116 protein-coding genes and 5 tRNA genes (1 of these 121 cut by a window edge) are annotated in these 115,343 nt (G+C 33.0%); 94 read left to right on the top strand and 27 right to left on the bottom strand.

The features are described 5' to 3' along the window. A protein-coding gene (locus IPJ91_02855) for a hypothetical protein (GenBank protein ID QQR93373.1) crosses the window boundary here: on the top strand, nt 1-878 show its 3' portion. 79 nt of this gene lie to the left of the window's left edge; the window shows 878 of its 957 coding nt (coding positions 80-957); its start codon lies off the left edge, out of view; the stop codon is at nt 876-878. 66 nt (nt 879-944) lie between these two features. On the opposite strand, the gene IPJ91_02850 is transcribed toward IPJ91_02855, so the two are convergent. Both IPJ91_02850 and smpB read right to left on the bottom strand, forming a co-directional pair. Further along, nucleotides 945-2,048, bottom strand: coding sequence for a hypothetical protein (locus IPJ91_02850; GenBank protein QQR93372.1), 1,104 nt, complete (start codon nt 2,046-2,048; stop codon nt 945-947). Nucleotides 2,049-2,057: 9 nt separating this feature from the next. Beyond that, on the bottom strand, nt 2,058-2,546 hold the full coding sequence (gene smpB, locus IPJ91_02845; protein ID QQR93371.1) for an SsrA-binding protein SmpB: 489 nt from the start codon (nt 2,544-2,546) through the stop codon (nt 2,058-2,060). A gap of 138 nt (nt 2,547-2,684) precedes the next feature. Between smpB and dnaG the strand changes: the two genes are divergently transcribed. The 8 genes from dnaG to IPJ91_02805 all read left to right on the top strand — a co-directional run bounded on the left by dnaG (nt 2,685) and on the right by IPJ91_02805 (nt 10,643). Then, nucleotides 2,685-4,397 (top strand): DNA primase, encoded by a 1,713-nt coding sequence (dnaG, locus tag IPJ91_02840; protein QQR93370.1) that lies wholly within the window; start codon nt 2,685-2,687, stop codon nt 4,395-4,397. A 102-nt stretch (nt 4,398-4,499) separates the two neighbouring features. Further along, nucleotides 4,500-5,315, top strand: a complete 816-nt coding sequence (locus IPJ91_02835) for a hypothetical protein (protein ID QQR93369.1) — start codon at nt 4,500-4,502, stop codon at nt 5,313-5,315. Nucleotides 5,316-5,396: 81 nt separating this feature from the next. After that, nucleotides 5,397-5,945, top strand: a complete 549-nt coding sequence (locus IPJ91_02830; GenBank protein QQR93368.1) for a hypothetical protein — start codon at nt 5,397-5,399, stop codon at nt 5,943-5,945. Then, the gene (locus tag IPJ91_02825) at nt 5,942-6,517 is read left to right on the top strand and encodes a hypothetical protein (GenBank protein QQR93367.1); all 576 of its coding nucleotides are present in this window, start codon (nt 5,942-5,944) and stop codon (nt 6,515-6,517) included. The genes IPJ91_02830 and IPJ91_02825 overlap by 4 nt, the downstream gene beginning before the upstream one ends. A gap of 1 nt (nt 6,518) precedes the next feature. Beyond that, on the top strand, nt 6,519-6,731 hold the full coding sequence (locus IPJ91_02820; GenBank protein ID QQR93366.1) for a hypothetical protein: 213 nt from the start codon (nt 6,519-6,521) through the stop codon (nt 6,729-6,731). 42 nt (nt 6,732-6,773) lie between these two features. Next, complete coding sequence (locus IPJ91_02815; GenBank protein QQR93365.1) at nt 6,774-7,559, top strand: ABC transporter ATP-binding protein; 786 nt, start codon at nt 6,774-6,776, stop codon at nt 7,557-7,559. A gap of 117 nt (nt 7,560-7,676) precedes the next feature. Further along, nucleotides 7,677-8,069: an FKBP-type peptidyl-prolyl cis-trans isomerase gene (locus IPJ91_02810; protein QQR93364.1), complete on the top strand. Its 393-nt coding sequence runs from the start codon at nt 7,677-7,679 to the stop codon at nt 8,067-8,069. A gap of 81 nt (nt 8,070-8,150) precedes the next feature. After that, nucleotides 8,151-10,643: a DNA translocase FtsK gene (locus IPJ91_02805; protein ID QQR93363.1), complete on the top strand. Its 2,493-nt coding sequence runs from the start codon at nt 8,151-8,153 to the stop codon at nt 10,641-10,643. A gap of 74 nt (nt 10,644-10,717) precedes the next feature. On the opposite strand, the gene IPJ91_02800 is transcribed toward IPJ91_02805, so the two are convergent. From IPJ91_02800 to IPJ91_02790, 3 genes are read right to left on the bottom strand one after another with little or no spacing between them, the layout of a single operon-like run. Next, complete coding sequence (locus IPJ91_02800; protein QQR93362.1) at nt 10,718-12,316, bottom strand: ATP-binding cassette domain-containing protein; 1,599 nt, start codon at nt 12,314-12,316, stop codon at nt 10,718-10,720. A 58-nt stretch (nt 12,317-12,374) separates the two neighbouring features. Continuing rightward, complete coding sequence (locus IPJ91_02795; protein QQR93361.1) at nt 12,375-12,779, bottom strand: hypothetical protein; 405 nt, start codon at nt 12,777-12,779, stop codon at nt 12,375-12,377. A 17-nt stretch (nt 12,780-12,796) separates the two neighbouring features. Beyond that, the gene (locus IPJ91_02790; GenBank protein ID QQR93360.1) at nt 12,797-13,957 is read right to left on the bottom strand and encodes a serine hydroxymethyltransferase; all 1,161 of its coding nucleotides are present in this window, start codon (nt 13,955-13,957) and stop codon (nt 12,797-12,799) included. Between the two features lie 73 nt (nt 13,958-14,030). Between IPJ91_02790 and IPJ91_02785 the strand changes: the two genes are divergently transcribed. Beyond that, nucleotides 14,031-14,312 (top strand): hypothetical protein, encoded by a 282-nt coding sequence (locus tag IPJ91_02785; GenBank protein ID QQR93359.1) that lies wholly within the window; start codon nt 14,031-14,033, stop codon nt 14,310-14,312. Between the two features lie 172 nt (nt 14,313-14,484). Here the strand turns inward: IPJ91_02785 and IPJ91_02780 are convergent, their stop codons facing one another. Continuing rightward, nucleotides 14,485-14,646: a hypothetical protein gene (locus IPJ91_02780; GenBank protein QQR93358.1), complete on the bottom strand. Its 162-nt coding sequence runs from the start codon at nt 14,644-14,646 to the stop codon at nt 14,485-14,487. A gap of 36 nt (nt 14,647-14,682) precedes the next feature. On the opposite strand from IPJ91_02780, the gene gatA reads away from it, so the two are divergent. The 37 genes from gatA to rpsI all read left to right on the top strand — a co-directional run bounded on the left by gatA (nt 14,683) and on the right by rpsI (nt 38,699). Further along, nucleotides 14,683-16,290 (top strand): Asp-tRNA(Asn)/Glu-tRNA(Gln) amidotransferase subunit GatA, encoded by a 1,608-nt coding sequence (gatA, locus tag IPJ91_02775; GenBank protein QQR93357.1) that lies wholly within the window; start codon nt 14,683-14,685, stop codon nt 16,288-16,290. A 43-nt stretch (nt 16,291-16,333) separates the two neighbouring features. Then, a complete protein-coding gene (locus IPJ91_02770; GenBank protein QQR93356.1) occupies nt 16,334-16,855 on the top strand; it encodes an aminoacyl-tRNA hydrolase in 522 nt (173 codons plus the stop codon). Between the two features lie 54 nt (nt 16,856-16,909). Then, entirely contained in the window at nt 16,910-19,117 is a 2,208-nt protein-coding gene (locus IPJ91_02765) for a PD40 domain-containing protein (GenBank protein QQR93355.1), read from the top strand. 162 nt (nt 19,118-19,279) lie between these two features. After that, nucleotides 19,280-21,409 carry an elongation factor G gene (gene fusA, locus IPJ91_02760; protein QQR93354.1) on the top strand — a complete coding sequence of 710 codons (2,130 nt, stop codon included), beginning with the start codon at nt 19,280-19,282 and terminating at the stop codon, nt 21,407-21,409. Between the two features lie 261 nt (nt 21,410-21,670). Further along, complete coding sequence (gene tuf / locus IPJ91_02755) at nt 21,671-22,876, top strand: elongation factor Tu (GenBank protein ID QQR93891.1); 1,206 nt, start codon at nt 21,671-21,673, stop codon at nt 22,874-22,876. Nucleotides 22,877-22,923: 47 nt separating this feature from the next. Next, nucleotides 22,924-23,223 (top strand): 30S ribosomal protein S10, encoded by a 300-nt coding sequence (gene rpsJ, locus IPJ91_02750; protein ID QQR93353.1) that lies wholly within the window; start codon nt 22,924-22,926, stop codon nt 23,221-23,223. 3 nt (nt 23,224-23,226) lie between these two features. Continuing rightward, nucleotides 23,227-23,838: a 50S ribosomal protein L3 gene (rplC, locus tag IPJ91_02745; GenBank protein QQR93352.1), complete on the top strand. Its 612-nt coding sequence runs from the start codon at nt 23,227-23,229 to the stop codon at nt 23,836-23,838. 3 nt (nt 23,839-23,841) lie between these two features. Further along, nucleotides 23,842-24,222 (top strand): hypothetical protein, encoded by a 381-nt coding sequence (locus IPJ91_02740; GenBank protein ID QQR93351.1) that lies wholly within the window; start codon nt 23,842-23,844, stop codon nt 24,220-24,222. Between the two features lie 2 nt (nt 24,223-24,224). Continuing rightward, nucleotides 24,225-24,839: a 50S ribosomal protein L4 gene (gene rplD, locus IPJ91_02735; protein QQR93350.1), complete on the top strand. Its 615-nt coding sequence runs from the start codon at nt 24,225-24,227 to the stop codon at nt 24,837-24,839. After that, entirely contained in the window at nt 24,839-25,186 is a 348-nt protein-coding gene (locus tag IPJ91_02730) for a 50S ribosomal protein L23 (GenBank protein ID QQR93349.1), read from the top strand. Before rplD ends, IPJ91_02730 begins: the two co-directional genes overlap by 1 nt. Further along, the gene (gene rplB / locus IPJ91_02725; GenBank protein QQR93348.1) at nt 25,186-26,028 is read left to right on the top strand and encodes a 50S ribosomal protein L2; all 843 of its coding nucleotides are present in this window, start codon (nt 25,186-25,188) and stop codon (nt 26,026-26,028) included. Before IPJ91_02730 ends, rplB begins: the two co-directional genes overlap by 1 nt. Nucleotides 26,029-26,040: 12 nt before the next feature. Further along, the gene (rpsS, locus tag IPJ91_02720) at nt 26,041-26,346 is read left to right on the top strand and encodes a 30S ribosomal protein S19 (protein ID QQR93347.1); all 306 of its coding nucleotides are present in this window, start codon (nt 26,041-26,043) and stop codon (nt 26,344-26,346) included. A gap of 15 nt (nt 26,347-26,361) precedes the next feature. Beyond that, nucleotides 26,362-26,715, top strand: a complete 354-nt coding sequence (gene rplV / locus IPJ91_02715; protein ID QQR93346.1) for a 50S ribosomal protein L22 — start codon at nt 26,362-26,364, stop codon at nt 26,713-26,715. Further along, the gene (gene rpsC / locus IPJ91_02710; GenBank protein QQR93345.1) at nt 26,699-27,340 is read left to right on the top strand and encodes a 30S ribosomal protein S3; all 642 of its coding nucleotides are present in this window, start codon (nt 26,699-26,701) and stop codon (nt 27,338-27,340) included. The genes rplV and rpsC overlap by 17 nt, the downstream gene beginning before the upstream one ends. 13 nt (nt 27,341-27,353) lie before the next feature. Then, nucleotides 27,354-27,773, top strand: coding sequence for a 50S ribosomal protein L16 (rplP, locus tag IPJ91_02705; GenBank protein QQR93344.1), 420 nt, complete (start codon nt 27,354-27,356; stop codon nt 27,771-27,773). A gap of 8 nt (nt 27,774-27,781) precedes the next feature. Further along, nucleotides 27,782-28,024, top strand: coding sequence for a mitochondrial small ribosomal subunit protein uS17m (locus IPJ91_02700; GenBank protein QQR93343.1), 243 nt, complete (start codon nt 27,782-27,784; stop codon nt 28,022-28,024). 5 nt (nt 28,025-28,029) lie between these two features. Then, nucleotides 28,030-28,413 (top strand): 50S ribosomal protein L14, encoded by a 384-nt coding sequence (gene rplN / locus IPJ91_02695; GenBank protein QQR93342.1) that lies wholly within the window; start codon nt 28,030-28,032, stop codon nt 28,411-28,413. A gap of 15 nt (nt 28,414-28,428) precedes the next feature. Then, complete coding sequence (gene rplX / locus IPJ91_02690) at nt 28,429-28,743, top strand: 50S ribosomal protein L24 (protein ID QQR93341.1); 315 nt, start codon at nt 28,429-28,431, stop codon at nt 28,741-28,743. Next, nucleotides 28,736-29,281, top strand: coding sequence for a 50S ribosomal protein L5 (gene rplE, locus IPJ91_02685; protein QQR93340.1), 546 nt, complete (start codon nt 28,736-28,738; stop codon nt 29,279-29,281). Before rplX ends, rplE begins: the two co-directional genes overlap by 8 nt. Nucleotides 29,282-29,283: 2 nt before the next feature. Continuing rightward, entirely contained in the window at nt 29,284-29,481 is a 198-nt protein-coding gene (locus IPJ91_02680; GenBank protein QQR93339.1) for a type Z 30S ribosomal protein S14, read from the top strand. A 4-nt stretch (nt 29,482-29,485) separates the two neighbouring features. Then, a complete protein-coding gene (locus IPJ91_02675; GenBank protein ID QQR93338.1) occupies nt 29,486-29,881 on the top strand; it encodes a 30S ribosomal protein S8 in 396 nt (131 codons plus the stop codon). A gap of 8 nt (nt 29,882-29,889) precedes the next feature. Beyond that, complete coding sequence (rplF, locus tag IPJ91_02670) at nt 29,890-30,450, top strand: 50S ribosomal protein L6 (protein ID QQR93337.1); 561 nt, start codon at nt 29,890-29,892, stop codon at nt 30,448-30,450. A 16-nt stretch (nt 30,451-30,466) separates the two neighbouring features. Continuing rightward, the gene (rplR, locus tag IPJ91_02665) at nt 30,467-30,802 is read left to right on the top strand and encodes a 50S ribosomal protein L18 (GenBank protein QQR93336.1); all 336 of its coding nucleotides are present in this window, start codon (nt 30,467-30,469) and stop codon (nt 30,800-30,802) included. A 16-nt stretch (nt 30,803-30,818) separates the two neighbouring features. Then, nucleotides 30,819-31,403, top strand: coding sequence for a 30S ribosomal protein S5 (rpsE, locus tag IPJ91_02660; protein ID QQR93335.1), 585 nt, complete (start codon nt 30,819-30,821; stop codon nt 31,401-31,403). 10 nt (nt 31,404-31,413) lie between these two features. Further along, nucleotides 31,414-31,842: a 50S ribosomal protein L15 gene (rplO, locus tag IPJ91_02655; protein QQR93334.1), complete on the top strand. Its 429-nt coding sequence runs from the start codon at nt 31,414-31,416 to the stop codon at nt 31,840-31,842. 30 nt (nt 31,843-31,872) lie between these two features. Continuing rightward, on the top strand, nt 31,873-33,207 hold the full coding sequence (gene secY / locus IPJ91_02650) for a preprotein translocase subunit SecY (GenBank protein QQR93333.1): 1,335 nt from the start codon (nt 31,873-31,875) through the stop codon (nt 33,205-33,207). Between the two features lie 9 nt (nt 33,208-33,216). Next, nucleotides 33,217-33,801 (top strand): nucleoside monophosphate kinase, encoded by a 585-nt coding sequence (locus tag IPJ91_02645; GenBank protein ID QQR93332.1) that lies wholly within the window; start codon nt 33,217-33,219, stop codon nt 33,799-33,801. Nucleotides 33,802-33,824: 23 nt separating this feature from the next. Next, complete coding sequence (gene map / locus IPJ91_02640) at nt 33,825-34,589, top strand: type I methionyl aminopeptidase (GenBank protein ID QQR93331.1); 765 nt, start codon at nt 33,825-33,827, stop codon at nt 34,587-34,589. Nucleotides 34,590-34,687: 98 nt separating this feature from the next. Continuing rightward, complete coding sequence (gene infA / locus IPJ91_02635) at nt 34,688-34,915, top strand: translation initiation factor IF-1 (protein ID QQR93330.1); 228 nt, start codon at nt 34,688-34,690, stop codon at nt 34,913-34,915. A gap of 4 nt (nt 34,916-34,919) precedes the next feature. Next, entirely contained in the window at nt 34,920-35,036 is a 117-nt protein-coding gene (gene rpmJ, locus IPJ91_02630; GenBank protein QQR93329.1) for a 50S ribosomal protein L36, read from the top strand. Then, on the top strand, nt 35,036-35,419 hold the full coding sequence (gene rpsM / locus IPJ91_02625; GenBank protein QQR93328.1) for a 30S ribosomal protein S13: 384 nt from the start codon (nt 35,036-35,038) through the stop codon (nt 35,417-35,419). Before rpmJ ends, rpsM begins: the two co-directional genes overlap by 1 nt. 7 nt (nt 35,420-35,426) lie before the next feature. Further along, nucleotides 35,427-35,825: a 30S ribosomal protein S11 gene (gene rpsK / locus IPJ91_02620; protein ID QQR93327.1), complete on the top strand. Its 399-nt coding sequence runs from the start codon at nt 35,427-35,429 to the stop codon at nt 35,823-35,825. 5 nt (nt 35,826-35,830) lie between these two features. Further along, nucleotides 35,831-36,427, top strand: coding sequence for a 30S ribosomal protein S4 (gene rpsD, locus IPJ91_02615; GenBank protein ID QQR93326.1), 597 nt, complete (start codon nt 35,831-35,833; stop codon nt 36,425-36,427). Nucleotides 36,428-36,458: 31 nt separating this feature from the next. Next, complete coding sequence (locus IPJ91_02610) at nt 36,459-37,379, top strand: DNA-directed RNA polymerase subunit alpha (protein QQR93325.1); 921 nt, start codon at nt 36,459-36,461, stop codon at nt 37,377-37,379. A gap of 1 nt (nt 37,380) precedes the next feature. After that, entirely contained in the window at nt 37,381-37,791 is a 411-nt protein-coding gene (locus IPJ91_02605; protein ID QQR93324.1) for a 50S ribosomal protein L17, read from the top strand. A 19-nt stretch (nt 37,792-37,810) separates the two neighbouring features. Then, nucleotides 37,811-38,245 carry a 50S ribosomal protein L13 gene (gene rplM, locus IPJ91_02600; protein ID QQR93323.1) on the top strand — a complete coding sequence of 145 codons (435 nt, stop codon included), beginning with the start codon at nt 37,811-37,813 and terminating at the stop codon, nt 38,243-38,245. 4 nt (nt 38,246-38,249) lie between these two features. After that, entirely contained in the window at nt 38,250-38,699 is a 450-nt protein-coding gene (gene rpsI, locus IPJ91_02595; protein ID QQR93322.1) for a 30S ribosomal protein S9, read from the top strand. On the opposite strand, the gene IPJ91_02590 is transcribed toward rpsI, so the two are convergent. Next, on the bottom strand, nt 38,696-39,400 hold the full coding sequence (locus IPJ91_02590; GenBank protein ID QQR93890.1) for an endonuclease III: 705 nt from the start codon (nt 39,398-39,400) through the stop codon (nt 38,696-38,698). The two genes, rpsI and IPJ91_02590, sit on opposite strands and share 4 nt — an antisense overlap. A gap of 86 nt (nt 39,401-39,486) precedes the next feature. Between IPJ91_02590 and IPJ91_02585 the strand changes: the two genes are divergently transcribed. After that, nucleotides 39,487-43,572, top strand: coding sequence for a hypothetical protein (locus IPJ91_02585; GenBank protein ID QQR93321.1), 4,086 nt, complete (start codon nt 39,487-39,489; stop codon nt 43,570-43,572). 496 nt (nt 43,573-44,068) lie between these two features. On the opposite strand, the gene IPJ91_02580 is transcribed toward IPJ91_02585, so the two are convergent. Beyond that, nucleotides 44,069-44,935 carry a hypothetical protein gene (locus tag IPJ91_02580; protein ID QQR93320.1) on the bottom strand — a complete coding sequence of 289 codons (867 nt, stop codon included), beginning with the start codon at nt 44,933-44,935 and terminating at the stop codon, nt 44,069-44,071. A 25-nt stretch (nt 44,936-44,960) separates the two neighbouring features. Here IPJ91_02580 and IPJ91_02575 point away from each other — a divergent pair, with 25 nt between their 5' ends. The 21 genes from IPJ91_02575 to IPJ91_02475 all read left to right on the top strand — a co-directional run bounded on the left by IPJ91_02575 (nt 44,961) and on the right by IPJ91_02475 (nt 64,233). Beyond that, nucleotides 44,961-45,785, top strand: coding sequence for an ATP-grasp domain-containing protein (locus IPJ91_02575; protein QQR93319.1), 825 nt, complete (start codon nt 44,961-44,963; stop codon nt 45,783-45,785). Between the two features lie 8 nt (nt 45,786-45,793). Beyond that, nucleotides 45,794-47,041: a DEAD/DEAH box helicase family protein gene (locus IPJ91_02570; GenBank protein QQR93318.1), complete on the top strand. Its 1,248-nt coding sequence runs from the start codon at nt 45,794-45,796 to the stop codon at nt 47,039-47,041. A gap of 93 nt (nt 47,042-47,134) precedes the next feature. Then, nucleotides 47,135-48,058, top strand: a complete 924-nt coding sequence (locus IPJ91_02565; GenBank protein ID QQR93317.1) for a hypothetical protein — start codon at nt 47,135-47,137, stop codon at nt 48,056-48,058. A gap of 22 nt (nt 48,059-48,080) precedes the next feature. Beyond that, on the top strand, nt 48,081-49,247 hold the full coding sequence (locus IPJ91_02560) for an SH3 domain-containing protein (protein ID QQR93316.1): 1,167 nt from the start codon (nt 48,081-48,083) through the stop codon (nt 49,245-49,247). A 64-nt stretch (nt 49,248-49,311) separates the two neighbouring features. After that, nucleotides 49,312-50,139: a thioredoxin domain-containing protein gene (locus tag IPJ91_02555; GenBank protein ID QQR93315.1), complete on the top strand. Its 828-nt coding sequence runs from the start codon at nt 49,312-49,314 to the stop codon at nt 50,137-50,139. A gap of 57 nt (nt 50,140-50,196) precedes the next feature. Beyond that, a tRNA-Met gene (locus IPJ91_02550) sits at nt 50,197-50,271 on the top strand. Nucleotides 50,272-50,356: 85 nt separating this feature from the next. Beyond that, nucleotides 50,357-50,430, top strand: a tRNA-Met gene (locus tag IPJ91_02545). Nucleotides 50,431-50,539: 109 nt separating this feature from the next. After that, complete coding sequence (gene ruvC / locus IPJ91_02540; GenBank protein QQR93314.1) at nt 50,540-51,103, top strand: crossover junction endodeoxyribonuclease RuvC; 564 nt, start codon at nt 50,540-50,542, stop codon at nt 51,101-51,103. Continuing rightward, nucleotides 51,093-51,677 carry a Holliday junction branch migration protein RuvA gene (gene ruvA, locus IPJ91_02535; protein ID QQR93313.1) on the top strand — a complete coding sequence of 195 codons (585 nt, stop codon included), beginning with the start codon at nt 51,093-51,095 and terminating at the stop codon, nt 51,675-51,677. The genes ruvC and ruvA overlap by 11 nt, the downstream gene beginning before the upstream one ends. A 9-nt stretch (nt 51,678-51,686) precedes the next feature. Then, nucleotides 51,687-52,709: a Holliday junction branch migration DNA helicase RuvB gene (gene ruvB, locus IPJ91_02530; protein QQR93312.1), complete on the top strand. Its 1,023-nt coding sequence runs from the start codon at nt 51,687-51,689 to the stop codon at nt 52,707-52,709. A 64-nt stretch (nt 52,710-52,773) separates the two neighbouring features. Next, complete coding sequence (locus tag IPJ91_02525; GenBank protein ID QQR93311.1) at nt 52,774-53,421, top strand: hypothetical protein; 648 nt, start codon at nt 52,774-52,776, stop codon at nt 53,419-53,421. A gap of 1 nt (nt 53,422) precedes the next feature. Next, a complete protein-coding gene (locus IPJ91_02520) occupies nt 53,423-55,243 on the top strand; it encodes a hypothetical protein (protein QQR93310.1) in 1,821 nt (606 codons plus the stop codon). A 98-nt stretch (nt 55,244-55,341) separates the two neighbouring features. Next, nucleotides 55,342-55,806, top strand: coding sequence for a transcription elongation factor GreA (gene greA, locus IPJ91_02515; GenBank protein ID QQR93309.1), 465 nt, complete (start codon nt 55,342-55,344; stop codon nt 55,804-55,806). 23 nt (nt 55,807-55,829) lie between these two features. Further along, nucleotides 55,830-56,639, top strand: coding sequence for a PrgI family protein (locus IPJ91_02510; protein ID QQR93308.1), 810 nt, complete (start codon nt 55,830-55,832; stop codon nt 56,637-56,639). 3 nt (nt 56,640-56,642) lie between these two features. After that, nucleotides 56,643-57,314, top strand: a complete 672-nt coding sequence (locus IPJ91_02505) for a hypothetical protein (protein ID QQR93307.1) — start codon at nt 56,643-56,645, stop codon at nt 57,312-57,314. Nucleotides 57,315-57,461: 147 nt separating this feature from the next. Next, nucleotides 57,462-59,621: an ATP-binding protein gene (locus IPJ91_02500; GenBank protein ID QQR93889.1), complete on the top strand. Its 2,160-nt coding sequence runs from the start codon at nt 57,462-57,464 to the stop codon at nt 59,619-59,621. Between the two features lie 25 nt (nt 59,622-59,646). After that, complete coding sequence (locus tag IPJ91_02495) at nt 59,647-60,348, top strand: FAD-dependent oxidoreductase (protein QQR93306.1); 702 nt, start codon at nt 59,647-59,649, stop codon at nt 60,346-60,348. A gap of 12 nt (nt 60,349-60,360) precedes the next feature. After that, entirely contained in the window at nt 60,361-62,283 is a 1,923-nt protein-coding gene (locus IPJ91_02490) for a hypothetical protein (GenBank protein ID QQR93305.1), read from the top strand. Between the two features lie 17 nt (nt 62,284-62,300). Next, nucleotides 62,301-62,585 carry an Asp-tRNA(Asn)/Glu-tRNA(Gln) amidotransferase subunit GatC gene (gene gatC / locus IPJ91_02485; protein QQR93304.1) on the top strand — a complete coding sequence of 95 codons (285 nt, stop codon included), beginning with the start codon at nt 62,301-62,303 and terminating at the stop codon, nt 62,583-62,585. Between the two features lie 16 nt (nt 62,586-62,601). Then, nucleotides 62,602-63,387 carry an aldolase gene (locus IPJ91_02480; GenBank protein ID QQR93303.1) on the top strand — a complete coding sequence of 262 codons (786 nt, stop codon included), beginning with the start codon at nt 62,602-62,604 and terminating at the stop codon, nt 63,385-63,387. Nucleotides 63,388-63,492: 105 nt separating this feature from the next. Next, nucleotides 63,493-64,233, top strand: coding sequence for a glucose 1-dehydrogenase (locus IPJ91_02475; GenBank protein QQR93302.1), 741 nt, complete (start codon nt 63,493-63,495; stop codon nt 64,231-64,233). Between the two features lie 268 nt (nt 64,234-64,501). Here the strand turns inward: IPJ91_02475 and IPJ91_02470 are convergent, their stop codons facing one another. Continuing rightward, nucleotides 64,502-66,751, bottom strand: coding sequence for an ATP-dependent Clp protease ATP-binding subunit (locus IPJ91_02470; protein ID QQR93301.1), 2,250 nt, complete (start codon nt 66,749-66,751; stop codon nt 64,502-64,504). A 104-nt stretch (nt 66,752-66,855) separates the two neighbouring features. Beyond that, on the bottom strand, nt 66,856-68,424 hold the full coding sequence (locus IPJ91_02465; GenBank protein QQR93300.1) for a 2,3-bisphosphoglycerate-independent phosphoglycerate mutase: 1,569 nt from the start codon (nt 68,422-68,424) through the stop codon (nt 66,856-66,858). 97 nt (nt 68,425-68,521) lie between these two features. Between IPJ91_02465 and IPJ91_02460 the strand changes: the two genes are divergently transcribed. Genes IPJ91_02460 through IPJ91_02450 form a run of 3 tightly spaced genes read left to right on the top strand, consistent with a single transcriptional unit; the run spans nt 68,522 to nt 74,630 of the window. Next, on the top strand, nt 68,522-72,709 hold the full coding sequence (locus tag IPJ91_02460) for a hypothetical protein (GenBank protein ID QQR93299.1): 4,188 nt from the start codon (nt 68,522-68,524) through the stop codon (nt 72,707-72,709). Further along, nucleotides 72,709-73,152 carry a hypothetical protein gene (locus IPJ91_02455; protein ID QQR93298.1) on the top strand — a complete coding sequence of 148 codons (444 nt, stop codon included), beginning with the start codon at nt 72,709-72,711 and terminating at the stop codon, nt 73,150-73,152. The genes IPJ91_02460 and IPJ91_02455 overlap by 1 nt, the downstream gene beginning before the upstream one ends. An 11-nt stretch (nt 73,153-73,163) precedes the next feature. Then, nucleotides 73,164-74,630: an aldehyde dehydrogenase family protein gene (locus IPJ91_02450; GenBank protein ID QQR93297.1), complete on the top strand. Its 1,467-nt coding sequence runs from the start codon at nt 73,164-73,166 to the stop codon at nt 74,628-74,630. Between the two features lie 37 nt (nt 74,631-74,667). Here the strand turns inward: IPJ91_02450 and IPJ91_02445 are convergent, their stop codons facing one another. Then, nucleotides 74,668-75,621 carry a D-alanyl-D-alanine carboxypeptidase gene (locus IPJ91_02445; protein QQR93296.1) on the bottom strand — a complete coding sequence of 318 codons (954 nt, stop codon included), beginning with the start codon at nt 75,619-75,621 and terminating at the stop codon, nt 74,668-74,670. A gap of 118 nt (nt 75,622-75,739) precedes the next feature. On the opposite strand from IPJ91_02445, the gene IPJ91_02440 reads away from it, so the two are divergent. The 7 genes from IPJ91_02440 (at nt 75,740) to IPJ91_02410 (ending at nt 85,539) form a co-directional block, all read left to right on the top strand. Further along, nucleotides 75,740-75,946: a hypothetical protein gene (locus tag IPJ91_02440; GenBank protein QQR93295.1), complete on the top strand. Its 207-nt coding sequence runs from the start codon at nt 75,740-75,742 to the stop codon at nt 75,944-75,946. A gap of 17 nt (nt 75,947-75,963) precedes the next feature. Then, on the top strand, nt 75,964-77,175 hold the full coding sequence (locus IPJ91_02435) for a hypothetical protein (GenBank protein ID QQR93294.1): 1,212 nt from the start codon (nt 75,964-75,966) through the stop codon (nt 77,173-77,175). A gap of 75 nt (nt 77,176-77,250) precedes the next feature. Further along, entirely contained in the window at nt 77,251-78,336 is a 1,086-nt protein-coding gene (locus IPJ91_02430; GenBank protein QQR93293.1) for an AAA family ATPase, read from the top strand. A 45-nt stretch (nt 78,337-78,381) separates the two neighbouring features. After that, nucleotides 78,382-78,987, top strand: a complete 606-nt coding sequence (locus tag IPJ91_02425) for a hypothetical protein (protein QQR93292.1) — start codon at nt 78,382-78,384, stop codon at nt 78,985-78,987. Between the two features lie 9 nt (nt 78,988-78,996). Next, complete coding sequence (locus tag IPJ91_02420; protein QQR93291.1) at nt 78,997-80,229, top strand: rod shape-determining protein; 1,233 nt, start codon at nt 78,997-78,999, stop codon at nt 80,227-80,229. A 25-nt stretch (nt 80,230-80,254) separates the two neighbouring features. Beyond that, a complete protein-coding gene (locus tag IPJ91_02415; protein ID QQR93290.1) occupies nt 80,255-82,759 on the top strand; it encodes a hypothetical protein in 2,505 nt (834 codons plus the stop codon). Between the two features lie 404 nt (nt 82,760-83,163). Beyond that, nucleotides 83,164-85,539, top strand: a complete 2,376-nt coding sequence (locus IPJ91_02410) for a type IV secretory system conjugative DNA transfer family protein (GenBank protein QQR93289.1) — start codon at nt 83,164-83,166, stop codon at nt 85,537-85,539. A gap of 155 nt (nt 85,540-85,694) precedes the next feature. Here IPJ91_02410 and IPJ91_02405 read toward each other — a convergent pair whose 3' ends face one another. The 4 genes from IPJ91_02405 to IPJ91_02390 are packed head-to-tail and all read right to left on the bottom strand — an operon-like array spanning nt 85,695 to nt 91,063. Continuing rightward, nucleotides 85,695-86,234, bottom strand: coding sequence for a hypothetical protein (locus tag IPJ91_02405; protein QQR93288.1), 540 nt, complete (start codon nt 86,232-86,234; stop codon nt 85,695-85,697). A 37-nt stretch (nt 86,235-86,271) separates the two neighbouring features. Further along, entirely contained in the window at nt 86,272-87,048 is a 777-nt protein-coding gene (locus IPJ91_02400) for a 2-oxoacid:ferredoxin oxidoreductase subunit beta (GenBank protein QQR93287.1), read from the bottom strand. Continuing rightward, the gene (locus IPJ91_02395; GenBank protein QQR93286.1) at nt 87,032-88,813 is read right to left on the bottom strand and encodes a 2-oxoacid:acceptor oxidoreductase subunit alpha; all 1,782 of its coding nucleotides are present in this window, start codon (nt 88,811-88,813) and stop codon (nt 87,032-87,034) included. Before IPJ91_02395 ends, IPJ91_02400 begins: the two co-directional genes overlap by 17 nt. A 6-nt stretch (nt 88,814-88,819) precedes the next feature. After that, the gene (locus tag IPJ91_02390; GenBank protein ID QQR93285.1) at nt 88,820-91,063 is read right to left on the bottom strand and encodes an acetate--CoA ligase family protein; all 2,244 of its coding nucleotides are present in this window, start codon (nt 91,061-91,063) and stop codon (nt 88,820-88,822) included. Nucleotides 91,064-91,171: 108 nt separating this feature from the next. On the opposite strand from IPJ91_02390, the gene IPJ91_02385 reads away from it, so the two are divergent. Next, a complete protein-coding gene (locus IPJ91_02385) occupies nt 91,172-91,555 on the top strand; it encodes a hypothetical protein (protein ID QQR93284.1) in 384 nt (127 codons plus the stop codon). A gap of 150 nt (nt 91,556-91,705) precedes the next feature. Then, a tRNA-Gly gene (locus IPJ91_02380) sits at nt 91,706-91,778 on the top strand. 106 nt (nt 91,779-91,884) lie between these two features. On the opposite strand, the gene ftsH is transcribed toward IPJ91_02380, so the two are convergent. Continuing rightward, nucleotides 91,885-93,789 carry an ATP-dependent zinc metalloprotease FtsH gene (gene ftsH / locus IPJ91_02375; GenBank protein QQR93283.1) on the bottom strand — a complete coding sequence of 635 codons (1,905 nt, stop codon included), beginning with the start codon at nt 93,787-93,789 and terminating at the stop codon, nt 91,885-91,887. Between the two features lie 30 nt (nt 93,790-93,819). Further along, entirely contained in the window at nt 93,820-94,401 is a 582-nt protein-coding gene (locus IPJ91_02370) for an inorganic diphosphatase (protein ID QQR93282.1), read from the bottom strand. A gap of 213 nt (nt 94,402-94,614) precedes the next feature. Here IPJ91_02370 and IPJ91_02365 point away from each other — a divergent pair, with 213 nt between their 5' ends. The 6 genes from IPJ91_02365 (at nt 94,615) to IPJ91_02340 (ending at nt 97,212) form a co-directional block, all read left to right on the top strand. Further along, nucleotides 94,615-95,634: a hypothetical protein gene (locus tag IPJ91_02365; protein ID QQR93281.1), complete on the top strand. Its 1,020-nt coding sequence runs from the start codon at nt 94,615-94,617 to the stop codon at nt 95,632-95,634. Nucleotides 95,635-95,762: 128 nt separating this feature from the next. Continuing rightward, the gene (locus IPJ91_02360) at nt 95,763-96,083 is read left to right on the top strand and encodes a hypothetical protein (GenBank protein ID QQR93280.1); all 321 of its coding nucleotides are present in this window, start codon (nt 95,763-95,765) and stop codon (nt 96,081-96,083) included. A 39-nt stretch (nt 96,084-96,122) separates the two neighbouring features. After that, a tRNA-Cys gene (locus IPJ91_02355) sits at nt 96,123-96,194 on the top strand. Nucleotides 96,195-96,204: 10 nt separating this feature from the next. Then, a tRNA-Leu gene (locus IPJ91_02350) sits at nt 96,205-96,285 on the top strand. Between the two features lie 73 nt (nt 96,286-96,358). Further along, nucleotides 96,359-96,685 (top strand): hypothetical protein, encoded by a 327-nt coding sequence (locus tag IPJ91_02345; protein QQR93279.1) that lies wholly within the window; start codon nt 96,359-96,361, stop codon nt 96,683-96,685. A gap of 53 nt (nt 96,686-96,738) precedes the next feature. After that, entirely contained in the window at nt 96,739-97,212 is a 474-nt protein-coding gene (locus tag IPJ91_02340; GenBank protein QQR93278.1) for a peroxiredoxin, read from the top strand. A gap of 173 nt (nt 97,213-97,385) precedes the next feature. Here the strand turns inward: IPJ91_02340 and IPJ91_02335 are convergent, their stop codons facing one another. From IPJ91_02335 to rny, 6 genes are all read right to left on the bottom strand, one after another. Then, the gene (locus tag IPJ91_02335) at nt 97,386-97,658 is read right to left on the bottom strand and encodes an HU family DNA-binding protein (protein ID QQR93277.1); all 273 of its coding nucleotides are present in this window, start codon (nt 97,656-97,658) and stop codon (nt 97,386-97,388) included. 146 nt (nt 97,659-97,804) lie between these two features. After that, nucleotides 97,805-98,287 carry a hypothetical protein gene (locus IPJ91_02330; GenBank protein QQR93276.1) on the bottom strand — a complete coding sequence of 161 codons (483 nt, stop codon included), beginning with the start codon at nt 98,285-98,287 and terminating at the stop codon, nt 97,805-97,807. A 1-nt stretch (nt 98,288) separates the two neighbouring features. Next, nucleotides 98,289-99,779, bottom strand: coding sequence for an ABC-F family ATP-binding cassette domain-containing protein (locus IPJ91_02325; protein QQR93275.1), 1,491 nt, complete (start codon nt 99,777-99,779; stop codon nt 98,289-98,291). Nucleotides 99,780-99,818: 39 nt separating this feature from the next. Beyond that, nucleotides 99,819-100,307, bottom strand: a complete 489-nt coding sequence (locus tag IPJ91_02320) for a hypothetical protein (protein ID QQR93274.1) — start codon at nt 100,305-100,307, stop codon at nt 99,819-99,821. A gap of 27 nt (nt 100,308-100,334) precedes the next feature. Next, entirely contained in the window at nt 100,335-100,547 is a 213-nt protein-coding gene (locus tag IPJ91_02315) for a hypothetical protein (protein QQR93273.1), read from the bottom strand. Between the two features lie 204 nt (nt 100,548-100,751). Continuing rightward, the gene (gene rny, locus IPJ91_02310; GenBank protein QQR93272.1) at nt 100,752-102,476 is read right to left on the bottom strand and encodes a ribonuclease Y; all 1,725 of its coding nucleotides are present in this window, start codon (nt 102,474-102,476) and stop codon (nt 100,752-100,754) included. A gap of 309 nt (nt 102,477-102,785) precedes the next feature. Here rny and argS point away from each other — a divergent pair, with 309 nt between their 5' ends. After that, a complete protein-coding gene (gene argS, locus IPJ91_02305; GenBank protein QQR93271.1) occupies nt 102,786-104,717 on the top strand; it encodes an arginine--tRNA ligase in 1,932 nt (643 codons plus the stop codon). A gap of 116 nt (nt 104,718-104,833) precedes the next feature. Here argS and IPJ91_02300 read toward each other — a convergent pair whose 3' ends face one another. The 4 genes from IPJ91_02300 to IPJ91_02285 form a co-directional block, all read right to left on the bottom strand. Next, nucleotides 104,834-105,568 (bottom strand): ribonuclease H-like domain-containing protein, encoded by a 735-nt coding sequence (locus IPJ91_02300; GenBank protein ID QQR93270.1) that lies wholly within the window; start codon nt 105,566-105,568, stop codon nt 104,834-104,836. Between the two features lie 126 nt (nt 105,569-105,694). Next, nucleotides 105,695-106,858 carry a pyridoxal phosphate-dependent aminotransferase gene (locus IPJ91_02295; GenBank protein ID QQR93269.1) on the bottom strand — a complete coding sequence of 388 codons (1,164 nt, stop codon included), beginning with the start codon at nt 106,856-106,858 and terminating at the stop codon, nt 105,695-105,697. After that, nucleotides 106,858-108,009, bottom strand: coding sequence for a hypothetical protein (locus IPJ91_02290; GenBank protein QQR93268.1), 1,152 nt, complete (start codon nt 108,007-108,009; stop codon nt 106,858-106,860). The genes IPJ91_02295 and IPJ91_02290 overlap by 1 nt, the downstream gene beginning before the upstream one ends. Nucleotides 108,010-108,165: 156 nt before the next feature. Next, the gene (locus IPJ91_02285) at nt 108,166-109,428 is read right to left on the bottom strand and encodes a DUF3048 domain-containing protein (protein ID QQR93267.1); all 1,263 of its coding nucleotides are present in this window, start codon (nt 109,426-109,428) and stop codon (nt 108,166-108,168) included. A 165-nt stretch (nt 109,429-109,593) separates the two neighbouring features. Between IPJ91_02285 and IPJ91_02280 the strand changes: the two genes are divergently transcribed. The 6 genes from IPJ91_02280 to serS all read left to right on the top strand — a co-directional run bounded on the left by IPJ91_02280 (nt 109,594) and on the right by serS (nt 115,172). Next, complete coding sequence (locus tag IPJ91_02280) at nt 109,594-111,246, top strand: extracellular solute-binding protein (protein QQR93266.1); 1,653 nt, start codon at nt 109,594-109,596, stop codon at nt 111,244-111,246. A gap of 10 nt (nt 111,247-111,256) precedes the next feature. Next, nucleotides 111,257-111,757 (top strand): hypothetical protein, encoded by a 501-nt coding sequence (locus IPJ91_02275; GenBank protein QQR93265.1) that lies wholly within the window; start codon nt 111,257-111,259, stop codon nt 111,755-111,757. Nucleotides 111,758-111,830: 73 nt separating this feature from the next. Continuing rightward, entirely contained in the window at nt 111,831-112,355 is a 525-nt protein-coding gene (locus tag IPJ91_02270; protein QQR93264.1) for a hypothetical protein, read from the top strand. An 18-nt stretch (nt 112,356-112,373) separates the two neighbouring features. Beyond that, nucleotides 112,374-113,279 (top strand): radical SAM protein, encoded by a 906-nt coding sequence (locus IPJ91_02265; protein ID QQR93263.1) that lies wholly within the window; start codon nt 112,374-112,376, stop codon nt 113,277-113,279. Nucleotides 113,280-113,312: 33 nt separating this feature from the next. Then, nucleotides 113,313-113,738, top strand: coding sequence for a hypothetical protein (locus IPJ91_02260; GenBank protein QQR93262.1), 426 nt, complete (start codon nt 113,313-113,315; stop codon nt 113,736-113,738). A gap of 51 nt (nt 113,739-113,789) precedes the next feature. Beyond that, on the top strand, nt 113,790-115,172 hold the full coding sequence (gene serS, locus IPJ91_02255; GenBank protein ID QQR93261.1) for a serine--tRNA ligase: 1,383 nt from the start codon (nt 113,790-113,792) through the stop codon (nt 115,170-115,172). Nucleotides 115,173-115,343 lie beyond the last annotated feature (171 nt).

Here is a 115,343-nt window from a genome sequence, read left to right as displayed (position 1 = left end):
AAAATGCAAAAGTTAGCGCTTTGGAGAAGAAGGCAAAACACTTGAAGTTAGACGGTTTTAGAGAAGGCAAGGTTCCTTTGTCAATTATTGAATCTCAGTACGGTAGGGAAATAGTTATGGAGGCACTACAAATAATCATAGATGAAGCTTATAGATATGTGCTTACCGAGGAAAAAATACTTCCAATAACTGAGCCTGAAATCAAATTTGATGATGACATTCAGAAAAGTATTCAAGACAAAAAACAACTAAAAATATTAATTGCATATGGCTATGCCCCGTATATCAAGTTACCGGACATGAAAAATGTGCAAGTAAGTGCCTCACAAAATGCTGAAGATGTAAGTGACTCAGAGGTAGAACAATATATCCAACAAAATAAACTAACTGATGTAAGTCCAGATGAAGTCAAATCTCGTCTTACTTTAGCAAAGGTGAGAGAATCAGAAGAAAGGTTCAATTCTGAACTTTTGCAGGAAGTGTTGCAAGCTTCTGAGTATGAAGCCCTTGATTACCCTGTGTCGCTTGAAGTTAATCACCAAAGAATACATTTTGATGAGAAACTAAATGATTTAGGTTTGACAAAAGAACAGTATTTAGAATCTCAAAAGTTGACCTTTGAAGAATTGGAGGCACAATGGGAGAAGGAAGTTAGAGATTATTTGCCGGTAATGATTTTACTCTCACAGATAGTAAGGGAAGAAAACCTAGACATTCCTAACTTTGATCAGATAGAAGGTATAGATGAAAGAACGAGATTGTACTATCAAAATGTTGCAATGCAACAAGCAGGTTTGAAATGGTTGAAGGATCAATGGCTTGAACAGAATCCAGAGGCTGCCAAAACTGATAAAAAAGAGAAGTCAAGTAAAAATTGAAAATCATCAAAGAATGCTTTCTGATGAATTTTGTGCCAGAAATTCCGATGGAATATTCCTGTATATCTACTTCTTCTGTTGTCTGCTTTTTTCGTTTTGCTGTAATGCAAGCTTGCCTGCAAGTGCGAGCAACCAAGATTTTGCAGAATGAGAGTTTAGATTTTTGTAGAGGTTTTTAGGATCTTTTGATCTAGCTACTTTATTTATCGCACTGCTAGGCAATGTATATCCGTAGAGCTTTATACTTCCTATCAAACTCTCTACTGTTTTGGTCAGATCTTTGGATTCTTTTTCGGCACTGTCTTTATTATTTATAGTATTGGAAGTCTTCGATCTACTACTTTCGTTTGTAATCTCTTCTTTGATTTCACTTTTTATTTTTTCGACTTGTGATTCAATATTTGTATCTACTTCTTTTTGTAAATTTTCTTTTGCAGTTGTTTGTGCAGAAGCTCCTATAGATTCCGGTCTTCTTGAGTTAGTCGTAGTGGAGCCACTATTAGGGTGGCTGTTGGCAGTGAACTTTGTACTAAGTGAATTGCTGAGTAAATTTGGGTCAACAAAATTGGAAGGATAATCAATACCTGTCAAATCTGTATCTTCTATATCTTCTACAAATATCTCTTCGCTAGGGTTATCTGTACTTACATTTGTTGGATTTGAATTTAAATAATTTTGAAATATCCCAGCAAGATCTGATTTGTTAATAGTGGAATTATTTGAAGTATTGTTTTGATCAATTAGTGAACTAGGAATTCCAAATATAGTACTGTTATCTTTAGAAAGTTTTTGATCTTGTTGTTGATTGTTTTGCTCTCCATAATACCTTTGCTCCCAGAGTTGGCTCATCTCATCTTCCGAGGTAAGCTTTTTTCCAAAATATGTACCGTCTTGAAGGTCTATCAATAAATTAGTATATTTCTGGAGTTCAGGACTTTCTCTGAGAAACCTATTGTTTTCAAACTTTGTCAAATCGTTACCGTTGTGATCAAGATACTCTTCCTGAGGGATTTGTAACTGTAGATAATCAGTATAAAAATCATCATTTTCTGGCAAATTTAGGGAATTCTGGTTTTGAAGATCATTGTTTAAGTTACCTACAAAGGGTAGATTTGTAGAACCCGCTTGGGTGTTGTTTTGCAAAGCACTAATTTGATTGTTCTGGGGCATGTTGAAAGTTTAATTATGCTTTAGATTTCGGCTATTTTCTCTTAAAAAGTCTCTTTCCTTCACACTTTGTCTTTTATCAAAAAGTTTCTTACCTCTTGCAACAGCAATTTCAAGTTTGATTTTTCCTCTTTCATTTATGTGAAATTTAATAGGAATAATTGTTACTCTGTCTCTTTTGATTCGTAAACTTAGTTTAGCAATTTGTTTTTTATTTAGCAAGAGTTTACGACTTCTGTATGTATACCTCTCTGTTTCATCTCTGGTTTTAAATTTAGCGAATTTATAGTAGCCAATATGACAATTTATCAATTCTGGACCTGAATTCAACATCTTGACATAGCTGTTTGCAAAGTTTACATTATGATTGAGAATTGATTTAACTTCATCTCCATTCAAAATTATACCAGCTTCAATTTTTTCCAAAAATATATAATCAAAACTGGCTTTTTTGTTTTTTACAATTTCTTTTTCTTTCAATCTTAAAAATATAATTTGCAAATAAAGTTTATTTACACAAAGCTATGGTCTCAAACGCAAAGTATTTTACCAAATTATGCTAAAATATATTTAAGTTTTCTGCTTTCTTAGATTAAAGTTTGCGTAAATATAGTTTGCGAATTCTAAGCTTACCTTAATTTGTCTGATATTGAACTCATAAAATCAAAATTAAATATAGTAGATGTTGTCCGAGAATATGTGCCAGATTTGAAGAAAGTCGGCAGAAACTGGTCTGCATTATCGCCTTTTCGAAAAGAGCGTACGGCAAGTTTCATTGTCAACGAAGACATCGGTAGGTTCAAAGATTTCGGAGGTGATAAATCAGGAGATGTCATTAACTTTATTCAAGAAATTGAACATGTAGACTTTCTTACTGCACTGCAGCTTTGTGCAAAAAAGGCTGGAATTGAATTGCAAGATCACAATCAAGATAAATCATTTTCAAAAAAAAAGAATGACTTACTTAGGTTAAATAAATTTGCATCTGAACTTTATAAATATATATTACTTCGTAACGATCTTGGCTATCAAGCTAGAACATATTGCGATGCGAGAGGATTAACCAAGGAAGTTATTGAGAAGTACTCCATTGGTTATGCTCCTAAGTATCTTAAATTGAATAATTATATTTCAAAAAAACTTGGTGATTTGGAGATACCACTTGCTGAATCAGGGCTGTTTGTATATAGAGGCCAAAACTTAGTTGACAAATTTAATGATAGACTGATGTTTCCTGTTTTTGATAATGTTGGACAAATCATTGGATTTTCTGGAAGGACAATTTTACCAGGAGACTCTCGACCTAAGTATATCAATTCACCTGAAACTATAGTCTTCAAGAAATCCAACACTCTATACAATTTATTTCAAGGAAAGAATGAAATTGTCGAAAATGACTTTGCAATACTTACTGAAGGTCAGATAGATTGTATCAGTTCAACCAATGTCGGAATCGGAAATATAGTAGCTCCATTAGGTACGGCTCTTACTGTAGATCAATTGAAACTTATTAGCAGGTATACAAAGAATCTTGTGCTTTGTTTGGATAATGACGAAGCAGGAACAAAGGCATTGGAAAAGGGGTTCATTCTTGCTACTGAAGCTAACTTAAGGGTAAAAATATCTCTCCTTCCAAAAGAATACAAAGATATCGATGAATTCGTACGAAGTCAACCTGATGAGTGGAAATCTTTTGCTACAAAGAGCTCAGATTTTTTTGAGTATATACTGAAAAGTAAAACTATTAATTACGAAGACCCATATGAACTAGTAAGATTAAGAGATAAATATTTTTACTTTTTATCATACTTAAGTGACAAAACACTAATATCTGGATATATAACTAAACTCTCCTTATCTCTTGATCAAGAAAGGGAATTGTTGGAATTTGAATTTCAAAAATTTATAAAGTCCAAAAAAGTAAAGTCCCATGATACAACTCAAGTTAAAGCTGGTAATGATGATCTGAATAATCTTCAATTTGATAATTCTAATATTGTTAAAAATATAGATATTAAAGAGGTTTATCTATTGCTTGTGGCACATCAATATAGTTTTGATGTGGATCAATTGAAAAACTATTTTTTGACTGTACCTCCGGATTACCATAAACTAATTAAATTCTTAAGAAGTGATGAAAATATAGAGCTTTCAGAAAAGGTTGCGTTTCTCCACTTGCCGGATAATATTGAATTGGCAAAAAAGGAATTTGAAAAACTAAGTTCATATATAAAATTAAATTATAAACGAAGTAAGTTGCATGATTTAGTCAAGGATATAAACATAAACGAAACAGCGAATTCAGAAATATCCCATGAATTGGAGCAGGTAAATAACATACTTGTTTTTTGAAAATCTCGCAATTACCTATAGCTACTTGCAAATTATTTGTATATCTCAAATGGAGAAAATAAAAGTGTTTGACATTTTGAAGATTGATTATAAAATTAAAACATGGTTACCTTAGCTCAATTCGGATTACCTATAACTTTGCAACTTGATGTCAATAGATTGGCGCTTCCTTCAAACTTATTTTCTAAATATGAAGAAAAAATTTATAGATTAAGTGATGTTGGAGATAGTTTTTTGAATGCTGATCTTGAAAACCCAGAGTATATTTACTCTGAATATCGTGATGTCTATAGAAACGAAGATGTAACTGTTTTTTCCAAGTATTCACTAAGGCACAATATCATATATCTCCCTTCACAGATGATAGGAGTGGAGTATAGTAGAACTCATATATATACTTCAAAGTTCCTAACAAATAAAAAAATAAAAAAAACGGATAATCTTTTGGATAAGTTTATAAAAGTCGGTATTTCTTCCGTTATTGAGCCGATATATGGACAATGCTTGGTTATGATGCAAGTACGCAAGTCCAAAGAAGATTGGCTTGTACCTGCAAATCCTGAAGTTGAATTTTCGGCTTTGGTCAAACTGAGAAAAGGTGAGAAGTTTACTGTTCCCTGTGGATACGACTTTACAATAATCAATATAAGGTCAACTCCGTGTATCGTTTCGAAAGTTTATAAAAATGACTATAAATTGAACTACAAATCTATACCAGATGCTAGAGGAATGAGTCACTATATTATAAGAAAGAACGGTCGCACTGAAGCTGTACCAAATTGCCATTACAAAAATAATGAAGTTCTAAATGAAATCAAGCAGAAGGAATTAGCAGAAGAGTTTAAGTTCGAAAATAAAGGATTGTATTTATCTGTTTGCAATAACCCAAAAGAATTTGATAAAATCATATCAAGTTAGTAAATCCTGTTTGTCTGAAGAATTTGCAAATGTAAAGCTATCAAAAAACTGCCAACCTCCTCAAAACAGATATTCAACCTATTGAAGTCAGCTAGACCTGTAATTCCCTTTTGGGACAAAATTTATTTTTGGCTCACTGGAACTGTGAGGATTTTAATTCTCTTTGTACAAATAGTTATTATAATTAGTTTTGGATATAGGGTAATATTAGACCGACAGTCAAATGATTTGAAAGAAGAAATCGAGCAAAAAGAGCGAATACTTATGGTTTATCAAGATTCTGAAGCTGAATTACGCGATGCTCAGGCCAAACTAAATGACTTAGTTAAACTAAGTTCAAATATTTTTATATATGAAAATGTTTGGGTTGATTTATTCTCGAAATTACCTGATTTCAAGAAAATGAATATTACGATTGCAAAAGGAAAATCTTTTGAGATTAGTATCGTTTCGACACCTTCAAATATTCAAGAAATAGAACGAATGCTTAAAGAATCAAAGTATACAAAAAATGTAGTTTTGGCTAGTTATACACCAGACAAGGAAGGGGCAATAGTAGCTTCGCTTTCTGGAGAGCTAATCTTGGACAAAGAATTTAGTGAAATTGAAGTTATTGACAATCAAATATGAATATATCATTTTCTTCAAAACTAACTGACATACTTGAATCAACTCAGAAAAAAACTTTTTTGCTCCTATTTTTGAGCATTCTAATTACTTTACTTCTTTTTCTTCTGACTGTGAGACCTACAATATTGAAAATTACAAGAATCAAAAATGAAATCGTAGTCAATACACAGTACCTTAGTGATATGAACCAAAAGATTGAGACTCTTAGAGTTTTAAGTGACAAGTTTGAAGAAAATAAAGCTAGTTTCTCATTGGTTAAAGTTAGAATGGTTGAGGATCACGTAGAAGAAGAATTGATACAAAATTTAGCAGATATTGCCAATGTCTCTGGGTTTGATATGCTTTCTTTTGAAACTAGTATAATAGGTGTAGGTGAAGCTTATCAAACGCTCTCCTATAAATCCTTTTCTATCGACATCAAATCAAGAAATGATGAATCTAACTTCGCAAAATTTATTCATGATATTGAAAGGTATCCAAGGGGAGTTGAGATTACTGGTATAAGTCAGACTGGTAATGGAACATATAGCTTAAATATAAACTTTTACTCGCTTGTTAGCGTAGGAAATTAGTATGAAAACAAAGGTCAAAATTTCGAAAACATGGTCATTGTTTATAGGTAGTCTTTTGATAGTTATTTTAGTATCAACTGGTGTCCAGATGTTTTTGGATATGAGTTCAAAGACAATTGTGACAAAAGAAATAAAGAAAATGGATCCTGAATTAAGAACGGATATTTTGAAGATATATGACGGGAATGCAGATTTGCTTAAATCAAACTTCTAACTTATCATAAATATAGAATACTAGTTATGTTATAATGGCATTGTGTCTATCAAAGATAGTATAAAAAAAGTGAATCAAGTCTTAGCTCCAAGTTTGGCTATCAAAGTTGAAAATGTAAGTAAATGGTTTTTTCTAGATAAAGATAATCATAATACTTTCAAATCAAGGTTTCAGAATTTTTTTAAGAAAAACGAGAGTCAAAAGACTAAATTTATTGCATTAGATGATATTAATTTTGAAGTAACAAAAGGTGACTTCTTTGGTATCATTGGTAGGAATGGTTCAGGCAAATCAACGCTTTTGAAAATGATTGCCCAAATATATACTCCAAATATAGGTAAAATTTTGAGTGATGGAAAAATTATTCCTTTTTTGGAACTTGGTGTTGGGTTCAATCCAGAGTTAACGGGGCAAGAGAATGTATACTTGAACGGTACTATTTTGGGTTTAACTGCAGCGGAAATTAGCTCTAGGTATGATAAAATTTGGGACTTTGCTGAACTTCGTGAATTTGAGGATATGCAAATCAAACACTATTCTTCTGGAATGATGGTAAGGCTGGCTTTCGCAATAGCTATGGAAGCAAAAGGAGATATTTACATCATGGATGAAGTCCTTGCTGTTGGTGATGCAAAGTTTCAAGAAAAGTGTACTTCGAAATTGGAGGAGAAAATTAGCGAAAGAAGTACGATCATCTTTGTGAGTCACGATTTAGTATCTATTGCTAAATATTGCAACAAAGTTTTGTATATCAAAGATCATAAGGTTGCCGCAGTAGGAGAACCTAATAGTGTTATTTCTATGTATCAAAATGATTTAATTAATTAACTTAAATTTAAAGATATGAAAGACAAATTTATCTACATCACATTCGTTACTTTATTACTTATATTTGGGGTAGTTATATTATGGAAAAATAATAATACTATCGATAATGCAAAAATTATGTTCAACGAAGATAATGCAAAACTAGTGGAATATACTTTGCCTGATGGCACTGTAGCAAATGCAAAACTTTATATTGTTGACAAAGAGGTTGGTACAGGGACTGAAGTGGTTGATACATCTACAGTCAAGGTTCATTATAGAGGTTGGCTTGAAGATGGCACAGAATTTGATAAGACTATAAATGCAAATGGTTCAGAGATAAAAGATCCAATCAGTTTCCCATTGTCAGGTGTGATAGAGGGTTGGAGGAATGGATTACAAGGTATGAAGGTTGGTGGAACCAGGTATTTGAAGATTCCAGCTGAACTTGGATATGGTGCGAATCAAAATGGATTAATTCCTGCAAATTCAATATTATATTTTGAAGTTAAACTATTGGAAGTTTTATAATATGTTACAGAAGTATATTTATATACTGTGTCAGTAGCTTAAATGTTGATATCTCTAGTATTATTTAGTAATATCAGAGACATGGGACGGAAAAAAGCACCTCAAGTTGTCAAATACGACATTACAGAAGTAAATATAGTTTTTGGTATATTTATATTCATATTAGGAATTATTGTTTTACTTTCATATTTTGCACCTGTTGATTCAGGAAAGATTTTGGTAACTATTGGTAAATTTCTTGGTATTTCAACATTCCCATTGTCATTTCTGCTTATAAATATTTCCCTAAAGAAATTAGGTTTTTCTTATGCTGCAAATCAAAATTTATCTAGTTTCTTTCAGTTTATACTTTTTTTCCTTATTGGAAGTTATGAATATTTAGGCAACTTTGCTTCCTATAGTTGTAAATTTGTTTCAGGTTCACTTGATATTCTTACCTTTTTGGGTAATTGTCATGTAGGCTATTTTCTTGGCGGATTTTTGGCAGATGCTTTGGGAAATTTTCTTGCTAAATTTATTCTCGTCATTACGATGATTTTAGTAGCGTCATTATCTTTCAATTTATCTCTTGCAAATATCTGGGTCAAAATCTTGAAGATTTTTGAGATGATAGCCAAGATATTCTCTTCAATCTATGATCAGATCAAAGGCTTGTTTCTAGCAACTAATTTGTATATCGAACAAAAGAAAGCTGCGCGTGAGACAAAACTAGTAAGCGAAGATGAGATAGATGATGAAGATGAAGAAGACAGGATCATAAACTCAAAGTATTGGCAAAATAACGAAAAAGATATTGAACCTCTTAAGCCTAATCACAATCAATACAACAATGAAGCTAAAGAGCCGCCATGGAAAGAATTGGCAAGGCAAAAATCGGTTAACCTTGATGTTGATAAGAAGAATTTGCAAGTAGATAAAGCTATCAATTACATCGAAGGTGATGAAGATCCGTCTGACCTTACTAAAGAATTAGCAGAAAATGCAACAAGTGAAGAAGCTCTGCAAAACTTAGTTTTGAAATTTAGTGATTGGATAAATCCACCTGTTTCAGAACTTGATAAGTACGAACTTCCAAAACAAGATAGAAAGGAAATTGAAAGAAACTCTGAAATTATTGAAAGATCGTTTAGATCTTTTGGTATAAATGTGAAAGTACAAAGAGAATTATGTAAGATAGGTCCATCTGTATCACAGTATGTAGTAGCTATAGCAGAGGGAGTTACTGTCGATTCGATCAAAAGGCGTTCTAGTGATTTGAAGTCGCACCTATCTGCAGTAGGTGAAATCAGAATGCAACAAATTGATGGAACTCCGTATATAGGGATAGAGGTGCCAAACAAAGTGAGGAATATAGTTAGATTTAGAGAAATGATGGAAACACTTTCTAAAAGTTATAAATCTCATAAATTAGGTGTCACTCTAGGTAAAGCTATAGATGGTTCAACGGTTGTCTATGACTTACAAAAAATGCCTCATTTACTTATAGCTGGTACTACTGGTTCTGGGAAATCTATTTTGACAAATACGCTTCTGATGAGTCTGCTTATGACAAAAAGTCCTGACGAACTTAGATTGATTATTGTTGATCCTAAGAAAGTTGACTTTGCTGACTATGATGGTATACCGCACTTGCTAACTCCACTTATAACTGGTGAAACTGATAAAGTTATGAATGCTATCAAGTGGTCGGTTGAAGAAATGGATAGAAGATATACGATACTTGCTGAAGCACGTGTCAAAAATATATCTGAATACAATGATGTAATGGGATTTTCAGCTATGCCATTTATAGTTATCATTATAGACGAGGTTGCTGATCTGATGATGACTACAGGAAAAGCATTTGAAGGAGAAGTTACTAGAATTGCCCAAAAGGCAAGAGCAGTCGGAATTCACCTAATACTTGCTACACAAAGACCTAGTGTCAATGTCATAACTGGTATTTTGAAAGGTAATCTTCCAGCGCATGTAGCACTTAGGGTCAATAGCAATACTGATTCTAGGGTTGTTCTTGATCAACCTGGCGCAGAAGATCTTTTGGGAAATGGAGATATGTTGGCACAAATAGAATCAAACAAAGTCAGGAGATTGCAGGGTGCGTTCATTTCTGGTGATGAGATCAAAAGAATTGTCGCATTTATCAAGGAACAATATGAATCTTACTCAAATGAACCTAACTACTTAGAAAGTGTGAATTCATCTCAGAAGTGGGATTCGCAACGAAAGTCCTTTGTAGAATATTCACAAGGTGAAAATATTCCAAGCGATAGTGATCTTTCAGTTGAAAAGATTGAGGTATTGAAAATCATCAAAAGAGCTGGGAAAGCTTCAGCCTCGCTTTTGCAAACACATATGAAGATAGGTTACAACAAATCTTCTAGGTTGGTAGCAGAGCTTCAAGAAGAAGGATTTCTTGGCGAAAACTTAGGTGGGACAAAGGGCTATACAATTAATTGGGATAAAGTGAATGAGTATACTGCTGATAGTGAACCGGTAGGATTTACTAGCAAAGCTGAAGATTCAATTTATGGAGATATGGATGAACTAGAAGGTATTGCAAGTGTAAATAGATGATCTGTCAACTGGATCAACTAATTTGCTTGAACTCATAAATTCAATAGAGTTCTTTAAGTTACTTTCTATAATTCTTACAATCTGACTTTCTCTATAGCCTTCTTCACTTTCCAAGTATTCAAACTTCCAACAAGTTTATTTAGCTCAAATTCGCTCATTAGTTTCAGTTGTCGAATGGTCCGAACTCTATTTATCCTTAGTGTTCTTTTTATATCTTCTGGCAAATCAAGAACTTCAAGTTCATCGACATTGTCATTTGAAATTTGTGAAACTTTCGTTGTAGTATAAGTGAAGCCTTGATAATGTTTGCTTGTATGTGACTCTTTTGTTTGAGTTGTCGGTTCTACTATGTCGATGCTGATCTTTTTGTCCACAGTATCAGAAGTTACTTTGTTTTTGCTAAAAATACTTTTGAATCTAGCTAGTGAAGTATTTTGAAATTGCTTGTGTGGTACATTCTGATTTTCAGCTATAGAGTATGACTTATTTTCTATAGAATTCTTATCGATTTTTGGTTTATCATCTGATTTCCTCTCATTATGTTTACGGTCCTTATTCAACGACATGTCATTCTTTGGCTTTTTGACATGATTATTACTAGTCAAAGTTGAGCTGTAATTTTGTTTCTGATTTGTGTTAGGTGAAGCTGGTTTTCTCTCTGTCAAATTACTTCCGAATATACTTCGCTTTGTTGCAAAACTTTTCTCAAATTCACTTGCTCTATCTTCATGCTTATTTTCTTGTGTTTCGTTCAGTAAGCTACCTTTGACATTTTCAGGTCTTATGTTTTCGGTTTGAGCAAATCTAGAATTTGCTTCCTGCCTAGTCTCAGCCTCTCGCATTTTACCTTCAAAAGATTCGTCTTGTGGTTGCTGTACATCAGATGAAGTAAAATCATTAGCAAAGTAAGTAGATTCAAAATTATCTATATCTGTACTTGCTTTTGAGTCAGGCTCGGTATATAGAAACCTTCTACCTTCATTTGCAAAATCATTCATCACCTCTTCTTTATATTGTTTTGTTTTATTTTCAGCTTTATTGTCTGATCCAAGATGGATAATTCTAGTGTTTACAGTATCTACTATCTCAGGATCATGAGTCGCCATAATTACAGTTGTTCCAGTTTCATTTATCTCATCAAGCAATTTCACAATCTGCCAAGTCGATTGAGGATCTAGGTTGCCAGTTGGTTCATCAGCTAGCAGAATTTTCGGATCCGTACTCATAGCTCTAGCTATTGCCACTCTTTGCTTTTCTCCTCCCGAAAGTTGCTTTGGCAGAGCGTCTTTTCTGTGTTGTAATGAAACTAGATCCAAAAGTTCGTTTATTTTTGCTGGAATATTTATCTTTATATTTTGAACTCTAATAGCAAATTCCAAATTCTCATAAACAGTTTTGTTTGGGACAAGTTTGAAGTCTTGGAAAATCACTGCTATTTGTCTTCTAAGCATGGGTAATTGAGGATTTCTTAAATCATTTAGATCATACCCATCAATCAAAATATTGCCACTATCTGGAGTTTCTGCCTTAATTAGCATTTTGAACAATGTAGATTTACCTGATCCAGACGCTCCTACCAAAAAGACAAACTCTCCAGTTTGAATAGCTTCTGTAAAGCCATCAAATATCACATTGCTTCCATACTTTTTATATATGTTTCGAAATTCGATCATTCAGAAAATATTTTAGCAAAAATTGAAAGAGAATTGTAAGGTAAGATTGGAGAGTATTTTAGAACTGAATATCAGCTTGTGCAAAGCTTATGCACTTGATGCCATCGATGATTTGACAGTCTTTGTGAAAATTGAGCTTTATACCATTGTCCAAAAAATAATGTTCGTAACTATCAAAAGATATGTCAAATGTTTCGTTTTTGTAATTTGCGAAATATTTAGAGTTTGCATGTAAACCGTATTTATATAAAAAACAATTATAGTCACTTTTGAAAACTTCATAAATTTTGTTTAAATCAATCTCTTTTATGATAATGTCTATATCATTACACTTGTCAATATCAAATCCATGAAGATATTTTCCGAAACTTCCATAGACTAAGTAATTAATATGATTTGAATCAAGAATATTTGCAATTTGTTGGCCAAGTGTTTTGATTGTTAGAAGGTCAATTGTAGTCATTGAAGTATTTCGATCGTTTAGATATTTGTACTTTTCACAATTTCTACAATTTTGGTTGTCAATTCAGTCAACTTTTCACTATCTATATTTCTACTTGTAATCCATGGGGTTCCGATTCTTATGCCACTTGGCTTAAAAGGACTACTTGGATCAAATGGAATTGTATTTGCATTTATGATTATTCCAAGCTTTTCAAGTTCATCAGCAACTTGCCTTCCTCTGCCCGTTCCTACTTTCAAAACCAAGAGATGATTATCAGATCCACCGCTAACAACTTGAATTTCATTATCCACAAATACATCTTGCATAACTTTCCTGTTTTCTACAATTCGTTTGCAATAATCTTTGTATTCTCGACTGTTAACTTTCTTCATACAAAGAGCAATTGCAGCAGTTGTACTATTATGCGGTCCACCTTGAAGGCCTGGAAAAACTGCCTTGTTTATTTTTGTCATAATTTCTTCACTATTACTCAAAATCACAGCTCCTCTTGGACCTCTAAGTTGTTTATGAGTTGTACTCATCATAACATCTGCAATTCCAACTGGACTAGGGTGAAGATTTGAAATAATAAGACCTGAAATATGAGAAATATCTGCAAGCAAAAAAGCACCAACTTCAGTTGCAATTTCCTTGAACTTTTGAAAGTCTATTTCACGACTATATGCAGTTGTTCCACAGATTATCAGCTTTGGCTTATACTCATAAGCTAACTTTCTGACTTCTTCAAAGTCAATTAGTTCAGTTTGAGGATCTACTTTATAAGTTATAGAGTTATAGTAACTTCCTGAAAAATTCACACTTGCTCCATGAGTCAAATGTCCTCCACAATTTAAGTCAAAACCTAAAACTGTATCACCAGGATTTAGTAGTGCTTTATAAATTGCTTGGTTTGCAGGACTTCCTGAATAACTTTGCACATTTGCAAAATTTGCTCCGAAACCTTCACAAGTTCTAGAAATTGCAAGATTCTCAATTTCATCTATAAACTGATTTCCATTGTAGTATCTTTTGCCTGCGTAACCCTCTGAGTATTTATTATTCAACTTGCTTCCCAAAATTTCTCGAACCTCATCAAACATTTCATTTTCTGAAGCTATCAATGACCAAGTTTCAGATTGTCTTTTTTCTTCAAGATTAATTAACTTTTCAAGTTGTGGGTCGCTTTTTATGTTCATGATTTATTAGGTTAAACATTAAAACAATTCACAATTATACAATTAATCGTTTTTATTTGTTAAAATTTTTCTTATGAAAAAGATTTCAAGTATTATTTCAAGTTCAAACTCCGGATTTATAACTCAAAAAATATTGCAAGAAAAGAAATATTTGAAATATGATTTTCAAAAACTTGGAGTCGAGATTGCAACTAAACTTGATGATTTGTCACACAAATCTTTGTATATAAAACTTTGCAAGGTTACTGATGAAAAATTGATCAGAGAAGCTTTTGACTTTGCGATTGACTACAATCTCAAATCAGGAAACAGAGGAAAGATCTTCATGTGGAAATTGAAGGAGCTGAGGAAATAGGTATTTAAGATACTTCGAATGCTTTCGGACTTTCTTGTCCTAAGTAAGCAACCAGGATTGTCCTGACATCACAAAATAGGCTAGTATGTAAAGATCCCTTTTTTCATTAACAGCTTTTAGTGATTCAATGACAAATCCAGCTACAAAAACTTCACCTAATCCAGCAGCACTTCTATATATTTTTATAAACCTTCGATTCGCTACCGACTTTGACTAAAGTTATGCTTTGTAGCAACTTGGGTGTGAGTGTGTCAATAAATTCAAGTATGTCTGTGGCTAGTTCTGGAGTTAGCATAATCGAAGTTATACCACAGAGTTTAATTTTGTCGAGCATCTAGCATTTTGTATGCCTTCATGCTAAACTCATGAGATGTCGATTTTGGATATTCACAAAAAACTACAAAATAAAGAAATTAGTTCAACTGAACTTACTCAAGTAGCAATTGACAAAGTCAAAAAGTATAACTCTGAAATAAATTTCCTAAATACTTTGACAGATAAAGAAGCATTAGAAAAGGCTTTGCAAGTAGATGAGAAAATGAAAAACCCATTCACCCCGCAAAATGCGGGGAGCTTCCCCAAGGAAGCAGTTAGTACAGAATCATTACTTGCTGGAATTCCGATGACAATCAAAGATGTTATAGTTACAAAGGGAATTCGAACTACTGCAAGTTCAAAAATGCTCAATACTTACATCCCTCAATATGACTCTACTACGCATGCCAGACTTGACAAAGCAGGAGCTATAATGATTGGAAAAAACAATTCTGATCCGTTTGCATTTGGTGCAAGTGGAGAAAATTCAGGGTTTGGACCAACAAGAAATCCAGTTTGTATAAACAGAATAACTGGTGGAAGCTCATCAGGATCTGCTGCTGCAGTAAAACTTGAAGTCGGAGAATATTCAATAGGAACTGACACAGGTGGTTCGATACGGCAACCTGCAGCACTTACTGGACTTTCTGGACTTAAAGTAAGCTATGGTAGAAATTCTAGGTATGGTTTGATTGCTATGGGAAGTAGTTGGGACACTCCTGGAGTTCTCGCAAAAAATACTGAAGATGCTTGGATAGTGCAGAAGTACATAGAAGGTCATGATCCAAAAGACGGGACAAGTTCACATGAACCATTTTTAGGGCAAGGCATAGATACTAGTTCATCTGAATTTGTAGAAAAAGTAAAATCAGAATTAGATAAATTGAAATCAAGCTCAATTGCTGGTATGAAGATTGGAATTCCCCAAGAATATTTTGCAGATGGAGTAGATGAAGATATCAAAAAGGTTGTTCTAGATGCGATCAAGGAGTTTGAGATTATGGGTTGTGAGCTAGTAGATATCCAGATGCCGTATACCAAGTATGCTGTCCCCGTTTACTATGTCGTAGTTCCTACTGAAATTGCAAGTAATATGGGAAGGTTTGATGGAATCAGATATGGAGGGCTTTCGAAAGAAATTGACCAAAACAATCCAATTGATGCAAAAGAGGCCTTGAATAATGCACAAGATTTAGAATCATTTTATCTTGAGAATAGAGCTTTGCTTGAACCCGAAGTGAAAAGAAGAATCATGATTGGAACTTATACTTCGGCGAAAGGTTATGCTGACAGGTATTACAGTAAAGCTATGCAAGTAAGAACGCTTATTAAACAAGATTTTGATAAAGCATTTGAGAAAGTTGATGTCATAATGGCACCTACTTCACCAGTTGTTGCTTGGGGAATTGGGACAAAAAGTGATGATCCGGTTTTCAATTATCTTGCTGATATATTCACAATTCCAGTCAATGCAGCAGGAATTCCAGGGTTATCTATAAATGTTGGTTATAAAACAACTGTTGACCCAGCTGGATTTGGGAAAAATTACTTGGGTGAAGTTTGCATGAAACTTCCGATCGGTATGCAGATAATAGGAAGTAGATTTGAAGAGGACAAAATTTGTAAGTTTGGGATGGAGTGGGAAAAGAGGAATGAAGAATAGTTGTTCTTAGAATGCTATCATTTCAATGATGGAGTATCCAAAAATGAGTAACTTTTTTCAATTAAAACTCATTGTCTCACTCGGAAATCCCGGGAAAAAGTATGAATTTACCCGTCATAATGCAGGGCATCTAGTTTTGGAAAGACTTGAATCAAAGTTTAGAGACGAAAAGTGCGAAATATTCGAACTCAAGCATGTGAAATTTAGCCCAGATGTGAAGTTTTTCAAGTCAGACACTTTCATGAATGAATCTGGTAGTTTTGTAGCTAAAAAACTAAAGTATTACAAAATAAAACCTGAAGAATTACTAGTTATCCATGATGATCTTGATTTGCAGCTTAGTGAATACAAACTTCAATTTGCGATAGGTCCGAAGGTACACAATGGCATTTTGGACATCGAACAAAGGCTCGAAACCAAAAGCTTTTGGAGACTTAGAGTCGGGATTGACAATAGAACCAAAGAACAAAAAGAATATACGAGTGGAGCTGACTATCTGCTTGAGAGGTTCACTGCCAAAGAGTTGTCGATTTTGGATCATGCTTTGAATTTTAAGTTGAAATGAAATTGCATTTAACATAAAATTGCATTGTTTAGCATCAACTTAAATAATTTTCACATGAAAACACTGCTCAAATTAACAACATACACACTATTGCTACTTGGTATATTTACCCTTCCTACGTATGCAGCTACTACAAGATATGTAGAGAGAATATCAGTTGATAGTACTGGAGTACAGGGTAATGATGGTTCATATTTATCTTCAACCTCTACGGATGGAAGATTTGTAACATTCACTTCCGATGCTAATAACCTCGTCCCTGGTGATACAAATGCTAGAGCTGATATTTTTGTGTATGATCGAGATACTGATAGTATAGAAAGAGTATCAGTAAGTGGTACTGGGGTAGAAGGTAATGACTACTCATATGAATCTTCAATTTCTGCAGATGGGAGATTTGTAACATTCTATTCTGCTGCTAATAACCTCGTCCCTGGTGATACAAATGCTAGAGCTGATATTTTTGTGTATGATCGAGATACTGATAGTATAGAAAGAGTATCAGTAAGTGGTACTGGGGTAGAGGGTAATCATGTTTCATATCAACCTTCAATTTCTGCAGATGGAAGATTTGTAACATTTACTTCACGAGCTGACAATTTAGTTTCTGGAGATACAAATGCTAGAGATGATATCTTTGTGTATGATCAAAATACTGACACTGTAGAAAGAGTATCGGTAAGTAGTAGTGGGGTACAGGGTAATATTGATTCATATGAACCTTCAATTTCTGCAGATGGAAGATTTGTAACATTCACTTCTGATGCTAACAATTTAGTCCCTGGTGATGCCAATGTTACTGAGGATATTTTTGTATATGATCGAGATACTGATACTGTAGAAAGAGTATCGGTAAGTAGTAGTGGAGTACAGGGTAATGATGGTTCATATGAACCTTCAATTTCTACAAATGGAAGATTTGTAACATTCACTTCTGCTGCTAACAATTTAGTTCCTGGAGATACGAATTCAATGGCAGATGTATTTGTATATGATCGAGATACTGACAATATAGAAAGAGTATCAGTAAGTGGTACTGGGGTAGAAGGTAATGACTACTCATATGTACCTTCAATCTCTACAGATGGAAGATTTGTAACATTCACTTCTGATGCTAACAATTTAGTCCCTGGTGATGCCAATGTTACTGAGGATATTTTTGTATATGATCGAGATACTGATACTGTAGAAAGAGTATCGGTAAGTAGTAGTGGAGTAGAAGGAAATAATTTTTCTGGATTCTCTTCAATTTCTGCAGACGGAAGATTTGTAACATTCACTTCCGATGCTAACAACCTCGTTCCTGGGGATACAAATTCAATAGTAGATGTATTTGTAACCTATACTAACGAAGATCCTACTGACATAAGCCTAAGTAATAATGTAGTAACAGAGAGTATAGTATCACCATACCTAGTTGGAGTACTGACAGCAACAGATGCAGAAGGAGACTCACCATATACATACTCCCTATCATGTGCAGTACCAGGATTAGATGATGGAAGTTTCAATATATCAACAAACAACCTAAGACTAAATGTACAACCAGACTATGAAACGAAAAGTATCTACAGTCTATGTATCAGAGTAACAGATAACCTAGGGGGAGTATTTGACAAAAATTTCAATGTGTATGTAAGTGAAAGTACCCCACCAACTCAACCTGTAATGATTGACCTGCTAACTAGTAGCGATACAGGTATATCTTCTACTGACAATGTCACATCAGACAATACACCAGATGTAAGCTTGATATGTAGTGAAGTAGGAAATACTCTAAAAGTGTATAGTGGTAATGACCTACTCACAACTTATACATGTACAACTACTGGACCAGTCACATTGAATTTGATATTCCCAGTAACAAATGCTAGTTATGTACTCAGTTATACTGATACAAATGGATCAGGACAAGAATCAGCAAGATCGACTGTATTGAATTTAGTTATACAAACAAGTACCCGTGTAGAAATCTTATCAAGTACGAACAGTACCAAGCCTACAGTAGTTGTGGTAACGGAAGTAGGAGATAAGGTTACTATACCAAACTTTACATGTACACCTACACCAGCAACAGGAAGTAGTGTAAGTTGTGTATCAAATGCAAACCTAACAGGTAGTAGCTACATGCTAACCGTATCGAAAGAGAGTATAGCAGGAGTTTTGGGGAGTACGGATGTTAGTATTAGTATCAATGCATCTCTAGCTAGTACTGGTAAGATGAATGTACTACTTTCTTTAATACACTCTCTTTTTCATTGATTGTTATTGAATTATTCAAATTTAATGCTAGAATAGATGACGTGTTTCTATTTTGTATTGATAGAATTCACAGATAAAATAGGATATAATCAATTTTACTTTTATACTTTTATATACTTTTATTTTTCTTTAGAAATTCTGAAAATTCCTTAAACAAAATATATGGCGAACGCAATAGATTATACACAAGTCAAAGACTTAAACTTATATAGAAATATCGGTATCATAGCTCATATTGATGCTGGTAAAACTACAACTACAGAAAGAATACTATACTTCACAGGGAGGAAACATAAATTAGGCGAAGTACATGAGGGTGCTGCTGAGATGGATTTCATGCAACAGGAAAGAGAAAGAGGTATCACTATTCAGTCAGCTGCAACTACTTGCTTTTGGAATACCGATGGAAAAGCTCATAGGATAAATATTATAGATACACCCGGTCATGTAGACTTTACTGCTGAAGTTCAAAGGTCGTTGAGAGTTTTGGATGGAGCTGTAGTTTGTTTTGATGGCAAGATGGGGGTTGAGCCTCAGTCGGAAACTGTTTGGCGACAAGCAAACGAATACAAAGTACCTAGAGTTTGCTATGTAAACAAACTTGACTCTATTGGTTCAAGTTTTTATAAGTCACTAGATTCTATAAAAGCTAGACTGTCAAAAGATGCTATAGCTATCCAAATTCCTATTGGTGCAGAGTCAGATTTGTACAGAATAATTGACTTGGTGACTATGAAAGTTTATGAATATGGCAAAGATGATGTCAAGGAAATGACGATTACTGAAATTCCTGCAGATATGATTGAAACTGCAAATGAATGGAGGACAAAAATGATTGAAAAGATTGCTGAATTTGATGATGGATTGATTGAAAAGTTTTTTGCTGGCGAGGAAATCACTCCTGAAGAAATTTATCCTGTCATGAGAAAGGCTACAATTGAGAACAAAATTTTTCCTGTACTAGTTGGAGCATCATTAAAAAACAAAGGGATTCAGCCACTGCTTGATGTGATTTGTAGATATTTACCATCTCCAAATGACAGAGGGGCAGTTCAAGGTCATGATCCAGTAGATGAATCTGTAAGTTTGGAAAGAAAGCCAGATACAAAAGATCCCTTTGCTGCATTAGTCTTCAAAATAGCCGTTGACCCTCATGTTGGAACATTGTCGTTTTTTAGGGTGTATTCAGGTTCTTTGAAGGCAGGTACAACAGTCTTAAATCCAATTAAAAGGGCTGATGAAAGGATTGGTAGGATTGTTATGTTGCATGCAAATTCTAGAGAGGATGTACAAGAAGTGAGAGCTGGTGATATAGCAGCTATTATTGGTTTGAAAGATACCGGCACAGGAGAAACTTTGTCAGATCCAAGTAGTCCGATAATACTTGAGACAATTCGTTTTGCAAATCCAGTTGTAAGTCTAGCAATTGAGCCAAAGACAAAGTCTGATCAAGAAAAAATGGGTGAGGCATTGAACAAGTTGACGAAAGAAGATCCTACATTCAAAGTAACTGTAAATCAAGAAACGGGTCAAACGATTATTTCAGGAATGGGTGAGCTTCATTTGGAGATCAAAGTTGATATAATGCAAAGAGATTACGGTATAAATGTAAATGTAGGAAAACCTCAAGTTGCTTACAAGGAAACGATTACTGGAACTGCAGATCAGGAAGGAAAATATATCAAACAATCTGGAGGTCGTGGACAGTATGGGCATTGTAGGATTCGAATTGAACCTAATGTTGGGAAAGGGTTTGAGTTTGTTGATGCTATAAAGGGAGGTTCAATACCTAGGGAGTATATCAAACCAATTCAAGATGGCTGCGAGAAAGCTCTGGGTAATGGTGTTATTGGTGGATTTCCTACAAGTGATGTCAAGGTTGAACTGTATGACGGTTCATATCATGATGTTGACTCAAGTTCAGAAGCATTCGAAAGAGCAGGTTCAATGGCTATGAGGGCAGCTCTAAAAGCAGCGAAACCTGTACTTTTGGAGCCTATGATGACAGTTGTGGTTACTGTTCCTACTCAATATGCAGGTGATGTAACAGGAGCACTCTCATCAAAAAGGGGAATGATTGAAGGTATGGACGCTTTGGATGGTGATATACAAAGTGTCAAAGCAAAGGTTCCATTATCAAATATGTTTGGTTGGACGATGGAACTTCGATCTATGACATCAGGAAGGGGTGCAAGTACTATGGAATTTGATAGCTATTCAATAGTACCAAACGGATTGGTTGCTGAGCTTTTGGGAGATAGGTTGAAAAAGGATGCGAGCGAAGAAGAGTAAAAGAATTTATTGCAATTGTATTGTAAAGACTGGAAATGTTTTTTAAGTTGGAAAGCATATTTAGTTTTAAAATTAGTAAAAATTTGCTTGCAAATTTTAAAACATTGTGTGATAATCGATTTTGCAATTGAATAAGCTTTTGATATTGAATAATTCTTCTGGTGATGATCTGAATTTGAGAATTGTTTGAAAATATTTATTCTGCCTAAGTTATTAATTTAAGATAGGCTCTTTGATTCCGTTAATAGCGGAATGAACTTTATTTTTATGGCACAATTTGTTCGAAACAAACCTCATTTAAACATTGGTACTATTGGTCATGTTGACCATGGCAAAACTACAACTACTGCTGCTCTTTTGCAAGTATCTGCAGCATTGGGTTACTCTGCTCAAGCAAAGGATTATGCTACTATTGCTAAAGGTGGTATCACTCGAGGCGATGGTAAAAAAATAGTTACTGTTGCAACTTCTCATGTTGAATACGAGTCTGCAAATAGGCATTATGCTCATGTTGATTGTCCTGGTCATGCTGACTATATAAAGAATATGATAACTGGTGCAGCTCAGATGGATGGAGCGATATTGGTTGTGAGTTCTGCTGATGGCCCAATGCCTCAGACAAGAGAGCATCTTTTACTTGCTAAGCAGGTTGGTGTTCCTAAGATTGTTGTTTATGTCAATGTATATCCAGGTTCTGATGATCCAGACATGTTGGCTCTTATTGAAGAAGAGGTCAGAGATCTTTTGGAGAAGTATGAATTTGATGGGAAAGGTACTCCAGTTGTCTATGGAAATTCTTATAATGCTATGACTAATCCCCAAGATGCAGAATCAAGAAAGGGAATTGAGGAACTCTTGATTAAGCTAGATGAATGGATAGACGAACCAGTTCGAGAAATTGACTTACCTTTCAAAATGTCAGTTGAGGATGTATTTTCTATCTCAGGTAGGGGTACAGTAGCAACTGGTAGAATAGATAAAGGTAAAATAAAGGTTGGAGAAGAAGTGGAAATTTTGGGTATGGGAGAAGCTTCCCAAAAATCAGTTGTTACTGGAGTTGAAATGTTTAATAAACAAATGGAAGAGGCTCAAGCAGGTGATAATGTTGGACTTTTGCTTAGAGGTGTTGATAAAGATAGGATTCAAAGAGGTCAAACTTTGTGTAAACCAGGTTCCTTGAAAGTTCATACGGAATTTGAAGCTCAAGTTTATATATTGACTAAAGAAGAAGGTGGTAGACACACATCATTCTTTGCAGGGTACAAGCCTCAACTGTATATAGGAACTGCTGATATAACAGGCGAAGTTTTTTTGCCACAAGGTACAGAGATGGTTATGCCAGGTGATGATGTAACTTTGACTATCAAGTTGATAGTTCCAGTAGTCGTCGAAGAAAAAATGAAATTTGCAATTCGAGAAGGTGGTAGAACAGTTGGTGCTGGAGTTGTTACCAAAGTTCTTAAATAAATATTAACTTAAATAAATTGCTGCCCTAGTGCAGCAATTTTTAAAGTATGACACCCATAAAGATAACTATAACAGGATACGATTCAAAACTAGTTGATAAAGTAATTTCTCAATTGGTTGAAGATGTACTCAGAACAGGAGCTAGGCTTTCAGGTCCAATTCCTTTGCCAAACAAAAGGAGCGTTTTTTGTTTACTTAGGGGACCTCACATTGATGCTAGGTCAAAGGAACATGTACAGCTGATAAGGCATAAAAGACTTCTGGTTTTGAATGACTATAATGCTAAAACTATAGATGCGTTGACAAAAATGCAAGCACCTTCTGGTGTAGGTATAGAAATTAAGTAAATAATGAATTTTATTTTAGGAACAAAAAAGAATATGATTCAGATATTTGAAGACGGTGGGAATGTTGTGCCTTGTACTGTAATAGATGTGGCGGATAATATTTTTTTGGGTGCTAAGTCGAAAGAAACTGATGGTTACGAGTCAACTGTTGTTGGTAAAGATGTAAAGAAAAATTCAAATAAGCCAGAAAAAAACCAATTTGGGATTGGTAAATCCTATAAGTATATTAAAGAATTTGGAACAATTGTTGAAGGTTTGAATGTTGGTGATGATTATGCTTCAGAACTTGCAGAAGGCGATATTGTAGATGTCACAGGTACTAGTAAAGGCAAAGGGTTTCAAGGTGTAGTTAGGGCATATCATTTTAAAGGTGGACCGAAAACTCATGGACAAAGTACAAAACATAGGTCGATAGGATCTATTGCTCAGGGTCAAACTTTTGGACATGTACACAAGGGCCGAAGAATGCCTAAGAAATTTGGTAACCATCAAGTGACTGTAAAAAATTTGCAAATAGTTAAGTATGATAGGGAAAATAAAATTATCCTTGTAAAGGGTGCTGTTCCTGGAATGAAAGGTTCTTATATTTTTTTGAAAAAGGCAAGAAAGCAATAAATTATGTTGAAGGCTATTTTTTCATTTGCTTTTCTTATTTTGTGTTTTGTCTTATCTTTCTTTTTTTATGAAAAAACTGAAAGGTTTGAAAATGTACTGAATAAGGAAAATTGTAGGTACATTTTGAGTCGGTCTGTAAATGATGTAAAGCTAGGCATAAATCAAAGAATTTTGTCGCAAAACTATGAAGACAAATTGTTTTTGAGTTTGAAAGTTGACGAAGAATGTGAAGTGTTTTTTGTTGAGATCAAAAATAAAATTGATACTGTAAATGAGGATTTAGTTAAAATCAGTGAAGGTTCTACAGAAGATGGAAGTGAAAGTTTTATTGAGGCTTTTAATCTTAGTATTAATGATTTGTATTATGCAATTAATGCAATTTAGTTATGAAAGTTAATGTATTAAACAAAACAGGAAAAGTAGTTGAACAAAAAGATTATAAATTTCTTGATATTGAACCAAATGTTGACTTGGTTGCACTATCGGTCAAGATTTATCTAGGGAACCAAAGAGAGTCAAATGCACATACGAAAGATAGGGGAGATGTTACAGGCTCTACTAGAAAACTATACAGGCAAAAAGGAACTGGAAATGCTAGAAGAGGATCTGTCAAATCGCCATTGCTACGAGGTGGTGGAACAGTGTTTGGACCTAAAAATGATAGGAATTACAAAAGAAAATTGTCGAAAAAGTTAAGATTGCTTGCTATGTTGTCGGCTTTGAATATGGTTGCTAGTTCGGATGGGTTGTATGTATCGAAGGATAAGTTTGATTTTACGAAAACGAAGGAAGCTAATGAATTTATCAAGTTATTGAACTTCAAAAAATTACTGATTGTTCAAAGTGGTGATGAACCTATGATTTACAAAGCTTTCGTAAATCTCAAGGGATATAAAGTAGCAAATTTATCAGAATTGTCAGTTTATGACATTATAAATTATGGTAAAGTAATATTTACTGAAGAGTCAATCAAAAGCTTAGAGGCTAGATACGAAAGTTAATGGCAAAAGCAAACCAAGTAAAAAAAACAGGTGCAGTAGATATTGATAAAGGTTCAGAATTTTTGAAACCTATAATAAATGAAAAATCAATATTGCTCGCAAAAGACGGAATTTATAGTTTTGTTGTGACCAAAAAAGAATCGTCGAAGTCAAGATCGAATAAAATAATTGTTGGAAAAGAGATAGCTAATTTATACAAGGTGAAAGTCGTAGATATAAGGTCAGTATCAATTAGAGGTAAAAAAAAGCGAATTGGAAATACTAGAAATTTCCGAATTACAGATTCTAAAAAACGATATTTAGTGAAACTAGCGAAGGGTGATAGTATTGAAGGTTTTGCAATATAATGTTAACGCATCATAAAGCCACAACACAAACAAGAAGGCATCAAGTAAGGGTAAAGCATGTAGATTTGACGACAGATACTCCAGAAAAATCTTTATTAAAGAAATTAAATCCAAGGCTTGCTAGGAGTGGGAGAGGTAAAATAACTGTGCGTGGTCGAGGAACGAGGGCAGATAGAATGTATAGACTTATTGATTTCAGGAGACTAGACAGAGATTTGCCAGGTACGGTAAAAACTGTTGAATATGATCCATATAGATCTTGTTATATTAGTTTAGTTTTTTATCCAAATGGTAAAAAGTCCTATATATTAAATCCAAATGGCGTAAAGGTTGGAGATCAAGTATTATCTGCTGAAACAACACCAGTGCTTGTTGGTAATGCTATGAGGCTTGCAAATATTCCATCTGGTACTGCTGTGCATAATATAATTATAGATGAAAATAGAGATGGTGGATTAGTTAGGTCAGCTGGAACTAGTGCAGTTGTAATGGGGCAAAAAGAAAATTATACACAAATTAAGTTACCATCAGGTGAAGTTAGACTTGTTTTATCGAAAAATTATGCTACAATAGGTCAGCTTTCAAACCTTGATAACATGAATCAGAAGTTTGGTAAGGCTGGTACGCTCCGACACAAAGGTTTCAGACCGATTGTTAGAGGTGTAGCTCAGCATCCAAGATCACATCCACATGGAGGAGGTCAAGGAAAGGCTGGTAGGCACGGAACGGGTGGTCCAGCTGTTGATCCATGGGGGAATAAGAGATTTGCTAAGACTAGAAACAACAAGAGAACACAAAAATTTATTTTAAGAGGGCGAAATAGTAAAAAGGCTTTAGTTTAAAAGTACAATATTATGTCAAGATCATTGAAAAAGGGACCTTATATAGATCCAAGAGTTCAAAAAAAGGTTGATAAGATACTAGAAACTAATGGGAAGAAATATTTTAAGACATGGGCGAGAGCTTCTCAGATCTCTCCAGAAATGGTTGGATTTACTATGGAGGTACATAACGGGAAAGATTTCATTCCTGTTTTTATTACTGAATCTATGATTGGACACAGATTGGGTGAATTTTCTTTGACTAGAAAGTTTAATGGTCATAGCAAGAAAGGTAAAATCGCTAAAGCTACCGGGAGTTCAGGTTCTTTAGCTAAATAGACATATTTATTGGCAATGACGAAAAAATTTGCAATAGCAAAAAACAAGTATACAGGTATTTCAGTTCAAAAAACTAGGTTGGTTGCAGATATGGTTCGAATGCAAAATGCTTTGGATGTATTGGATGCTTTAAAATTTGTAAATAGATCAGGTTCAAAATCTGTTTATAAAACAATAAGTAGTGCAGTGGCGAATGCCAAAGTAGCTGGTTTATCAGTGAATAGTTTGGTTGTAAGCAAGATAATGGTTGATGAAGCACCAACATTGAAAAGAGCTAGAATTGCATCAAGACACGGTGTTCGTGAGATATTGAAAAGATCTTCTCATATAACTGTAGTTTTAGAAGAAATTAATGGGACACAAAACTAATCCAATTGTTTTGCGATTGGGAGTAAATAAAACACATTCAAGTAGTTGGTTTTCAAAGACAAAACTTGATTTTGCGAAGAATTTGGCTGAGGACAACAAAGTAAGAAGATTTATTGAAAAGAAACTTGATTCTTCCGGAATTGAATCAATATTTATTTATAGGAATATAAATGATATACAAATAGATGTAACTGTGGCTAGACCAGGTGTAGTTATAGGTAGAGGTGGCAAAGCGATAGAAGATTTAAAGAAAGATTTGGCGAAACTGTTGAAAGTAAAAGTAGATGTGAAAATTATTGAATCAAAGAATCCCGAATCTCAAGCAGCTATTGTTGCTTATATGGTTGCAGATCAATGCAAAAGGAGGGTTTCTCCAAAACAAGCTATGCAAAGAGAGCTTCTAAAAATGAAGGCAATACCTAGTGTAAGGGGTGCAAAAATATCAGTTTCAGGTCGCATAAGAGGTACTGAAATTGCTAGAACGGAAAAGGTATCTTTTGGATCTGTTCCTTTGCAAACTCTGAAAGCCAATGTAGACTATCATTTGTATAATGTCAGGGTTCCTAATGCAGGATTGCATGGTATAAAAGTTTGGATATACAAAGAAGATAAATTGGAGAAATAATTGACTAAGATTTATGTTACAACCAGCAAGAACAAAATACAGGAAGCAAATGAAAGGAAGAATGGGAGGGCTTGCTTTTTCTGGTAATTCCTTGACAGTTGGGAATTATGGCATTCAAGCGTTAGAAAGATGTAGGATTACTCCAAACCAGATTGAAGCTGCTAGAAGAGTTATAGTTAGGGAAACTCAAAGAAAGGGGAAATTATGGTTAAGAATATTCCCAGATAAGCCAATTACAAAAAAGCCAGCTGAAACAAGAATGGGCTCAGGCAAAGGTGATATTGATCATTATGTTGCAATAGTGAAGCCAGGTAGAGTTATATTTGAGCTTAGTGGTGTTAGTAAGGAGATTGCAAAAACTGCTTTGGAAAAGGCAGCAAAAAAGTTACCTATTCATGTAAGATTTTTGATCAAATCAGAATCTGAAGTTTAATGTTATTTATGGATAAGAATATAAAAGCAAAAAAGAAAATTGTTGGGATAGTAGTTTCAGACAAGATGGAAGGCACAGTTTCTGTGAAAGTAACGCGAAGCTTTGCACATTCAAAATACAAAAAAATATTAAGAAAATCAAAAAAGTATTTAGTATCAAAATCAGACTTGAATCCTAAAGTTGGTGATGTTGTAAATATGGTTTCGATTAGACCTTTGTCTAAAAGGGTCGCACATAAATTAGTAAATTAAAAAGTATGTTACAATCTAAATCTCATGTAACAATTGCAGATAATTCAGGAGCTAAGGAAGCTATGATTATACAGGTAAGAGGTGGGTTAAAGGGTGGTAAATGGCATAGGTATGCAAGGATTGGAGATATTTGTTCGGCAGCTGTAACGAAGGTTAAGCCTAATGGTCAATTTAAGGATGGTGATAAATGCCATATAGTTATTGTCAGAACAAAGAAAGAACAAAGAAGAAAGGATGGAACTTATATTCGATTTGACGATAATGCTGCTGTAATAATTGATATGAAAAATAGAGATCCAAAAGGGACTAGAGTATTTGGACCAATTGCAAGAGAGTTGAAAGCGAAGGGTTTCAACAAAATTATCTCTCTCGCTCCAGAAGTATTGTAATAGATTAATAAACATATGAATTTAAAAAAAGATCAAAAAGTAAAAATAATTTGTGGTGATGATAAAGGTAAGTCCGGAAAGATATTGAAAATGAGCAAGGACAAACAATATTTATGGGTTGAGGGAATCAATATGAAAACAAGGCATGCTAAGCCAAACAAAACACTAGGCTTTGCAGGTGGATTGTTTAAAGTTGAAGGGAAAATCCATCATTCAAATGTTGTTTTGACAGATTATATTGAAGATGAAAAGAGCAAGTCAGTGAAGATTAAAAAAGAAAATGTAAAGCGAAAAACATTAGCATCTTCAAGTGAAAAAAAGAATGACTAATTTGCAAGATAAATATAAAAAAGAAATAGCAAAGAAATTGGCAAGTGAATTGGAAATAAAAAATCTTTTGGGACTACCAAGGATTGAAAAGGTGGTAGTAAATTTCGGATTAGGTGAGGCTTTGAAAAATGCTAATGCTTTGGAAAATACAATTGATGCTATCAAAGAAATGACTGGGCAGGCTCCAGTATTGACTAAGGCTAGAGTTGATATTTCAAATTTTTCTTTAAGAAAGGGTGCGAAAATAGGATGTATGGTTACTTTGAGAAAGGATAAAATGTGGGACTTTCTAGATAGGACTATGAATGTTGCTCTACCTAGAGTAAAGGATTTTAGAGGTCTACCTAAGAAGTTTGATAAAGCAGGAAATTTTACTTTAGGATTCAAAGAACAAACTGTATTTCCTGAAGTTGATGGCACTAAACTAGACAAACTTAGAGGTTTTGAAGTGACAATAGTTATAAAAAATTCTGATCCAGAGAAATCACTAAAATTACTAGAAATGTTAGGAATGCCATTTGTTAAAACTAATATATAAACATGAGTACTGTTGCTAAAGAATACAAAGCAAAAATGAATAAGGCAGGTAAGGGCAAGTATTCTACAAGAAATTATAATAGATGTAATATTTGTGGTAGATCTGGTGCTTACTTTCGACAATTTGGAGTTTGTAGAATATGCCTGAGAAAGCTTTCTTTTAATGGTGAAATTCCCGGCGTAACAAAAGCGACTTGGTAAATTTATGGATAATTTATCGAACTTTTTAAGTTCACTTAAAAACATAGGAACTGCAGGAAAGTATGAAATAACTGTAAATCATTCAAACCTTGTAGAAAATGTTGCAATAGTTTTAAAGGAGAGAGGTTTTCTGGAGTCAGTAGAAGTTTCTGACAATCCTAAAATCAAAAATGCCAAAACTATCAAAGCAAAGATATCAAGTATTGAAGGTGCTCCAGCTATTTCAGAAGTGAAAAGAATTTCAAAATCAGGTGTAAGAGTTTATACAGGTTACAAAAGTATCAAAAAAGTTTTGGGTGGAAGAGGTGTAAGTATTATTTCGACTACCAAAGGCGTAATGACTGGTGAAGATGCATACAGGCAGAGATTAGGTGGAGAAATTTTGTGTGAAATTTATTAATCAATACTATGTCAAAGATTGGAAAGGCTCCTGTAAAAGTACCAGCAGGAGTGGAAATAAAAACAGAAAACAATAATATATATGGTGGGATTAGTGTATTGGTGAGCGGTCCACGAGGCGATTTGAGAATTGATATGCAGCCGGGTATAACATTTCAAGTAGTTAATGAAGAAATAGTTTTTGATAGAGATAGTGATGAAAAGCAACTTAGAGCTTATCATGGATTGTATAGATCTATAGTAAATAATGCTGTCATTGGAGTCACTCAAGGTTATGAAAAGAAATTGGAGATTCAAGGAATTGGCTACAAGGCAGAATTGAATGGCAATAAATTAAGTTTGAAAGTTGGTTATTCACATCCCATAATCATAGAAGCACCAGCTGATATCAATTTTGAATTGAAAGATCCGGTAAACATTACTATAAGTGGGATCGACAAACAAAAGGTTACAGAATATGCCGCAAAAATTCGTAAAGTGAGGAAGCCGGAACCTTATAAAGGAAAGGGTATAAGATATGCAGGTGAAGTAGTTAGAAGAAAGCAAGGAAAGACCGCGGGTAGTAAGTAGAATTTTTTATAAAATAATGAGTAAAAGGATAAAGCATCAAAAAAGAAAACTAAGTATAAGATCTAGGCTTCAAAGAGAAGTAACTGGGTATGTTTTGTCAGTCTTTAGGTCTAATAAGCATATCTATGGTTATGTACATGATAACAAAGGTAAGGTATTGTTTTCTGCAAGTAGTCTTAAACTAAAAAATAAGAACAAGATTGAAGATGCGAATGAGGTTGGACTTTTGGTTTCGAAAATGATGAAGGATAATGAAATTGAAAAAGTTACATTTGATAGAAGTGGCTACAAGTATCATGGAAGAGTGAAGGCATTAGTAGAAAGTGTTAGGCAAAATAATATAATCATATAGTATTATGGATGATAAAATGATAACTGAAAACCAAGCACAACTAGCTTCAAAAACGAATGAAGTTGATAGTAACAGACAACGAATTGTACAAAGGAGAAAACAAGGGGTTTCAAACCTTATACAAGGTAGGGTTTCTGCTCCAAATACTACTCAACAATCATCTCAAAAGAAAGAAAAGGAACTTGATCATGTTTTGCTGAAAATGAAAAGAGTAACAAAGGTGCATTCTGGAGGAAAAAGAATGAGGATGTCAGTATTTATGGTCGTTGGCGACAAAAAAGGTAGATTAGCAATTGGTTCTGGTAAGGGAATTGACACTAAAATAGCTCAGGAAAAAGCACTTGAAAGAGCTAAGCGGAAATTAGTTAAAGTAAATTTGAAAGGTAGGACAATACCTCATGAAATAACTGTGAAGTTTGGTGCTGCAAAAGTGATGTTGAAACCAGCAGCTCCTGGAACTGGTATTATCGCTGGGGGACCAGTTAGAAAAGTATTGGAAATGGCTGGTGTAAGTGATATTTTAACAAAGCAACTTGGTTGTTCAAATCCAGTTTCAAATGCTTATGCAACTATGAAAGGTTTAACTATGTTGAAAAAATAGTACTATTCAAATGAATTTACATTCTCTACCAAAACAAAAAAATTATCAAAAAAGGGCAAAGATCGTAGGTAGAGGTGCTGGCAGTGGAAAAGGTGCACATACTACAGGCCGAGGTATGAATGGACAAATGAGCAGATCTGGAGCGAAATTACCTTCGCTAGATTTTGAAGGTGGTCAAAACAGAATTTCAAGGAGACTTCCTAAATTGCGAGGTTTTAAGTCACAAAGAAAGTTAAATATTCAAAGAGTGCTTATAAAATCATCATATATAAACGATCATTTCAATGAAAATGATGAAATTACTGTTGCTAAGTTGCTTGAGATGAATGCTACCAAAGTAAAGCAAGGAAAAGTGTTAGAAATTAAAGTTTTGAAGGATGTTCCTTTGAATAAAAAATTCAATTTTGTTGATGTTTTTGTTTCAAAATCACTTTTGTAAATTTAAAATTAGTAAGCGAACAGTAAATTTGTGTTAGAAAAATTTTCAGAAAAAGTAAGATCGATATCAAAAAATCCTGAAGTTAAATCCAGGATTTTGTTTACTTTTGGAATGATAGTTGTATTTCGATTTCTTTCTGCAGTTCCATTACCTGGAACAAATTCTATTGTTTTGAGTAATTCTTTCAATAATCCATTTAGTCTAGCTTTTACTCTTGTAACTGGTGGCCGACTTGATTCGCCTTCAATTATTGCAGTAGGACTTGGATCGTACATTAGTGCGTCCTTTGTTGTGCAACTATTGCAAAGTGTGATTAAAAAGTTGGATGATTTGTCAAAAGAAGGTGCAAGAGGTAGGATGATGTTAAATCAAATTACTCGATTTCTTACAGTGCCTATTAGTATAATTCAATCATATGCAATTATAGTTTTATTGAATCAAAACTATGCAGGACTATTTGATTTTTCACACAAATCAACGCTTATAGCTATTTTAGCTTCAATGACGGCGGGTACTTTATTATTGATGTGGATATCAGAAGCTATCACTGAGAAAGGTATCGGAAATGGTTCTACTATAATAATAATTGCAGGAATTGCTAGCATTTTGCCATCGCTTATTTGGCAAGATATTACTAAGTTCCTTGATAATGGGCAAATAAATACAATTATTTTCATGATAATTGGATTACTAGTATTGACAGGAGTAATCATATTTATTACTGAAGCTGTCCGCAATGTGATAATACAGTATTCTAGTAGAGTAAGGAATAATGTAGGAACAATCGTCTCTCCACAATCAACTTTTCCTGTAAAGCTCAATATGGCTGGTGTAATGCCAGTAATCTTTGCTCAGGCACTAGTTAGTGCACCTTCTCTTGTGGCACAATTTTTACTCTCTGCAAACAATCCTCTCAATATTAAGGAGGGCGATTTTATCTATAGATCCGCTATGTGGCTTGTAAATAATATTTATTCAAACGAAAGCTTTTGGACATATGATATTCTTTTGTTTTTTGCTGTGATGATTTTTGGCTTTTTTGTAACATTTTTTATAATGTTTAAGCCGAATGAAATAGCAGAAAACTTTCAAAGGTCAGGTGCATTTGTACCAGGCATTAGACCAGGTGCATCAACTGCAAAGTATTTGACAAGTCTGGTTGCTAAGCTTACAATTGTAGGAACGATATTTTTAGCTTTACTTACTGTTTTACCATCAATTGTTAATCAAAATATTAACTTAGATGTTTTAAGGTATGGTTTAGGAAGTACTAGTTTATTGATTATTGTGACTGGAGTTCTAGACACTGTAAGACAGATTAACTCTTACTTGGTAACTAGTAACTATGATGGCATTAATTATTAATTTAGTTATATGGGAAAGATTTATTCAATAATTGGAAAGTCAGGTTGTGGAAAGGGTACACAAGCGAAATTACTATCCGAAAGTATAAAATCGCCAATTATTGTTATGTCCGATTTATTGAGAAAGGAGATAGAAGCTAAAACTGATTTATCTCGCAAAGTGAGAGAAATGGTTGAGAATGGAATTTTTATTCCGGGTGATATTATACAAACTATAACTGAGAAATATATACCTGATAATTTTTTGAAAAATGGTTTTATTTTTGATGGAAGTAATAGAACTATTTCTCAAACAATTCGATTTGATTATTATTTGTGGAAGCAAGGTTTGGAACAAACAAGGGTTTTTTTACTTGATATTAGTGATGAAGTTGCTTTAGAAAGAAGAATTGCTAGAAATGAAGATGCTTTGAAACTTGGGAAACAGATTAGGCAAGATGATGCAGACCTCAGAATATTCCAAAATAGATTGAAAGAATATGCTATAGATTTTGAAATTATTGAACAATATTTTGGAATGAATAATAAATTGGTGAAAATTGATGGAGATGCTGATATTTATGATATTCATGACGAGATAATGGGCTATATATAATTTTTCAAATTTTGATGCAACAGGTGAAGAATAAAACAGAGATAGAGTCTATGAGGAAGGGAGGAAAAATATTATCAGACATTTTAGATAAGCTTTTACAATTTACAAAAATAGGAGTTAACTTGTTAGCAATTGAAGATGAAGCAAATAGATTGATGAATGTCTATGGCGTACAACCAGCATTCCTGGGTTACTATGGCTATCAATATGCGACATGTTTAAACTTGAATTCTATAGTGCAGCATGGTACGCCTTTTGATAGAGTCATAGTAGAGGGGGATTTATTGTCTATTGATTGCGGGATAATTTTTGAAGGCATGTACCTTGATTCGACAAGATGCAAATTAATTGAAGGTTTAGAACAAGAGAGAGTGTGTGAGGCATACCAGACGGAAAAGTTATTGATTGATTGTGCATATTCCTGTATGAATGTTGCTTGTGAACAGATTAAAAACGGGCAAAAGCTCAGCAAGGTTATAAAGAAGATTGAGAGTAAAATTATTGAATATGAATTTCAACCTATTATTGAATTTTGTGGACATGGAGTTGGCTATGATTTACATGAAGAACCAGATATCCCAAATTTTTGGATATCCTCAAATGACGATATGATTTTGAAAAGTGGTATGACCTTGGCAATTGAACCGATGATATCTTCTGGCTCGGGATATACTGAATCTGAAGGTTTACTTGGGCTTAATGCTAGAATAGTAGACGATATGAAAGCAGTTAGTTATGAAAATACTGTACTTGTTTTGGATGATGGATGTGAAATACTGACAAATTAGTTGTTAATCCGAATTATTTGCTTGAAATATTTTAGTTTAATTGCTATACTGAAAAAGTCGCAATAAAGTATTTCAATATGAATAACCAGATAAAGAAAATGAAAAATCAAGAAGATAAATTTCTTTTTGAAGGAACTATAATTGATGTTTTGCCTGAGGGTAAGTTTAAAGTGAAGGTGAAAATCGAAGACACTGAGCTTGATATGTTTTGTTATGAATCTGGTAAAATGAGGTTACATTATATAAAGATTGTTAGTGGAGATAAAGTGAAAATTGAGGTAAGTAAATACGATTTGACGAAAGGAAGGATTATTCAAAGACTATAAAAGTATGAAAGTTAGAACTAGTGTAAAACCCATGTGCAATAATTGCTATTCAGTTAAAAGGGATGGTAAACTTTTTGTTTACTGTAAAAGAAATCCCAAACACAAGCAAAGACAAAAATAATGGCTCGTATATACGGTATTGACTTAAAACCCAAGTTGCAAATAATGTATTCTTTATCAGAAATTTATGGTGTTGGACCGTTTGTAGCAAAGAAACTTCTTAAAGAACTTAAGGTTGACCCTACGACGGTAACGGAGAATATCGATGATGTTACTATAGCTCAACTGACGAAACTATTGGAAGAAAATTATAAAGTTGAAGGAGAATTACGACAAGAAGTATTTAGAAACATAAAAAGATTGAAAGATATCAGATCTTACAGGGGTGATAGGCATAAAAAAAATCTACCAACAAAGGGACAAGGTACAAGAAAAAATGGTAGAACTAGAAAGGGTAAAAATATGGCAGTTGGTGGCTTGAAAAGAGTTTTGACTAAGACTTAATAAACTTATGGCACAGAAAGCAAAAGCAACTCAAAAAAAGGCAAAAAAGATTAAGATACAGGTTCCTGTAGGTAGGTTGTATGTCTTATCGACTTTCAACAATACAAAACTTACAATAACTGATTTGGATGGAAATGTATTGTGTTGGTCGAATTGTGGCACCATTGGTTTCAAAGGATCAAAAAAGTCTACTGCTTTTGCAGCTACCAAAGCAGCTGAGGATCTTGTCGTGAAAGCTCAAAGATATGGATTGCAAGAAGTTCACGCTTTTATAAGGGGTATTGGACAGGGTAGAACTGCAGCAATAAAAGGTGCAAGGGCAGCTGGATTGAAAATAAATTTTATAACAGATAAAACACCTATACCTCACGGTGGTGTAAAACCTAAGAAACAAAGAAAAGTTTAAAAACTATGTCGAGATATACTGGACCAAAAAGAAGAATAGCACGAGCAGCAAACTTCCCTATTTTTGATAAGGAAGATTATAAATTAAGGCCGGGCAAACCTGGTCAACATAAAGGTGGTAGACCCAATAATTCACCATATGCAGAACAATTTGCAGAAAAGCAAAAGGTAAAAAAGATTTATGGTATGAGCGAAAAGCAATTTAGAAGGTTTTTTGCGATGGCACAGTCTGACATAGGAAATACAGGTGCTAAATTTTTGGAGTTGTTGGAAAGGAGACTAGATAATGTAGTTTATAGACTTAAGTTGGCGAATTCTAGACCAGCTGCTAGGCAGTTAGTCGCTCATGGGCATATATTGGTGAATGGTAAGAAATTAGACATCCCTTCTTATATAGTTGACTCTGGTGACCAAGTTACATTAAAGGAAAAAACCAAAAACAATAATTACTTTGTTTCGATGAAAGAGGGCATGAAAGTTATTGAATTGCCAGTTTGGTTGGAAGAATATTCTGATGGTGGAAAAGTAAAATTATTACCATCGAGAGATATGATTGACAAAACATTTAGAGAGAGACTTATAGTCGAATTTTATTCAAGATAGACAATTATTTCGTTTATATCAATATAAATTTATGATTGATTTCAATAGATTTAATTTAAAAACCATTTCTGAAAAGTCAAACGAAGGTTCGTTTGTAATTGGACCATTACCTAGAGGTTATGGATATACTTTGGCAAATATGATTCGAAGGGTACTATATTCTTCAATAATGGGTGTTGCAATTACTTCAGTTAGAGTAAACAATGTAATGCATGAATATTCTGCTTTGGACGGTATTACAGATGATGTTTTGAAAATATTGCTGAAATTGAAAGAAATAGTTTTTGTCTTAAATACCGAAGATGAAGTAAAATTGAAATTATCTAAAAAAGGTGAAGGTGATGTTTTGGCTGATGACTTTGAAGATTCTTCAAGTGTTGAAATATTGAATCCAGATTTTGTAATTACTACACTAAGTTCTTCAAAAGCAGTCTTTGAATTAGAAATCACATTAAAAAAGGAAAAAGGATACCAAAGAGAAGATAACGAAAAAAGATCAGAGGTAGGTCTTATACCATTAGATTCTGACTTTTCACCAGTCAAAAGAGTTGCATACAAAGTAAGTCAAACAAGGTTAGGTCAAGATCTGGATTTAGATCAAATTGAATTGGATATTTACACCAATGGTTCAATATTGCCAAGTGAAGCTTTGAAAGAATCATCTGAAGTCTTGAATGCGATAACTGCACATTTTGTTGAAGTCTGTCACGGTAAAGTTGTAGAGGTCAAGAAAGAAGGATTTGCACAAGGCAAGAAAGTAGATCTATCTATATCGAAACTAAACATTTCAACTAGACTTTACAATTGTTTGGACAAGCTCAACATTCAAACTCTAAATGATCTTGAAGGCAAGACAAAGAAGGAAATTGGTGAGATCAAAGGTTTGGGTGAAAAGAGTAAGAAAGAATTATTAAAAATGCTTGAAAAATATCAGATAGAAATTGTAGACTAATATGCTCCATTTATCATCAGTAAAAAAATTCGGCAGAGTGAAACATCACAGGGATAGTATGTTGAACAATCAACTTAAATCTCTTATAGAAAAAGAATCCATATATACTACTCTAAATAAGGCAAAAGTACTTAAGGCTAATGCTGATAAGATTATAACGACATCAAGAAAGGAAGATAAGGAACATGCATCTAGATTGATGTTTGCAAAATTACAAAGTGATCGTTTAGTAAGGAAGGTATTTATTTTGTCAGAAAGAATGAGGAGTAGAAATTCCGGATTTACTACTCATGTAAGTATCAAAAATAGAGTTGGAGATAATGCTGTTTTGACAAAAGTTGAATGGATAGATGTGTCTGAAAAAGAAGTCACAAATAAATCAAAAATTTCGAAAAAAGCTAAATCAAAATAACTAAGTTTAATTATTTGCTATGTTGAAAACTAGATCTATAAAAAAAGTTGAATTTAAAAAGAAGACTTATGTTTTGGATGCCAAAGGCATAAGGCTAGGAAAGTTGTTGACACAAGCAAGTGAGCTTTTACTAGGTAAAAATGACATTGTAGCATCTGTCGAGTATATCCCTGATTCAAATAAAGTCATTATCATAAATGCAAATGAAGTCGATATTCATCCAACAAAGATGGATAAAAAATTTTTTTGGCATACAGGCTATCCAGGTGGCTTTAGGGAAATTACACTAGAAAAGAAGATGCAAAAAAATGTAGAGAAGTTTGTAAAAGATGGTATTTGGGGAATGTTACCAAAAAATAGGTATGGCAGAAGATTAATCAAAAATGTAAGGGTGTATAAAGATGATAGTGTGAAATTACCAGTTGACTATGAATCAGTACAAGTAAGTAAATAAAATTATGGCAACAAAGGCAAAAACTATAAAAAACAAAACTAAAGTTAGTAATGAGACTGAACTAGAAAATCAAAAGTATATTTTTGCTTTAGGGAGAAGAAAAACTGCAATTGCGTCAGTTAGATTGTATGAAGGTCAAGGAATATCAACGATAAATGATAGAAATATTGAAGATTTTTTGGATCCACAGAAATTGGATGAATTACTCAGAGTATTTTCAGTTTTGGATTTGCAAGGTCAAATGTTTTTCACGGCAAAAGCAAATGGTGGAGGTACTTCCGGTCTAGTTGGAGCTGTGAGACTCGGTATTGCTAGAGCTTTGTCAATGTATAATCCAGACTATAAAAAGACTTTAAAGGATTCAAAATATTTGACAAGAGATCCTAGGAAAGTTGAAAGAAAGAAATCTGGTTTAAAGAAAGCAAGAAAGGCTCCACAGTATTCAAAGCGTTAAGTCCTAGTTGAAATTGGTATATCGTGAATTTTTTGTCCGGATACTTCACTCATATAATAAGCACAATACGTCTTAAGCAAGCATTCTTCACACTTTGGTTTTTGAGCTTTGCATATATTTCTTCCATGTTCTATAACTAACAAACTAATTTCTCTCCAAGTTGATTTATCTAAATTTTGCATGAGAAGTTGCTCAAGTTGTTTTGCTGATAATTTTTTGTATTCTTTGTTTTGTTCTGGAATTATATACAAGATTCTATTCCAAACTCTCAAGTTATGAGTATCTATAGCAATTCCAGCTGAAACATTGCTCATTTCACTAAATATCACATTCCCAACCTTTCTACCAACCCCTGGAAGCTTCATCAAATCATTCAAATTGTTTGGCAATTCGCCTTTAAATTCATTGCAGATTACTTTGGCTCCATTAAAGAGATATTTTGCTTTAGTCTTATTGTAATTAGCAGCTTTCACATATTCAAAAATTTCACTTGTACTTGAGTTTGCATAATCTTCAAAAGTTTTAAATCTTGTGAATAATTTTGGCGTAAGCGTATTTATATGTTTATCTGTATTTTGAACTGATAATAAAACGGCAGCCCAACATTCAACTTCATTTGAAAAGTTTAGACTTGATTTTACATTAGGATACTTTAGTTTTAGTAGCTTGTAGATATTGTGGAAGTCCGAATTTCTATCCATGATTTTGAAATAAACTTGAAATTAATTCTTTTCTTTGATAAAATAAATTCAAATAATTATATAAATTTGGTAAATTAAATTCTACAATGAAAAAATTCTTTAAACTAATAACACTTTTTGTATTTGTTTTTTTATCTATAAATATTTACAGTGACTATAAATTGAAAGTTAATGCTGATTCCACGACCACTTATCCTGAAATCGCTATCACGAAACTATTCGATGGTACTGCACCTTTTGATTCTGTTGCAGGTTCGGGTAATGACATTGGTGATAGTAATGAGATAGTTCGGGCTGGTCAGATAACAAGCTATCGATTTGATGTTTCTCTGAATGATCCAAATGCTACTGTTCCAAGCCCTTATGATAATTATACATTGACTACAGTTCCTTTACCTCTAGGGTATAAATGGGAAGCACTTCCATTGGTTTGTAATGGAACTGGTTCACAAATAACTGGTGATGGCGTTAACAATCAAAGTCAATTGACATGTAACTTAGGTACAAAATCTACGGGTGATACGCTGGGTTTCACAGCAAATGTAAAAGCTTTGCCTACATTAGTTGATGGGAGTACTTTCAATGTATCTGCTTCAGTTTCAGTTTCTGGTGTACCAAATACTGATAATGCAACAACAGTTGATATAACTGGAACATCTGCCATGAAGGTGGATTTACAGAAATTGTCAGCCTCATTTAGAGGAACCATAACAGTAGATGGTGTAGTTGGAGGAGTATGGACTTATGGAGTTGGCTTGAAACTTCGTGCAGGATCAGAAATTCCTGCCTTACCAATAACTTTTCAAGATGATATATCAATGATTAGTCCCAATGCAAAATTGTTTGAATGCGGATTGTCACTAAATTATTTTTCTACCCCTGGATTTACGAATAACCTTCACTATGCTTATAATGCACCTGCTGGAAGATTAGGTATTTATGGAGGGAATAACCCTGGCTATTCAACGCCTGACAGATCTGTGGAAGATTCAGGGCAAATAACTTGTATTCCTAGTATGGGTAATTCACAGTTAATTGATGTAACAATTACTGATCTTCATACAAATCCATCTTATTTCCCAACTGTTGATTGGACGGGTGTGTCTTTATCTTCAAGAGATAATTGGATTGGTTCGTATTCAATAGGTGTATGGATACCATATTCAGAGTTTTCTGGATCAAATCAGTATCAGATCTCTGCTCTGAATAAAATAAATAACTTTGAGCCAATTGGAGCAATATCAGGAAGGCAAAACTGGGGCGGGGTTGGTAATGAGCCAGGTAGTGGAATGACAAATATACAAACAACAGGACAGTCAGATTTAGTGGGAACTGAAAACTGGTATCAACAAATTATAGCTAGACCATCTGAAGGTTCGGTTGAAAAAGCTGATTATGATTATCGTAGCGATGATTTGATTAATTGTAACTTTATTACTGAAGCAAATGCTGATTCATGTGCAATGTGGTGGGGTGCAGAATATGTTGGATCATCCTATCGTACAGGAGATGGGTTTTTAAGTGCCAATTCAAATTGGACGTCATTGAATCTTTGGTATTATTATGGGATAGCTGATATACCAAATGGTTCGATTATGTGTACAACTATAGATAACAAAAATTCTTCAATAGATAGAATCCCTGGAAATACTGGTGAAGGTGCATTTACTCATATTCCATCAAATTCAAGTTTATGGGAATCATATACTGATGCAGTTATTGAATATGGAGTAGGTGGTCTAAATGGTCAAGGAATTACATGGAGTAATTTTGAAGATGAAAGACTTGGCACATGTTTTGATAATGACTCTACTGGGGGAATATGGTATTTGGATCTAAACAGTATACCTGGAGGTCCTGAACGGGTTACAAAAGTTAGGTTGAAATTTAGGGATAATTTTACTGCATCTGAACAGGCTGATATGATAGCCCAAACAGGTTATGGCGTACAATTTTTAGCAATTAAACATAAGATGTTGCCTACAGCACAACCTGGCGATATAGTTCCAAATTATGGTAAGTGGTACATACCAGGTGGGAATTGGTTTAATGCAAATCCAAATGACCCAAGTTCATGGCAAACAGTTCCTTCTTATAATGCAAATACTGCTACTGGCACTCACGGAGATAGGGTAATAGTTACAGGTTCTAGAGTTAGGATAAATAAAACAACGAAAGATTTAACTACAAAAAATGATTCGAAATTATCAGGGAGTGAGATAAACTGGTACTTGCAACCAAGTACTGATGCTATGGGAGTAACTCCAGCCGGTGAAGCAATAAATGTAAAAATAGTAGATACAATTCCTGCTGGATTGGGATATCAATATGGCTCTTCTATATGTATGGATACTGATATGATTCAACCTGTAACTTGTGAACCAACATTCACTGTGAACAATGATGGAAGTGCAACATTAGTTTGGAATTTTGGTAATGTAACCTCTGGTTTACCCCTGACAAAAATTACATATAAAACAATTTCAGATGCAACCATTGGTAATGGAGATATCAAAATTAATCAAGCAATTATGTCTGCAGATAATGATAATTCGTTTGAAAGTGTACGAACTTCTACTGCTACAGTACAGTTTGAAAATTCATCTGCTTTTTCGGTAAACAAAAAAGCAATTTCACCCCTAATTGAGAGTATGCAACCACTTGAGTATGAAATTGTGATGAAAAACACCGGAAGTGATCCAGTTGCTGGAACTGACCTCATCGATTGGCTACCATGGAATGGTGATGGGCGCAATCCTGCAACGAATTTTACAGGAACTACTTACTTGAGTAGTTTGACAAAAGTATCTGGAGTAGATCCAAGTGCAATACTTTACTCGAAACAATCACAATCTTTGTTGACGCTTCCTCAAGACTTTGACCCACAAACCATCAATCCAAGTATAGTTTGGTGTGCTCAAGGTCAGTTCGGTAATGCCGGATGTCCGTCAAACATAACTGAGGTTACTGGTTTTAGAATACAAACAAGTGCAATGTTACCTAATGAAGAATCAAAGTATCTGCTGGTATTGATACCTTCTATATCAAATCCGAATAAACCAGGAGATATTTATACAAACAAGTTTATGCTTAGAGCTACAGGTCTAGCTTTACCAGTACAGTCAAATAATGTACCTATAATAGTAGTTAATGGAAGTATAGGTAACTTTGTTTGGTTAGATAAGAATGGCAACGGGATCCAAGATAATGATGAATCTGGGTTTGGAAATATGAAAGTTGAATTATTGGATAGCTTGAATAATGTAGTTGGAACTGTTTTCACTGATGCAGATGGACACTATCTTTTTGAAAATATATTGCATGGAAGTTATAAAGTAAGGTTTGCTAAACCTAATGGTTATGAATTTACATACAAGAATGGTGGGAGTTTTTTGACAGATTCAAATTCTGATGCTCTTGGAGATACGGAACAATTTGAGCTTATGGTCGGAGAAAATAATTTAACAATAGATGCAGGTTTAGTTGGTACATCTTCATCAATTAGTATTGTTAAGAAAATAAACGGAGATGATGCAAATACACCTCCGGGTGTTGTAGTATCTGCTGGAGAAATGATGAATATAACATACTATGTGACAAACACTGGAAATACAAATCTACATGATATATCAGTTACAGATAATCTTATAAATAATATTCAGTGTCCGAAAGATGTTTTGACTGAAGGAGAGAGTATGCAATGTACTGCAACTTATCTTGCACCAACTGATTCAAGTCAGCATGTGAATGTAGCAACAGTAGTAGCTACTCCACCACTTCTACCATCTGGGCAACCTGCTAATGTTATGGATACTGACTTGGCATATGCTAGATTAAAACTGTATACAATATCTGGTTATGTATATCATGATAAAAATGCCGATAAATCAAAGAATTATGGCGACAGATCACTTGCAGGTATCAAAATGACTTTGTCAAATGGGCAAATAGTTCTGACTGATGAATTCGGCTATTATGAATTCACTGATTTATTGCCTGGTCAATATCGAGTCGTAGAGTCACAACCTGAGAAGTACTCATCTACGGAAAGACCTTCAAACGAAGAGTCTGTAAATATAATTGATTCTGATATTGAAAATATCAATTTTGGAGAGATTTTGGGTTCTCTCGCATCAACAGGGAAGAAGATTTTCTTCTTGAAGTATATTTAAGGGTAAGCATATAAATTTCTTATAATAAATAAAGGAATGCATTTATTTACAATGTAAATGCATTCTCTTCGTATTGTGAACTACTGAATTTGACTCTATTACATTTGATAATTTTTTTGCTTGATTTTCCATATATATATATAATTCTACAGATTGAATTTTACTAACTAAACTTTAAACTTTATGGCAAAAAATTTTTCATGCTTTCGAAGGTTCTAATGTCTATACTCCCGAAAATAAGCAAAAAATAGAAGCTGGAATAAAAGGAGCATCAGTAGAGATTAGAAGACTTTTTGGTACTACATACTATAGATCTGATGGACCCTTTACTGAATTAGTAGATCAAGCTACTGATGATGTAAATGGGGCGATAAGATGTTATTCGGAAGTCTCCTTAAAGGAGGCATTGCAGAAGCTTACTGACTGTATAGAAAAAATTGTGTTTGCTCAGGCTAGGGAACAGGAGTTAAGTAGTTCGAATTCTAATGGTGGGCCCTTAAGCTATATAAGACGTCCTGCTTAAAAGCATCACACACCCCAATTCATTATTCAAGAAAGCTATATCTTCTGCAAGTTTTCGGATATATGTTCCTTTGGAAACTGTTGTTTTGAACTTGAAATAAGAGAAATGAACCCCTTCAGCCCCGCTTTGCGGGACAGCTTCCCCAAGGAAGCAATTAAAAGAATTTATAAATTCTTGACTTGCATTTTGTATAATTTGATTATAACTCTTTGTTCCGGTCTCAAGTAATTCTAAACTCTTTATCTCAACTTTTCTTCTTGGAATTTTGAGTATTATTTCACTTTTTTTGAAGTTTACTTCTCTTTCTGTTTTTATATTGAACTTATATTCGCTTAGGAATTCAATATTATTTACATTCTTCCTAGTTAATTCTCGAAGTTTATGACCTTGAACCTTAACTGAACTCAAAAGTGGAACTTCTTGAAAGTAGGAGTTAGGAAAAGTAGAAATAATATTTTGACGATTAGTTGCAAGAGTATCTATACTTAAACCTTTCGCCTCATTGACATTTGGCACCTTCCTAAAAGGAACGATATCTACGATCATATCTTGATTGTCTCCAGACAAGGTTTGAAGTCCGAAAATCATCTCAAATTCGTAAGTCTTTTCACAATTTTCAAATTGAGTCAGGTCTTTTGTACAATTTCCTATACCTATTATCACAGCACCAGTTGCGAATGGATCTAGAACTCCAGCTGCACCAACTTTGCGAGTTCCGTATTCTTTTCGAACTTGATAAACCAAGTCATTCGTAGTAATTCCCGTAGGTTTATCAAAAACGATTAGACCGGATTTAGTTTCTGGGTTATAGGGTTTTAGAACTGATATAATATTCAGCATTAAATTAATAATATAATTCTAACATATGCAAAACGATAGTTTATTCAAAGTTTTAGAAGAAGTATGCAAGGAAGCAAGGGTAAAAATAAAATATTTGCAAAATGATAAATATCTTGCGAAGCTTACGAATGGTGAAGTAACTAAATATATTTTAAATAAACAACCAAATCCAAATTCTGGAAATGCTTTGGAGCTTGCAAAAGATAAACAAATTACTTATGAAATTCTTTCGCATGAAAATATAAATGTTGTAGAATACAAATTATTTTGGACATTGGATAATGAAATAGAAACAGAAAATAAGTTTGAGAAATTCTTCAATTTAGCTTATGAATTTGTAAAAAATGAAAAATTTCCAATAGTTATTAAACCTCTTAATTCATCTGGTGGAAAAGATGTTTATAAGATAGAAAACTTAAATGATTTTAAAGAGATCTTTTTGCAATATTATTTAAACCAAGTAAAGACTTATTTTAATTTCGTAGTAAATCCATTTATTGATTCTGAATTTGAATATAGATGTATAATTTTGAATGGTGAAATAGAACTTGTTTATGCTAAGAAAAGAACTACAAGTTGGAAACATAATTTGTCTGAAGGTGCAATTCCAGAATTGAATGTTTCTAGTGATTTAAAGGACAAGATTGCTGATGCATCAAAGAAAGCTTGCAAAATTATGGAATTAAGGTATGCTGGAGTAGATTTTCTTATTGATGAATTTGGACAACCTATAATATTGGAAGTAAATGGTTCAGCTTCACTAAAGATATTTTCTGAATTCTCGGAAGAACATTATGATATTGTTAAAAATATTTATAGAAAAATGATATTAGAGTTATTTAAAGATTAGTTAAATTTATGTTTCAACTTCATTCTAAGTACAAACCATCTGGAGATCAGCCAAAAGCTATAGATTATCTAACGCAAGGAATAAATTATGGTTTGAAAAATCAAGTCTTACTTGGTGCAACTGGAACTGGGAAAACTTTCACAATTGCAAATGTTATCGAAAATATCCAAAAACCAACACTAGTTCTTGCTCACAACAAAACTCTAGCAGCACAGTTATTTTCAGAATTTAAAGAGTTTTTTCCCAATAATGCAGTTGAATACTTCATTTCTTATTATGACTATTATCAACCGGAAAGCTATGTTCCAAGTAAAGATCTTTACATTGAAAAGGAAGTTGATATAAATAAAGATATTGAGCGCTATAGAGCTGCAACTACTCAGTCATTACTAACTCGATCAGATGTGATCATAGTTGCTTCTGTTTCTGCAATTTATGGACTTGGAAACCCTGAAGATTATATGGCTTTAACTAGAAATTTGAAAGTTCGAGAAGATTACCCAAGAGACAAACTCATTCATCAGTTGATTGATCTTCAGTATGAAAGATCTGAGCTTGATTTCATCCCAGGAAGTTTCAGAATTCGAGGCGATATCATAGATATTTATCAAGTTGGAGGTGAAAATGCAATTCGACTTGAATTTTTTGGAGATACTTTGGAACAAATTAACTTATTTCATCCACTAACTGGAGAGAAAATTGGAAATAAACCGGAAAGTATCCAGGGAAGCAGCATTACTGAAATAAAAATCTTTCCTGCAAAACAATATGTAACTCCAGAAGAAAAACTTGTTTCATCTATTCCAAAAATTCAAGAAGAGTTAGTCAAAAGAATTGATTACTTCAAAAATAGGAGCCTAATAGTTGAATCAAAAAGAATTGAGCAGCGAGTTAATTTTGATATTGAAATGCTTCAAGAAGTCGGTTATGTTTCTGGAATCGAAAACTACTCCAGAATCATTGAAGGTAGAGAAGTTGGAAGTTCTCCTAGCACACTTCTTGACTATTTTCCAAAAGATTGGTTGCTTGTAGTTGATGAATCTCATATGACTATTCCGCAAGTTCGTGGAATGTACAATGGAGATCGAGCAAGGAAAACGAACTTAGTTGAGTATGGCTTCAGACTTCCTTCTGCACTTGACAATAGACCTCTCAAGTTTGAAGAATTTAACTCAAAACTTCATCAAACAATTTATGTCTCAGCAACTCCAGATGAATATGAGGTTGAGTTAGCAAAAGAGATGAAACGCATATGATAAGCATTTTCTTTTTCAAATGACTGGTATTGTTTGAGTAAATTCTGCAATCTTCTTCTTGCAATCAAAATCGATAATGATTAAAATTTCATCATGTTTAAAAATTTATCTACAGCTACAAAAAATATTGCAAGGTATAAGTTTATAACTTTTTCTACTTTGTCAGTATTATCCTTGATATTTTTGCTCACAAATATACTGCTGATAAGTTTATTTGTTTTTCAAAAAATTGCAAATTATGCTGAGACGCAACCTAATGTAATCATTTTCTTTAAGATAAATACTCCAGAAAACTATATAAATGACATTAAAACTAAAATAGAAGATACAAAAAAGGCAAATCAAATAATATATACCTCTGATATAGAAGCTATTCCATACTTCCTAGAATCAGTAAAGGATTATCCTTTGATTTACGAATCAATAAAGCCAGATGAACCTGGACAATTACCTGCATCTCTTGACATTAGAGCGAATACAATTGACGAACTTAAGGAATTGGTTAGTTTCGTAACAAAAGAAAAGGAATTGTCGGAGGGCCAAATCGAAGATATTGAATCGCAGATTGACAATATTGAAAAACTAGATAAGTTACTAAATGTAGCTAGAGTTTTGGTAGGAATATTTTTGGGGTTGATGTTTTTGGTAGCTTTGGCAAGTACCATACTATCAATTGAACTCTCAATAAGGATCAGGTCAGAAGAAATTGGTATTATGCAGCTGGTTGGTGCTACGAATAGTCAAATTCGAACTCCATTCGTCATGGAAGGGGCTGTATATGGTTTTATCTCCATTATATTTTCGATGTTATTTTTCTTAGCTATTTTTCTTGTTATTTATTTCATTAACCCAAACATTCTTAGGGAAGGTCAAATATATAATCTTTTTAATCAAATAGGATTGAGGGATTCTATTAGTTTGGTAAATTTGATATTTTGTCTGTTAATTAATGTCGCAGTTGGAGTACTTTTTGGAGGATTCATAAATGCTTTTGTGATAAGAAGATATATCCGCTAAATGTAACGGCATTTTATAAATTATGATCAAAAAACTTTTTTTAATACTTATCTTTACAATATTTTTCTTTAGCTATTCGACTATAGATAATTTTGCACTAACGAAAAGGGAGGTTTGGCTAGCTGACGAAGCCCTATACTCAAAAGAAGCAGTCTTCAGAATGCCAAAATCACTAAGATTCGTTGAAGTTGAACTAAGTGAGACCAGAAGTTGCGATAGGCAAGTTAGAAATTTACAGTATTATCTGACTACAAGATTTTTTATGTCTGACTTGCCTGCTCATTATTTTTTATGCAATCAGGAACTGTACCAACTTGCAAAAGATGGACCTGAATCAGAAATAAACTTAGGCGAAACATCAAATGAAATAATTGTATGGACTTCACCTAGCGAAAGTGTAGTGAATAAGGATATTCAAAAAATGCTTGAAAGCTATGCTATTGAAGATATTATCCTAAGCAAATTGCAAATAAATATCAATGAAGAAGAAAAATCCTACAAATTATCGTTGCTTGATTCGGAAAATTCAAGTTTATCTAATTCCATAAATTCACTAAAAGATCTATCAAGTACTAAGTCTCCAGAGTATAAGTTATCTGTAAACTTTGAAGAAATGGAACAAAGCTATAAGCAAGGTGACATAGTTGAAGTTAAAATGTCCTTAAAAAACATTGGTGATGTTGGCATATATGGAGAGAATATTTCCCCAATATTTTTGATAACTGAAAATCCATTTGACAAAACGAGTAAGTTTTACGCAGGAGAGGAATACTGGTCATCTTTTTCTAGAGTTGCACTTTTCAAACCCAAGGATGTTTTGAAGGTGAATGATGAAAAAGTGATTAGCTTGTTTATTAAGTTTGTTCCCAATGCTTCACAGGATTTCATTTTGGGCACATTAAACGGGATCAAAATAAGTAATACCAGATTCTCAGTAAATACTGATCGTGAGCAAGTAAAACTGATACAAGCTATACAAGGAGTGCAAACTGAAAAAAGTATTGTTGTAAGCGGCGCCCCGAATGATTTTCTTCGTGTAAGGGAGAGTTCGAACATTTACTCTGTTGAGATAGACAGGGTTTATAATGGCGAAGTCTATAAAGTTATTTCAGAAGAAAATGGATGGTATAAAATTTCAAAAGGAAATCTGACTGGGTGGATTTCCGGAGATTTTATTGTTGCACTTTAATTATTTTTGTTATAGAATATCTGACTTATCAATTTGATCTGGTAATCCAGATGAGACAAGTATTATGGATAGAAATTCTTCAAAAATGGATGAGGTGAATTTATTGCCTTTTTTGACTCCTATAACTATATTTATATCAGCAATCATAATTTTTGTTGGTTTGATAGTTATATCTACAAAAGTAGATAAGCTATCAGGTGGAAATTTGAATTTGACTGCAAACTCACAAAACACTACTACTACTGCAGAAACCAAAACGATTTCCAATGAACAAATTGATGCACTCTTTGAAAGAAATGATCTCATTTTCATGGGAAGTAAGGATGCTAAATTGAAAATAGTAGAAATATCAGATCCAAGTTGTCCTTATTGTCATATTGCAGGAGGATACAACCCAGAACTAGCTAGTCAAGATGCTAGGTTTAAATATGATACCGATGGAGGAACTTATGTTCCACCTGTTAGAGAGATTGAGAAGCTTGTAAATGAAGGAAAGGCACAATTTGTCTGGTTATATTTCCCAGGACATGGAGCTGGTGAAGTTGCTACACAAGTTATGTATTGTGCATACGATCAAGGCAAGTTTTTTGAAGCTCATAATGCCTTATTCACAAATATTGCTTATAGCGTGATCAACAATGAAGTCAAAAATGATATTGCACTAGTTGATAAACTATATGCTTTGTTACCCACAAATGTAGTTAATGACTCGTTAAAGGAGTGTGTATCTTCTGGTAAGTATAAAGCAAGATTGGCATCAGAACAAACTCTGTCATATACTTTTGCAGTAGGCCCTAATTTTGGGACACCGGGCTTTTTTGTGAATTATCAAAACTTTGCTGGAGCATATAGTTGGACTGAAATGAAATCAGCAGCAGATGCTGCTTTGTAAAATATCGTTAATGGGCTTGAATAAAGTTTCAAGCCCTAGTATAATCTTTCTAATTATCGCGGGATAGAGCAGTGGCAGCTCGTGTGGCTCATAACCACAAGGTCGTTGGTTCGAATCCAACTCCCGCAACCAAAATAATGCATAATTTTTAGTGCATATTCCGAAATTTTCCAGTTTATCCTGTCAATGCACTATTATTATTGTAATTGCACTTTTAGGTGGGGTAGCTCAGTCGGTTAGAGCACGGCATTCATAACGCCGAGGTCGAGGGTTCGATCCCCTCCTCCACTAAGTAATTGATAAATCTTGCACTATAAATTATAATCTTCAAATTCGGTTTAAAATATTACGAATACTATTTTAACTAATTTTCATTTATAAAGTATTAATTGTTTATTTTATGTTAATTTTAGGAATTGATGTTGGATTTGCAAGAACTGGTTGGGGTTTAGTGCATAAATGCACTAAACCCCGTAATTGTGAGGTTTGTAAAAAAAATAAATTTGATTCAGTTGAAAAAGGTAATTCTAAGCCTAGATATAAAGAGTATCATTACATAGATTCAGGTTTGATCGAAACTACAAATTCACAAAGTTATTTATCAAGGCTTATCTTCCTTGCTGAAGAACTAAAAAAAGTATTAAGCAAGTTTCAGCCAGATGAAGTTGCAATTGAAGAATTGTTTTTTTTCAAAAATCATAAAACTGTTATCCAAGTTTCTGAAGCTCGGGGTGTTATTTTATTGACTTGCAAAGATTACAAACTATTTGAATATACTCCACTTCAAGTAAAACAAACTTTGACTGGAGCTGGAAGAGCAGAAAAAAAACAAGTTCAAGAAATGACGAGAAGATTATTGTCACTAGACCCAACACAAATCAAACAAGATGATGAAGCTGACGCTGTAGCAATAGCGCTAACTCATGGATTTTATACCAGAGTGAATATTAAAAATGAGAATTAAAGTTATGATTGCATATTTAAACGGAACTATTATCAAAAAATCAGAAAACTACATTATTTCAAATGTGGCAGAGGTTGGTTATAAAGTTGAAATGACAGCTAGAAATATTAATAAACTGAAATTATCTGATATAGTTGAGATTTGGATCTACACTTTTGTTCGAGAAGATGCTTTTAGGCTTATAGGTTTTCTTTCTCAAGAAGAATTGGATTTGTTCGAAAAACTGCTTTCAGTTTCTGGTGTTGGTCCGAAAGTGGCGTTGGCAATATTAGAGGTTGATAAAAATGATATTATCAATGCTATAAATGCTAAAAAGTTATCAGATATAAAAATTTCTGGAGTTGGAAAAAAGACTTTAGAAAAAGTTCACATTGAACTTCATGGAAAAGTTGGAGTTGGAGATTCAAATTCAAATATAATGGCAAACCTAATTAATGCTCAAAATGAAGAATTGATTGAAGCATTATTATCCTTAGGCTATAAAAAGTTAGAAATTGTAAATATGATAAAAAAGAAACAATCACTTTTGACGGGGAAAATTGAAAAAGACGTCAAAGTTATTTTGAAAAGATAAATTTAATATATGTCAAGAATCCTTAATCCTACAACACAAGATCAAGAAGAACAAGTTATAGAAAGATCACTTAGGCCACAAAACTTCTCTGAAATGATTGGTCGTATCCGAGAAAAGCAAATTCTTCAAATAATGATTGATGGAGCTCGAACAAGAGGCGAGCCAATTGATCATGTCATATTCCATGGGCCTCCAGGACTTGGAAAAACCAGTTTTGCTCATGTAATAGCGGCTGAAATGGGAGCGCATTTGCATGTAACTTCAGGTCCTGCAATTGAACGAGCTGGTGATTTGGCTTCGATTTTAACTGGAATTCAGGAGGGAGAAATATTATTTATAGATGAAATTCATCGACTTCATAAGGTTGTTGAAGAAATTCTGTATCCTGCGATGGAAGATTTTGTACTTGATATTATGCTTGGAAAAGGTGCAGGTGCAAAGTCAGTTAGAATTGACCTGCCAAAGTTTACAATACTTGGCGCAACAACTAGAATTGGTTCCGTTTCAGCACCGCTACGCGATCGATTTGGGACTGCTATTAGACTAGACTTTTATTCAACAGAAGAATTGCAAGAAATAGTTTTACAAAAAGCGAAAATTCTAAATTTTGAAATTACAAAAGATGCTGCATTTGAAATTGCAAAAAGAAGTCGGGGAACAGCTAGAATTGCAGTTAGAATATTAAAGCGTGTCAGAGATTTGGCAGATGCAAGAAATGTAAAATTAGATAATTCTAAATCTTCTCTCAATTTAGTTCAAGAATGTACCCAGATGCTAGGAATTGATTCTTTTGGGCTTGATGATATGGACCGAAAAATTTTAAATTGCATCATTTCAGACTATAATTCTGGACCAGTTGGAATCTCTACAATTTCAGCGTCATTAAGCGAAGAAATAGAAACACTTGAAGATGTATATGAACCATATTTGATACAACTTGGTTTCTTACAAAAAACTCCAAAAGGTAGAGTGGCTACTTCAAAGGCAATTGAATACTCAGATAAAGTTTTGGAAAATCAAGATATTTATTGAAATAAATCTCACTAATTTGTAATATTACTTTTGTAAATACTATCAATAACTTGAAGTTTATCATATGAAAACCCTTTTGACATTCTTTGTGATACTAATATTTGGATTAATTATTTCTATATTTGGATTTTGGCTTTTTGATTTTGATGCAAGAGTAAGGGACAATGCTTCTTTGCAAATATCTTCTTTGGGAGGCAATATGGAGGTATATATAGACGGGAAACCAAGTGGTGTAATAAAAGATACTCAGTCAAAAATAGATATATACAATCTTAAGCCAGGATTACATAATGTAAAGTTGAATAGACTAAATGTTGGAGTAGAGTATTTTAGCTATGAAACAGATATAAATTTGGTAAATTCATTATCAGCTTCAATAAATTACGAGTTGGGTCCAACAATAGAATCCTCTCAAGGTTGGGTTTTGGATTATGCACCCAGTGTCGAGACTGCATCTAAATTAAAAATTTATTTTGACAAGGATGCTCAAGTTGAAGTGAAGCGAAACGATCAAGTCATAAATTATGAAAACTCAAAAGAATCAGTATATACTTATCCTTTGGAACTCGATTCTGAATATATCATTGTTATACAGAAGGATGGCTATATTAAGCAAGAAATAAATATTTCAACAAAATTAAGTAACAAGTTAGGTAAAAATGATATTATCTTAAGGACCAAGCTTTTTGAAATTCCAATTAATTTAAAATAATATGACATCGCTTGAGAAAATAAACAATTATAAATCAACACCAACAACATTGATTTATGGAGGTGCAAATAAATTGGGAATAGAACTTTCTTATAGCATAATAAATAATGGTGGATTTGTAATCATGATCGATGAATTTTCTGACGACATATTACGCAGTGTCTCCGAATTATCAAAGTCTGAGCTCTTTTTATTTCTTGATGTATCAAGTTTGAACGATATATCAGAGGAGTTGGAGAGATTGGATTATGTTTTCTATATACTGAATTCAGAGAATGATCCTTCGAAATCTATATCATCAGATTACTTCCTACATTCTTCAAATACACTCAGCAAGGTAGTAAAGATAGCAATTGCTTATAAGGCTAGATTTGAACTGATAGACAGTATCAAATCTCATCAATATTTACTTTCATATCGTTTGCAAAATGTCGCTTATAATGGCGATAATGCTATGAATTATACATTTTATGAAATTCAAAGATATTTAGAAAGTTTGACATTAGAATACCAAAAGAAATCTGGGCTTGATGCAAGGATAGTAAGAGTTGGTGAGATTGTAGGTAATAATATGGATTTATCAACAGGGTCTTTAGTTAGTGATTTTGCAAAAAAAGCAGTCTTGGGTCAAAAAATAGTTGTCAAGGGAGATGGCTTGACGCCAAATTATTTAATTAATCTCAAAGATGCTGTCAGTGGAGTCATTAAATCAATGTTCAGCAAGAGGACAAACGGGTTGATTTTTTATATTACGAATGAAGATGCGATAACAACCTTGTCAGTTTCATACAAAATTACAGAAATCGAAAATAAATCTATAGGCGTTGATTTTACCGATGATCAAGATCAATTTGATTTAATTGAAATTGTAGATATTGCAAAGAACTGGTCGATTATAAATTGGACTCCAAAATACACAGTAGAAAGATCCATTGCCCAAAGCCTAGATGAAGTATACAAATACTTTGGATATGTAGATGATTCCATTGCTGAAAAACCTAACAAGAAAGGAAATTTTGAACAAGAAGATTATGACATTTCTAACTCTATAAATAAACCATCTCAAAATTATGACCTCGGCAAGATAGATTATACTGGTAGACAAAATAGGACGCATCAAATAAAGAATGATTTGAATGGGGAGCATATATTGAAAGTGGGAAATGACAGTACTAATAATAATGAATCTATCACAATTGCTAAAGAGATTAAACAATCAAACTTAGAAAGAACGATCAATAGTATTCCTGTAGAAGAGGCAAATGGAATATCACAAAAGAGTGTGGAATTAAAAAGAACTAAAAAAAATACCAGTTTGGGAAGAAATTTGTTGACAAGTATTTTATGGGCATTGATATTTGCCAGCGTAGTCGGTCTTTCATATTACTTTATTTCTCCTGCTATCAGGTTTACAAAGCTGAGTAGGGAGATTGTTTCAAATTTAAACAGTTCAGATATTGATAATTCGAGACTTGCTGAGCAATTAGAGGAAATTTCCAAATTATCTAATGCCCAATATACTATATCAAATCAACTTCTAGAAATGATTTCCAATTCAAGTATGTCCAAATATAGTTCCTTATACAAATATATCAAAGTTTTGTCTGGCTATCCACAAATAAATACAAATACTGAAGAAGTCATCTTTGATACAGTAGATCAAAACATAGTATTTAAATCTAAGAATGGGACAACTGAATTCCTCGAATCAACATACTCCGACTATATCAAACTAAAGGACTCGTATTTCATGAAGGATAGTAACGATTTGGTCGAGTTGTATTCATCAAAAGAAAATATCAACAATATTATCTTTGAATAAAGAAAAGTAAGTTTTTCATGTACGAATAATAATCTTTGCTAAGAATCATACAAGATGCTAAAATAATTATTCAATATATAACTTATTAAGCCAACATTATGGACAACAAATATTTATTTACAAAACAAGGTTTACAAACCGTAAAAGATGAACTTCATGATAGGATAAACAACGTCCGTAAAGAAATTGCAGATAGGATAGAAGTTGCAGCATCTGAAGGTGACTTGAGTGAAAACGCTGCCTATTCAGTGGCTCTTGAAGATCAAGCAATGAACGAAGCAAGAATTGGAGAATTAACTGATATGGTCAAAAATGCGACTGTGGCAGAGGAAAAAATAAAAAACAGAATGATTGACTTAGGAGATAACTTCACAGTTGAAAATACGCAGTCTAAAGTTGCGCAAGAATATCAATTAGTTGGGGAAGAAGAGTCAAATCCATTGGAAAACAAAATTTCAGTTACATCTCCATTGGGTAGTGCAGTGTTTCAAAAGAAAGCTGGGGATGAAGTTATAGTAAATGCACCTGTTGGAAAAATAGTATACAAGATATTATCGATCTAGTTTATGCACTAACGATCTAGCTTATGTCCATAAATTCACACGCTGTTCCACAAAACATCATGGATGTAGAATTCAAGTTGTTTGGTAAATTGACTTTTAGGCAATTTGGGATAGTCTTTGTCGGGTTTGTACTAGCTTTTTTGTCCTATTTTTTCTTCAAACCTATACCAATATTGAAGTGGATTTTGGTCGGATTTTTTGTATTGCTTTCGTGGATGGTGGCTGTATGGAAGATAAATGGAATGTCATTTGAATCCTGGCTGATCAATTATCTGATAGCTTTGTTCTCTACTCAAAGATCTGTATATAAGAAATCAGAAAAAAAACGTTCAATATTTGATAATCTTAGCGATTTCAACCCTTTGACAAAGAGCAGTACAAACAATCTTAGTGATGATAATAAGAATATTTTTCCACAAGATAATTCTCAAATTATTACAAATGTAGATGTCTATGAGACAAAGGAACTAGCCAAGATGGATAATCTAATTGCAAGTATATTTTTCACAACTAATGCAACTAATAATTCGCAAACTCTATCATATGCAAATGGTTACACACAAAAAGTAGTTCACCTAGCAAGAGATGGAAACCAAGATTTGCAGAAAACGGATGAAAATGCAATTCTAGTAGAATCAAATTCACCCACAGATCAATATACATCTCAAAATTTAGTAGACAAGCTCGACATTTCGAAGGTTCGATCAAATCAAAAAAGTTTTTTAACTAGTTCTTCAGTACCTAGTGATGAAGATATTGTTTTGCCTACAAAGGAATTTTTGAAAGAATCGGCGTTGCGATTCATAAGGGCAAAGAAATTAGAACAAAAGTAAAAAATGAAACTCTTTACATGGCAATCTACAACTCAGGAACATTTGGATATTGAGGATATCAAACAAGATTTGATTTTATGCAAAAATGGTCAAGTATCTCTAGTTATCGAAACTACTGCAGTAAATTTTGATTTGCTGTCTGAAAAAGAACAAGAGGCAAAAATTTTGGCGTTTGCTGCTTTGATAAATTCCTTAAATTTCTATATACAGATACTTATAAGAACAGAAAAGCTTGATGTCACTAGATATATAGATAGACTTGAAAGAGAAAGAGAAAAGCAAATAACGGATGGTTTACGGAAGCAAATTGAAATTTATACTAATTTTATAAAAAATCTAGCTTACAATACTGAAGTGTTGGATAAAAGATTTTTTATTGTGGTTTCAAGCTTGGTATCGAATGTCAAGAAAACAAGTCCTATTAAGACAGCGCTTGGGAAGGAAGAAAAAATAACTAATGCTGATCAAGTAATTGATAAGGCAAGAGGAATATTGTACCCAAGGAGAGATCATCTAGTTAAACAAATGCAAAAAATGAATATATTTGGGAGACAATTAAATACTGATGAATTAATTAAACTCTTTTATTCAATCTACAATCCGGATACACCAGGTTTACAAAAATTACAAATTAAAGCAGATGAAATTGCTACTCCAATAATAACTGCAAAATAATAAAACATGAAGAAAAAAGATCAAACAGAAACTGCAATAAGTGCTAAGTCAGTTTCGGGAAAAATAAGAAAAGGTGACCCAATGAAAAGATCTATCTTAGATAAGATGGTGGATTTGATCCTTGGCGAGCCTGACTATGTCCAAAAGATGAAATCATCAGGTGAGATAACAATCAACAAGTTGGATTTGAATACACCAGCAAACAAGACGGATGATGTTGATTTAGAAATTCTAAATACAAGTAAGACAGTAACTTTACCTGAAGGCACAGAATCAAAAAAAATAGAAAAAAAAGCTTCGAAAAAAGGATTCTTGTTTTTTTCAAAAAAGAAGATTGATAAGGGAGACCCTCTAACTCAAGAAGATGTTGGACAAACTAATGAAGATAGAGAAACTTTAGATATAGTAAAAAAATTCCAAGATGGTTTAATTGATGTGAAAGATATCATAGCACCAGCAGCTATAGAAGTTGACTTCAATCATGTTCTTATTGGCACTAAGTATTTTAGAACATTATTTGCAATTTCTTATCCAGTAAGAGTTAGTCAAAATTGGTTATCCCCTTTAATTAATTTTGAGTCTCCTCTAGATATTTCTACATTCTATTATCCAATTGACACATCTCTCATTATCCAGAAAATGAGGAGAAAAATTGCTGAGATGGAAGCAACTATAAATATTTCTGTCGAAGAGGGAAAGGTAGTAGATCCTACCGTTAAAGTTAATCTAGAAGATGCCAAAAAAATACAAGATGAATTGGCTAGAGGAAATGAAAAATTTTTTCATTTAGGACTATATGTGACTATACGTGCTGATTCAATAAAAGAATTGGAAAGAATTTCAAAAAATGTTGAAGCAACGCTTGCAACAATCGGTGTTGTTGTAAAACCTGCGACATTACAACAAGAAGCTGGTTTACAATCATGTTTGCCTTTATGTCTTGATAAGTTGTATTTAAACAGAAATATGGATACGACTTCAATTGCAACTACCTTTCCATTTATCTCTACAAACCTTACAATGGATCAGGGTATCTTGTATGGAGTTAACAAGCATAATAAATCATTAATAATATTTGATAGATTTGCATTAGAAAATGCAAACTCTGTCATCTTTGCAACTTCAGGAGCAGGAAAATCATATTTTGTGAAGCTGGAAGCAGTAAGATCATTAATGTTTGGTACAGATATTATTATCATAGATCCTGAAAAGGAGTATCAAAAGCTTTGTGAAGCAGTTGGTGGTGAGTACATTTCATTCACACAAGATGGTGACAAGAAATTAAACCCATTTGAATTATCAGGTTACTTTGTTGATGGAGAAGATGAGTTAAGGATGAAAATATTGTCTTTGACAGGTTTGTTACGCATAATGATGGGAGGTAATTTGAGTCCAGAAGAAGGTGCAGTTCTAGATCGCGCAATTATTTTGACCTACAAAGAGAAAGGGATAACACCAGATCCGGCTACTCATTCAAGAGAGGCTCCATTGATGGAAGATCTTTATAAAATTTTGCTTGCAATGGCAGATAAAGAAGCAAGTTCTATGGCTATTCGACTCGAGAAGTATGTAAAAGGTTCTGCTTCTGGTATATTTGATCGCAAATCCAATATTGATTTAAAAAACACATTCACAGTTTTTTCTATAAGAGATTTAGCAGAGGACTTTAGGCCAATTGCTATGTATATGATGCTTGACTATATATGGACTAGAATCAAAAAGGATCAAAGAAGGAGAATTTTGATAATAGACGAAGCGTGGTGGATGATGCAGCATCCAGATGCTGCCAAATTTGTTTATTCAATTGCAAAAAGAGCTAGGAAGTATTATCTAGGCTTGACTACAATTACCCAGGATGTTGAAGATTTCTTGGACTCAGAATATGGTAAGGCTATAGTTACAAATTCTTCTATGCAAATTCTGCTTAGACAATCACCAGCTGCAGTAGATAGAGTACAAAAGTCTTTTTATTTAACGGATGGAGAACGAAATTACCTATTATCATCAGGAGTTGGAGAAGGCTTGTTTTTTGCTGGAGCGAATCATGTAGGCATGCAAATTTTGTCAAGTAAAGCAGAACATAGGCTTATTTCTACAAATCCTGTAGAACTTCGCGCAATCGAACAAGAAATTGCGATGCTAAATACGCTGGATGCCAGATCGCAAATGAAACATGACGCTGAACCATCAGATCCAGTTATCAAAATTGGACAATCCGTAGGAGAAGATAAACAAAAGGTTAGTGATTTTTTGGAAAAATATAGCGGATTCGGCAGTAAAGAAGTGGAAGTTGATAGTGAAAAATAGAAATTTTTCTCTTTTTATAAAGTATATGTTCACAAGGCTATTAAAAAAGATAAATTTGACAACAAGTGTTGTCGAATTTTTTTTTGCAAGGCCACAAAATTTTAATCCACAGCCTGGTCAATATGTCAACTTAGTATTAGACAAGGTTGCTAGGGCTTATTCAATATCAGGTATTCTAGAAGATTCCTTTAGTTTGACGATAGAAATCATTGAAGGAGGTAGATTTACAAGCTTATTATCAAATTTACAAATTGGCGATAACATCAAAATGCTAGGTCCTATAGGTAAATTTACACTTGAAAAGATCCCTATCGATTCGGATCTAATTTTCTTAGCAACTGGAGTTGGTATTGCCCCTATAAAAATCATGATAGAAAGTTTGCTCCCTGAGACAGAAATAAATTTTCATTCACAAAGAATAAGACATTTGTTTCTTTATCATGGACTGAGATTTGTAAAGGACATTTACTATAAGGACTGTTTTGATAAGCTCATGAAAGAGAATAATCACTTTCACTATGAATTATGGTTATCCAAAGGTGAAGAGATATTTGGTAGCTATAATATTGGGCATATACAAGACGGATTAGATAAACTTACATTAAGCAACTTGAAATCTCCTCATTTCTTCATTTGTGGTAGCAAACAAGCTGTAAATGATTTGCAGGAATACTTACTTCAAAAGGGCTATTCTGAGGAAAGTATTCATTTTGAACGCTTCAATTGATATAATTTGTAAATGTCATACAAGATACTGGCAAATCAAGATCCATTTTCTGAAAAAAAAGTTAAAGCAAAGGAGAAATTTGACAATTATCCAGATTCAAAATCAAACGAATTAAATATTTCGAATTTTACCCTTTCTTCAAAATTTCAAGGTCCAGGATGGATGAAGAAAATTGGAGTTTGGCTTGCTTCACAGAAGTTTTGGCCTAAGTACTTTGAATTGAAGATTATGCAATATTTTGAAGGTGTAGCAAATATGGATCAGATTGTAGCTTTGTTTGAAGGATTGGTTTTTGAAGGAAAAGTAGATATTGGTGGAGAGACAAAAACAATACTAGAACATTATCTTGATTTTGCAAAAGTAGTTGACCCTGAGGAATATATACTTTTCCAGAATTTTCTACATACAATTTATTCCGAATTCAAAATAGTTGGATTTGATTCTGCAAATATAGTCTTCCTTGAAAATATCAAAACGAAAAGTGTTTTTTCTGTTGACAAAAGTGATAGAATCTTTTTGAAAAGGGGAGCGATCCTTCTAGCTAGAATTTATAAAGATGGGTATATTTGGAAATTTACCGAAGGTTTTGTTGCAGCTAGATTTGAGAAGTTAGAGGCGGGTCAAAAACTTCTGCGAGGTCAATCATTTAAAAAATATTCACCCCAACTTGATTCATTATATTTGTTTTATAGATTTCAAAATACATTAGACAAAATAGAAGTGATCCAGAGTTTGGAATACGATGAACTTCTCGTAGTTTTTTTTCATAAGTGCAGAGAATTATTGATAAGACTCAATCTTTTTGATTTTGAACTAGAAATATTGGAGGAGAAGTCCATTGAGAAATTTATAGAGAATCTTGAATTAAAATTGAACTTTGAATTACTATCGGCTGAAGATATAGTTTTTTTGAAATTTCTTGCCAAAAGTTTGTTTGTATCTCATCCTGCAAAACAATCTTTTCTGAATACTGAGAGCTTTACGAAGGACTTCATAAACAAGGTTCTAAGAATCTCTGAATATATGAATGATGGTGATGAGAGTAATTTGTTAAACTATTCAAGTGTTCCAAATAAAGTTTCTACATTTGAAGTAGTTGAAGAGTTTGAGAGAATAAACGAAAAGTTTCAAAGTGTGTACAGGTGCTATGATAACTTTGAACAATATTTGGCCACTTTTCAAAAATTATTGCCGATATATGAATTGACATCTGTAAATGTAAATCTAAGGGAGAGAAATAGAAATAGTCTATACTACAAAAAATCTCTAAATAGACTATATAGATTGCTCGAAAAGAAGCATTTTGAAGATATCAGGAAGTTTTTGCTTGGCAATGTAAATATTAAAAACAATTCTAAGAATGCTACTCATCTTAGAGCGGATAAAATGTCAGATATGATTTTGACAAAAGTTTTGATAGTGACTAAATTTGAGGACAATGAAGAGGGTAGATTTCAAAATGGGATTGTTACAAAGTTATTACATACTTTAGAATCAGTTGTAAACTTTGACATTGGTAAACCTTCGTCCAAACAAAATTCGCAAATGTTAGAGTTATTAAGATTGGCCAGTTTAGCTAAGGTTTCAAATAATCAATGTCAGTTATCAACATTTGGAAAACAAGCGTTGTATAGAAGGTTTTCTGAATCAGAATTATTTGAAAGTTTGATGAAATCAGTTTTTTTTGAGCTTGGTTATAAATATGGCATAGAAAAACTTTTTAACTTTTTAACTGATCCTATAAATACACAAATAAAAAATATGTCAAAAAAGGATCTAGGGATTCTGTTAATGCTCAGGTTTGTAGATAAAGATCTGGATGACAATTTGATTTCTGGCAAATTTGGTAATATAATGATTGAAAGTATAAAGAGAAATGTACATGTGGTTTTTCCATCTTCGTTGGTACATACGATAATATCAGGAAAATTATAATTGATTGGTATAGACAAATGGATACTAGTATAGTTAAAAAAACAGCAAAATTAGCAAAATTGAAGCTAACTGAAGATGAATTAGCCAAGTATTCTGTACAATTGTCAAACATTTTTGAATTGTTTGAATCTCTCAAAGATGTAGATACCAAAGGAATAGAGTTTTTGAGCTTTGTAGAAATTAACAATCTAAGAGAAGATATTTCTGAACCATCCCTAACCCAAGAAGAAGCATTGTCAAATGCTAAGAATATTCGAAAAGGTGGATTTGGAGTGCCTTCAGTACTAGGGAAAGCTACTTAATCAACATTTACTGCCTATGAAAATTACAAACAACAAAGGACAAGTATTTATCTTAGCTTATGATCAAGGCATGGAAATTGGGCCATCATGCTTGAATAGCTGGAGTTCAGATATTTATAATATTTTCAAACTTGCACAAGAACAAGGATTCACCGGAATTGCTCTTCAAAAAGGTCCGGCATCACATTATTCTCAAAAATATAAACTTGGTTCAATGCTAAACTTTTCTCCAACTTCGTTAGTGCTTAAGATAAATGGGAAGACAAGAATGTCTGCTACAAATGATGTCAGTTTGGCATATTCCACGATAGAATATGCAGTTAGCATAGGAGCCACAGCGATAGGTTATACTGTATATTGGGGTTCTGAATATGAATCTGACATGGTTAGGGAAGCAGGAATATTGCAAGAAAGCACAAAAGTTGCTGGTCTTGATTTTGTCTTATGGTCATATCCATCCAAAAAAGAGCATGATGAGCTGAGTACAAGTCCAAAAAACATTGCATACCATGCACGATTGGGTCTAGAGATTGGAGCTGATGCAGTAAAGATAAAATATCCACATTTTAGTGAAGATATGAATCAAGATGACAAGTTGTCAATACTTTCAGAAATTGTACAGATTGCAGGCCCTACGAAAGTTATTTTTGCTGGCGGTATAGAAACCAAAGAAGAAGACTTTCTAAATAGAGTTCAATTGTTGAAATCTTCAGGTTCTGCAGGAATGGCTGTAGGTAGAAATATTTGGGCTAGCAAAAACCCATATGAGGTTGCAAAAAGAATGTTTGAGATATGGAAATAAACCTATATTTCCTCTATTTCGTTCATATTGATGTTAAATGAAATTCAAGCCCGAGCCTAGATGTGTAGAAAAAGTTATATATACCAATCAATTAATCATATCCATATGAAGCTAAAAAATAAAATCGCAATTATTACTGGTTCTAGTAAAGGTATTGGCAAATCTACTGCATTACTTTTCGCAAAAGAAGGAGCAAAAGTAGTAGTCAATTATTTTTCCTCTGAAAAAGAAGCATTTTCTGTTGTTGATCAAATCAAGAAAATTGGTTCCGAAGCAATAGCAATCAAATGCGATGTTTCCAAAGAAAACGAAGTCAAAGAAATGATTCAAAAAACAATCGATACTTTTGGAAAAATTGACATCTTAGTAAATAATGCGGGAATTGTTTTTGATGTTCCATTGTTTGAAAAAACTGTTGAGCAATGGAAACAAACCTTAAATGTCAATTTAATTGGAACATTTCTTTGCAGTAAATATGCTTCTGAACAAATGCTGAAAAATGGCAAAGGAAAAATAATTAACATTTCTTCAACAAATGGAATTAATACTCTTAGTCCTGAAGCTGCGGATTATGACGCTTCAAAAGCAGGAATTATTAATTTGACTAAGAATTTGGCAAAAGAACTTGCTCCAAAAATTCAAGTAAATTCCATTGCTCCAGGTTGGGTGGATACCGAGATGAATAAAGATTTGCCAAAGAATTTTGTTGAAGAAGAAACAGAGAAAATCTATATGAAAAGATTTGCCAGACCAGAAGAAATTGCAAAAGCGATTTTATTTTTTGCATCTGATGATGCTAATTATATTACTGGAAGTATTCTAAAAGTTGATGGTGGATATGATTAATCTAAGTGTAGAGACGGCTCGGGCTTGAACTCAAGGGGACGCTGCGCTTTCACTCCACTTCGTTTCGTTCACCCTCATTTAACAAGGGATAAAAGGAAAATTGCGAGCCGAGCAATTTTCCTTTTATCCCTGATGTTATATTATATTGTATTTCTTAACACCTTAAATATCTCGCAAGATATTCCATGATTAATTCAAGTCGATAAATAGATCGATTTGTATTTTTTCTTCTCTGCATAATAAATAACCGTTAATTATTTCATCTATATTAGATTTCGACTCTGTCTCCATCTTTGATGCTTGCATCAATTATACCTTTTGCTATAAAGTTCTCAACTTTTTCCTGCAAGGCCCGAACTAAAGGTCTTGCACCAAATTGTGGAGAATATGATTTTGCAACTAAGGCATCCAAAGTTTGTGGTTTCAGATTTATAGTGATATTTCTATCCTTCAGTCTATCTTCAATTTCTTTGACCTTAAGCTGTCCTATATGTTTCAGTGCATCAATAGTAAGTCCATTGAATATAACGACATTATCAAATCTATTGATGAATTCTGGTCTAAAGCTTTGTTTTAAAACAGGTAATACATAGGACTCGTACAAATTATTGATCATTTGTTCACTTTCTTCTATAGAAGCAGTTTGATATTGATTCATAGATTGTGAAAAATATTGAGTAATAATATCTGAAGCTAGGTTACTTGTTGCGATTATAATTGTGTTTTTAAAGTCGACAGTTCTTCCTTGACCATCTGTAAGTCGTCCATCATCAAGGACTTGTAGAAATACATCAAAGACTTTTGCATTTGCCTTTTCAATTTCATCTAACAATACCAAACTATATGGTCTTTCAAAAACAGGATTGGTAAGCTGGCCACCCTCTTCATAACCGACATAACCAGGGGGTGCTCCAACTAACCTTTGTACAGTATGACTTTCGCTAAATTCGCTCATATCTACCCTAATCATCGCTTTCTCTGTGTCATAAACAATTTTGGTGATAGCTTTGGCCAGCTCGGTCTTACCAACTCCAGACGGACCCAGAAAAAGAAAGCTACCAATTGGTTTTTTGGGATCTTTCAATCCAGCTCTACTTCTGCGTATAACTTCTGCTACTTTATAGACTGCTAAATCTTGTCCTTTTACATGTTCTCTCAGTTGTCCTTCCAAATCCATTAGTTTACTTGCTTCGTCAGCACTCAGTTTTTGAATAGGTATCCCCGTTTTTTCTGATAGTATTTTTCTTACATCGTCAGCAGTGATTATTTTGTCATCTGATTTAGCACTCGAACCTGATTCTTCAGCTGCACATGCTTCATCTAGAAGGTCAATAGCCTTATCTGGCAGAAATTTATCAGTAATGTATCTTTTTGATAATTCAACAGCATTTTGTATTGCTTCATCATTTATTTTCAACTTATGAAAGTTTTCCAATCTCTTCCTTACCTCTTTGCAAATAAGTATAGAGTTTTCTACATTTGGTTCCTCAACTTTGATTACTTCAAATCTTCTAGCAAGTGCTCCATCAGGTTCAATAAACTTCCTATATTCACTCATAGTTGTTGCTCCAATGGTTTTTATCTCACCTCTTGCAAGAGCAGGTTTCAAGATATTTGCAATAATACTAGTTTCACTTTGATTCGAGTCTTGCGTGATAAGATGAATCTCATCAATAAAGAGAATAATGTTTGGATCAAGTTTGACTTCATCCAAAATTGTAGTAAGTACATCGTCGATAACTTGCCGATTCATTGCTGCACTCATCAATAATGATAGGTTCAAACTTAGTACCCTTGCATCAAGAAATGCTGTTGGAATTTCATTTTTGACTACCATTTCAGCGAATGTTTCAACTATAGCTGTCTTCCCGACTCCTGCTTCTCCTACTAGAATAGCATTTGACTTGCTTTCTCTAGATAAAACACGAATCAACTGTGCAATTTCTCTATCTCTTCCAATGGCTTTGTGTAATGGAGTTATCCTTGCTTTTGCTGTTAAATCAGTGGAAAATTTGTTCAGTACTGGAGTTGTAGTATCTTCAGTAAGATTCATGCCTCCTCCAATTCTCGCATTGATAGCATTTTCCAATGCTCGTTGATCAATTTTCAATTTATAAAATATATGTTCTGAGTCAGGATATTCCAGAAAAGCGAGTATGCTGTCCTCAATATTCACAAATTCTCTGCCAAAACGAACAGAAATCATGTAACTTAGTAGTATCAACTTGTGCAAAGAATGTGAAATTTGAACTCTGTAGGTATTTATAGACTTTGTATCAGGCTTTTTCTTTGCAATATTCTGGTCAATCGAAGTGGGTAGCGTTTTTATCTTGTCTATAGTATCTGTTGGCAAATTTATCTCAGTAAAGAGTGTAAAATAGCTTTCCTGGTCAATTATCACTTTCCAAAAATCCCATATAGTTACTTCAAATCTATTTTGAAAGTAAGTAAGCTCAAATGCTTTTTCTAAAGTTTGTAAAAAATCAGTAGAGTACTTATTTGAGATATCAATAGGCATTGAGAAATTATGACAAAATGTGTCTAATAGTTCAATAATTTTTAGCTATTTTCTAGGCTTAAATATTACAAAATATGTATTCTGAAGAATGTATATAATTTTCTCTAGCTAAGCAAATCTCTTCCAGTCATATCATGTGGGACAGGTATTTGAAGAAGATTCAAAATAGTCGGAGAAATATCTGCAAGTCTACCAAATCTAATTTCTCTAGGATTTTCACCGTTTTTTATAAAGATGAATGGGACTGGATTTATTGAATGTTGAGTATCTATATCCCCAGTGACTTTATTTATCATTTCTTCAACATTACCATGATCTGAAGTAATTATCATTGTTCCACCAAGCTTCAAAACTTCAGGATATATCCTGCCTATACACTCATCAACTGTCTCTATAGCTTTGATGCCAGCTTTCAAAACTCCAGTATGTCCAACCATGTCTGGATTTGCAAAGTTGATCAAAATGAAATCATAAGTGTTATTATTTATTCTTTCCAGTACCTCGTCAGTTAGTTCGTGTGCTGACATTTGTGGCTTGTAATCATATGTAGGCACATCTCGAGGAGATGGAACTTCAACCCAGTCTTCTTGAGGATTTGGTTCGTGATTTGCACCGTTAAAAAAGTATGTAACATGAGGAAATTTTTCTGATTCTGCAATATGTAGTTGCTTCAAACCAGCGTCTGAAATAACTTTTGCAAGAGGATTCGGTATATTTTCTTCGATTGAGTGAAAGGCAACTCTATCATTGGATACCAAACCATTGTAAAAGTTGGTCATAGTAGCAAGGTGTAATTGCCCACATATATGTTTTCTTTCAAATTTGTCAAAGTTTGGAAGAACTAGACTCTCAGTTAATTGTATAGCTCTGTCTGATCGAAAATTTAAAAAAATAACTGAATCATTACATTTTATATTTTCAAATTCAGGAAATATCTTTGGAGTGATAAATTCATCGGTAATGTTTGAGGCATAACTTGCATCTATAGCCTCATAAAAATTATCATAGTGTTCTCCTTGCCCCTCGATGATCAAATCATAGGCTACTTTGGTTCTTTCCCAACGGTCATCTCTATCCATAGCATAGTATCTGCCAACGAGGCTCGCTATTTTCCCAATTTTAAACCTGTCACAAGCATCTTGTATTTCTTCAAGTGCCTGCTTTGATGTTTTTGGGCCTGAATCTCTACCATCAGTAAATGCATGTATAAAGACTCTGTTATTTAAATCATTTTTCAATTCAGACCTAGCAAGTACCAGTTTGATAAACGACTTTAGGTGATTTATACTGCTGTGTGTGTACCCAAGTCCAGCAAGACTCAGGATATGCAAATTTGATCCATTGTCAATGCAATTTTTTATCAAATTTTCAAAAACGGGATTTTTGTCAAACTCTCCTTTTACAATTGCATTATCAATTCTAGATAGGTCATTCATTACAATTTTCCCAGCTCCAATGTTTAAGTGGCAGACTTCAGAATTTCCAGGTACTCCAAAAGGTAATCCAACCTCTGTCCCTGAGGCATATAGGTAACCGTGAGGATATCTTGGCCACAAAAAGTCAAGGTTTGGAGTATTTGCAAAATCAACGGCATTTCCAGGGTCAGGGGGTGCTGCTCCCAATCCATCTAAAACACACAAAACTATAGGTTTTGATCTGTTAAAAAATTTCACCTCATTAATTGTACTTTTTTCATGTAAATATATCTACAATTTTGTATAATTTATTGACAATTATCAGCCTAAAGATTTCATTTAACTAATAATTGATATGTCAACTAGAAGAATTAGTAAAATATATTTAAGTATAGTATCAGCAATGTTTGCTGTTGTTTTCATTTATGTAGGTATTTTGCTTTCTCCTAAAAATGATGTCATAGCATCTTCGGAAGTATTGAAACCATTAAATCCTGGTAGTGTTGTCTATAATTGTAGGTTTGGGGTAAATTCTGCTGTTGACTATACCATTTTTAATGGAGCAGGTAACAAGTTTTTGAGAAAAAACTACAATATTGGTTGGGGATTAGGAATTGTAAACGATTTCGCACATATGAATTCTGCACAACTAGCTGGTACTATAGAAGATTTGTCAAAATCAGGAACTAGGTTTGTACTTAGAGTTTGTCCTACTACTGACATTAGAACATGTGATATTTTGGCCCCACTAGCTAGAAATGAATCACAAATATCCAATGCAGCTGAGAAGTATTCAATTAAACTTGCAAAATTAGCAATTGAACTGGAAAATAAAACTAAATCAAACGGATATGATATATCAGTTTGGGCTATAGCTGGTCCAAACGAACCAAATATACCAACAGATATACCTGAAATTGATGCTGGCAAAGTTACCAGATATATGAATTCAGTTATATATCATCTGTCAACACTGCGAGCCTTTCAGTGTGCATTGAATACTTCAGACGATGATATAAATAAGGGCAATTACAACTGTGGCGGATCATTGAGAATAGAAGATTACTACAAATATAGAAAACATATAAATTTGCTAAGCCCCGTGATGTCGCTTGCTGATATTGAATACCTCAATCAAATGAAAGATGCTAATGCAGATTTTGGTGGATTGGTCGGAATTGCAATAAATATGTATGTCTTTGATGCTGAAGGTAATACTATGATACCTCAATTGAGGGATGCTCTTGAGTATGCAAAAGCTAATGATAGAAAGCTATTTTTCCTTGAAACAGGGCTAGATCCTGTCGATAACAAGCCAATTTATTCTGCTGCAACAGATGAATGGGCAAAGAAGTATGAATATGATATGTTGCTCCAACTTATGACAAATCCATATATAGAGGCAGTGCTACTCTTCAATGGTGCTCCTTTGGGTGAATCTAGAATTAGGGGCCAAGAACCTTCTGGGAAAATCTTTGCTCAACTTACTGATCTCGAGAGGTCGGTTTATGATAGAGATCAATACTATGCAAATACTAGGTTAGAGAATGTTTATACAAATGAATATCCAAGAATCAAGGGTAAAATAACAGATTTAGGTCTTGCTGATTTGTCGGATAAAGATCATTGGCGAGCATGTAGATATTACATAGCGATGAACTTACCTCTTGATACGAAGATAGGAGAGAATGAAATTTTGAGCAAAACAGGTGAGGTAAAAGATGCCAATAAGTACTACTCTCTGCGTGTCAGCCCTCTTTCAAGTAACTACTATGGATGCATTTATGGAGATATAGCTGAACCAACTACAGGTATCAATAATGATTGGACATACTGGTATGAATCACAAATGTATGATTTTATGGAAGTTGCAGGTTGTGCCAATAAATACACGTATTCATGTTCAAATGAAAATCTAGCTAAAACAAATATAGAAACTGGCGAATTGTTAAAAACTAGTTCAGGGCAAAGTTCTTTCGTAGAAGTAGAACGCCTGAAATTCAAAGATTTATCACAAGATGTTGTGAATGTTGAAAACTCATCTGAAGATATTTATTTAGGCTATTACGACTTGCCTGATAAAGAATTGAAGTACGGAGACATAGAAATCGGCAATTACTGCAGTGGTAATGAATGTGTTGTTACAACTTTGGTAAATACCCCGATAGATGTTTTGTATTCAGGAAATATAGTTACTACAGCAAGGTTGAATATGCCGATGACTCAATCCTTGGTCAATACAAGTGCTGCGGGTACGGAAGATTTGGATTTCATACAATATGGAAATTATGTGAATCGAATGAATACTGATGAAGCTTTTGACATGACAAGGAAGGTTAATTCCAACATTCAATTATCTACCGGTTCTAGTATTCCATATCAAATTGGTACTGCAGTGGAACTATATGGTTATGATTACTTGGATTATCTTGAAGAATCTGGGGTAGTTTTTGAACCAAATGTAATCTCCGATTCTTTCAAAATAACTAATTATTACAGTGGTTCATTGAGAAATTATTACATTGGACAAAATGGCACTGAATTTAGAGCTACAAACCAAGCTTTAAAATCTTTAAGGGGTTATTATGGTAAATTTTTATTTCCATTTTCATCAATACCAAGTGCCAATGATATAAGTAAGGACAGTATAAACTATGTTGTAAAAGTAAATCAAGATATAAAAAAGAATGTAGTTTCCAAACTCAAAGATTATACATTGGAAGAGATCGCAAAGTTTCAATTGACACCATCTGAAGTAATGAGTGATGAATATGCTATTAGTACTGAACTGGTAGGTAAAAATACCACAACACCTTATGGATATGAAGTAAGTTGCTCGTATCTATTTAAACCATATCAAGGCGGATATAAATACTTGGGAGATCCAACAGCTAAAGTAACATTGCAAAATACCGATGAAAGCAAACCTAATAATGCAAGTACATATAGTTATAATGTAGCATGTGATAACTTTCCATCGACAGTTGTGAGAACAGTCAGAAAAAATAGATTAACTGGAGCTGTAATTGAAACAACAAATTCAACACAAAGAATATCAGTTTTAAATCCGGTTTGTTTGGTGAATTATTGCAGAAAAGATGAGCCTAGAATTGCAGATCCCAGCACAAAACTTAAACAAATCGAAAGGAATGTTTTGACTAGTAGCAATGTCTATAATGATTTTTATACGATTTCTGGCGATTATCCTGCTCCATTTTGGGGCTATACAGAAAGTGCATCTATAAATCAAAACGAACCTCCTCACGGACATTTTCTACTTAGGAGTTGGAGTAGTGCACCTACAATTGATTCGGCAGATGGACTTCTTAGGGTACTGAGAACTGCATGGGAATGGGCAAAAAGGTTGGAATATTCAAACAAATCAAATGCAAATGGATTATCTTATCAAGTTAATTCTGCTGATTCTTTACTGCGACAAAATAGAATATGTATAAATCAAAATGTTCATACTGAGGCAAGTTTGTATATACGGAAATATTCAGTTAGTCAAAGTGAATCTATAAATACTGGGAAAACTTCAGATTCACAATGCGTAAATCCAAACAATGGCTTGCTGTCTGGATATAAAAGACCAGTTATAAGTTCTAATATGGACTATCAGATTACCTCTGCACAATTTCCTTGGCTTGGCACTGTAGCTTTGATAAATCAGCATCTTTCGATGGTGGGATTCAATATGAACTCAAATGAAAATATGTTACTACAGAAATGTTCTTCTACGAATAATTACTTCATGTGTTTGTGTGATAGTAATTCAAATGAAAATATGTACAAGTATGATCAAATGGGTGTGTATTTATGTAGAAATGGTATGTTGACATATAAAGAAATGGTGGATGAAGGTTTTTTGAATGTCAATGTGTCAGATGACAAAAAAAAGGTAGATAATTTGGAATATAATCCATTTAAATGTAATATTAAACCTAGTGCATCTCAAGTACCTGAAATAGAGAATGGTAATATCTCAAGAAATTGTCAGGGCGTTTTTGCAATACCTGAAATTGTAAAGTTGGTTAAAGATACTTCAAGAAATGCATGTATTCCACCTGAGCTTCTTATGGCTATTTGGCAAAATGAATCAAATTGTGCACATCCAGTTGTTTCGGCCACTGGGAATTTCACTGATGATATATTAATGAAAGATAACAATGCTGAATGTATACGAAGGGGTGATTGTGATGTGAGGGGTCCTTTTCAAATCAATTCTAATACTTGGCCAGATGTAGCAGGTACAACTTTATTCTCAAACTGCTTGCAATTAGTCAATTCTAGTAGGTCAGCGAATCAATCTGAAAGGTACTATTTTGGAGATGGAATGTGTGGAAGTACCTTGATTATCAGACAGAAAGCTAGTGCCAGAGGAGTAGAAGGAGATAAATGTACAAACTGGACAAATGGAGATATTTGGAAAGCTGCCGAAGGCTACCTTGGGAGTTGTTCTCCTGATAATCCTACGTATTTCACATATTGCCGTAAGGTTGTTGAAAATTCTGCAAAATTTAAACAGTACTTTATAAATTAATGTCTACAAATTTATCAAATAATTCAATTCAAAACTCAAAGAAGTATTCTATTTTGATATTTGTTTTTGCAATTATCCTATGTGCTTTGTTAATTACTATAAACTTATTAGTATCAAGAAATAAAAAGGTAACAAATAATGGTTCTAATATGACGAATTCAATTACTAGTACAGTTAGCATAGATGATTTGCCTGATCTAAAAAATATATATAATGATGAAGATATGAGTATTTTAATTGATGATAGTCAGAAGATTGTATTTGTCAATTCATTGTATCTTTCTGAATCTGACATTATACTGAAACTTGACGGTTGGCTACTTGATAATAATTATGAATTACCAAAAAATTATAAGAGAGTATATTGTGATGCAAATTGTAATAATTCAATATTTATGGGAGTTGGAGAATCTTCCTCAACGACAAGTATAAACAAAAATTAACATATTTAAACATGAAAAACGATCTAATAATTAATGCAATTAAAGTCAAAACTGAAAAGTATCAAAAAGTATTTTCTGTATCTGATAATTCAGAATTGGGAGAATTTGCTCTTGCAAATGGCTTACAAGTTAATGATGCGTATACTGCTGCTAGAGATGCGTACAAAATCTGGAGTGAAGTTTCTACATATGAAAAGACAGAGCTAATCAAAAGAGTTGCTGAAGAACTTATCTTAAGAAAAGAAGAAATTGCGAAACTTCTTAGTCATGAAGTTGGAAAACCATACGCTTCTGCACTTGATGAAGTTGTTAGATCTGCTGAATTTATTTATACATCTTGTGAGATAGCAAAAAGTATGGAAGGTAGAGTATTGGATTCTGGAATGATGCGAGGATATAAACATAGTCAAAAAGTTTCAATAGTAACAAAAGTTCCTATAGGTGTAGTTCTTTGTATATCACCATTCAATTACCCTATAAACTTATCAGTTTCGAAAATTGTTCCTGCACTTCTTGCAGGAAATACAGTTGTTTTCAAACCAGCAACACAAGGTAGTCTGGTTGCCTATATACTTGCAGAGATATTCTCGAAAAACCTCCCAACAGGTTCTCTGAATTTTATAACTGGGAAGGGCGCTGAAATTGGTGATTTACTAGTACAAAATGAAAATGTGGATATGGTGAACTTTACTGGTTCTACAGAAGTAGGAAAACATATTTATTCTGTTTTAGCAGAAAGTTCTCAACGCAAGGTTGGTTTCAAGACGCCACTAATGGAACTTGGTGGTAAGGATGTAGCGATTGTGACCAAAAAAGCAGATGTTCAGAAATCAGTGCAACAAATAGTAAAGGGAGCATTTAGTTACTCTGGTCAGAGATGTACTGCAGTAAAGAAAGTACTTATACAAGGGGACATATTTGATGTCTTTCTAAGTTTACTACAAATTGAGATGAATAAGTTGAAGGTTGGAAGTCCACTTGATACGAATGTAGTTATAACTCCACTTATTTCAACCTCTGCTGCAAATTATGCAGAGGAACTGTTTCATGACGCAGTATCAAAAGGAATGAATTTTATAAACCCATTTAAAAGAGATAAGAATCTGATTTATCCGAATATTCTATTTTCATCTGCTACCTTTGATGAAAAAAAGATAAAGGAAATTCGCATTTTTGACGAAGAACAATTTGCACCTATATTACCTGTTTTTCAAGTAGAAACAATAGATCAAGCGATAAAGTTAGCTAATCTTTCTGAGTATGGACTTCAAAGCGATGTTTTCACTCAAGATATAAACGAAGCATTCTATATAGCAAATCAACTTGAATCTTCAACGATTCAAATCAACGCAAAATCAGATAGAGGTCCAGATAATTTCCCTTTTGCGGGCACAAAGAATTCAGGAATAGGCGTTCAAGGGATGAAGGATGCAATTGAATCAATGAGTATAGATAAGCAGATAGTTGTGAACTTCTGAGCGAACATTAACTATAAGTATATAAACTTGCGAGAAGCTATTTCAAAGATTCCATAATTTGGTATATTTTAGTCGCATCTTGATATCTATCACCTGATCCAAGTATCACTACATAATAGTCTGTATCATAATGTCTGAGTATCATAACTAAGCACTCTTTTGCTTGCTCAGTAGTTCCAGTTTTCAATCCATATACATTCTCATACTTCAGCATTTCATTCGTATTACGAAATGAAATTACTTTTCCACCCTCACTATAAATCCTGAATTCTTTTACCGTAGAGTATCTTCTGATAATGTCATTTTGATATGCGAACTTGGATAGTTTCATAATGTCTTCAGCGGTAGAGTATGAATTTGGAAGATCAAAGCCTATGGAATCTCCAAATGAACTACTCGTCATATTGAGATCAGATGCTAGCTTGTTCATTTCTTCAACAAAACTAATTCTGTATAGACCTTCTATATTTGTTTCAATTGCTCTAATTGCGTCATTTGAACTAAAAATCAGACTTGCTGCAATTAAATCTGCAAATTTATACTTTTCACCTTTCTGAAACCCTAGAACATTGCCAGTAACCTCATCTGTTTCCTCGGGTATAGTAAAGTAAAGATCTAAATTGTCTTCATATTTTAGTGCAGTAAGTATACTAAGTAACTTTGTGATTGAGGCTACTTGTAACTGTTCATTTATAGATTTATCCAATATCATATCGCCATTTGTACTGCTAATAAGTATGGATTCTGCAGTGAAGTTTTCTAGTTTCAACCTATCTGTAAGCAATGACTTTGAATCAATAGATTCAAAGTGCAATTTAGCTAATGTTTTGATGCTTGTATTTTTCGTAAAAAAATAGTTCGGAATATTTGAAGCAATAGGATGAATACTTTTTATTTCTTCACCTTCAATCATGAACATCATCTCGCTTGCATTTTTACTAATTGGCGTTAAGACTTCTGCATATTTCATACCAACATTGATGGATAGCAAAAATAAGAGTATAGTTAGAAGGGATTTATTTAGAAGGTTTTGTGACAAGACTCGAGATTTATAAGTTATGAAATACTTGCTATTGAACTAATTCATATACTAATATAAAATATAACATATGCGAAGCCTATTGTATCAAAAGATTCAACAAATTTCCGAAGATAAATTCGTCATAAAAGAAAAAGATCAAAGTACATTGTCATTTGAGGCACCTTTGTATCTTGATTTTAGGAAGAGAAGTGAGATATTTCGTAATAGAATTATCGTTCTAGTGTTGGCAAGTTTAGCAATGTTGATATTGGTTTTGATATTTTTGTTGATCTAAATAATCACTTTATTCTTATGTCTTCTTTTTTCACAAAATTATTTATTGTTGGCGGAATTATAATTCTTGCTTTAGCTAGTGCGCTTTATTTTTCAACTGAATATAAGTACCAAGTTACACTTGATAAGCTAAATGCTTTGACTCAAATTGATATTCAAAAGGTTGACATTATCACGGGATTTCAATCATGGTATGAAATTTACAAACAAAGGAACATTCCAAAACGAGAAGTACTGACAATGAATCTTGAACAGAAAATAGGACAGATGCTGTTTGTTGGTATAAATGGTCAAACTTTTTCTAATTCGACTCAAACAATCTTAGATACTTATAATGTTGGAGGTATTTACTTATCCAATAGCAACATTTCAGATCTTGCAACAACTAAAAGGTTCAATGAAGATTTACAAAAAAATTCAAAAATCAAACTTTTTATCTCTACAGACGATGATGGAGGTGCAGTGCGAAAAGTTCCTTGGGATCAGACAAATCATCTTTATGGAGAAGGGTCAACAGGTGTAAGTTACTATTTTCTGGAACGAAACAATACTCCAAAAATTTCTTATGGCTACGGTTTGTCAAAGGGGCAAAGCTTGAACGAAGGTGGATTTAATGTAAATTTTTCTCCAATAACTGAAGGTTTGCTAGGTTCGACAAGCTACTTGAAAATGCAAGGTTGGGATCGTAACTTTGATAAATGGATACCGCTTGCTGAGCAAATAATACTAGGACAAAATGAAAATATAAGCTCGACTATGAAGTATTTTCCAGGTACTGGAACATTCCAACTTGATCCAAATAAATCTTTTCAAATAAGCGAAATGACTTTAGATGAACTCAAAAGTGGTGACTTAAAGCCTTACTTTCAAATTGCAAACAACTCTGATTTTGTTATGACTTCAGCTGCAAAGTATTCAAAAGTTGATGATAACCAAGTTACCTTTTCAAAAAAGTTTGTAACTGATATGTTGAAAAATGAAATCAATTATAGTGGGATAGTAATTTCAAGTAATTTGAGTGCTGAAGTTTTCAAAGATGAAGCAGAGAAATATACAAAAACAGTAATTGCTGGACATGATATGTTATTTCTAACAGATCCTACTCAGATTGAAGTTGCATTTGAGCAAATTAAACTTGGAGTTGAGAATGGAGAAGTTTCAGAAGAAAGGTTGGATAATGCAGTTGAAAGAGTTTTGAGGGTTAAATATAAAAAAGGATTGATAAATTGAAAGTTTCAATGTATTGGTTCATTTTGAACTAATTTCATTACTTTCTTTCCCAAATTTTAGTAAAATAAATTTAGATTGGATGAAATAAAGTCATTAAAAATACAAGTTGAGAATTCCAGTATGCCAGTTGGTTTGAAGGAAAAGGCACTCAAAATGCTTGATAGGCTTTCTCGCATGGCTGATGCTGGTAATTTTTCAACAGAATTTGATATTGTTGAACATTATATCCAAAATATATTACAAATTCCTTTTGGCAATTACACAAAGGATAATTTAGAAATCAATCATTCAATAGATATTCTCAACCATAATCATTTTGGATTAAACGAAATCAAAAATAGAATTGCTGAATATGTAGCTGTTATGAATTTACAAAGTGGAAAGATTAGCCGAGCAAGTGAAGATATGAGTAATCTTGCAGGAAATTCTTCTCACGCACCTATTTTATGTTTTGTTGGAGTTCAAGGTATTGGAAAAACTACCATGGCAAAATCATTAGCTGAAGCCTTGAATAAAAAGTTTGTCAGAATTTCACTCAATGCACTTGGAAATATTGGAAGATTGAAGGGAATGCCAAGATATGTAACAGGAGCAGAACCGGGACAGATCATAAAAGCACTCCAACGAGCTGGAACTATGAATCCAATTATTTTGCTTGATGAAATGGATAAAACTGCTGGAAATGAAGTTGAGAGGTTTGATTATAATGCAGCTTTGATTGAAATTCTTGACCCTGAGCAAAATGGAACTTATATGGACGCTTATATAGATTACCCAATTGACTTGTCAAATGTAATGTTCATAGCAACTGCAAATACACTAGGTACGATTTCTGCTGCTTTACTTGATCGTTTGGAAATAATTCGATTCTCTAGTTATAATGATGCTGAAAAGGCAAATATTGCAGAAAACTACTTGCTTCCAAAGATTCGGAAAGCTACTGGACTAAGTGAAAATCAAATGACTTTTACAAATGATGTTTGGCCACTTATGATAAGGCCGCTTGGATTCGACGCAGGTATAAGGCAGCTTGAAAGAAATTTAACAAATGTTGCTAGGAAAGTTGCAAGAATTATAGTTGAGCAGAAAGTTGATCGTATACAAATTTCTCCACAAAACTTCAGACAGTTTATACCTGAAGATATTGGAGTTTATTCGTAAAACTTATTCAATTTTCATAAGTTTATAGTTTTAATTTTTAATATTATGAACACTAAAAGTATTTTAATAATAATTTTAACTGTATTGCTAATATTATCTTGTTGTTGTAATGTTTTCTTTTTGGTAACAAGTTTAGGATTTAATGCATCATTAGTAAATTCAAAAAACCTATATAAACTTTATAATTCCAACGTTTCAGGATCTCAAGTTGATTCACAAACTATAGAAATGTTGAAATATACTTTAGAAAATTATTATTTGAAAACAAATGAGTTAACTGACAAATATAGTTGTGCTTTGAGAGTTATAGATTACAGTATTGATGAATCTGCAGCAATGAAAGGATTGGAAAAGTACTATTATATAGCTAGTTGTTATGGTTATAAAAAAGACAATCCAAAAGTAAATGGAAGTTCATTTTCAAATACTTTATTTTATGCAGAATACTTAGGAACAAATACATTTGATGTCAAAAAAAATCCACAGAAGATCAAAGAATTTAGTTTTCCAAACACTTATTTAAATTCTACAGATAAAAATATTGCAAGTGATAAAGATAAAGTAATGATACGACAGTCTTTGAAAATAATTGGTAATGAACTTTATGAACAAGCAAAACAAAATGCTTTGAATTCAGTTGTAAATAAATAAGTCTTTCTAATGTCAATTTTCGATAAATTCAAAAAACAAAATATTGAGCCAAGAAGAAATTCTAGATCGGGAAATGTTTTGGCACTTGATATTGGAACCGAGTGGGTAAAAGCATTGGTGTTTTTCAAAGAAAATGGAAGAGTACATACCGTAGGTTATGGTAGATCTCGACAACAAGCTGGTGCGATGAAGGGTGGAATGATTACAAATATACAAAATGTCAAGGAAAATTGTGACTTAGCGATCGCAGAAGCATGCAAAAATCTAGAATCCAAAGAGTATCCAGAAAGTTTGTATTTAGGAATAGCAGGAGAAATAGTTAATGGTGAAGTTGTTTATGCAAACTATGAAAGAGAAATGCCAGAGCAGATCATTACTGAAGAGGAACTTCACGATATTGAGTCCAAGCTAAGAGAGGAGACAAGTGATAGCATAAAAGTCGAAATTGGTAAAAAACATGGTATCTCACATGCAGAAATAGTTGAAGTTTCATCTACTAGGAAAGATTGTTATATAAATGGACTTAGAGTTAGTGATTTAGTTGGTTTCAAAGGAAAAAGTGTTTCATTTAAAATTTTCTTTTCGTTCACACAAGATCAGCATATCCAAAGTATCAGAACGATTGCAGAGTATCTTGGCCTTTCAATAGCCAAAATTACTGTTGTGCCATTTGCAATTGCAAATAACTATTCAGGTTCGGAAAGAGAGCGATTCTCGGGAGTTTTTGCTGATATAGGTGCAGGTACTACTGATGTTGCTATGGTTTCGAATGGTAGCTTTGTTGGAGTAAAAATGTTTGCTTTAGGAGGAAGAGCATTTACACACAGGGTGCAAAAATTATTAAATATTGATTATTTGAAGGCTGAAAAAATAAAAATTAGAATGTCTGAAGATCCAAAAACTGATGTCATAAAACTAAATGATAAGCAAATGATTCAAAGAGCTTTTGAAAAAGATGCTAGGGTTTTAGTTTCTGGGATTCAAGTGTCATTATCTGATATGGATGAAGTAGAAACGTATCCTACGAGAATTTTTCTTTCAGGTGGAGGTGCAAAGTTATCTCAAATTCAAGAAAGTATAAGAACTTTTGCTTGGCTAAACTATTTGCCTTTTGAGAAATTTCCGGAGCCAGAACTTATTTATCCTAGAGATTTGAGAAATTTGGTTGATGAAATGAATCTGCTTACAGATATTGATGATGTAAGTGTTTCTGCAATAGCACTTGAAAGTCTCCTAAATTAAACTTGCAAGTAATAAGTATAGAATTGTGTCAAAGATTTCTAATCAAAACATAACAAAAATTTTTCTAGATGTAGATGATGAGATGACTTTTATCATTGAAAGTATACTGGAGACTAGTAGTGAAAAAGTTCTGCTAGTTGTTCCAAGTGGTTCAGAGGTATTTACAAATATTGTAAGTTTGAGAATCCTTGCAAAGGAAATTCTAAGGCTAAACAAAATTGTCATAATTCAAACAAAAGACAAAGAAGCTGAAAAACTAGGAAAGCAGGTGAGTTTGGTAGTAATACAAGATTCTGGGCAGGCTGATAGTCAAAAGTGGCAAATAGCAGATGATTTGAAAGAAAGTTTTACTCGAAGAATGGATAACACGAAAAGGAAGTTATTATCTTTAAGGCAAATTGCAAGTCAAAATGCTGCCATTGTAGAATCAGAAAAAACTGAAATTTTTGACGTTGATCCTAATGAGAGTGTAGACATTTCTCAAGATAATCTCGAAGAAAGTTTAATCAGCGCTAGTAAAGATGAAGATTATCTAGAGAATCTTAAAGATGCTGATGCAAAAGTTGATTACGAAGAAAATACTTTGAACTTACTAATTGAAAATCAAAATGACGACAAACCTGAAACTCTCGAAGATACTTCATCTGAAAGTGCTAGAAACTCAATAAAAACTGTAAATAGTGATGAAAGTATTCTAATTAGTACTGTTGAGGAATCATTAGAAGATGAAGTACAAAAGCAACCTACATTTGAGGAATTGTACAATACTTATAAAGCTCAGAAAGACAGTGAGACCACCCCAAACACAGCACCAAAATTACGAAGAGGAAAACTGATTATAGATGAGAATTTCATTTTAGTTGCTGGTGGTGATGTTGCTGAATTCGATGAAGTCTCAGGTAAAATTATTGAAGATGGCATAGAGGAAGCTTCAATTCTCCAAAAAAAAAATCCTTCAGAAGATATAATTAATGACATAAATAATCAAAGCGAAATAAATTGGGTTAACCCTAATTTAGATTCAGTAGATCAAGAGATAGGTCCAATATATTCTAAAGTTGAGAGAAACTCTCTAAAACATTTTTTAAGCAAGGTAAAGTTTCCCCACGAGGTAAAGGGTAGAGCTAAAGCTCTAGAGGTAAATATTGCAAAAGGTGTTTCTATAAAGAAAAAACGAGCTAGTATATTTAATGATAGAGTGTACATGAAAGGTATCAAGGGAGAGAAAACTAGTCGTTCAATTCAATCAAATAAATATCTAGGTAAGAGATTAATGGACGTATTATTTCCTAAACTTAAGTTTGTTCTGCAGAATTTACAGAAAAGTATACTTGACTTTTTTGGTAAAGCAGATGGGCTGTTCCGTGGTAAAAAGATAATGATTTTGATGCCGATTATTCTTCTGTTCCCTATTTTGGTTTTGTTGATTTATTCTCTTAGAACAGCTCAAGTTACTATTGAACCGAAACCTATCAAAATTGAGATTATTCAAGATATTGAAGCTAAGACTACAGATCAAAATGGAGGTCTAGCCATTGTACCTGTTGAGATTGAGAAAACATCTTCTGACAATGTTACAATTACAAACAAAGTTGATAATGGTTCTAAAGCTACTGGATTTATCAATATATACAATAAAACACCGAACCCTATAACTTTACCACAAAATTATAAAGTAATTATAACTGCAGGAGGTAAGACACTTGAATATGAGGCTTCAAAAGGTGGAGTAGTTCCTAATGCTACTCAGCAAATCACTGGCACAGTGTATGGTTTACTAGCACAGATACCAATAACTGCTACTGTATCTGGAGAGGATTACAATATAACTGGTACAACTTATACTACAGGCAAAGTTGCTAACTATAGCGCAGACGAACTTGTTGCAAATTTTTCAAACAATATAGCAGGTGGGAAGACAAATATGGTCTTAATTTTTTCGCAAAAAGAAAAAGATGAATTAAATTCAAAGCTATCGAATAAACTTAAAGAAGAAATCAAAAGTGAATTGACAACAAAGACAAAAGATAGCTTTATTCTTCTTTCTCAAGAACCGGAATATACTATAGTTAAAGAAGAATATTCTACACAAATTGGGGCACAAGCAGAGGAAGTTTCAGCTACTGTGACAATCAAAGGGATAGTTAAGGGACTGGATAAGGGGACAATAGAGGCAAAAGCAAAAGAACTATACCAAGTTAAAAAGAAAGAATTGACGGGTAATGGAGTCTCAGAGTATACTCAGGAAATTACTGAAAGGTTTGACTATTCATTCGATAATATCAGGGTAAATGCTGACAATATAATATTCTCTTTGCATATAAACGCCTCAACCTTACCAGAGTTTTCGTCACTTGAACTAAAAAAATCTATATCGGGTAAGAGTCAGAGCGAAGTTATGACTTTGTCAAATGACAAAATGCAGATAGTTTCAGCAACCATCCAACCAAAGTTTCTTCCAAAGTTTTTGCAGAAACTTCCAACAAATTTTGCTAATATAGAGATAATTGTGAAAGAGATAAATTTATAATTTCTTTTAAAGAAAGTGTCTTTGTTAAAAATAGTTTATAAATTGCGAGAAAATTCATTTTAGAGTAAGCTTTGAAAACTGGCAAATATTTTTAATTATTTGTTAGGGATAACTACACGATTTTTGGCTCTGTTTGATAAATTAAAGAAATTATGTAACAAGTAACTGTAGTTCAATAGAACCGTGATGATATTTTTGAAGTAGTTGTAACTGATCAAATTAGAAATGACGTAAGGTATTACCTGGGTTACAATTACAATAATTATAATAATATTTATGTAAGTATGTGTATTTACATTTAGTAAGATTCTTGCAAATATTTATATCTCAAACAAAAGACAAACCTGAAATTTGTGTATAAAGACTTTACAAATGTTTTTGTAAACTGCTAACGATCAAAATAAATGACAACAGTATCATCAACTTCAAATTCATCTGCCATATTATACTTAGTTTTATTGATATTACTTACTTTGCTTGTAGCTATTGGGATAGGATTATTTATGATGTTTGCACGAAGACGAAGAGAAGAACAACAATTGAAAAGAGCTTTGAATAGTGTTTGTTATGAAGTTAGGTTACCAAAAGCGAATGATGTTGATGTACACGCTGCAGAACAGATGTTTGCTGCACTTACATCTATTTCGTCCGTTCCTACGAAGTGGCACGAAAAATTATTCAAAACTCCAAACTATGTTTCTTTTGAGATAGTGGGACTTCCTGAGTCTATAAGATTTTATGTCATAGTTCCCAAAAAAATTTCCCAACTGGTTGAAAAACAAATACATGCAAGCTACCAGGAGGCAGATGTGAAAGAAGTAGATGAATACAATATATTTCATGAAGATTCAGTGGTTGAATATGCAGGCTTGAAGCTTGCTGAAGTTTCGTATAAACCTATAAAGGTATTTTCTGAATTGCATGTGGATACTATGTCAGCTGTAACAACTGCTATGAGTCGGATGAATGAAGGTGAAGGTGTTGCAGTGCAAATTTTGATAACCCCAGCTAGTAAAAAATGGCGAAAGGCAGGGAGATCATTTATCAAATCTGTACGAGATTCAGGCAGTTCCGAAGAGGGAAAGAAGTCAAAACCTAGAGATGATGAATCAGTAGGTAGCGTTGAGAAGAAAACTCTAAAAGTAGGTTTCTTGGTAGATATCAGGGTTGTAGCAGCTTCAAAAACTATTGAAGTCGCAAAAATGCATGTAGAAAATGTACTTGCCTCGTTTGATCCTATGGAACTTCAAGGTTCCAATAGATTCAAAAAGGTTAAATTTAAAAACGAAAAGCAAAAAAAACAATTTGAAGAAGATTTTATTTATAGAAATCCAAGACAAACAACTACTCTAAATACTGAAGAACTAGCAACAGTATTTCACTTTCCAAACAAGAATGTGCAAACACCTTATATACATTGGCTGTTAAGTAAAAGAGCACCTGCATCAGAAGAGGTGCCTTCTGGACCACCAGGTGTTTGGCTTGGAAATTCAATTTTTCGAGGTTCAAAAAAACAAGTTTGGATTGCACCTGATGATAGAAGGAGGCATATGTACATGGTTGGAAAAACTGGAGCTGGGAAATCATATGCTATGCAATCAATGATTATTCAAGATATCAAACAGGGGCACGGCATTGCGTATCTCGATCCTCATGGAGATGCTGCAGAATGGGTACTTGAAAGAATTCCATCTGAGAGGGCTGAAGATGTCATTTATTTCAATCCAGCTGATGTTGAGAGACCATTAGCATTCAATATCGTAGAAGCTTACTCTGAAGATGATAAACATCGTGTTGCAAATTCATTTATCGGTTTGCTTTACAAAATGTTTGACCCAAACAAGCAAGGTATAGTTGGACCTAGACTTGAAAGATCAGTTCGAAATGCATTACTTACAGTTATGTCAAGACCTGGAGGTACATTGGTTGAAGTTGCAAGAATTTTATATGACTATCAATTTTTGAAAAAAATGTACTTGCCATATATTCAAGATCCGCTAGTTAGAGAGTATTGGGAAAAAGAAATTGCTCAAACAAATGAATTTCATAAATCTGAAGTTTTAGGTTACATTATTTCTAAGTTTGATAGATTTATCACGAATAGGATGATGAGAAATATACTCGGTCAATCAGTATCTTCGTTTGACTTTAGAAAAGTAATGGATGAACAGAAAATTTTAATTGTAAATTTATCAAAAGGTTTAGTTGGTGAAGAAAATGCACAATTTTTGGGATTGTTATTGATTCCAAAGATATTGTCTGCTGCTATGAGTAGAGCTGATATGAATGAAAGTGACAGAAAGGATTTTTATCTTTATGTTGATGAGTTTCAAAATTTTGCTTCTGAAGAATTTGCCCAAATATTGTCTGAAGCAAGAAAATATAGATTAAATCTGATTATAGGGAATCAATATATAGCCCAAATTGATGAGAAAATCAAACATGCTGTATTTGGTAATGTTGGTACTATGCTGTCATTCAAAGTTGGAGTTGAAGATGCAAGTTATTTGCAAAATGAATTCGCACCTATATTTTCACAGAACGACTTGATAAACTTAGAAAACTTCAATGCTTATATCAAACTTCTCGTAAACGGTGAATATCCTCCGCCATTTTCAATGAGCACATTCTATGATTCAGTAAAGCCAACAATAATAGCTGGAACAGAGTACCCAGTCAATGAAAGGACATTTAGAAATATCAAAGAGTTGTCAAGACTCAGGTATGGAAGGGATAGAAATGCAGTTGATCAAGAGATACAGGGAAGAGGAAGAATGTAGAACTTATCTACGACAAAACAGATAAAAGTAGATGAAATATTACAGTATTTACAGTCTATCTTAGATGTAGATAAATAATTTGTTAGTTAGATCTAGTCAAGGCGATTACTTGGAAATAGATAATTGTATAAGCTTAAAAAGTTTATAAAACTGATTTACCCGATCCTAGGCTCTAGCACATAATCAGGCAAAAATTCATAAAAATTAGTAACTTCAGCAACTGCATTATTCTTCACATAATCAATTAAATCATTTGCATTCAAAGTATTTGCATTTACAAAATTTTCAAATTCTGCAATTTCAGAATTATTTTTAACTACTAACTTATCATTTTCTAAAATAAATGATCTATTGTTTCTTGCATCAAGATAGGAATCTTTTCCAAATTTCCATTTTGCAACTTGAAGCAAATTTAAACCAATTAACTTGATATTTTTATTAAATTGAACTAAAGATTTTGCATATGCGATACCAACTCGCAGTCCAGTGAAACTTCCAGGACCTGTTGTAACTATGACAAAGTCGAGATTATCAACTTTGAGATTATTTTTGCTGAAAATTGCACTAGTTACTTTTGCTAGGTTCTCGGCAGGTTTTTCAGTTTCGCTAAATTTATGCAAAAAAATATTACCTTCAGTTTCTATAACTAATTCTTCAGGTTGAAATGAACTTTGTATTGCTAAGTAGTTTGACAAGTTAGAATAATAAATATTAAGTTTCTTGTGTATTACACTACATTCTTTGATAAATTAGGCCAAGTGGGTATCTGTATTTTTCAACTATATCAATCGCACTTTGATAATCATTAGGATTATGAATTATACCATTAGAATTTCCTTCATCTACATCAAATAAATTACCTTTTATAAATTCTTCCATTCCATACTTGTTGTAAGTTGGACATGCTTGAATGATGTTTATAAATGCAAAACCATTATTCTTATGCTGATGCTCAATTCCAAGTTTGATAACTTTTCTCATTTGTTCGATATTACTTGAACTAGTTTGAGCAACAAATGTTGCATTCACTGACATAGCAAGTTTCAGAGGATTCAATACTTCTCCAAGTTGACCTTCCGGACTACTATTCATCTTAAATCCATCTGGACTAGTTGCAGAACATTGACCGGTTGTCAGACCATAATCATGATTATCGTGAACTAAAAATGTGATTGGATAATTATGTCGGATAGAATGTATAAAATGATTTATGCCTTCAGAATAAGTTCCTCCGTCTCCACCTGAAGCTAGAACTGTCAAATTTGGTTGAGACAGTTTCAAACCTGTTGCAAGTGGCAAAACTCGTCCATGAAGTCCATGAAATCTATAACCTTTGATCTTGTCGCTCATGTTTCCATTGCAGCCAATATCAAAACAATAGCATAAGTCTTTAGATTCAATTTGCAAATCAACTAGTGCAAGTTTAACAGCTGACATTATGCCATAATTCCCACAACCTCCACACCAAGTAGGTAAGTTTTTTGAATAATAATCACTGATCTTTGACATTTTGATTGAAGTTTATATTTCTACCATTCCAATTATTAATTCTATTAACAATCATTATTCCAGTTTCTTTTTGGATCAAATTTGCGAATTGTCCTTCGTAGTTATTTTCAACAACTATTGCATCCTTATATTTATTTAGAAACCTAATTAATTTTTCAGTCTTGAGTGGCCATAAATACTCAAAGTGTAAAAATTGAGCTGGAATATTCTTGTCATCTAAATTTTGTAAATGAGTTTGCAAATTGCACTTCGTTGAACCCCATGATATATAACTTTGCAAATTGTCCAAATTTGTTTGTGCATCAAAAGTTTGATTTGTGAAAATCTCAGGTTCAGGTAATTCTTGTTTCAAGCTCACCAATTTTCGCATTCTTTTTTCATACATCCTACTTGCTATGTCTGCATCTTCAGTTACATTCCCAAACTCATCATGTTCATCACTATTGATATCATAGTCAAAACTTGAAGTTCCAGGAAGCCATCTTGGAGAAATTCCAGAAGCAGTAAATTCATATCTTTTTTCGCTAAACCTTTTCTCCTCTTCCGGTAGCTTCTCCAAGGAAGTAACATCATCCAAACTTATTAAGTTTCTATCAATTGCAATTTGTTTGAATTTTGTTGGATCTACAGTGAAATTACTTTCAGCAAGAAATTTATCAGTTAAAACTATAACAGGAAGTTGATACTTGTCGGCAAAATTAAAAGCATTTTGAATTTGCTCGTGAGCTGTGTAAGGATCTGAAAGCGACATAACAAGTTTCGGAAATTCTCCATGTCCTCCGTAAATTGCTAAATTCAGATCACCTTGCGCAGTCCAAGTTGGCATACCTGTTGATGGTCCGGGTCTTTGACCTAAAACTACAACAATTGGAGTTTCAGAAATTCCAGCATATGAAATTTGCTCAGTCATCAGATCATATCCACCACCAGAAGTTGCAGTCATTGACCTAACTCCTCCTAATGATGAACCTAAACTCATCGTTATTGCTGATATTTCATCTTCGACTTGACGAGCATATATATCAAACTTTTTCGCATTCTCAGTCAAGTATTTCAAAATATTTGAAGCTGGAGTCATAGGGTAACCAAAGAAAAACTTTAAACCAGCTGAAATTGCACCTAAACATAAAGCTTCATGTCCTGTCATCAAAGCTTTATTAGAATTATTTTCGACTTTATCATTTAATTTTAAGGTTGGAAAATTGAATTTGTTTTCCAAATTATAATTAAACCCAAGTTCAAGTAATTTGAAATTCATCTCAAGTTTTTCTGAGTGATTACCAAGTTCAGTTGAAATTACATCTTTTACTACTTCTAGATCAAGTCCAATTATTTGAGCTATAGTCCCAAGTAAAACTATATTTTTCATAATAATTTCAGCTTGAGCTTCAGCTATAATTTGTTCTGTATTTATATAAATTTGATTTACATTTTTATTTTTGATAATTTGATTTTCAGCTTCAGTTAATTTTTGAGTTGAAACATCGGTTATTAAAATAGCATTTTTTGCAAGTTCATCAAGCTTCCACAATGTTTGAAGTTTATTTAGAACTAAGGAAATATTTACCTTGTCATGAGGTGAAGTGATTTCTTTATCTCCAAACTCAATTTGAAAATTGGCATTGCCTCCCTTGATCAGACTTGGGTATTCTCTATGTGTAAAAACAAAATAACCACTTTTCAGAAGAGAATTTGCCAAAATCATTCCAAGAGTTTCAATTCCTTGTCCAGATTGACCGTGAATTTTTAGAGTAGTTTGTGACATATTATTCTAATTTTTAACAATGACTTTCATATCGACAACTTGAGCATAATTTTCAGAGATCATGATTGGGTTTATATCAACTTCAGAAATTTCTGGATGATCGAAAACCAAATTTTGTAAATGCAAAAGTAAATTTATCAACTTTTCTTTTGCAAAGACTTTTCCTCTAGCTCCATTCAAAACTTTTCCAACTTTAGTTTTATTTATCATTGTTTCAATTTCAAGCAGATCAATTGGTAATATTACTTTAGATAAATCATTGTAAATTTCTGTATATATTCCACCAGTCCCAAAAATCAACATATGTCCAAATCCAAATTTACTTTGATATACTTCACTGTCACCATCTCGCTTCACTCCAACAAATAACTCCAGACTTTTTGGCAGCATTTTTTGTATCAAAATATCAGGATAATAATTATCAAAATTTATAACTAAATTACCTGAATTTTTTTCGTCTAAAAGTTTAATTTTTTGAATTTTGTTTTGCATTTCAACAAACTTACTTTGTAACTCAATTCGATTTGTAGCAATTTCAACTAATTTATTTTCAGTTTTATGAAGTACATCTTTTGAAGTAGCTTTCAGAATAACTGGGAAATCTACTTGATCTATTGACACATTCAATTTATCAACATTATCAAACAAAAAGGTCTTAGGTATTGAGATTTTGTAATCTTCACAAAGTTTCAAAACTTCAGATTCTGATAAAATCCCTTCTGTAAGTTTTACAGTATTCAAATTTGCTTCTGAAGCTAAATTTGGAACATTCAAAATATACTTATTATTACCCCAGTTTTTCAATGCAATCAAAGTATCTATCAAATCATCGTCATATTTGAAATTCATAATTCTATTTTTATAAAATTCATCTCGAGCTTGCTTGATATGAATGCCACCTGCAAAAAGTGGGATTATTAACTTACTTTTAAATTTACTTTTCAAATTTATAATTAATTCTGCAGTTTCTTTTATTTCAGTAGAACTTTGTGGAGTTAGAATTATTATTACATTCTTGATTCCTTGATCATTCAAAATTATTTCCAAACTTTCTTTGTATCTATCAACTTTGGCATCACCAACTATATCAATTGGATTTGCAAAAGAACAGCCTTTGTTCTTCAGAACTTCAGAATTATTCAATTTAGACAAAGTTTTATCACTCAATTTATCTAAATTAAATCCATTATGTGAAAGTAGGTCAGTCAAAATAATTCCCGGACCTCCAGCATTAGTCAAAACTGTAAAGTTTAGGGATTTCTTGTTTGCAACATTATCAATGTTTTGTGATTTATTTTCAAAACTTAAGAAATTATTTAAATTCCAACTCAAAAGAGTTATGACATTTATAAAACTTTCAATATTTGAAATGGTTATAACTCCATATTTCTGAAGTGCAGTTTCTATAATGTCCCAAGGTTTAGCAAGAGAGCCAGTATGCGAACTAACTGCAGATTTTGCCTGTTCTGAACTTCCGGGGTGAATTAGCACTATTGGTTTGATAAGTTTACCATTACGCGAATAATTTTCAATAATTTGTATAAAGTCTAAACCTTTTTCAAAATCTTCTAGATAAAATGCAATAACTTCAGTTTTTTGATCCCGCAAAAGAAATTCTAGTAAGTTATTTTCATTTATCCCAACTTTATTTCCAAGTGAAACAAAATAACTCAAACCTAAACCTCGCTCTTCGCAAACATCCATAAAACTAGTTCCAACTGCACCAGATTGTGAAACAAAGGCAACATTACCTAGTCTTGGTTGAATTGAAGAAAAAGTTGCATTCAAGTTTGAAATGTTATTTATAAAACCTAAACAATTTGGTCCTAAAATATTTAATCCATATTTACTTGCTAGTTCCAAAACTTTATTTTCCAGTTCTATTCCAGCTTTTCCAATTTCTTTGAAACCGGCTGAGATGATAACTACATTTTTGGTCTGAGTTTGACCAATTTCTTCAAGTATTTGTGGAATTGTTTGAGAAGGTGTAACAATAATTGCAAGATCAATTTTTAACCCACCCGTCACGCTTTCCGTGACACCCTCCCTTGTCAGGGAGGCTAGTTCTATTATATTTTTATAACATTTTACATTATGAACACTATCATAGTTCGGATTTATAGGGAAAACTTGACCTTTGAAGTTATTGTGAATTATATTGAAGTATATTTGTGAACCTACTTTTTTGGGATCTTCGGAAACTCCATAAATAGCTATACTTTTTGGATCTAGGAATTGGGCAATATTCACTTTATTTAGTTTATCAAATATCTGAAACTAAATCAGTAAGATTAATGCTTGTTTCAATTGTGTTGCAAACTATTTGACATATTACATTACATTAGTTATAATTGGAATATGATTAACTTAAAACAATTCAAAATAACAAAGTTGTTTAAACTTAGTGATTCTGATGGAGATGAAATGAGGTTTAATTGGAAACCTCAGCGTGACGATAATGATAAAATAAATTTTGACGGAGTCATTTTTCCTAAAAGAGGAACACAGGGAGACATGATACTAACGGGAAATGCAGGTGCAAATATTCCATCTGATAAAGAAGGTGAGTTAGATAATACGCCTAATAAAAAATTGAAGTTAGATTATATGCCTAATAAAGAAGTGGCAGATTATGTACCTCCTCAAGGAGACAAATTGCTGGACATGTTAGGATTACGAATATATTATAGGCTTTTAGGAGACCTGATCTATATCAATGTGACGGAATTAAAAGATGAATAATAAAAATGGATTAGTTCTAGATCCAGATAAGGGGGTATATAACTAAACTAATTTCAGATCCAGATGAGGGAAATGTGATAATAAAAAAATTAGACTAAACTATTTTCTATTTTACAAAATTCCCCAAACTTGCTAAAATCTTTTCACTTTGCGAAAGTAGTTCAATTGGTAGAGCGCTTCCTTGCCAAGGAAGAGGTTGCGGGTTCGAGCCCCGTCTTTCGCTGATTATGTGCTTTCTACTTACCAACTTACCTCTTCTCTTAGAATTTACTTGATCTTTCAGCGTTTCGAACCTAAGATTCTAAAAATGAATTATTAAATTAAAATAATTACTTCATAATTTCCTCAAATTCTTCTGCATTTATGATCTCTCTTTCCAACAAAGCATTTTTCAAGTTTTCAAGTCTATCTTTATTTTCCAATATGATCTTTTCTGCTTCTTTATAACAGTCCTCAATTATCCTATTTACCTCAACATCAATCTCGCTAGCAGTTGCTTCTGAATAATCTTTCGTTGGGAAGTAAGTTCCAGAATCTTCCTCATCAAGTCCATAATTTATCATGCCTAGTTTCGTCATACCAAACTTCTTCACCATTCCACGAGCCAACTTTGTAGCTCTCTCAATATCGTTGCTTGCTCCGGTTGTGATATCACCCATAAAATGTTTTTCAGCAATTTGTCCAGAAAGCAGAACTTTGATTTCAGACAAAATTTTCGTCCTGCTTGTCATTGTTTCATCATCTTCAGGCATGTGCATGGTCATACCTCCACTCATTCCACGACTTACTATAGTTATCTTGTGAATTGGATCGGCCTCAGGAACAAATTTCGTAACTACAGCATGTCCTGCTTCATGATAAGCAACAATGTTTAATTCTTTTTGAGTTCTCCTTCGTTTTCTTGCTGAACCCATAACAACTTTCAATGTAGCTTCTTCAATGTCGTGAGTGTCAATAACTTTTTTACCTGCCTTGGCAGCAGCAATTGCAGATTCATTCAAAGTATTTTCAAGATCAGCACCAGTAAAACCTATCGTTCTTTTTGCAATTTTGCTTAGATCAACATCAGCTGCAAGTGGTTTGTTTTTTGCATGTATTTCGAGAATTTTTGTTCTTCCTTCTTGATCTGGCAAATCTAAAGTTAGTTTTCTATCAAATCTTCCAGGTCGAAGTAGTGCAGGATCAAGTACATCAGGTCTATTTGTTGCTGCGATGACGATTACATTTTGATTCTTCTCAAAGCCATCCATTTCAACTAAAATTTGATTTAATGTTTGCTCGGTTGCATTTGAATTTATATTTGTTCCTCTTCTTTTTCCCACTGCATCTATTTCATCTATAAAAATTAGACTTGGTTGCAGTTTCTTTGCTTTGTCAAACAAATCTCTAACTCTAGATGCTCCTGCTCCAACAAGCATTTCCTCAAACTCTGAACCTGAAGTTGCAAAAAATGGAACTCCAGCTTCACCTGCAATTGCTCTAGCTAAAAGTGTTTTACCAGTTCCGGGCGCTCCTACCATCAAGATACCTTTTGGAATTCTTGCTCCCATATCTTGGAATCTTTTCGGATCTTTCAGAAATAGTACAATTTCATTCAATTCTTCCTTTGCTTCTTCAATGCCAGCAACATCTGCAAGTGTAATGTCTTGCTTTTTGCCTATAGATATCTTTGCTTTGCTCTCACCAAATCCAAAAATCTTTGAACCTTGATCATTCATGCTTTTCAATAACTTCCATATCAATACACCCATACCAAGTAAGAGTAACCCTTGAATGCCATAACCAATTATGTCTTCTGCTGGTATCCCTTGAGTGCATTCTTTATAGCTAATTTTTGTTGAATCTATCTTTAGCTCTGATTGTTGATCAAAAAATAGACTAACTGGATTTACAGATATGTTGGTTTTTAGTTCCTTGTCATCGTTAAGTCTTACGGTAAGATTTTTGTTGCAGTACTCTATACTTTTTACATTGCCATTTTTGATCTCAGTACTTATCTTTTGAAAATCAATTTGCTTGGATTCTTCGATTTTTGAACTTATTGAAGATATCAAACTACTTAATAATAAAAACGCCAATATGCCTATTATTATCAAATTCATGCCTGATAATTTACGAAAAATTCTGGGTTTATTAACCTGTGATTTATCGGCACTGCTTTGATTTTGATTGTTTATATTTGCTGCATTATCAAAGGGAAAATTATTTTGTTCTTGTGGGTTGGTTTCGTTCATGTATATCGCTTTATATTATTTGTTAAATTTTTAACCAAGGCTCGGATTGTCCGAAAATTTGGACTTGTAAAGCTGCATAGCTTTTTCAATTGTCTTGACTGCATCTTCGACATTGCCCCATGATTTGATTTCGGTTTTGCCTTCTTTGCCTTTTACTTTTAGTTGTATGGTTTTGTAATTGTTCCAGTAAAAATCAATAACTTCTTTTTGTGCAAAATTTAAGTCTCCGATATTTGAAATGCCTTTGTATCTATAATCATCATTTGGCACTACCAAGACTTTGTCATCTACTTCTCCAGTATCTTCAAAATGAAGTATTCCTATGACTCTTCCTTCTACTAGGGAGCCTGAGTGAAATGGCTCACCATCATTCAAAATCATTACATCAAGCAAATCATCATCCTCATCATATGTTTGAGGTATAAGGCCATAGTCACTTGGATAAGGCATATTGCTATACATAACTCTATCAAGTTTCAATATTCCGCTATCTTTTTGAATTTCATATTTATTGAGACTTCCTTTTTGAATTTCTACGATACAGTTTATGATATGATTATCAATATCAGAGAAAGTTTGTAATAAATGTTGGGGATGATTGTAGTTTACCATTGTTAAAAGATTATTTTGATGATTAGAATAATTAGAGCTATATAGATAATGAAAATCTATCTACAGTCGAAAGATTATATCAGAGATTTTTCAAATTTATACGATATTTGAGGTTTTGCTCATTTGCTAGATTACAAATTATAGTTTTCGCTTCCAATATTCTCATTTATTGATTACAATACGAGGTTAAAAACTTTAGTAAAGATAAAATTTATGAAACAAATTGACATTGTATGTACAATAGGCCCTTCTTCTTGGGATCCTAATATTCTTGAAGCTATGATGAAAAACGGCATGACCGTAGCTCGTTTTAATGGCGCTTTTATTGATCTTCCAGAGATGGATAGGGTCGGCAACCTTATCAGGAGGATAGCAAAAGAAAATAACTTTAAAGTTAGATTATTGCTAGATATCAAAGGACATGAGTTGAGATTGAATAAATTTCATGAAGAATATGCAGTGAACAAGGGAGATACCTTTTTGATTGGATCAAAATCTGATCACAAAGTGTTTCCTGTTACTTATCCTGATTTATACAAAGTTATAAAACCGGGAAGGGTTATAAAAATTAATAAAGGTGCAGTGGCATTACAGGTTCAATCTATAGATTATATAGAAGGAATAATAATTACCGAGGTTATAAGTCGTGGAATAATCAAAGGTGGAAAGGGAATGAATGTACCAAGTACATATTTGGAAAATTTACCTATAACTGACATCGATTTAGAGCAAATATCATATGCTATAGATAACGATTGGGAGATAATTGCAGGAAGTTTTATAAGAAATTCTACAGATGTTCAAGTAATAAAAAACAGTATTGAAGAACTCAAAAATCAACAAAATAAAGGAAGTTATAATTATCAATTTATAGCCAAAATTGAAGATCAATTTGGAATTTCAAATTTGGAGGAGATATTGGACAATGTTGACGGGGTAATGATTGCTAGAGGCGATATGTCAGCAGAAATTGGTTATGAAAGAATTCCAGCAGTTCAAATAGATATGCTAGATCAAATTCAGTCAAAGAGTAGGTATTCTATAGTTGCAACCGAGATGTTGGAATCTATGCTTGAAGACCATTTGCCAAGTAATGCTGATGTTGCAGATATTGTTCTTGCAATTAAGCAGGGTGCAGATGCTATAATGCTCTCAGGAGAAACAGCATTTGGAAATTTTCCTGTAGAATGTGTTGAGGTAATGTCAAAGCTTATATATGAATACTCAAATTAGCGAGTAACTGGGCTGTTTTTCTATATGACATAGTGATTTCTATTTCTCACATTCTAAAATAGCTTATTTTGTTTTTTTATTTATATAATTTTATCTAGTATAGACAATATCTAGAGTATCTAAAAAATATGCCAGAAAATACAATTCCCCAAGTCAATCAACCTGCACAAGTACAAAGTGTTCCGTTGCCAACTCAGCCGCAAGTAGTAGAGTCTGTACAACCAAAAAAGAATAGTACCAAGAAGGTAGTTGGTATAGTTGCATTGGTAACTACATGCTTGTGTTGCTGTGCCTGTGTAATTGGGATGTTCGCCGTAGCATCTACACCGTCTTTCAAGGTAAATTTTAAAGAAGGATTCGAAGAAGGTTTGAAAGAAAAGGGGCTTACATTAGAAGAGTACTGCAGTCAGAAGGATGTACCGTTTAGATCTAGTGTCTGCGATAAATAAGGTTAAAAACGAAAATTATTTTTGCATTTATTTTGGTTTGGAAACGTAGCCAAGTAGTAAGGCAGCGGTCTGCAAAACCGCCATGCGCGGGTGCGAATCCCGCCGTTTCCTGATGAATCGTGCCCGGGTGGTGGAATGGTAGACACGAAGGACTTAAAATCCTTTGGCGAAAGCCGTGAGGGTTCGAGCCCCTCCCCGGGTAGAGATATCCTACCTGCCCATTTGTTTCCATATAATTTCAGTTTGAGATCCATTTAATAGTAGAAAATTTTCTAATGGATGAAATCCTGTTGATTTCTTATTCCAACATATTGATTGATATGCTTGTTCAGCTAGACCCGGGTCTGGAGGTAAATTCGAACCCTGAAATTCGAAGTACCCTAAATATATACAGCCTAGAAAAGAAGGGTCTTTTGGTGGTTTTGTATATACTTTCCCTTTTAGAATCAGTAAGTCGTTTGGTCCATACAAAGCTTGAATTAAAGTTCTTTGTCAGGCTATCTAGTAGAAATACAACCTATCACCCCACTTCAATTATGCAATATATCTGTCCGAAAAGTATAAAGTTGCATAGCTTTACCTTCTTTGATATGATTTTTTGAAGATTATTCCTAATATTAGGAAATTCTACTTATCTATTTGTCATACAAATTCTATGCTATCTTTACCAATTCAAAAAGTTCAACTTGAAAATGGGGATTTTCACATTGGAGAATTTACGAAAAATGATCTACAGGGACAACTTACTATCTTATACTTTTATCCAAAAGATGATACGCCTGGTTGCACGATTGAAGGTTGTGGTTTTCGAGATCTAAATGAATCAATTGATAAAACAAAAATAGCAATTATTGGAGTTAGTAGAGATGACATAAACTCACACAAAAAGTTTATATTTAAACATAACTTAAACTTTACTTTAGTTGCAGATATTCACTTAGAACTTGCAAAAGAATTTGGAGTTATGAAAGAGAAGTCAATGTTTGGTAAAAAGTTTCTGACCAATGAAAGATCAACCTTTGTGATTGATAATGAAGGGAAAGTCATGCAGGAATTTCGAAATGTCAATCCAATTCTACATCTTAAAGAACTGAAAGACTATCTTGCAAAGACTAATTTGATAGTTTAGTATTAATTATAAATACAGCCTCATTAGTTTTAAATGCATATATTATAGTGGTTGCTGCAAACTATTTAGTTACTAAAAAATAATTCCGCTTTCATAAATTTTTATAAATTTATTACTTGCGGAAAATTAAAATTTCGATGCATCGATATAATTTTTGAAGTTCAAAAACTATCTTATCTTACTGCATCTTTCAATGTTCGTCCAGCCTTAAAGGCAGGAACCTTTCTTGCAGGGATCTTCAAAGAAGCACCTGTTTGTGGATTTCTTCCCTCTCTTGCCTCTCGTTTTCGGACTACAAAACTACCGAAACCAGTAAAGACAACAGAGTCACCTTTTTTGAGGGTTTTTTGGACGAGATCCAAAACTGCATTTAGAGCATCATCAGCCATTTTTTGAGAAACTCCCAATTCTGCTGACAAAGCTTTTACGAATTGTCCTTTGTTCATAGTATTTTTCTCCTATTTGAAAATTATTCTAGAGGTAATAAGTGGTGTACTTTTAACTTTAGAATTAAACTAGTTATATGACTTTTTTGACATAAAGTCAAGTAAAATAAGGCATTTGTCAAGTTGAAGACCTTTAATGTATCACTTTATGTAGCTTTTGTATAATTTGTAAGAGCTGAAATTAAATTTTTAAGATCTTCTGATATATTTTTTCTTGATAAATGTGAAAAACAGAAATGAGTTTGCAAATTTGAATTTGTGATTTTGTTCATTATCAAGTATGCACTTCTGTTACACCGACCATTAGAATAACTTTTAAAAACATAAAAATCATTAAGTTTAATTTGGTTTATATCTAAATTACTTTTGTAAAAATCTGCAGAATTATTTAAGATTTTTCTTTTTCCATATTTGTTGATATAAGTTAAATCTAACCTACTTTTCAATGCTTTTTTATTATGATCAGCAATTCCTAAAACTATATCATATTTAGAAATCTTCTCTAAAAGCAATTCAAGAGATCTATTTGAGGAAATGAAACATTTGTCAAAAGATTCACTTTCAAGATTATGAAGTAATTTCGAAGATAATTTTTGATATGCAAAGAAAGTATAAACTAAAATTTTCATTTTATAAATTTATCTTATAATCCCAATTTATCAAATTTATAACTTCGGGGTCATGAGTTACTACGATTATTGCTCCTTCGAAATTTTTTATAGCATTCAAAACTCCAGTTTTATTTCTAGAATCTAGATGATTTGTAGGTTCATCGAGCAAGAGCAAATTTGGTTCAAGAAGAAGCAACTTCGCAAACCTTAACTTGATCTTTTCACCTTCAGATAAATCTGCAATTCCTCTTTTTGTGTAGGAACTATCAAACTCCAAAAGTTTGATTTGTTCTAATACTTGTTCAGCAGTTATATTGTGAACAGTTTCAAGTTCTTTGAATGTATCATGATTTTGGTGAAGAACAAATTTGACAAATTCTTCAAAAACAGTGTTTTTATAGTTTAAATCGTCAAAATTATCTTGTTTGAAATATGCTAGATTCAATTTTTCACCTCTTGTAATTTTTCCTTCAAAATCACGCTCAATCCCTGCAAGTATTTTGAGCAAAGTAGTTTTTCCTGATCCATTGGGACCGATTACCAAAATCTTTTCTTTGGGTTCTATTTGAAAGTCAAGATTGTTCAACACTTTTCTTTTGGTATATGACTTGGATAAGTTGTCAATGACCATAAGTGGTTCGTTATTTTCAAAAGGTGCATAAGCAAATTCCAAGAGAAGATCTTGTTTGTCTTTAGGGAGTTTAGGTAGTTCTTTATTGAGAAGTCTACGAACACGATTTTTGTAGACCTTGTTTTGGTGTATAAATTTGTACTTTTTTCGAAATACTTTGACGGGATCAGCTTTCCCAATCTTTTTGTTTTCAGTAAATTTATCTTGTCGCCTTCTATCATTTTCCCTATACTTTTCGATTTTTTTCATTACAAGTCGAAATCTTTCTTCAGTTTCTTCCTCTTTTTCCCTTTTTGAATACCAGAACTTCTCAAAGTTTCCTTTATATATTTCTATTTGATTGTTTTTCAAGTACCAAATTTTCGAAGCTGCAAGCTTCAAGAAAGTTTCATCGTGTGAAGCTAAAATTTTCACTCCATATAAATTCTTGATTATATGTGCCAAAATCCTTATTGATTTCTCATCAAGATGATTTGTAGGCTCATCAAATAAATATACATTTGCCCCTAAATTAATAATTTTTGTCAGATAAATTTTCGCTCTTTCGCCTGAAGAGAAATTATTTGAGTTTAGATTTATCCCATCTACCAACTCTGTATGCTTATAATTTGTAATATTGGCAACGACCTCATTCAATATTTCTTGGAAGTTTTTCAAATCATTCTGTTCGAAGTAGGCTATATTTGATGATTGGAGATACTCAATCTTTCCAAGTGTTGGAGTTTGAATGCCGGCAAAAATATCAAGAAAAGTAGTTTTCCCACTACCATTCTCACCATAAATACCGATAGTCTCTCCGTTACTTATGAATGTATTGAAATTGTCGAAAAGTACTAACTTGCCAAATTGTTTTTTAAGCTTTGAGATTTTAACTTCCATATGGAAACTTTATTACTTTGATTGCATCATCAATATATTTTAGTAATTACCAATTTGTTCAAAAGTTTCAACCAATTTATCTGCATCGTAAATTTCAATAATTATTTTATTAAAGTTCGTTGTGTTGGGAATTGATAGCTTGTTTACTTTCTGAACTTTTTCTAAATTTTCAAATAATAACTCTTCATCATAAAAAACTTTGATTTTGATATTTAACTTGTCACTGATTGGCTTATCATTTTGAAATACTGCAACAAAAATGTTTTTCTTTTCTTCTATAGTCATCACATCTATGTCAAATACCCAAGAATTATCTGCCAAAGTCCTGTTGTCAAAAATACTTTTCTTTAGCACATAACCATCAGTTAAAGAAAAACTACCAATTATTAGTACAAGCAAGAATGTAGCTATCTTTTTGCCCATGAAACCATAACTATATTTATTATGTTCGGATTTTCTGAACATAAAGTACAAACTTAAAAAGCCAGTTATGGCAACTGTTACAAGGATAATTAGCGATGTGGACATATGTTAAATTTGAATAACACAATAAACCTATTCAATTTCTATATATTTATGATTATTTCGTCTATAGTATTCAATCCATTCAGAATCTTCAGTTTCAACTAAATTTATATAATCTCCATTTTCAAATGCACCAGCTTTTTGATTTTTAATTTTTCGTTCATTTTCTAATTCATCATCGGAGATATCAATTTCTCTTTGAATAGCTTTAATTACTTCAACTATATCTGCAAGCTCTGTCATTAAATCTGCTTTTTCTAATTTACATTCAACTAACTCTTTAGTTTCTTCGGATAATTTTTTTACTAATTCTTCGAGAAACTCTTTCTTTGATAGTTTTCTTAATTCAACTTTTCCCTTCTTAGATTCAATATTACTGCAATTTTATCTCTTACTAATTTGTTGAATCTAAATTTCGCCATATAGTTTAATGGTATTATTAGTATTTTATTCCCTACCAGTTGAAGAACTTATTCTAAACTCTCGAATAATCGTAACTTTCACTCCTCCTGGATACTTACCACTGTCTGATATTTCGTCAGAAATGTCTTTTGCCAAAATTATACACTGGTTGTCATCAAGCTTATCGGATTGAACAAGTACTCTAACTTCTCTACCGGCGTAAATTGCATAAGCATCTTTCACCCCATCATATGAGTTTGCTACATCCTCGATTACTTTTATTCTAGCTATATATTCTTCATATGTTTCTCTTCTAGCTCCAGATCTACTGCCTGAAATCTTGTCGGCTAGTTTGACGATTTCAGCTTCTATATATTCACTTGCTATATCATCATGATGTGCCTCAATTGCATTTATTACTTTTTCTCCGAGATTATACTTTCTTGCATATTCCCCTGATATATGATGATGTTGCCTATTATCCTGCCCTAAAGAATCAGTAATCACGACTTTGCCTAAATCATGAAGTAAGCATGCAAGTTTTACTGCTTGTACATCTGCTTTTAGTTCAGTTGCAATTGATTCTCCTATTTGAACCATCTCCAGTACATGTTTGGCAAGATTTTGTCCGTAGCTAAATCTGTATTTGAACTTGCCTATCAATTTCACAAGTTCATCAGGAAGATCTGTGAAGCCAGATTTGAAAGCTAATTCTTCGCCTTCCTTTTTGATTATCTTAAGTAAGTCGGATTTCACTTTGTCTACAGTTTCTTCTATCGTACCAGGATGCATTCTTCCGTCTTTCAAAAGTCTAGCTATAGAGATAGCAGCAACTTCTCTTCGAATAGGATCAAAACATGAGATAGTTATAGTTGGGGAATCTTCATCAATCATTATCTCAGTTCCAGTTAATTTTTCTAGAGTTTTGATGTTTCTTCCTTCTTTACCAATGATCTTACCCTTCTGTTCTTCAGTCTCCAATCGAAATCTAGATATAGCTACATCTGCTATATAATCAGTTGCACCTTGAACCATAGCATCCATAAGTATAGATTTGGCCCTCTCTTCGGATTCAAGCTCAACCAATTTAGATTGTTGCTTGATTCTCTTTGCAGTCCAGTTAGTTAATTCATCCTCAATTTTTGTTTGGACTAACTTCGTTGCTTCATCTCTAGTTAAAGATGCTATTTGCAATAACTCATCTTCAACTTTTCTAAATTGTGACTTTAGTTCTTCTCCTTTTTCATCAAGAGTTTTTTCTTGCTCATCAAGTTTAGAAAATCTGTCATCAAGGTTTTTGTTTCTCTGTAATAATGCTTGTTCTCTTTGATCAAGTCTTTTTTCTTGTTCTATAAGTTCGTTCTTCTCCTTATCTATACGGGATTTCTCGTGAGACAAAATTTCATTTGTTCTTTTTTCAATGTCTTGAGATTCTAGTTTTGCCTTTTGTATAATTTCTTTGGCTTTTGAACTAGCAAGTTGAATGGCTTCTTCTTCATTAGTTAATTTCCTTTTGATGTCTGAAAGTTCCCTTTGTAAATCCTGGTTGATGAGTATAAGATTTGCTTTAGAAGTTTCTACTTCTTGTAAATTTTGAAGCAAAGTACTTGTTTGTTCTCCTTGCTCAGACTTCAACTTAGAAAGCTCGAGAAACTTTTCCTCTGCATCCTTTAGGAGCCTATTTTGAGAAGTGCTTTTCCAAAAGAAAAATAGTGCGATTGAAATAGAAGCTATAGAAAACAATGCACTAATAATATTTATAATATCCATAATGAAATTATCAATAATCTTTCTGCAATCTTAGAAGACACTTTCAATCAGAATCAGGAAATCTAATGTCCGACTATAATTGAATTTCCAAACTTTTAGTATCAAATCAACACTAGTCGATTTGCAAATTTACCAAATTTCCAATTTATCCAAAGCAAGCCTCAATGTTTCTCAATATATACTGTCAACAAAGAGTCATCAAATCAAGAGCTAGATATTTCCAATAAATATTTAATGATAATTGCAGAAAAAATTATTCAACATTTTGATTATAGCATAATACTAGATGAGATTTGATATAATTATTAAATGCTGAGTAACATATTGACCAAAATTATAGAAACTATCCATGAACTCTACAAGAGCGATATTGCTTCTGAATTTGATACATCAAAAGTTAAGGTCGAGTATTCCAAGTTTGGAAATGTAGACTTAAGTACAAATATCTCATTTATTATTGCTCCGCTTTTGAAGAAATCTTCACAAGATATTGCGTCTGAATTATCTCTGATTTTGCAAGATAAAATTCAATTTGCTCAAGTTGTAGCTACAAACGGTTATATAAATTTCAAACTAAATGATTTGGGACTAACTCAAATATTGAATGGGCAAATTGACGCCATTAAAAAAGTCAATAGTTCCACAAATCAAAATGGCGAGATTATGGTTGAATTTGGTCAACCAAATACACACAAGGCCTTTCACATTGGGCATTTAAAATCAGCTATTACTGGGTTAAGTTTGTCAAATTTGATAGAAAGTCTGGGATACAAGGTCATACGAACGAATTATTTTGGGGATGTAGGTTTGCAAGTTGCAAAATGCATCTTTGGAGCAAGTATTTTTCTTGCAAATATTGACTATCTGAAAGCTATAGATTCAACAGGTCAAATAAGCTCAATTAAGTTGCTTGATGAAGGAAAACTCGATGAAGAGATTGAAACTGAAAACTTTGATTATTATGAAGTCAAGATACCAGAAGTTTCTACATTAAGTGAAGAAGATATTAGTCTAAAGGATATATCAAGTTATCAGGAAGCTGTTTTACTAATCGAACAAATGGATTTGAAAGCAAAGTCAAAGTTGGTTGATAAATTTTATACATTTGGTGCAAAAGCATACAAAGAAAACCCAAGCTTGGTTTCATTTATTAAAAATATCAATAAATTGGTTTATGATAAAACTTCTGACCAAGTCAACTTTTTATATGAAACTACAAGGAAATGGTCTGTTGAACATCAGATGGATGCTTTTGAAAGCCTTGGCATTCATTACGATAGACAATATCCTGAATCTGAAGTATGGAAAATAGGTGAAACAGCTGTGAAAGATAGTGTAGGCAAAGTATTTGTCATTGATGAGGAAAATGGAGGGTCAGTAATATTGAATAAGGAACTATTATCAAAGTCAGAGAAAAAACAAGTAAAGACTTTTGTTTATATAACGAGAGATGGTTTACCAACATATTCGGCGAAGGATGTAGGTTTGGTCAAATTGAAACTACAAGAATATCCAGATTTAGAAAAAATAATTATTACAACTTCAATTGAGCAAGCTGATTATTTCAAAAACCTATTTAAATCACTTGAATTACTTGGTCTGAATACTGATCAGAAGTTATTGCAACATATCCCATTTGGTTGGTTACTTAGAAACAATAAGAAACAAAGTTCAAGAATGGGAGATAGTATAAAAGGACTTGATGTTTTGGCTGAAGTTATCGAGAATGTGAAGTCCAAGATGAAGTTTGAAGATAATGATATTGCAACGAAAATTGCTCTTGCGAGTTTGAAGTTTCTGATTTTATCACATGAAATTCATACTGATATAAACTATGATCCTGAGGAATTCACTTCACTTACTGGATTTTCTGGAGTTTATGTAATGTATGCATATGTAAGAAGTTTATCGATATTGAATTCAATTACAGATACAAAGCTGGTTACTCAAAGCCCTAATACTTCACAGTACTCATTTAGTGCTTCAGAAAGTGAACTTGTTGTCAAACTGTCAGAATTTGAAAATGTAGCTAGAGTTGCTGGGGAAAAATTACAACCACATTTAGTTTGCCACTACCTATATGATCTTGCCACGCTTTTCAACAAATTTTATTCCGAGAATCAGGTCTTGGTAGATGATATGGATATAAAAAATGTCAGATTGCAAATTGTTTCATTGACAAATCAACTTCTTGAAAAAGGAATGTGGTTACTTGGGATTGAGGTTGTTGAAAGGATGTAAAATCAGAATATTAATTAAGAACAAAAAGTATATCTAATTCCAAAAAATACTAACACTATTTAATAAATACAAATACTTCGCAAAATATTCCTTATTTATTCTGAACCAACTCAATTCTATACTTTCAGTATAGCTTGTTGATTCAATTTCAAAAATACTTGTGTAGTCGTAAATATATCTTTCTCGCAATAAACTTTTATTCTCTCAAGATCTCTATCTTCCCAAAATACTTTACTAACTTGAGCACCATTTATATCATCCTTTGGAGTCGGTATATCAAAAACTGCAGCAAGCAGATCAAGGCTTGTGAAAGCTTTGACATCGCCAAACTGCCACATCTCCTGGGTATCAAGAATGAACTTGATATCCCAAGGTTTTTTCCCAGCAATATCAAGTATTGGAGAAAGTGGTAATCCAAGTATTAGCATTCGTCTTGCGATATATGGAATGTCAAATTCTTTGCCATTATGAGTACATATTTTTCTGATACTTCCAAGTTGGTCACTTTCAAAAAACTTATTTAGCATGTCACTAAATTCTTCAAGAAGTTTTTTTTCATCTTCGCCATAAAACGATTTAGTTTTGAACTCTAGTTCATCATTTTCCGAATTTCTAGTTATATATCCAGTAGATATGCAAACTATTTTGCCAAACTCTGCTTGTATTGCAGCTTTCTCTTCGAAAATTTTGGCTTCGCTAACTTTTTTCGCATAATCCTTTCTAAACTTGAAAGATTTTTTGCCCCAAAGTTTTTGCATTCTTTCATCAAGTTCCTCAAGTGTATGTGCACCTGATACTGTTTCGATATCTAGGAATATGACTTTATCTATTATCTGGTCAAGTTTGTACATTTTGGAAATAGTTTAATTTTGTTAAAATATCTTCTATTATTATAAGCCTTTATAAATTGTAAATACAATAGATACCAAATCCTGATTTAATTCTTTATTCTATTTGCACTTTCTAGCTTACATCAGTTAAAGTATGCTCATTACTATATTTACTTCATTTGGTTCCCTTGGTATTTCATAAAAATAGCCTGGGTGAACAAAGATTTTCTTCTCATCGAGAAGTTTCAATACATAATCTTCTTCTTTGACCCGAGTGTTACTTATATTCAATACTCTGTGTATGCCTGAATTTGCATCCAAAATCTTTATACTTTCGTTACTATCCAACTTCAGATCTTGTATTTGCAGGCTTGTATTAGCCTTTTTTATATACCCATGATTATGCAAAGATTGAGACTTTGATAAAATACTTTCGACCATATCACGCTGGAAAGTCAATGATTCCGAAGAATTTATCAAATTCGTTATTATATCCTGTGCTAGGTAATTCGCATTGAGAAAAGTATCTAAGTATATTTCAAATGCTTCTTTGTCTATTTGGGATAAATTTACTCCCACAAACCAAGCTATTTTTAAGTCGGGCAAAGCAAACATTTTTGAAATGCCATTTAGAAAAAAGACTTTCAAATTTGGATAATTGCTACTAAGCACATCATCATACAAAGTAGGATTTCGTCCCGTTGACAAAAATTTCTCTTGAAATATAGAGAATACCTCATCTACAATGACAATTAAATTGTTTTCTACCGCGATTTTACATACATCATCAAAAGTCTTCTTTTCTAAATTACTTCCGGTTGGATTATTTGGACTTATGATAACCAAAAATCTTGAACCATCTTTAATCTGTTTGACTAGGCTATCTATGTCAACGGTCCACCCATTCTCATCATCATAAATCAAATCGTAATAATCAATTTCTATGTTAGAAAACTTTGCCAAGTAATCAAAAAGAGGGTATGTAGGTCTAGGTAGAAGAACTCTAGCATTGTCAAACTTCAATACATTGAAAATAACTTGATAACTTTCAGACGTTGATGCTGTAACAAAAATATTTTCAGCTAAATGCGAAGCTTTTGTGTATAATTTTGATATCGACGATCTAAGTTTTAGTTGTCCTTTACTTTCGGGATTATATTGTCTATTAGCAAAATATGTAGAAGATAAATTTATGAGAAGTCTTGATGGGAAATGATAAAACTTAGATAAGTCTGTTTCAATAAGGTTTCTGAAGGTTGGTAAGTGCTGAATCTCCTCTAATTTTTTGTATATCTCATTTATTGTATTCATTACCTTTTGATGGCTGGCAAATAAATAGTAAACTCGGCTTGTTCACTATTACCATCTTCGTTCTCCAAAACAGCTGCGCCGACAAAAACATAGATAGGTTGCAAGTATTCTTGGAATTTCTCGCTTTCATAGTAACCAAGTTCTATCTTTTTGATATACATTTTTGTAATTTTCTCATTTGCATTCTTCAAATCATAATCATCTGTTCTTGATGCTCTTTTCAAATCTACCAAAATTCCCTCGTTATTCTGTATTTTCTGCCATGCCTCCTGAATAGAAAAAATTTTGTACTTGCCAATATTTGAAGGAACTAGGGTACTTGCATACCAATTTGGTGAAGTAAATGAATATATATCACTTAATCTAATACTAGTACCAGAAATCAGCATAGAGTTTGGAAATCTTGGAGATTCATTGTACACTTTTGATAGATATTGTTTTGTACTTGCTAAATTCTTCTTTGCTTCACTATCTGTGCTTTTTGCTTCGATTGTATTTAATAAAAATTTTTTTTGAAATGACATTCTCAAAAATTCTGCTCTTAAAGGAGATGATTCTTTGTAAAAAACATTTTTTTCTTTGTCAAAGCTTATGTATTCACTATTCACCCATGCATTTTCATAATTCGCATTCAAAAAACTTTCTGATATCAAATTAGGAAGAAATTCCGAACTATAGTTATTTGGGTTACCAGAAAAATCCTTCAGCTTGTCAAAACTCAAATCTTTCACATTATCGTTTTTGATGATTACACTACCTTGAACAATATCCAATTCTAGAGTTCTTGTGCCACTTTGCAATGTCACAAGTGTCCCACTTTTTTTGTATTCTTGACCAAATCCCATCTTTTTTGCTAACTCTAAACTTTTTTGTAATGAAAATAATGTCTGTTTAGGCTCAATATACTTATAAACTCTAACAATGTTTATAGGAGTTTCGAATTCGTTAAATGAATCTGGTCTTGACAAAAAGAGTCTTCCTGATGGTGTCTCTAAAGAATATGTCACATTCTTGATACTTGCTTTATAAGCTAAATTTGATAGATCAAGTAAAGGTAATTCTCCATAGATTCTGTTCTCTGTCTCCGAGAATGCCAGATCGTTCTTTTTCAATTGGTCTGATGCTAATTTACCAATGATAGTACAGGTCATTGATATAATTATAAAAACAAAACATCCTACCAAAAATTTTCTTACATTTTTTGTTGATTGTGATAATGTTGTCAAGTGTTTATGTTCTGTTTGTTTTGCAAAACTTTATTGCAATTAATTTCAAATTTACTTTTTCTAAAACAATTATTAAATTTATTAAATAAGTGAAATTCTAGCCTCTGTCTTTCCACTTTCTTCGACTGGAACTATGATTATCCAAAAGTTACCTCTATTGAAATTTATAAATTTCTGATCTGTATTCAAAAACTTTGTTCTTCCGCTAGCATTGTCTTTCTGCCATGTTCCATCAAATATTTTGCCATCAAGTAAATACGTGGCCTTGCCTTTGCCGATTATATCAAATGACAAATGTTTTAATTCATCATTAATGTTTTTATAATTTACATATTGCAAAATAATGTTTTTGGCCGTAACTTGTTGTTGATTACTTTTGTCAATGTCCGGACTTCCATTTATATATCTTAGGTATATATTTTTTTCTCGGTTGTATATCCATCTTGAAGAATACTTGCTATCGCCAGTCAAGTTAATATTTGCTTCACTTGTAATATTTCGATCTTCTAGCTTTAAATTTTCTTTGAAACTCCAACTCTCTAATTGTGATGAAGTGTTCCAACTAGCCGGGATGCATTGACGCATTGTAGACAAGGTAAAAAACATGCTATGTTCTTTTGGAATCCCTTGTGTGATTCTTCCTTGGTCCATATAAGAACTGCATTCTGTATGTTTGATAGCTTGCAAATTCATATAATCGAAAGCATCAACTTTGTTTTTGCTTTTCAAATCATTGCTTGTAGCTTGTCCTATGTGAAAATGTACTGGGTCATATTCTTGAGACATGTCAAGAATATAAACTCTGGTAGATCTTATGGGACCGATCTCTTTAGGTTGGTGTTGCCAAAATATACCTAAGTACCTAGTGATTTTATCTTCAACGGGTACTTCGTAAACTACATCAGCTTCACTCAATCCTGCCTGAGGTCTTGCCATTGTTGCATTGTCAATAACTGCCGAAACGATTCTTTGATCTTTTAATTTCTCATATAATTCTTTTGTCAAAAATTCGCCTGTGATTGGATTTTGATTTTCTTGAAGTTTTAAGTGTGAATTTAACTTTAAACTTTCAACAGATTTAGTTGCTGCTTGCTTGGCTACAAGGTTATTCTCATTTATTTCTTGGATAGTGTTTCCGGCTTTATAAACAAATTTGTAAAAAGTAAAAGCTAATAGCAATATAAAAATAAACAAACTAAAAAATGCAATTATATTTCTTTTAGTCTTCAAGCGCTTGTTCTTCTTAATTTGTATTTTGCCTAAACTTTGAACAGACAAATCATTACTAGTAGCTAAATTAGCATCTTGTATATTTATTTCAGTTTGACTAAAAAAGGTTTTCATTATTTAGTATTCTACAAAATTATAAAAAATACTTGAAGTATTTTGTGCAAAATAATATTATTTCATAATTTGGTAAATCACTAGTCAAAATTTGATCAAGACAAAGTGTTGAATCCAAGGAATGTAAGATTCATTTCAAATAGAATTTTTTAACTAGATAAATATATGGACACTTCCCCAATCAATACAAATATGAATGTCGATAGTACTACAGAGTCAAATAATCTTTTGTCAACACCAGTAACTTCAACATTGCCAGGTTCTCCACTGGTAAATAATGTAGCGAAAGTTTCGCAGGATATTGGTTATGCAAATGTATCTGAGGAAGTGAATGATATTGCTAATCTACCTACAGACAAACTGGGTACTCCTAGTTCTACAGTTGAGCTTGATCCTACATACGAGGTAGATGAATATGAATTTGAGGGAAACGATAATTCAAATGAGAAGAAAAGAAGGATAGTGAAAATAGGGCTTATACTTTTCATTCTAGCGTTAGTTTGTATAGCAATCTTTTTGATATATACAGTTATTTCTAGAAGGGCAAACAGCAACGGTTCAAATACGAACAGCACTTCTTCTTCGACCACTATGATAAGTCAACAGAGCGTATCAACGACTTCTCAGCAAGTTACCAAAAGTACATTAAGGGTTTGGGGAATGTGGGAAAATGCTGAAGTAATAAAACCTGCAATTGAAGCTTTTAATCAGAAGTATCCAAATATTACAATAGAGTATGCAAATAGAGAAGGTATAAATAACACTCAAGAACTGTATAAGGAATCACTTCTTAGCAAATTTGTAGATGCGAAAGACTCATTGCCTGATATATTTATCATACAACAAAGTTGGACGGATCAAATGCAGAAGTATCTGTATCCTTCAACTACGGCTGGATATACGGCTACTGATTATAGAAATACATTCTACCCAGCATTTGCTGAAGCTTTTGTTCGAGGAGAGAATGTTTATGCAGTACCTATAGGTTTTGATGGACTTGGAGTTTATTACAATAAAGAATTATTACAATCACAAGGTTATAGTGAACCTGCGAAGGATTGGGATGGATTTACAGAACAAGTTAAGAAATTGACAAAAAAAGATTCTAATGGAAACCTGCTAACATCAGGTCTTTCAGCTGGTCCGTACAATAATGTAGGTTTCTTCTTTGACCCAATATCATTACTTATGATGCAAAGTGGTAAATTGCAAAATGATAAAGGTGAGCTCGAGCTGACAACTAGTGTTGAACTTGTAGATGCTGTAAATTTCTATATGAAATATTACTCTGAATCAGGTGGTATAAAATCTTGGGACGCAAATCAAGATTTAGATGTGAAGGCTTTTGCTGAAGGTAAGTTGGCAATGATGTTTGGTCCTTTGTGGAGAATAAATGAAATCAAAAAATATTATCCAGATCTTAATATTGGTATTTCTCCAATGCCTCAGATTAGTGATTCAAATGTAGTGAATTACTCAAATAGTTGGGGTTATGCAGTTTATAATGGTTCAGCAAATAAAGCAGTTGCATGGGAGTTTTTGAGATTTATTACAGAAAAAGAACAATTAGCTTCCATGTATCAAAAAGCTACTCAAACAAGATTTGTAGGTCAGGCCTATCCAAGAATTGATATGGCGAACCTTCAACAGAATGTTGAATATGTAGGAACATATATACAAATGGCACCTACTGCAAGATCATGGCCAATGTATAGCTACGAAGATGCTCAAAAAATATTTAAATCCGAACTAGGTTCAAAAGGAAGTGTTGACTCTTTGACACAGATAGAAGAGAAAATCATCGACTTAAAGAAATAATTCTCAAATTATGGCAAAACAACAATTTACAAATTTACAAACTTTAGATGCAGAGGATGTCTTACTAGAACTTAGGAAAACGAAATCTAATTATTACAATATGTCAGACTCTGTAAATATTGTAAGGGAGTCTAAGAAAACAATCAAGAAACAGGATGATGTCAAATCGGCTAAAAACAAGACATATAAGCATAATGGGATTGATTTACTTAAACCGTTTTTTTCTGGCAAGCCAGTGAAGTATCTTTCTTTACTTTGGTTAACCTTGTTTGGATTACTAATTTCTTATCAATCAGCTTTCATGATCAGAAATCAAAATTTTGACAATAGTGTTTCTGCATCTTCATTAGATTCAATTATTATAACTAGTACATCTGGAGATATTTATTACAATTTATTTGGAAATTTGGTCAAGGAACAAGTGGCAATATTATTTATCACCTTATTTCTACTTGGTCTGGGAGGAATCATAGTTTATTTTTTAAATAGATTGAAAACAAATTCCCAATGATTTTTTGGAAAACTATTATTAACTTTTGCATTACTTAAATATTAAGTCAAGTAATGTAATTTATAAAAACAATATGGAAAATACACAACAACCAACAAACTCAGTACCTCAAGTTATGTCTGCATCGCCAACAATGCAAGCACCTGTACAACAACCAAATGTAGTTTATGTCGAAAAAAAATCTAAGACTTGGCTTTATGTTTTGATGGGAATAGTTATATCTCTTCTTTGTTGCTGTGGTATAGGCGTTGCACTTTTTGGTACTTCTGCAATAGCTATTACAAGAGTTATGGGGCCTGCCATAAAAGAGTTTACTGCACAGGTTGAAAGCCTAGATAAGGAGTATGCGCAATATACAAATGATCCAAAGTTTTCATCATGTGTCGAGACTGAAATGCGTGATGTTGAAACAACTTTGAAAACAAATTTGGAAGCGAAGATCAAAGCTGAGAATAGTAAAGATCCAACTGAGGTTATGAAGACTGTTATGGATGAAATAGCTATAGAAATGAAATCAGCATATTCAAATTGTGCAGACCAAGTAGATCCTCAAGAAGATATGTATAATGATAATAGTGATGATGAATTGCCATACTAATATCTAATTAGAGTTAATATGAAGATCAATACAATTCAACCTAAAACGATGATAGTCAGCTCCAAACTTCCTGGAGCTGACTTTGTAATTAATCAATATTCTGGATGCTCATACGGTTGTGTATATTGCTATGCAGAGTTTACCCGCAAATTTACAAATCATTTGAAAGATGAATGGGGAAGTTATGTAGATGTAAAAACAGAATTTGAAGATATTTTAAGAAAGGAAATAAAAACTTTAAATAAAAAAATTGGCAACAAAGTAATTTGGAAGAATAATTCTATTCTCCCTGATATTTTGATGAGTTCTGTATCTGATCCTTACCAAGGAATTGAAGCAAAATACAAAGTCACAAGGAGGATTCTTGAAATCTTTATAGATGAAAATTATCTAGGTAAGCTATCAATTTTGACAAAGGGAACCCTAGTTACTCGAGATATTGATTTATTTCGAAAGTTGAATATTCAAGTTGGGATGACAATTACTTCACTGGGTGATGAAATTAGCAGAATATTTGAAACAAATGCTCCACTTTCAACTGACAGGTTGAACGCACTAAGAAAGTTGAACAAAGCAGATATTTCGACTTATGTTTGTATTTCACCACTTTTCCCACATTTTGCAGATGATACTGATTCTCTAGATAAATTATTTAATGAAATCAAAGAGGCGGGAACTGATTATCTTTTTATTGAGCATATAAACTTACCACCTAAAAGAATGAGTCTTTTGATAAAGAAACTAGCAAATAGGGTTGATGAAAAAATGATTGATAAATTTCAAAATTCACAAACTATTGATCACAAGGCAAGGTTAGTACAGACAGTTGATAAGTTAATAAAGAAATATAATTTTAGAGTATTTGGAGGTGGAGTTTTGGATCACGAAAATGCAATCGATGGAACGAATTTCTTTGTCAAATAATATCAGTTTTGAACTATGACTCATATAGCTATAATGCAACCAAAATGGAAGTTGGTTGAGAAGATTGAAACTAAAGTTAAGACTATTGAAACAAGATTCTATAAACTGAAAGCAAAACCTTGGAACTTAGTTAAGGTTGGAGAAAGTATTTTTTTCAAAGAATCTGGAAAATCGATATATTTGAAAGCAAAGGTCTTAAAGGTGGAGCAATATGAAAATTTGGATTTAGCTTCAAGTTTGAAACTTATTGCTACAGCTGGTAAAGCAAATATTGGCATTACTTCCAAAGAAATGGAAATCATAATGGAGGCACATTTGACGGGTAAAAAATATGCAATTTTGATTTGGCTAACTGAAGTTGAGAAAGTTGAACCATTTAATATTTCAAAAGCTGGTTTTGGTGCGATGGCAAGTTGGATTTGTGTAGAAAATATTGAAAAAGTCAAGATTTTGATTTAATTATTTAGTTCAAGTGGTAAAATTCACTATTATTTTTACAGTTCACAAACTATGCTAGATCTCAAATGGGTTAGAGAAAATCCTGAAAAACTCAAGCAAATCATTTTGAATAAAGCTGGTGGTGATAGTTCCAAAGTTTTAGTGAAAAATGCCAATGTAGATAAATTCTTAAAATTAGATTTAGAAAGATCGAGTGTAATTAAAGAAATTGAAGAAATAAATGCAAAACGAAATGAAATTGCCGAACTATTGCAAGATGAGTCCAAACGAACTTCTGAAATGGTGTCAGAAGCAAAAGCTCTAAAAGACAAACTTCCAGAACTTGAAATGAAACTTGCCGAAATTGAGAAAACATGGCTTGAAATCCAATCATGGTTTCCAAATATTCCATATGAAGGAATGATTGTAGGAAGTAGTGATGAAGAAAATCCTGAAGTTTATGCAAGATCATTTAAAGATGAAAGAATAGAGTTAGGATATGGTTCAAAAAGACAACCTTGGTGTCCTGATGTTTCTCCGCATTGGGATGAAAGATTACAATCTGGCGAAATGAAACCAAAACATCATTTAGATTTATTTTTGGATTTAGGATTAGTAAATTTAGAACAAGGAGCAAAATCATCTGGGACAAGGTTTATTTACTTACTTGGAGATTTAGTCAAAATGCGAAGAGCAGTTCATAGAATGATGGAACTCGAACTTGAAAAGAAAGGTTATTTTTGGGTTGATCCTCCATTGCTTGTAAAAGAGAAAGTATTGTTTGGAACTTCACATTTGCCAGAAGGCAAAGATCAAGTTTATGAAGTTAGTTCTGAATATCTTGAAGAAAAAGATAGATTGTTCCTAGTTGGAAGTTCAGAACCACCAAACTTTGCTTTATATATGGATAGAACTGTCAAAGAATCAGAATTACCTGCCAAAATGATGGCTGTAACTCCATGTTTTAGATCTGAAGTTGGAAGTTGGGGAAAAGATGTGAAAGGAATCAAAAGAATTCATCAATTTACAAAAATGGAACTTGATGTTGTTTGTACTGCTGATCAATCAAGTCAGATTTATGATGAACTTTTGGATATAAACAAGTGGTTGCTGACCAAACTTGAACTACCTTTTCATGTAGTTGAAAAAGTTAGCGGAGATTCTGGATATAATGCATCAGCTCGTCAAGCAGATCCTGAAGTTTGGCTTACAGCTCAACAAGAATTTATCGAAGTTGGAACTGATACAAATGCAACTGATTTTCAAGCTAGAAGAATGAATATGAAATATATAGATAAAGATGGAAATAAAAAGTATTGTCATACTGTGAATTGTACTGGAGGACCGGATAGGATTTTGATAGCGATTGCAGACAATTATCAACAAAGTGATGGAAGTATAAAGGTTCCTGAAGTTTTGAGAGAGTTTATGGGAAGGGAGTTTATAGGAAAATAATTTTTTAAATAATTCAATGATCAAAAATATTACGCAAAACCCAATTTCTTTATTAGTCATAATAATATACTCATCGCTTACTATCGGCGCATGGGGAAATGTATTTAATTTGATAAATAATTCGCAATTTAATTTCGAATTCTTTTTATCAATATTTTTTGGCGTGCTATT

The organism is bacterium (assembly GCA_016699595.1).
GTDB lineage: Bacteria > Patescibacteriota > Dojkabacteria.
The sequence above is the reverse complement of the archived record's forward strand: the minus strand, read 5'-3'. Positions and strand labels throughout refer to the sequence as shown.

What these genes read in the sequence shown, in the direction of transcription:
- IPJ91_02325 (QQR93275.1), bottom strand. Translation starts at nt 99,779, where the DNA reads ATGGAAGTTAAAATCTCAAAGCTTAAAAAACAATTTGGCAAGTTAGTA.
- IPJ91_02765 (QQR93355.1), top strand. Translation starts at nt 16,910, where the DNA reads ATGAAAACACTGCTCAAATTAACAACATACACACTATTGCTACTTGGT.
- IPJ91_02460 (QQR93299.1), top strand. Translation starts at nt 68,522, where the DNA reads ATGTCAACTAGAAGAATTAGTAAAATATATTTAAGTATAGTATCAGCA.
- IPJ91_02780 (QQR93358.1), bottom strand. Translation starts at nt 14,646, where the DNA reads ATGCTCGACAAAATTAAACTCTGTGGTATAACTTCGATTATGCTAACT.
- IPJ91_02800 (QQR93362.1), bottom strand. Translation starts at nt 12,316, where the DNA reads ATGATCGAATTTCGAAACATATATAAAAAGTATGGAAGCAATGTGATA.
- IPJ91_02360 (QQR93280.1), top strand. Translation starts at nt 95,763, where the DNA reads ATGCCAGAAAATACAATTCCCCAAGTCAATCAACCTGCACAAGTACAA.
- IPJ91_02565 (QQR93317.1), top strand. Translation starts at nt 47,135, where the DNA reads ATGTTTAAAAATTTATCTACAGCTACAAAAAATATTGCAAGGTATAAG.
- IPJ91_02365 (QQR93281.1), top strand. Translation starts at nt 94,615, where the DNA reads ATGAAACAAATTGACATTGTATGTACAATAGGCCCTTCTTCTTGGGAT.
- IPJ91_02790 (QQR93360.1), bottom strand. Translation starts at nt 13,957, where the DNA reads ATGAACATAAAAAGCGACCCACAACTTGAAAAGTTAATTAATCTTGAA.
- ruvA (QQR93313.1), top strand. Translation starts at nt 51,093, where the DNA reads ATGAGAATTAAAGTTATGATTGCATATTTAAACGGAACTATTATCAAA.
- IPJ91_02610 (QQR93325.1), top strand. Translation starts at nt 36,459, where the DNA reads ATGATTGATTTCAATAGATTTAATTTAAAAACCATTTCTGAAAAGTCA.
- IPJ91_02265 (QQR93263.1), top strand. Translation starts at nt 112,374, where the DNA reads ATGAAGATCAATACAATTCAACCTAAAACGATGATAGTCAGCTCCAAA.
- IPJ91_02475 (QQR93302.1), top strand. Translation starts at nt 63,493, where the DNA reads ATGAAGCTAAAAAATAAAATCGCAATTATTACTGGTTCTAGTAAAGGT.
- IPJ91_02850 (QQR93372.1), bottom strand. Translation starts at nt 2,048, where the DNA reads ATGCCCCAGAACAATCAAATTAGTGCTTTGCAAAACAACACCCAAGCG.
- IPJ91_02410 (QQR93289.1), top strand. Translation starts at nt 83,164, where the DNA reads ATGACAACAGTATCATCAACTTCAAATTCATCTGCCATATTATACTTA.
- serS (QQR93261.1), top strand. Translation starts at nt 113,790, where the DNA reads ATGCTAGATCTCAAATGGGTTAGAGAAAATCCTGAAAAACTCAAGCAA.
- rpsK (QQR93327.1), top strand. Translation starts at nt 35,427, where the DNA reads ATGGCACAGAAAGCAAAAGCAACTCAAAAAAAGGCAAAAAAGATTAAG.
- IPJ91_02340 (QQR93278.1), top strand. Translation starts at nt 96,739, where the DNA reads ATGCTATCTTTACCAATTCAAAAAGTTCAACTTGAAAATGGGGATTTT.
- rpsM (QQR93328.1), top strand. Translation starts at nt 35,036, where the DNA reads ATGGCTCGTATATACGGTATTGACTTAAAACCCAAGTTGCAAATAATG.
- IPJ91_02400 (QQR93287.1), bottom strand. Translation starts at nt 87,048, where the DNA reads ATGTCAAAGATCAGTGATTATTATTCAAAAAACTTACCTACTTGGTGT.
- gatC (QQR93304.1), top strand. Translation starts at nt 62,301, where the DNA reads ATGGATACTAGTATAGTTAAAAAAACAGCAAAATTAGCAAAATTGAAG.
- IPJ91_02570 (QQR93318.1), top strand. Translation starts at nt 45,794, where the DNA reads ATGTTTCAACTTCATTCTAAGTACAAACCATCTGGAGATCAGCCAAAA.
- rplF (QQR93337.1), top strand. Translation starts at nt 29,890, where the DNA reads ATGTCAAAGATTGGAAAGGCTCCTGTAAAAGTACCAGCAGGAGTGGAA.
- IPJ91_02820 (QQR93366.1), top strand. Translation starts at nt 6,519, where the DNA reads ATGAAAACAAAGGTCAAAATTTCGAAAACATGGTCATTGTTTATAGGT.
- IPJ91_02645 (QQR93332.1), top strand. Translation starts at nt 33,217, where the DNA reads ATGGGAAAGATTTATTCAATAATTGGAAAGTCAGGTTGTGGAAAGGGT.
- IPJ91_02440 (QQR93295.1), top strand. Translation starts at nt 75,740, where the DNA reads ATGCGAAGCCTATTGTATCAAAAGATTCAACAAATTTCCGAAGATAAA.
- rpsJ (QQR93353.1), top strand. Translation starts at nt 22,924, where the DNA reads ATGACACCCATAAAGATAACTATAACAGGATACGATTCAAAACTAGTT.
- infA (QQR93330.1), top strand. Translation starts at nt 34,688, where the DNA reads ATGAAAAATCAAGAAGATAAATTTCTTTTTGAAGGAACTATAATTGAT.
- fusA (QQR93354.1), top strand. Translation starts at nt 19,280, where the DNA reads ATGGCGAACGCAATAGATTATACACAAGTCAAAGACTTAAACTTATAT.
- IPJ91_02345 (QQR93279.1), top strand. Translation starts at nt 96,359, where the DNA reads ATGGATGAAATCCTGTTGATTTCTTATTCCAACATATTGATTGATATG.
- IPJ91_02370 (QQR93282.1), bottom strand. Translation starts at nt 94,401, where the DNA reads ATGGTAAACTACAATCATCCCCAACATTTATTACAAACTTTCTCTGAT.
- rplP (QQR93344.1), top strand. Translation starts at nt 27,354, where the DNA reads ATGTTACAACCAGCAAGAACAAAATACAGGAAGCAAATGAAAGGAAGA.
- rpmJ (QQR93329.1), top strand. Translation starts at nt 34,920, where the DNA reads ATGAAAGTTAGAACTAGTGTAAAACCCATGTGCAATAATTGCTATTCA.
- IPJ91_02785 (QQR93359.1), top strand. Translation starts at nt 14,031, where the DNA reads ATGAAAAAGATTTCAAGTATTATTTCAAGTTCAAACTCCGGATTTATA.
- IPJ91_02285 (QQR93267.1), bottom strand. Translation starts at nt 109,428, where the DNA reads ATGAAAACCTTTTTTAGTCAAACTGAAATAAATATACAAGATGCTAAT.
- ftsH (QQR93283.1), bottom strand. Translation starts at nt 93,789, where the DNA reads ATGAACGAAACCAACCCACAAGAACAAAATAATTTTCCCTTTGATAAT.
- IPJ91_02835 (QQR93369.1), top strand. Translation starts at nt 4,500, where the DNA reads ATGGTTACCTTAGCTCAATTCGGATTACCTATAACTTTGCAACTTGAT.
- IPJ91_02315 (QQR93273.1), bottom strand. Translation starts at nt 100,547, where the DNA reads ATGACAGAGCTTGCAGATATAGTTGAAGTAATTAAAGCTATTCAAAGA.
- IPJ91_02730 (QQR93349.1), top strand. Translation starts at nt 24,839, where the DNA reads ATGGCAAAAGCAAACCAAGTAAAAAAAACAGGTGCAGTAGATATTGAT.
- IPJ91_02590 (QQR93890.1), bottom strand. Translation starts at nt 39,400, where the DNA reads ATGGATAGAAATTCGGACTTCCACAATATCTACAAGCTACTAAAACTA.
- IPJ91_02300 (QQR93270.1), bottom strand. Translation starts at nt 105,568, where the DNA reads ATGTACAAACTTGACCAGATAATAGATAAAGTCATATTCCTAGATATC.
- IPJ91_02770 (QQR93356.1), top strand. Translation starts at nt 16,334, where the DNA reads ATGAGTAACTTTTTTCAATTAAAACTCATTGTCTCACTCGGAAATCCC.
- rpsC (QQR93345.1), top strand. Translation starts at nt 26,699, where the DNA reads ATGGGACACAAAACTAATCCAATTGTTTTGCGATTGGGAGTAAATAAA.
- gatA (QQR93357.1), top strand. Translation starts at nt 14,683, where the DNA reads ATGTCGATTTTGGATATTCACAAAAAACTACAAAATAAAGAAATTAGT.
- rny (QQR93272.1), bottom strand. Translation starts at nt 102,476, where the DNA reads ATGGATATTATAAATATTATTAGTGCATTGTTTTCTATAGCTTCTATT.
- IPJ91_02470 (QQR93301.1), bottom strand. Translation starts at nt 66,751, where the DNA reads ATGCCTATTGATATCTCAAATAAGTACTCTACTGATTTTTTACAAACT.
- IPJ91_02810 (QQR93364.1), top strand. Translation starts at nt 7,677, where the DNA reads ATGTTCAACGAAGATAATGCAAAACTAGTGGAATATACTTTGCCTGAT.
- IPJ91_02795 (QQR93361.1), bottom strand. Translation starts at nt 12,779, where the DNA reads ATGACTACAATTGACCTTCTAACAATCAAAACACTTGGCCAACAAATT.
- rpsD (QQR93326.1), top strand. Translation starts at nt 35,831, where the DNA reads ATGTCGAGATATACTGGACCAAAAAGAAGAATAGCACGAGCAGCAAAC.
- IPJ91_02270 (QQR93264.1), top strand. Translation starts at nt 111,831, where the DNA reads ATGGAAAATACACAACAACCAACAAACTCAGTACCTCAAGTTATGTCT.
- IPJ91_02450 (QQR93297.1), top strand. Translation starts at nt 73,164, where the DNA reads ATGAAAAACGATCTAATAATTAATGCAATTAAAGTCAAAACTGAAAAG.
- IPJ91_02560 (QQR93316.1), top strand. Translation starts at nt 48,081, where the DNA reads ATGATCAAAAAACTTTTTTTAATACTTATCTTTACAATATTTTTCTTT.
- rplR (QQR93336.1), top strand. Translation starts at nt 30,467, where the DNA reads ATGAGTAAAAGGATAAAGCATCAAAAAAGAAAACTAAGTATAAGATCT.
- IPJ91_02280 (QQR93266.1), top strand. Translation starts at nt 109,594, where the DNA reads ATGGACACTTCCCCAATCAATACAAATATGAATGTCGATAGTACTACA.
- IPJ91_02585 (QQR93321.1), top strand. Translation starts at nt 39,487, where the DNA reads ATGAAAAAATTCTTTAAACTAATAACACTTTTTGTATTTGTTTTTTTA.
- rplN (QQR93342.1), top strand. Translation starts at nt 28,030, where the DNA reads ATGTTACAATCTAAATCTCATGTAACAATTGCAGATAATTCAGGAGCT.
- ruvB (QQR93312.1), top strand. Translation starts at nt 51,687, where the DNA reads ATGTCAAGAATCCTTAATCCTACAACACAAGATCAAGAAGAACAAGTT.
- rplM (QQR93323.1), top strand. Translation starts at nt 37,811, where the DNA reads ATGTTGAAAACTAGATCTATAAAAAAAGTTGAATTTAAAAAGAAGACT.
- IPJ91_02335 (QQR93277.1), bottom strand. Translation starts at nt 97,658, where the DNA reads ATGAACAAAGGACAATTCGTAAAAGCTTTGTCAGCAGAATTGGGAGTT.
- IPJ91_02700 (QQR93343.1), top strand. Translation starts at nt 27,782, where the DNA reads ATGGATAAGAATATAAAAGCAAAAAAGAAAATTGTTGGGATAGTAGTT.
- argS (QQR93271.1), top strand. Translation starts at nt 102,786, where the DNA reads ATGCTGAGTAACATATTGACCAAAATTATAGAAACTATCCATGAACTC.
- IPJ91_02500 (QQR93889.1), top strand. Translation starts at nt 57,462, where the DNA reads ATGAAATCATCAGGTGAGATAACAATCAACAAGTTGGATTTGAATACA.
- IPJ91_02385 (QQR93284.1), top strand. Translation starts at nt 91,172, where the DNA reads ATGATTAACTTAAAACAATTCAAAATAACAAAGTTGTTTAAACTTAGT.
- rplO (QQR93334.1), top strand. Translation starts at nt 31,414, where the DNA reads ATGAATTTACATTCTCTACCAAAACAAAAAAATTATCAAAAAAGGGCA.
- IPJ91_02555 (QQR93315.1), top strand. Translation starts at nt 49,312, where the DNA reads ATGGATAGAAATTCTTCAAAAATGGATGAGGTGAATTTATTGCCTTTT.
- IPJ91_02740 (QQR93351.1), top strand. Translation starts at nt 23,842, where the DNA reads ATGTTGAAGGCTATTTTTTCATTTGCTTTTCTTATTTTGTGTTTTGTC.
- IPJ91_02320 (QQR93274.1), bottom strand. Translation starts at nt 100,307, where the DNA reads ATGTCCACATCGCTAATTATCCTTGTAACAGTTGCCATAACTGGCTTT.
- IPJ91_02805 (QQR93363.1), top strand. Translation starts at nt 8,151, where the DNA reads ATGGGACGGAAAAAAGCACCTCAAGTTGTCAAATACGACATTACAGAA.
- IPJ91_02505 (QQR93307.1), top strand. Translation starts at nt 56,643, where the DNA reads ATGAAACTCTTTACATGGCAATCTACAACTCAGGAACATTTGGATATT.
- rplX (QQR93341.1), top strand. Translation starts at nt 28,429, where the DNA reads ATGAATTTAAAAAAAGATCAAAAAGTAAAAATAATTTGTGGTGATGAT.
- IPJ91_02435 (QQR93294.1), top strand. Translation starts at nt 75,964, where the DNA reads ATGTCTTCTTTTTTCACAAAATTATTTATTGTTGGCGGAATTATAATT.
- IPJ91_02490 (QQR93305.1), top strand. Translation starts at nt 60,361, where the DNA reads ATGTCATACAAGATACTGGCAAATCAAGATCCATTTTCTGAAAAAAAA.
- rplV (QQR93346.1), top strand. Translation starts at nt 26,362, where the DNA reads ATGACGAAAAAATTTGCAATAGCAAAAAACAAGTATACAGGTATTTCA.
- rplB (QQR93348.1), top strand. Translation starts at nt 25,186, where the DNA reads ATGTTAACGCATCATAAAGCCACAACACAAACAAGAAGGCATCAAGTA.
- IPJ91_02525 (QQR93311.1), top strand. Translation starts at nt 52,774, where the DNA reads ATGAAAACCCTTTTGACATTCTTTGTGATACTAATATTTGGATTAATT.
- IPJ91_02330 (QQR93276.1), bottom strand. Translation starts at nt 98,287, where the DNA reads ATGAAAATTTTAGTTTATACTTTCTTTGCATATCAAAAATTATCTTCG.
- IPJ91_02480 (QQR93303.1), top strand. Translation starts at nt 62,602, where the DNA reads ATGAAAATTACAAACAACAAAGGACAAGTATTTATCTTAGCTTATGAT.
- IPJ91_02580 (QQR93320.1), bottom strand. Translation starts at nt 44,935, where the DNA reads ATGCTGAATATTATATCAGTTCTAAAACCCTATAACCCAGAAACTAAA.
- rplC (QQR93352.1), top strand. Translation starts at nt 23,227, where the DNA reads ATGAATTTTATTTTAGGAACAAAAAAGAATATGATTCAGATATTTGAA.
- IPJ91_02575 (QQR93319.1), top strand. Translation starts at nt 44,961, where the DNA reads ATGCAAAACGATAGTTTATTCAAAGTTTTAGAAGAAGTATGCAAGGAA.
- greA (QQR93309.1), top strand. Translation starts at nt 55,342, where the DNA reads ATGGACAACAAATATTTATTTACAAAACAAGGTTTACAAACCGTAAAA.
- IPJ91_02395 (QQR93286.1), bottom strand. Translation starts at nt 88,813, where the DNA reads ATGTCACAAACTACTCTAAAAATTCACGGTCAATCTGGACAAGGAATT.
- ruvC (QQR93314.1), top strand. Translation starts at nt 50,540, where the DNA reads ATGTTAATTTTAGGAATTGATGTTGGATTTGCAAGAACTGGTTGGGGT.
- IPJ91_02680 (QQR93339.1), top strand. Translation starts at nt 29,284, where the DNA reads ATGAGTACTGTTGCTAAAGAATACAAAGCAAAAATGAATAAGGCAGGT.
- rpsI (QQR93322.1), top strand. Translation starts at nt 38,250, where the DNA reads ATGGCAACAAAGGCAAAAACTATAAAAAACAAAACTAAAGTTAGTAAT.
- IPJ91_02605 (QQR93324.1), top strand. Translation starts at nt 37,381, where the DNA reads ATGCTCCATTTATCATCAGTAAAAAAATTCGGCAGAGTGAAACATCAC.
- IPJ91_02260 (QQR93262.1), top strand. Translation starts at nt 113,313, where the DNA reads ATGCAACCAAAATGGAAGTTGGTTGAGAAGATTGAAACTAAAGTTAAG.
- rpsE (QQR93335.1), top strand. Translation starts at nt 30,819, where the DNA reads ATGATAACTGAAAACCAAGCACAACTAGCTTCAAAAACGAATGAAGTT.
- IPJ91_02295 (QQR93269.1), bottom strand. Translation starts at nt 106,858, where the DNA reads ATGAATACAATAAATGAGATATACAAAAAATTAGAGGAGATTCAGCAC.
- rpsS (QQR93347.1), top strand. Translation starts at nt 26,041, where the DNA reads ATGTCAAGATCATTGAAAAAGGGACCTTATATAGATCCAAGAGTTCAA.
- IPJ91_02520 (QQR93310.1), top strand. Translation starts at nt 53,423, where the DNA reads ATGACATCGCTTGAGAAAATAAACAATTATAAATCAACACCAACAACA.
- IPJ91_02455 (QQR93298.1), top strand. Translation starts at nt 72,709, where the DNA reads ATGTCTACAAATTTATCAAATAATTCAATTCAAAACTCAAAGAAGTAT.
- IPJ91_02825 (QQR93367.1), top strand. Translation starts at nt 5,942, where the DNA reads ATGAATATATCATTTTCTTCAAAACTAACTGACATACTTGAATCAACT.
- rplD (QQR93350.1), top strand. Translation starts at nt 24,225, where the DNA reads ATGAAAGTTAATGTATTAAACAAAACAGGAAAAGTAGTTGAACAAAAA.
- rplE (QQR93340.1), top strand. Translation starts at nt 28,736, where the DNA reads ATGACTAATTTGCAAGATAAATATAAAAAAGAAATAGCAAAGAAATTG.
- IPJ91_02675 (QQR93338.1), top strand. Translation starts at nt 29,486, where the DNA reads ATGGATAATTTATCGAACTTTTTAAGTTCACTTAAAAACATAGGAACT.
- IPJ91_02510 (QQR93308.1), top strand. Translation starts at nt 55,830, where the DNA reads ATGTCCATAAATTCACACGCTGTTCCACAAAACATCATGGATGTAGAA.
- IPJ91_02425 (QQR93292.1), top strand. Translation starts at nt 78,382, where the DNA reads ATGAACACTAAAAGTATTTTAATAATAATTTTAACTGTATTGCTAATA.
- IPJ91_02275 (QQR93265.1), top strand. Translation starts at nt 111,257, where the DNA reads ATGGCAAAACAACAATTTACAAATTTACAAACTTTAGATGCAGAGGAT.
- IPJ91_02420 (QQR93291.1), top strand. Translation starts at nt 78,997, where the DNA reads ATGTCAATTTTCGATAAATTCAAAAAACAAAATATTGAGCCAAGAAGA.
- IPJ91_02495 (QQR93306.1), top strand. Translation starts at nt 59,647, where the DNA reads ATGTTCACAAGGCTATTAAAAAAGATAAATTTGACAACAAGTGTTGTC.
- IPJ91_02290 (QQR93268.1), bottom strand. Translation starts at nt 108,009, where the DNA reads ATGACCTGTACTATCATTGGTAAATTAGCATCAGACCAATTGAAAAAG.